98 protein-coding genes and 1 tRNA gene (1 of these 99 running past the window's edge) are annotated in these 114,101 nt (G+C 67.4%); 30 read left to right on the top strand and 69 right to left on the bottom strand.

All coding sequences use genetic code 11. From position 1 onward, the window contains the following. Positions 1-576, top strand: the 3' portion of a protein-coding gene (locus AC5P7A_RS17900; RefSeq protein WP_014647007.1) for a crotonase/enoyl-CoA hydratase family protein. The gene continues 297 nt to the left of window position 1, outside the view; 576 of the gene's 873 nt are visible here — the last part of the coding sequence; its start codon lies off the left edge, out of view; the stop codon is at positions 574-576. 70 nt (positions 577-646) lie between these two features. Here AC5P7A_RS17900 and AC5P7A_RS17895 read toward each other — a convergent pair whose 3' ends face one another. The 8 genes from AC5P7A_RS17895 to AC5P7A_RS17860 form a co-directional block, all read right to left on the bottom strand. Further along, a complete protein-coding gene (locus AC5P7A_RS17895; RefSeq protein WP_049407400.1) occupies positions 647-2,824 on the bottom strand; it encodes a response regulator in 2,178 nt (725 codons plus the stop codon). Continuing rightward, positions 2,821-3,966, bottom strand: a complete 1,146-nt coding sequence (gene rpfG, locus AC5P7A_RS17890) for a cyclic di-GMP phosphodiesterase response regulator RpfG (RefSeq protein ID WP_032959453.1) — start codon at positions 3,964-3,966, stop codon at positions 2,821-2,823. Before rpfG ends, AC5P7A_RS17895 begins: the two co-directional genes overlap by 4 nt. Positions 3,967-4,171: 205 nt before the next feature. Continuing rightward, the gene (gene lysS / locus AC5P7A_RS17885; protein ID WP_049440102.1) at positions 4,172-5,683 is read right to left on the bottom strand and encodes a lysine--tRNA ligase; all 1,512 of its coding nucleotides are present in this window, start codon (positions 5,681-5,683) and stop codon (positions 4,172-4,174) included. 187 nt (positions 5,684-5,870) lie between these two features. Continuing rightward, a complete protein-coding gene (locus AC5P7A_RS17880; RefSeq protein ID WP_329768615.1) occupies positions 5,871-7,511 on the bottom strand; it encodes an acetolactate synthase large subunit in 1,641 nt (546 codons plus the stop codon). Between the two features lie 62 nt (positions 7,512-7,573). Further along, positions 7,574-8,959 (bottom strand): NAD-dependent succinate-semialdehyde dehydrogenase, encoded by a 1,386-nt coding sequence (locus tag AC5P7A_RS17875; RefSeq protein WP_495220417.1) that lies wholly within the window; start codon positions 8,957-8,959, stop codon positions 7,574-7,576. Between the two features lie 646 nt (positions 8,960-9,605). Beyond that, a complete protein-coding gene (locus tag AC5P7A_RS17870; RefSeq protein WP_021204557.1) occupies positions 9,606-10,388 on the bottom strand; it encodes a helix-turn-helix transcriptional regulator in 783 nt (260 codons plus the stop codon). Between the two features lie 156 nt (positions 10,389-10,544). After that, a protein-coding gene (prfB, locus tag AC5P7A_RS17865; RefSeq protein ID WP_014037064.1) for a peptide chain release factor 2 occupies positions 10,545-11,670 on the bottom strand; the annotation gives its coding sequence in 2 pieces (ribosomal slippage) (positions 10,545-11,594 and positions 11,596-11,670; 1,125 coding nt in all). 70 nt (positions 11,671-11,740) lie between these two features. Continuing rightward, positions 11,741-12,601, bottom strand: coding sequence for a LytTR family DNA-binding domain-containing protein (locus AC5P7A_RS17860; RefSeq protein WP_069118454.1), 861 nt, complete (start codon positions 12,599-12,601; stop codon positions 11,741-11,743). A gap of 175 nt (positions 12,602-12,776) precedes the next feature. Between AC5P7A_RS17860 and AC5P7A_RS17855 the strand changes: the two genes are divergently transcribed. Further along, on the top strand, positions 12,777-13,976 hold the full coding sequence (locus AC5P7A_RS17855) for an acyltransferase family protein (protein WP_049440096.1): 1,200 nt from the start codon (positions 12,777-12,779) through the stop codon (positions 13,974-13,976). A 102-nt stretch (positions 13,977-14,078) separates the two neighbouring features. Here AC5P7A_RS17855 and AC5P7A_RS17850 read toward each other — a convergent pair whose 3' ends face one another. Further along, positions 14,079-16,991 (bottom strand): DUF2135 domain-containing protein, encoded by a 2,913-nt coding sequence (locus AC5P7A_RS17850; RefSeq protein ID WP_495220416.1) that lies wholly within the window; start codon positions 16,989-16,991, stop codon positions 14,079-14,081. A 142-nt stretch (positions 16,992-17,133) separates the two neighbouring features. Continuing rightward, complete coding sequence (gene recJ, locus AC5P7A_RS17845) at positions 17,134-18,891, bottom strand: single-stranded-DNA-specific exonuclease RecJ (RefSeq protein WP_126412070.1); 1,758 nt, start codon at positions 18,889-18,891, stop codon at positions 17,134-17,136. A gap of 145 nt (positions 18,892-19,036) precedes the next feature. On the opposite strand from recJ, the gene AC5P7A_RS17840 reads away from it, so the two are divergent. After that, on the top strand, positions 19,037-20,077 hold the full coding sequence (locus tag AC5P7A_RS17840) for a DUF1176 domain-containing protein (protein ID WP_049440092.1): 1,041 nt from the start codon (positions 19,037-19,039) through the stop codon (positions 20,075-20,077). Between the two features lie 112 nt (positions 20,078-20,189). Here AC5P7A_RS17840 and AC5P7A_RS17835 read toward each other — a convergent pair whose 3' ends face one another. The 5 genes from AC5P7A_RS17835 to dapB all read right to left on the bottom strand — a co-directional run bounded on the left by AC5P7A_RS17835 (position 20,190) and on the right by dapB (position 27,159). Continuing rightward, positions 20,190-21,107: a Regulatory protein, RpfE type gene (locus AC5P7A_RS17835; RefSeq protein WP_014646995.1), complete on the bottom strand. Its 918-nt coding sequence runs from the start codon at positions 21,105-21,107 to the stop codon at positions 20,190-20,192. 4 nt (positions 21,108-21,111) lie between these two features. Next, a complete protein-coding gene (greA, locus tag AC5P7A_RS17830) occupies positions 21,112-21,576 on the bottom strand; it encodes a transcription elongation factor GreA (protein WP_026347191.1) in 465 nt (154 codons plus the stop codon). Positions 21,577-21,584: 8 nt separating this feature from the next. After that, the gene (gene carB / locus AC5P7A_RS17825; protein WP_014646994.1) at positions 21,585-24,827 is read right to left on the bottom strand and encodes a carbamoyl-phosphate synthase large subunit; all 3,243 of its coding nucleotides are present in this window, start codon (positions 24,825-24,827) and stop codon (positions 21,585-21,587) included. Positions 24,828-24,976: 149 nt separating this feature from the next. Further along, on the bottom strand, positions 24,977-26,104 hold the full coding sequence (gene carA / locus AC5P7A_RS17820) for a glutamine-hydrolyzing carbamoyl-phosphate synthase small subunit (RefSeq protein ID WP_014646993.1): 1,128 nt from the start codon (positions 26,102-26,104) through the stop codon (positions 24,977-24,979). Positions 26,105-26,439: 335 nt separating this feature from the next. Then, on the bottom strand, positions 26,440-27,159 hold the full coding sequence (gene dapB / locus AC5P7A_RS17815) for a 4-hydroxy-tetrahydrodipicolinate reductase (protein ID WP_080052982.1): 720 nt from the start codon (positions 27,157-27,159) through the stop codon (positions 26,440-26,442). Positions 27,160-27,249: 90 nt separating this feature from the next. Between dapB and AC5P7A_RS17810 the strand changes: the two genes are divergently transcribed. The 4 genes from AC5P7A_RS17810 to AC5P7A_RS17795 all read left to right on the top strand — a co-directional run bounded on the left by AC5P7A_RS17810 (position 27,250) and on the right by AC5P7A_RS17795 (position 29,657). Then, on the top strand, positions 27,250-28,011 hold the full coding sequence (locus AC5P7A_RS17810) for a 3-oxoacyl-ACP reductase (protein ID WP_414611750.1): 762 nt from the start codon (positions 27,250-27,252) through the stop codon (positions 28,009-28,011). Between the two features lie 4 nt (positions 28,012-28,015). After that, positions 28,016-28,411 (top strand): MerR family transcriptional regulator, encoded by a 396-nt coding sequence (locus tag AC5P7A_RS17805; RefSeq protein ID WP_049440088.1) that lies wholly within the window; start codon positions 28,016-28,018, stop codon positions 28,409-28,411. 55 nt (positions 28,412-28,466) lie between these two features. Continuing rightward, positions 28,467-29,048 (top strand): NAD(P)H-dependent oxidoreductase, encoded by a 582-nt coding sequence (locus AC5P7A_RS17800; protein WP_049408776.1) that lies wholly within the window; start codon positions 28,467-28,469, stop codon positions 29,046-29,048. Between the two features lie 147 nt (positions 29,049-29,195). Next, the gene (locus tag AC5P7A_RS17795; protein WP_049440087.1) at positions 29,196-29,657 is read left to right on the top strand and encodes a DUF4304 domain-containing protein; all 462 of its coding nucleotides are present in this window, start codon (positions 29,196-29,198) and stop codon (positions 29,655-29,657) included. 106 nt (positions 29,658-29,763) lie between these two features. Here the strand turns inward: AC5P7A_RS17795 and AC5P7A_RS17790 are convergent, their stop codons facing one another. From AC5P7A_RS17790 to AC5P7A_RS17780, 3 genes are read right to left on the bottom strand one after another with little or no spacing between them, the layout of a single operon-like run. Beyond that, on the bottom strand, positions 29,764-30,009 hold the full coding sequence (locus AC5P7A_RS17790; RefSeq protein WP_049440085.1) for a DUF6587 family protein: 246 nt from the start codon (positions 30,007-30,009) through the stop codon (positions 29,764-29,766). Then, the gene (gene feoB / locus AC5P7A_RS17785; protein WP_495220415.1) at positions 30,009-31,874 is read right to left on the bottom strand and encodes a ferrous iron transporter B; all 1,866 of its coding nucleotides are present in this window, start codon (positions 31,872-31,874) and stop codon (positions 30,009-30,011) included. The genes AC5P7A_RS17790 and feoB overlap by 1 nt, the downstream gene beginning before the upstream one ends. Further along, on the bottom strand, positions 31,871-32,125 hold the full coding sequence (locus AC5P7A_RS17780) for a FeoA family protein (RefSeq protein WP_005416370.1): 255 nt from the start codon (positions 32,123-32,125) through the stop codon (positions 31,871-31,873). Before AC5P7A_RS17780 ends, feoB begins: the two co-directional genes overlap by 4 nt. A gap of 119 nt (positions 32,126-32,244) precedes the next feature. On the opposite strand from AC5P7A_RS17780, the gene AC5P7A_RS17775 reads away from it, so the two are divergent. The 5 genes from AC5P7A_RS17775 to yeiP all read left to right on the top strand — a co-directional run bounded on the left by AC5P7A_RS17775 (position 32,245) and on the right by yeiP (position 35,817). Further along, positions 32,245-33,033 carry an enoyl-CoA hydratase/isomerase family protein gene (locus AC5P7A_RS17775; protein ID WP_049416286.1) on the top strand — a complete coding sequence of 263 codons (789 nt, stop codon included), beginning with the start codon at positions 32,245-32,247 and terminating at the stop codon, positions 33,031-33,033. Between the two features lie 2 nt (positions 33,034-33,035). After that, positions 33,036-33,437 (top strand): VOC family protein, encoded by a 402-nt coding sequence (locus AC5P7A_RS17770; protein ID WP_049441164.1) that lies wholly within the window; start codon positions 33,036-33,038, stop codon positions 33,435-33,437. Then, the gene (locus AC5P7A_RS17765; protein ID WP_262256995.1) at positions 33,434-34,330 is read left to right on the top strand and encodes a hydroxymethylglutaryl-CoA lyase; all 897 of its coding nucleotides are present in this window, start codon (positions 33,434-33,436) and stop codon (positions 34,328-34,330) included. The genes AC5P7A_RS17770 and AC5P7A_RS17765 overlap by 4 nt, the downstream gene beginning before the upstream one ends. A 100-nt stretch (positions 34,331-34,430) precedes the next feature. Further along, positions 34,431-35,201, top strand: coding sequence for an SDR family oxidoreductase (locus AC5P7A_RS17760; RefSeq protein ID WP_014646983.1), 771 nt, complete (start codon positions 34,431-34,433; stop codon positions 35,199-35,201). A 49-nt stretch (positions 35,202-35,250) separates the two neighbouring features. Next, complete coding sequence (yeiP, locus tag AC5P7A_RS17755) at positions 35,251-35,817, top strand: elongation factor P-like protein YeiP (protein WP_049440079.1); 567 nt, start codon at positions 35,251-35,253, stop codon at positions 35,815-35,817. Positions 35,818-35,936: 119 nt separating this feature from the next. Here the strand turns inward: yeiP and AC5P7A_RS17750 are convergent, their stop codons facing one another. The 4 genes from AC5P7A_RS17750 to AC5P7A_RS17735 form a co-directional block, all read right to left on the bottom strand. Beyond that, a complete protein-coding gene (locus AC5P7A_RS17750; protein ID WP_197606719.1) occupies positions 35,937-36,638 on the bottom strand; it encodes an MliC family protein in 702 nt (233 codons plus the stop codon). An 83-nt stretch (positions 36,639-36,721) separates the two neighbouring features. Further along, positions 36,722-37,114 carry a nuclear transport factor 2 family protein gene (locus AC5P7A_RS17745; protein WP_046429967.1) on the bottom strand — a complete coding sequence of 131 codons (393 nt, stop codon included), beginning with the start codon at positions 37,112-37,114 and terminating at the stop codon, positions 36,722-36,724. Further along, the gene (locus AC5P7A_RS17740) at positions 37,095-40,244 is read right to left on the bottom strand and encodes a multidrug efflux RND transporter permease subunit (RefSeq protein WP_329768623.1); all 3,150 of its coding nucleotides are present in this window, start codon (positions 40,242-40,244) and stop codon (positions 37,095-37,097) included. Before AC5P7A_RS17740 ends, AC5P7A_RS17745 begins: the two co-directional genes overlap by 20 nt. A 36-nt stretch (positions 40,245-40,280) precedes the next feature. Continuing rightward, positions 40,281-41,429, bottom strand: a complete 1,149-nt coding sequence (locus AC5P7A_RS17735; RefSeq protein ID WP_134808822.1) for an efflux RND transporter periplasmic adaptor subunit — start codon at positions 41,427-41,429, stop codon at positions 40,281-40,283. A 129-nt stretch (positions 41,430-41,558) separates the two neighbouring features. Here AC5P7A_RS17735 and AC5P7A_RS17730 point away from each other — a divergent pair, with 129 nt between their 5' ends. Further along, entirely contained in the window at positions 41,559-42,275 is a 717-nt protein-coding gene (locus AC5P7A_RS17730; protein ID WP_014646978.1) for a response regulator, read from the top strand. Next, complete coding sequence (locus AC5P7A_RS17725) at positions 42,275-43,351, top strand: ATP-binding protein (RefSeq protein ID WP_346601698.1); 1,077 nt, start codon at positions 42,275-42,277, stop codon at positions 43,349-43,351. Before AC5P7A_RS17730 ends, AC5P7A_RS17725 begins: the two co-directional genes overlap by 1 nt. On the opposite strand, the gene AC5P7A_RS17720 is transcribed toward AC5P7A_RS17725, so the two are convergent. The 3 genes from AC5P7A_RS17720 to AC5P7A_RS17710 form a co-directional block, all read right to left on the bottom strand. Beyond that, the gene (locus AC5P7A_RS17720; protein WP_481434662.1) at positions 43,329-45,224 is read right to left on the bottom strand and encodes a DUF7844 domain-containing protein; all 1,896 of its coding nucleotides are present in this window, start codon (positions 45,222-45,224) and stop codon (positions 43,329-43,331) included. The genes AC5P7A_RS17725 and AC5P7A_RS17720 overlap by 23 nt on opposite strands. Positions 45,225-45,234: 10 nt before the next feature. Continuing rightward, complete coding sequence (locus AC5P7A_RS17715; RefSeq protein WP_014646975.1) at positions 45,235-45,534, bottom strand: DUF2388 domain-containing protein; 300 nt, start codon at positions 45,532-45,534, stop codon at positions 45,235-45,237. 62 nt (positions 45,535-45,596) lie between these two features. Further along, positions 45,597-46,985 carry an FAD-binding oxidoreductase gene (locus tag AC5P7A_RS17710; protein ID WP_126412054.1) on the bottom strand — a complete coding sequence of 463 codons (1,389 nt, stop codon included), beginning with the start codon at positions 46,983-46,985 and terminating at the stop codon, positions 45,597-45,599. Between the two features lie 168 nt (positions 46,986-47,153). Between AC5P7A_RS17710 and serA the strand changes: the two genes are divergently transcribed. Then, positions 47,154-48,395: a phosphoglycerate dehydrogenase gene (serA, locus tag AC5P7A_RS17705; RefSeq protein ID WP_005416356.1), complete on the top strand. Its 1,242-nt coding sequence runs from the start codon at positions 47,154-47,156 to the stop codon at positions 48,393-48,395. 76 nt (positions 48,396-48,471) lie between these two features. On the opposite strand, the gene AC5P7A_RS17700 is transcribed toward serA, so the two are convergent. Further along, positions 48,472-48,864, bottom strand: a complete 393-nt coding sequence (locus tag AC5P7A_RS17700; RefSeq protein WP_053495366.1) for a hypothetical protein — start codon at positions 48,862-48,864, stop codon at positions 48,472-48,474. Beyond that, positions 48,864-49,478, bottom strand: a complete 615-nt coding sequence (locus tag AC5P7A_RS17695) for an NUDIX hydrolase (RefSeq protein ID WP_288496772.1) — start codon at positions 49,476-49,478, stop codon at positions 48,864-48,866. The genes AC5P7A_RS17700 and AC5P7A_RS17695 overlap by 1 nt, the downstream gene beginning before the upstream one ends. A 132-nt stretch (positions 49,479-49,610) precedes the next feature. Here AC5P7A_RS17695 and AC5P7A_RS17690 point away from each other — a divergent pair, with 132 nt between their 5' ends. The 5 genes from AC5P7A_RS17690 (at position 49,611) to mtnC (ending at position 55,141) form a co-directional block, all read left to right on the top strand. After that, positions 49,611-51,086: an amino acid permease gene (locus tag AC5P7A_RS17690; RefSeq protein WP_014646972.1), complete on the top strand. Its 1,476-nt coding sequence runs from the start codon at positions 49,611-49,613 to the stop codon at positions 51,084-51,086. Between the two features lie 81 nt (positions 51,087-51,167). Further along, positions 51,168-52,595 carry an amino acid permease gene (locus AC5P7A_RS17685; RefSeq protein ID WP_014646971.1) on the top strand — a complete coding sequence of 476 codons (1,428 nt, stop codon included), beginning with the start codon at positions 51,168-51,170 and terminating at the stop codon, positions 52,593-52,595. A gap of 555 nt (positions 52,596-53,150) precedes the next feature. Then, the gene (locus AC5P7A_RS17680) at positions 53,151-53,792 is read left to right on the top strand and encodes a methylthioribulose 1-phosphate dehydratase (RefSeq protein WP_041863375.1); all 642 of its coding nucleotides are present in this window, start codon (positions 53,151-53,153) and stop codon (positions 53,790-53,792) included. A gap of 92 nt (positions 53,793-53,884) precedes the next feature. Beyond that, complete coding sequence (locus AC5P7A_RS17675; protein WP_005409451.1) at positions 53,885-54,442, top strand: 1,2-dihydroxy-3-keto-5-methylthiopentene dioxygenase; 558 nt, start codon at positions 53,885-53,887, stop codon at positions 54,440-54,442. A gap of 3 nt (positions 54,443-54,445) precedes the next feature. Beyond that, complete coding sequence (mtnC, locus tag AC5P7A_RS17670) at positions 54,446-55,141, top strand: acireductone synthase (RefSeq protein WP_014646969.1); 696 nt, start codon at positions 54,446-54,448, stop codon at positions 55,139-55,141. An 86-nt stretch (positions 55,142-55,227) separates the two neighbouring features. On the opposite strand, the gene AC5P7A_RS17665 is transcribed toward mtnC, so the two are convergent. The 6 genes from AC5P7A_RS17665 to AC5P7A_RS17640 form a co-directional block, all read right to left on the bottom strand. Next, on the bottom strand, positions 55,228-57,846 hold the full coding sequence (locus AC5P7A_RS17665) for a glycoside hydrolase family 2 protein (RefSeq protein WP_197606953.1): 2,619 nt from the start codon (positions 57,844-57,846) through the stop codon (positions 55,228-55,230). A 77-nt stretch (positions 57,847-57,923) separates the two neighbouring features. After that, the gene (locus AC5P7A_RS17660; protein ID WP_049441049.1) at positions 57,924-59,150 is read right to left on the bottom strand and encodes an AGE family epimerase/isomerase; all 1,227 of its coding nucleotides are present in this window, start codon (positions 59,148-59,150) and stop codon (positions 57,924-57,926) included. Continuing rightward, on the bottom strand, positions 59,147-60,142 hold the full coding sequence (locus AC5P7A_RS17655) for a carbohydrate kinase family protein (RefSeq protein WP_495220414.1): 996 nt from the start codon (positions 60,140-60,142) through the stop codon (positions 59,147-59,149). Before AC5P7A_RS17655 ends, AC5P7A_RS17660 begins: the two co-directional genes overlap by 4 nt. 7 nt (positions 60,143-60,149) lie before the next feature. After that, entirely contained in the window at positions 60,150-61,463 is a 1,314-nt protein-coding gene (fucP, locus tag AC5P7A_RS17650) for an L-fucose:H+ symporter permease (RefSeq protein WP_032957977.1), read from the bottom strand. Between the two features lie 60 nt (positions 61,464-61,523). Beyond that, positions 61,524-62,573, bottom strand: a complete 1,050-nt coding sequence (locus AC5P7A_RS17645) for a LacI family DNA-binding transcriptional regulator (protein ID WP_495220413.1) — start codon at positions 62,571-62,573, stop codon at positions 61,524-61,526. A 96-nt stretch (positions 62,574-62,669) separates the two neighbouring features. After that, positions 62,670-65,135: a GH92 family glycosyl hydrolase gene (locus AC5P7A_RS17640; RefSeq protein WP_049441046.1), complete on the bottom strand. Its 2,466-nt coding sequence runs from the start codon at positions 65,133-65,135 to the stop codon at positions 62,670-62,672. Between the two features lie 1,029 nt (positions 65,136-66,164). Here AC5P7A_RS17640 and AC5P7A_RS17635 point away from each other — a divergent pair. Beyond that, entirely contained in the window at positions 66,165-69,239 is a 3,075-nt protein-coding gene (locus tag AC5P7A_RS17635; protein WP_014646962.1) for a TonB-dependent receptor, read from the top strand. Positions 69,240-69,442: 203 nt separating this feature from the next. Then, positions 69,443-69,637 carry a heavy-metal-associated domain-containing protein gene (locus AC5P7A_RS17630; RefSeq protein WP_008267227.1) on the top strand — a complete coding sequence of 65 codons (195 nt, stop codon included), beginning with the start codon at positions 69,443-69,445 and terminating at the stop codon, positions 69,635-69,637. 78 nt (positions 69,638-69,715) lie between these two features. On the opposite strand, the gene cueR is transcribed toward AC5P7A_RS17630, so the two are convergent. The 19 genes from cueR to hisS form a co-directional block, all read right to left on the bottom strand. Then, positions 69,716-70,171 carry a Cu(I)-responsive transcriptional regulator gene (cueR, locus tag AC5P7A_RS17625; protein WP_049440847.1) on the bottom strand — a complete coding sequence of 152 codons (456 nt, stop codon included), beginning with the start codon at positions 70,169-70,171 and terminating at the stop codon, positions 69,716-69,718. A gap of 11 nt (positions 70,172-70,182) precedes the next feature. After that, positions 70,183-72,684: a heavy metal translocating P-type ATPase gene (locus AC5P7A_RS17620; protein ID WP_014646960.1), complete on the bottom strand. Its 2,502-nt coding sequence runs from the start codon at positions 72,682-72,684 to the stop codon at positions 70,183-70,185. 150 nt (positions 72,685-72,834) lie between these two features. Next, positions 72,835-75,792: a TonB-dependent receptor domain-containing protein gene (locus AC5P7A_RS17615; RefSeq protein ID WP_197606777.1), complete on the bottom strand. Its 2,958-nt coding sequence runs from the start codon at positions 75,790-75,792 to the stop codon at positions 72,835-72,837. Positions 75,793-76,170: 378 nt separating this feature from the next. Beyond that, the gene (locus AC5P7A_RS17610) at positions 76,171-76,902 is read right to left on the bottom strand and encodes a copper homeostasis protein CutC (protein WP_075076818.1); all 732 of its coding nucleotides are present in this window, start codon (positions 76,900-76,902) and stop codon (positions 76,171-76,173) included. Then, positions 76,899-77,897: a glycosylasparaginase gene (locus tag AC5P7A_RS17605; RefSeq protein ID WP_041863371.1), complete on the bottom strand. Its 999-nt coding sequence runs from the start codon at positions 77,895-77,897 to the stop codon at positions 76,899-76,901. The genes AC5P7A_RS17610 and AC5P7A_RS17605 overlap by 4 nt, the downstream gene beginning before the upstream one ends. A 51-nt stretch (positions 77,898-77,948) precedes the next feature. Next, positions 77,949-78,971, bottom strand: a complete 1,023-nt coding sequence (locus tag AC5P7A_RS17600; protein ID WP_049440838.1) for a glucokinase — start codon at positions 78,969-78,971, stop codon at positions 77,949-77,951. An 84-nt stretch (positions 78,972-79,055) separates the two neighbouring features. Continuing rightward, complete coding sequence (locus AC5P7A_RS17595) at positions 79,056-79,340, bottom strand: hypothetical protein (RefSeq protein ID WP_005409434.1); 285 nt, start codon at positions 79,338-79,340, stop codon at positions 79,056-79,058. A gap of 36 nt (positions 79,341-79,376) precedes the next feature. Further along, positions 79,377-80,966 carry a calcineurin-like phosphoesterase C-terminal domain-containing protein gene (locus AC5P7A_RS17590; RefSeq protein ID WP_049440835.1) on the bottom strand — a complete coding sequence of 530 codons (1,590 nt, stop codon included), beginning with the start codon at positions 80,964-80,966 and terminating at the stop codon, positions 79,377-79,379. 98 nt (positions 80,967-81,064) lie between these two features. Continuing rightward, the gene (gene hisIE, locus AC5P7A_RS17585) at positions 81,065-81,685 is read right to left on the bottom strand and encodes a bifunctional phosphoribosyl-AMP cyclohydrolase/phosphoribosyl-ATP diphosphatase HisIE (RefSeq protein WP_014646954.1); all 621 of its coding nucleotides are present in this window, start codon (positions 81,683-81,685) and stop codon (positions 81,065-81,067) included. Beyond that, the gene (gene hisF, locus AC5P7A_RS17580; protein ID WP_014646953.1) at positions 81,675-82,451 is read right to left on the bottom strand and encodes an imidazole glycerol phosphate synthase subunit HisF; all 777 of its coding nucleotides are present in this window, start codon (positions 82,449-82,451) and stop codon (positions 81,675-81,677) included. Before hisF ends, hisIE begins: the two co-directional genes overlap by 11 nt. After that, positions 82,445-83,179 carry a 1-(5-phosphoribosyl)-5-[(5-phosphoribosylamino)methylideneamino]imidazole-4-carboxamide isomerase gene (gene hisA, locus AC5P7A_RS17575; protein ID WP_014646952.1) on the bottom strand — a complete coding sequence of 245 codons (735 nt, stop codon included), beginning with the start codon at positions 83,177-83,179 and terminating at the stop codon, positions 82,445-82,447. The genes hisF and hisA overlap by 7 nt, the downstream gene beginning before the upstream one ends. Then, entirely contained in the window at positions 83,176-83,778 is a 603-nt protein-coding gene (hisH, locus tag AC5P7A_RS17570) for an imidazole glycerol phosphate synthase subunit HisH (RefSeq protein ID WP_032957991.1), read from the bottom strand. The genes hisA and hisH overlap by 4 nt, the downstream gene beginning before the upstream one ends. After that, entirely contained in the window at positions 83,775-84,848 is a 1,074-nt protein-coding gene (gene hisB, locus AC5P7A_RS17565) for a bifunctional histidinol-phosphatase/imidazoleglycerol-phosphate dehydratase HisB (protein WP_053494372.1), read from the bottom strand. The genes hisH and hisB overlap by 4 nt, the downstream gene beginning before the upstream one ends. Next, positions 84,845-85,939 (bottom strand): histidinol-phosphate transaminase, encoded by a 1,095-nt coding sequence (gene hisC / locus AC5P7A_RS17560; RefSeq protein ID WP_049440829.1) that lies wholly within the window; start codon positions 85,937-85,939, stop codon positions 84,845-84,847. Before hisC ends, hisB begins: the two co-directional genes overlap by 4 nt. After that, positions 85,936-87,231: a histidinol dehydrogenase gene (hisD, locus tag AC5P7A_RS17555; protein WP_032957995.1), complete on the bottom strand. Its 1,296-nt coding sequence runs from the start codon at positions 87,229-87,231 to the stop codon at positions 85,936-85,938. Before hisD ends, hisC begins: the two co-directional genes overlap by 4 nt. Next, the gene (hisG, locus tag AC5P7A_RS17550; RefSeq protein ID WP_032957997.1) at positions 87,228-88,139 is read right to left on the bottom strand and encodes an ATP phosphoribosyltransferase; all 912 of its coding nucleotides are present in this window, start codon (positions 88,137-88,139) and stop codon (positions 87,228-87,230) included. The genes hisD and hisG overlap by 4 nt, the downstream gene beginning before the upstream one ends. 34 nt (positions 88,140-88,173) lie before the next feature. Next, on the bottom strand, positions 88,174-88,482 hold the full coding sequence (locus AC5P7A_RS17545) for a YerC/YecD family TrpR-related protein (protein WP_005416326.1): 309 nt from the start codon (positions 88,480-88,482) through the stop codon (positions 88,174-88,176). Positions 88,483-88,680: 198 nt separating this feature from the next. Beyond that, a complete protein-coding gene (locus AC5P7A_RS17540; protein WP_229653757.1) occupies positions 88,681-88,947 on the bottom strand; it encodes a hypothetical protein in 267 nt (88 codons plus the stop codon). 26 nt (positions 88,948-88,973) lie between these two features. Continuing rightward, complete coding sequence (gene hisS / locus AC5P7A_RS17535) at positions 88,974-90,371, bottom strand: histidine--tRNA ligase (RefSeq protein ID WP_032958002.1); 1,398 nt, start codon at positions 90,369-90,371, stop codon at positions 88,974-88,976. A gap of 127 nt (positions 90,372-90,498) precedes the next feature. Here hisS and AC5P7A_RS17530 point away from each other — a divergent pair, with 127 nt between their 5' ends. Then, positions 90,499-91,251: a Crp/Fnr family transcriptional regulator gene (locus tag AC5P7A_RS17530; protein WP_010482595.1), complete on the top strand. Its 753-nt coding sequence runs from the start codon at positions 90,499-90,501 to the stop codon at positions 91,249-91,251. Positions 91,252-91,353: 102 nt separating this feature from the next. Here AC5P7A_RS17530 and thrC read toward each other — a convergent pair whose 3' ends face one another. The 3 genes from thrC to thrA are packed head-to-tail and all read right to left on the bottom strand — an operon-like array spanning position 91,354 to position 96,085. Then, positions 91,354-92,640, bottom strand: coding sequence for a threonine synthase (gene thrC, locus AC5P7A_RS17525; protein ID WP_495220412.1), 1,287 nt, complete (start codon positions 92,638-92,640; stop codon positions 91,354-91,356). Positions 92,641-92,669: 29 nt separating this feature from the next. Next, positions 92,670-93,584: a homoserine kinase gene (locus AC5P7A_RS17520; protein ID WP_049406512.1), complete on the bottom strand. Its 915-nt coding sequence runs from the start codon at positions 93,582-93,584 to the stop codon at positions 92,670-92,672. Continuing rightward, positions 93,581-96,085, bottom strand: a complete 2,505-nt coding sequence (thrA, locus tag AC5P7A_RS17515; RefSeq protein WP_126412036.1) for a bifunctional aspartate kinase/homoserine dehydrogenase I — start codon at positions 96,083-96,085, stop codon at positions 93,581-93,583. Before thrA ends, AC5P7A_RS17520 begins: the two co-directional genes overlap by 4 nt. 27 nt (positions 96,086-96,112) lie before the next feature. Here thrA and AC5P7A_RS17510 point away from each other — a divergent pair, with 27 nt between their 5' ends. Then, positions 96,113-96,433, top strand: a complete 321-nt coding sequence (locus tag AC5P7A_RS17510) for a hypothetical protein (protein WP_172601389.1) — start codon at positions 96,113-96,115, stop codon at positions 96,431-96,433. A gap of 9 nt (positions 96,434-96,442) precedes the next feature. Here AC5P7A_RS17510 and AC5P7A_RS17505 read toward each other — a convergent pair whose 3' ends face one another. Beyond that, on the bottom strand, positions 96,443-97,393 hold the full coding sequence (locus tag AC5P7A_RS17505) for a DMT family transporter (protein WP_126412033.1): 951 nt from the start codon (positions 97,391-97,393) through the stop codon (positions 96,443-96,445). A 168-nt stretch (positions 97,394-97,561) separates the two neighbouring features. Further along, on the bottom strand, positions 97,562-98,257 hold the full coding sequence (locus AC5P7A_RS17500) for a helix-turn-helix transcriptional regulator (protein WP_126412031.1): 696 nt from the start codon (positions 98,255-98,257) through the stop codon (positions 97,562-97,564). 103 nt (positions 98,258-98,360) lie between these two features. On the opposite strand from AC5P7A_RS17500, the gene AC5P7A_RS17495 reads away from it, so the two are divergent. Beyond that, a complete protein-coding gene (locus AC5P7A_RS17495) occupies positions 98,361-99,167 on the top strand; it encodes a DUF6491 family protein (protein ID WP_075076810.1) in 807 nt (268 codons plus the stop codon). On the opposite strand, the gene AC5P7A_RS17490 is transcribed toward AC5P7A_RS17495, so the two are convergent. The 3 genes from AC5P7A_RS17490 to AC5P7A_RS17480 form a co-directional block, all read right to left on the bottom strand. Then, on the bottom strand, positions 99,164-100,216 hold the full coding sequence (locus tag AC5P7A_RS17490) for a linear amide C-N hydrolase (protein WP_014646937.1): 1,053 nt from the start codon (positions 100,214-100,216) through the stop codon (positions 99,164-99,166). The two genes, AC5P7A_RS17495 and AC5P7A_RS17490, sit on opposite strands and share 4 nt — an antisense overlap. A 67-nt stretch (positions 100,217-100,283) precedes the next feature. After that, positions 100,284-100,697, bottom strand: coding sequence for a DUF6691 family protein (locus tag AC5P7A_RS17485; protein WP_495220411.1), 414 nt, complete (start codon positions 100,695-100,697; stop codon positions 100,284-100,286). Then, complete coding sequence (locus AC5P7A_RS17480) at positions 100,694-101,131, bottom strand: YeeE/YedE family protein (protein ID WP_032957673.1); 438 nt, start codon at positions 101,129-101,131, stop codon at positions 100,694-100,696. Before AC5P7A_RS17480 ends, AC5P7A_RS17485 begins: the two co-directional genes overlap by 4 nt. A gap of 86 nt (positions 101,132-101,217) precedes the next feature. On the opposite strand from AC5P7A_RS17480, the gene AC5P7A_RS17475 reads away from it, so the two are divergent. Continuing rightward, on the top strand, positions 101,218-101,541 hold the full coding sequence (locus AC5P7A_RS17475) for an ArsR/SmtB family transcription factor (RefSeq protein ID WP_032957672.1): 324 nt from the start codon (positions 101,218-101,220) through the stop codon (positions 101,539-101,541). Between the two features lie 3 nt (positions 101,542-101,544). On the opposite strand, the gene AC5P7A_RS17470 is transcribed toward AC5P7A_RS17475, so the two are convergent. From AC5P7A_RS17470 to AC5P7A_RS17450, 5 genes are all read right to left on the bottom strand, one after another. Further along, entirely contained in the window at positions 101,545-101,973 is a 429-nt protein-coding gene (locus AC5P7A_RS17470; protein WP_014646933.1) for a BLUF domain-containing protein, read from the bottom strand. A gap of 83 nt (positions 101,974-102,056) precedes the next feature. Next, entirely contained in the window at positions 102,057-103,190 is a 1,134-nt protein-coding gene (locus AC5P7A_RS17465; RefSeq protein ID WP_495220410.1) for a hybrid sensor histidine kinase/response regulator, read from the bottom strand. Beyond that, positions 103,187-103,762, bottom strand: a complete 576-nt coding sequence (locus AC5P7A_RS17460; protein ID WP_495220409.1) for a chemotaxis protein CheB — start codon at positions 103,760-103,762, stop codon at positions 103,187-103,189. The genes AC5P7A_RS17465 and AC5P7A_RS17460 overlap by 4 nt, the downstream gene beginning before the upstream one ends. Beyond that, positions 103,762-104,586, bottom strand: coding sequence for a CheR family methyltransferase (locus AC5P7A_RS17455; RefSeq protein ID WP_049440811.1), 825 nt, complete (start codon positions 104,584-104,586; stop codon positions 103,762-103,764). The genes AC5P7A_RS17460 and AC5P7A_RS17455 overlap by 1 nt, the downstream gene beginning before the upstream one ends. Next, positions 104,583-107,696 (bottom strand): response regulator, encoded by a 3,114-nt coding sequence (locus AC5P7A_RS17450; RefSeq protein ID WP_423179659.1) that lies wholly within the window; start codon positions 107,694-107,696, stop codon positions 104,583-104,585. Before AC5P7A_RS17450 ends, AC5P7A_RS17455 begins: the two co-directional genes overlap by 4 nt. A 151-nt stretch (positions 107,697-107,847) precedes the next feature. Between AC5P7A_RS17450 and AC5P7A_RS17445 the strand changes: the two genes are divergently transcribed. Beyond that, entirely contained in the window at positions 107,848-109,011 is a 1,164-nt protein-coding gene (locus AC5P7A_RS17445; RefSeq protein WP_401730139.1) for a two-component system sensor histidine kinase NtrB, read from the top strand. Next, entirely contained in the window at positions 109,001-109,360 is a 360-nt protein-coding gene (locus tag AC5P7A_RS17440) for a response regulator (RefSeq protein ID WP_014646927.1), read from the top strand. Before AC5P7A_RS17445 ends, AC5P7A_RS17440 begins: the two co-directional genes overlap by 11 nt. Before the next feature lie 85 nt (positions 109,361-109,445). On the opposite strand, the gene AC5P7A_RS17435 is transcribed toward AC5P7A_RS17440, so the two are convergent. Beyond that, complete coding sequence (locus AC5P7A_RS17435; protein ID WP_111206795.1) at positions 109,446-110,339, bottom strand: helix-turn-helix domain-containing protein; 894 nt, start codon at positions 110,337-110,339, stop codon at positions 109,446-109,448. A 146-nt stretch (positions 110,340-110,485) separates the two neighbouring features. Here AC5P7A_RS17435 and AC5P7A_RS17430 point away from each other — a divergent pair, with 146 nt between their 5' ends. Beyond that, positions 110,486-111,046 carry a GNAT family N-acetyltransferase gene (locus tag AC5P7A_RS17430; RefSeq protein WP_495220408.1) on the top strand — a complete coding sequence of 187 codons (561 nt, stop codon included), beginning with the start codon at positions 110,486-110,488 and terminating at the stop codon, positions 111,044-111,046. 7 nt (positions 111,047-111,053) lie between these two features. Here the strand turns inward: AC5P7A_RS17430 and AC5P7A_RS17425 are convergent, their stop codons facing one another. Beyond that, complete coding sequence (locus AC5P7A_RS17425; protein WP_197574454.1) at positions 111,054-111,518, bottom strand: GNAT family N-acetyltransferase; 465 nt, start codon at positions 111,516-111,518, stop codon at positions 111,054-111,056. A 662-nt stretch (positions 111,519-112,180) separates the two neighbouring features. Between AC5P7A_RS17425 and AC5P7A_RS17420 the strand changes: the two genes are divergently transcribed. Beyond that, positions 112,181-113,080: a hypothetical protein gene (locus AC5P7A_RS17420; protein ID WP_329768002.1), complete on the top strand. Its 900-nt coding sequence runs from the start codon at positions 112,181-112,183 to the stop codon at positions 113,078-113,080. A 550-nt stretch (positions 113,081-113,630) separates the two neighbouring features. On the opposite strand, the gene AC5P7A_RS17415 is transcribed toward AC5P7A_RS17420, so the two are convergent. Together AC5P7A_RS17415 and AC5P7A_RS17410 are read right to left on the bottom strand one after the other, a co-directional pair. Continuing rightward, positions 113,631-113,724 (bottom strand) — tRNA-Ser (locus AC5P7A_RS17415). Positions 113,725-113,743: 19 nt separating this feature from the next. Continuing rightward, the coding region (locus AC5P7A_RS17410) for a hypothetical protein (RefSeq protein WP_495220407.1) at positions 113,744-114,101 on the bottom strand (358 nt) is incomplete at its 5' end.

Genomic DNA, 114,101 nt, shown 5'->3' with positions numbered 1-114,101 from the left:
AACCGCGACCTCCTGCTGAATTACGCCCAGCGCTGCGTGGAGGGCGTGCACCACCTGCATACCGGGTTCGGCGGCGATGTCCGTTCGATCGCGCTGATCCAGGGTGACGCCCTCGGCGGCGGCCTGGAAATGGCCCTGGCCTGCCACACCATCGTCGCCGAGGAAGGCAGCGGACTGGGCCTGCCGGAGGTGCTGTTCGGCCTGTTCCCGGGCATGGGTGCGTACTCCTTCCTGTGCCGGCGCGTGTCCCCCCACCTGGCCGAGAAGATCATCCTCGACGGCCGGGTCTACAGTGCCGAGGAGATGCATGCCATGGGCGTGGTCGACGTGCTGGTGAAGAAGGGCGAAGGCCGGGCGGCGGTCGAGGAACTGATCCGCCAGCAGCAGCGCACGCCGCAGTCCTATCTGGCGATGAATGCCGCACGCGCCATCGCCCAGCCGGTCAGCTACGACGAACTGCTGGAGATCACCAAGGTATGGGTCGATTCCGCCCTCGCACTCGGCGACCGCTCGCTGCGCACCATGGATCGCCTGATCAAGGCCCAGACCCGTCGCGCCAGTCTCGACGCGGCCTGATTCCTCCCCTCCCCCAGGATGGGTTCAAGCCCGGCTGGCCACCGGGCTTTTTTTGGGTTCACGCCACGCCTCAGCGCGCTTCACCATCATCGGCGGCGCCGCGCATGCGGCGTTCGGCCCGCGCGTCCAGCGCGCGCCGGCCTTCCTTGATCGCCTCCTGCAGGATGCCCAGGCGCGGACGCCATTCGGTCTTGAGCTGCCAGTCGGCCATCCGCATCAGCTCGCCGGCACGGTTGGACGCGCGCATCAGGCCGAGATTGCTGGCCACGCCCTTGATCGCGTGGGATTGTTCGCGGAACACATCCCACTGCGTGGCCTCGCCGGCCTGCTCGGCCTTGCCCATGCAGCTCGCCACGTCCTCCAGGCACTGGCGGATGAACTCACGTTCGAAGCCCTCGCCCATGCCCAGCGAAGCCAGTTCGTCCAGCACGCTGCTGTCGAGCACGCCATCCTGCAGCGGCGCCGCCGGTCGCACCACCGGTGCGGCCATGGTCTTCAGCTGGGCATTGCTGGCGATCTCGGCCAGCGTATCGAGCAGGCGCACCGCAACGACGGGCTTGGCCAGGAAGGCATGTGCGCCGGCCTGGGTACAGCGCTGGATCGCCTCGGGCGTTACATCCGCACTGAGTACCAGTACCGGCGTGCGCGGACCGCCGCCGGCCTGCATCACCCGCAGTTCCTTGAGCATGTCCAGCCCGCTCATGCCCGGCATGTGCAGATCGACGATGACCGCGTCGAACTCGCTGTCGGCCAGCGCATCCAGCACCGCCTCACCGCCGTCCACGCACAGCACGCGATGGCCGGCCTTCTGCAGCAGGCGCTGCAGGACCATGCGGTTGGCCTCGTGGTCGTCGGCCACCAGGATCTGCATGCTGCGCACGCGGGCGCGATGGCGCAGGAACGGATCGGCAAAAGCGATCACGTTGCCGCCCGGGCCCGCGTCTTCGTCGCCGCTCAGGCTCGGCACCGCGCCCGGCACCTGCGGCTGCGGCGGCGCGAACGGCAGCTCGACCCAGAAGTGGCTGCCGCGCGGCGGGTTTTCCAGATAGCCGATGTCACCGTCCATCGCCTCGACCAGGCCCTTGGCGATGGTCGTGCCCAGCCCCGTCCCCTCGTGGCGGCGCGCCATGCTGACATCGGCCTGCTCGAACGCGTCGAACAGCCGTGCACGCATGGCAGGTGGCACGCCGATGCCGGTGTCGAGGATGTCGAAGCGCAACCGCACCGCCCCGCTGGCATCGGCCTGCACCACGCCGACACGTATCTCGACCCGGCCATGGTCGGTGAACTTGACCGCGTTGCCGGCCAGGTTCAGCAGGATCTGCCGCAGGTGCCCGACATCGCCGCGCACGCGTGGCGGCACACCATCGGCCACCTTCACCCGGTAATCCAGCCGTTTGGCCTTGGCCTGTGGCAACAGGATCAGACCGATCGCCTGGATCACGTCGGCCACGGCGAAGTCCTCGGCCACCACGCGCAGCTTGCCGGCCTCGATGGCCGAGATGTCCAGCACTTCCTCCACCAGTGCCAGCAGGCTGCGCGACGACGCCTGGATGGTGTTGAGGCACTCGCGCTGCTCGTCATCCAGGCGCGTGGTGGCCAGCACTTCGGTCATGCCGTTGAGACCGTTCAACGGCGTGCGGAACTCATGGCTCATGTTGGCCAGGAACCGGCTCTTGGCCTCGCTGGCGCGGCGCGCCTCGGCCATCGCTTCGGTCAGCTGCCGCAGCAATGTCGAGAAGTACAGCGGCACCGCTGCCAGGCCCAGCCAGAGGCCGATGGCCAGGCGGAAATTCTGTTGCCAGTAAGGCGTCAGCATCACGGTGCAACCGAAGCTCACCATCGCCATGGCCACCGCCACGTACAGATAGTGGTTGCCAAAGCGCATGCCATTGCCGACCGTCACCCACATCACCACGATGTAGACCCAGGCCAGCGGCTCACCCATCTGCACCATGCCGGCAGCAATGAGGCCGTAGTCAGCCAGCATGCCCAGCACGCGGCGGGGATCGGAACGCGCCGGCCGCCACAGCAGCCAGCCGAACAGCAACAGTGACAGGCTCAGGCCGGTCAGCACGATCGCCAGCACACCGACGTACTGGGTGTGCGGCAGATCGTGGCGCGGTGCCGGCAACAGTACGTAGGCCAGGATCAGGCTGATCAGCACGATGCGGACGATCTGCTGGCCGTGCTCGCTGTCCTGGCGCTGGGACAGGCGCAGCCGCAGCTGCGACAACAGGCGTTTCACGCGCCCAGCCCCGGGCGCGCGGACGCCATCGAATGCTCGGCGCAGATCTGGTCGAGCTGTTCGCGGCCGCGCAGCAGCGCGTCCACGCATCGGGGATCGAACAGGCGGCCACGCTGGGCGTAGAGATAAGCCAGAGTGGCTTCCATGGTCCATGCTTCCTTGTACGGACGGGGCGAAATCAGGGCGTCGAAGACATCGGCGACGGCCACGATGCGCGCTTCCAGCGGAATCGCGTCGCCGACCAGCCCATCGGGATAGCCACTGCCGTCGTAGCGCTCATGATGACGCAGTGCGATCAACGCGCCAACCTGGATGAAGCGATTCTGGCTGCCGCTCAGCAGTTCATGGCCAATCCGCGGGTGCCGGCGCATGATCGCCAGCTCTTCCTCGTTGAGCTTGCCCTGCTTGAGCAGCACCGCATCGGGAATGGCGATCTTGCCCATGTCATGCAGCGGCGCAGCCATTTCGATCAGGCGCACCTCCTCTTCGGGCAGCCCGAGCTGTTCGGCGATCAGTCCGGCCACGCGCGCCATGCGCTCCAGGTAGGCGCTGGTGCCGGCATCACGGAACTCGATCGCGCGTGCCAGCCGCGACAGCGTCTCGCGCTCGCGCTCTTCGACCTCATGCATGCTGGCCAGCAGGCGCTGCTCCAGCGACAGCGCCCGCTGCTTCACGTTCTCGGTCTGCTGGCGCAGCTGCAGCAGGTTGTAGCAGCGCGCCCGCAGCTCGCGCGGGCGGATCGGCTTGACCAGGAAGTCGATGACGCCTGCTTCCAGTGCCGCTTGCCGGATCGGCTCGTCACCGACCACGGTGATCAGGATCACCGGAATGTCACGGTGCTTGGGCAGGCGACGGAAACGACGGGCGAATTCCAGCCCATCCATCTCCGGCATGCGGTAATCGAGCAGCAGCAGGTCGACCGGATGGGCTTCGCACCAGGCCAATGCGGTCAGCGGGTCTCCGAAGTCATACACGCTCAGTTCCGGCGCGATGTCTTCGATGACGTGACGCAGCATCGTCCGGGCCGAAGTCTGGTCGTCAACGATGACGATGTTCAACGCGTACTCTGCCTGGTTTCTCGACCACGCTGGATCATCAGCAGGCGAGGATACTCTGCCGCTGCGAACGCTCGCACCCTGCATCGGCCTGACTCCCGTGTCATGCGTCCCGATTCATGATCGTCATCACAATGTGAAGCGGACTCCCCACACCGTGCCCTCCCCCTAGCGCCGATCAAGCCATAACAGGCGTCAAGGTAGTGCAATTACGATACGCCGAGTGCGGGACGCGTCAATCGCGCCGTCTCGTTTCGGGACGGCGCGCACAATCGGGAGTCAAAAAGACGACTTACTGCTCCGGACGCATGTACGGGAACAGCAGTACATCGCGGATCGAGCTGCTGCCGGTCAGCAGCATCACCAGGCGATCCACGCCGATGCCGAGGCCGCCGGTCGGTGCCATGCCGTACTCCAGCGCACGGATGTAGTCGGCGTCGTAGTGCATGGCCTCGTCATCGCCACCTTCCTTCGCCGCCACCTGGGCCTGGAAGCGCTGGGCCTGGTCTTCCGGATCGTTCAGCTCGGAGAAGCCGTTGGCCAGCTCCTTGCCGTTGACGAACAGCTCGAAGCGGTCGGTGTAGCCCGGGTCATTGTCGTTGGCACGGGCCAGCGGCGAGACCTCCACCGGATGGTCAGTGATGAAGGTCGGCTGGATCAGGGTGTGCTCAACGGTGGCCTCGAAGATCTCCAGCAGCAGCTTGCCCCAGCCGTAGGACGGCTTGACGCGGATCTTCAGGCGCTCGCAATGACGCAGCAGCGCATCGCGGTCGGTGCAATCGGCGACGGAGATTTCCGGGTTGTGGTGGCGGACTGCCTCGTCCATGCGCCAGCGGCGGAATGCCGGGCCCAGGTCGATCTTCGCGCCGTCCCATTCGACCTCGGTGCCACCGTTGACCGCCTTGGCCACGTCACGGATCACGCCTTCGGTCAGGTCCATGATCTCGTTGTACGTGGCATAGGCCTCGTACAGCTCCATCATGGTGAATTCCGGGTTGTGGCGGGTGCTGACGCCTTCATTGCGGAAGTTGCGGTTGATCTCGTACACGCGCTCAAGGCCACCCACGGTCAGGCGCTTGAGGTACAGCTCCGGCGCCACGCGCAGGTACAGGTCCAGGTCCAGCGCATTGTGGTGGGTGGTGAACGGCTTGGCCGCCGCGCCGCCGGGGATGTAGTGCATCATCGGCGTCTCGACTTCCAGGAAGTCGCGGTTGTCCAGCCACGCGCGCATGGCGCGGATGATCTTCGAGCGCTTGATGAACACCGCGCGCGACTCCGGGGTCACGATCAGGTCGACGTAACGCTGGCGGTAACGCTGCTCGACGTCGGCCAGGCCATGCCACTTGTCCGGCAGCGGGCGCAGCGACTTGGTCAGCAGGCGGATCGATTCGGCCTTGACCGACAGCTCGCCGGTCTTGGTACGGGTCAGGCCGCCTTCGACGGCGATGATGTCGCCCACGTCCCAGCCCTTGAAGGCGGTATAGGCATCGCCCAGCACCGCGCCCTGCAGGAACAGCTGGATGCGGCCGGACTCGTCCTGGATCTGCGCGAAGCTGGCCTTGCCCATGATGCGCTTGGCCATCAGGCGGCCCGCCATCTTCACCTGGCGGCCGTTGCCTTCCAGGGCCTCGGCGGTCCAGGTTTCGGCATCTGCGAATTCTTCCTGCAGGCGGCCGGCGAAGTCCTCGCGACGGAAGTCGTTCGGGTACGCGATGCCCTGCCCACGCAGCGCTTTGAGTTTCTCACGGCGCTCGGCGATCAACTTGTTTTCGTCGACGGGGGGGGTATCGGTAGCTTCGCTCATGGATCTGCGGGAATCGTGTAGTGAGGGGGGATGCAGCGCCCGGCACAGCCGGTTGCCCAGCATACCAAAACCGCCCAGCCCCAGCCCTGGGCCGGGCCCGCCCCGGTAGCCGCCAACCTTGGTTGGCGCCGTGCGTGTCGACCAAGGTCGACACCTACCGGGCGGATCGGCCGGCCCTGCTCCGCCGCTACCTGTTGCCGGGGAACGCCTGGCGCAACTCATCCACCAGCACCCGCTGGTTCTCCGAATAGTCCACCGGCACCGACACCAGGTGCACCCCGCCCTCGTTGAAGGCCGCTTCCAGGGTCGGGATGAACTGCTCGATGGCCGTCACCTCGTGGCCCTTGCAGCCATAGGCCTCGGCGTACTTCACGAAATCGGGGTTGCTGAAGGTCATGCCGTAGTCGGTGAATCCGTCCACGGCCTGCTTCCAGCGGATCATGCCGTAGGCACCGTCGTTGAGGATCAGCACCACCAGGTTCAGGCCCAGCCGGCGGGCCGTCTCCAGCTCCTGGCTGTTCATCATGAAACCGCCGTCGCCGCACACCGCCAGCACCCGCCGCTGCGGATACAGGATCGAGGCCATGATCGCCGACGGCAGGCCCGCGCCCATCGTCGCCAGCGCGTTGTCCAGCAGCAGCGTGTTGGCCACCTGGGTGCGGTAGTTGCGCGCGAACCAGATCTTGTACATGCCGTTGTCCAGCGCCACGATGCCATCCGGCGGCATCACCTGGCGCACGTCGTGCACCAGCCGCTGCGGGGTGAACCCGACCTCTTCGGCCCGGTCGGCCAGGTGTTCGAGGATGGTCGCGCGCAGCGGCAGCAGCGCAGCGGCATCCGGCACCGCGCCCTCGATGCGGTCGGCCAGCTGGGTCAGCGAACGACCGATATCGCCGATCACCTCCACCTGCGGGAAATACACCTGTTCCACCGCCGCCTGCGAGTACCCGATATGGATCACCGTCGGCCCACCCGGGCGCATCACGAATGGCGGCTTCTCGGTGACCTCGTGGCCGATGGTCACGATCACGTCGGCCTGGTCGATCGCCATGTGCACGTAATCGCGCTCGGTCAGCGCCGCGGTGCCCATGTACAGGCCTGAACCACCGGCCACCGCGCCCTTGCCCATCTGCGTGGTGAAGAACGGGATGCCGGCGCGCAGCACGAACGCGGACAGCGCGTCGCTGGACTGCGGCCGCGAGGCCGCCGAAGCGATCATCAGCAGCGGCCGCTTTGCATTGCGGATGAGCTCTGCTGCCCGATCCAGCGCCTCCGGGCTGGCAATGGGACGGTCCACCGCGTGCGGCGGAATCAGCGCCACGCCCTCGACCTCATCGGCAGCAATGTCTTCGGGCAGCTCCAGCAACACCGGGCCCGGGCGCTCTTCCTGGGCGACACGGAACGCCTCGCGGACGATGGTCGGAATGGTGCGTGCCGAGACGATCTGCCGCGCCTGTTTGGTCAGCGGCTTCATCGTGCCGACGATGTCGACGATCTGGAAGCGCGCCTGCTTGCTGGCGACGATGCCCTTCTGGCCGGTGATCATGATCACCGGCCACGCACCCAGCAGCGCATAGGCGGCGCCGGTGGTGAAGTTGAGCGCGCCCGGGCCGAGCGTGGCCAGGCATACGCCCGGCTTGCCGGTCAGGCGGCCGTAAGTGGCCGCCATGAACACCGCCGCCTGTTCGTGGCGGGTGATGACCAGTTCGATGCTGGAATGGCGGAGCGACTCGACCACGTCGAGGTTTTCTTCGCCGGGAATGCCGAAAATGCGCTCGACGCCTTCGTTCTCAAGTGCGGCGACGAGCAGATCTGAACCCTTGGACATCGGATGCCGTCCTTTGTGCTGGACTGATGGTGGATCGTTGCAGGAAGGATGAGAGCCGCGCGTCAATGCTTGTCGAACCACACTGTCTGCGCGTTGACGAATTCACGGATGCCGAAGTGCGAGAGCTCGCGGCCGAAGCCGCTCTTCTTCACACCGCCGATCGGCACGCGAGGGTCGGAAGCGGAGAAGCCGTTGACGAACACACCGCCGGTCTGCAGCCGGCGCGCCAGCTGCATGGCCCGCGCGCGGTCACCGGTCCACAGGTTGCCGCTGAGGCCGAACTCGCTCTGGTTGGCCAGTTCCACCGCGTGGTCGGCATCGCGGGCGCGGCTGATCGAGGCCACCGGCCCGAACGTTTCCGTGTCAAAGGCCTGCATGCCCGGCTCCACGTCCGCCAGCACGGTGGGCGCATAGAACGCGCCCGGACGATCGAGCTGATGGCCGCCGACGAGCAGCTTCGCGCCTGCGTCCACCGAGGCGCGCACCTGCGCGTCCAACTGTTCCAGCAGGTCCTGGCGTGCCATCGGACCAATGCGATTGCCCGCTTCACGGCCATCACCGATGGTCAGCGCCTGCACTTTCTGGCAGAACTGCGCCACGAAGCGGTCGTACACCGCGTCTTCAACGATGATGCGCTTGCCGGCAATGCAGACCTGCCCGGTGTTCTGGAAGCGCGAGGTCACCGCCGCATCGACGGCCGCATCCAGGTCAGCGTCAGCCAGCACGATGAACGGATCCGAGCCGCCCAGTTCCAGCACCACCTTCTTCAGCGCCTGCCCGGCCTGGGCAGCGATGCTGCGGCCTGCGGCCACGCTGCCGGTCAGGGTGACGGCGGCGATGCGGTCATCGGCGATCGCACGGCTGGTACCCTCGCGGCTGATGTTGGCGGCGATGAAGGTGCCTTCCGGCAGCCCGGCATCACGCCAGGCGGCATCGAGCAGCTGCGCGGTGCCGACGATGTTCTCGGCCGGCTTCAGCAGGAAGCCGTTGCCGCCCATCAGGATCGGTACCGCCGCGCGCATCACCTGCCAGTACGGGAAATTCCACGGCATGATGCCCAGCACCACGCCCAGCGGCAGGTAGGACACGTTAGCCTTGTCGTCGGGCACCTGGGTCGGCTCGTCGCGCAGGAACTGCGCACCGTGGTCGGCGTACCAGTCGCACAGCACGGCACACTTCTCGATCTCGGCCAGTGCTTCGGCCTGCACCTTGCCCATCTCGGCGGTAGCCAGCGCGGCCAGCTTTTCACGGTCACGGCGTAGCACCGCGGCCATCGCACGCAGTACGTCTGAGCGCTGTTCGAGGCTCTTGACGCTCCAGGCCGCAAAGCCGACCTGGCCGCGATCCAGGATTGTTTCCAGCTCGGCGTCGGTAGCGAAGGGATGGCTGGCGATCTGCTGGCCGGTGGCCGGGTCGCGGGAAATGGCGGTGGTGGGGGCAGCGGACATGCAGGTCTCCTGGTGTCTCGACGACGGGCGGCGGCCCGTCTCCTGCACAGGAATGTGGACCCGATTGGCGGAGGCAACAAGGCGTCTGCTTATCCTGTGACCTGCACTTACCTGTCTGAATGGGGGCTCTTGCAGGGCTGCGCCCTGCACCCGCAGAGGCAACTGCAACAGCCGAAGCAGCAGCAACAGCGGGCTATCCGTGGGATGGCGAGGTGGGTCCGGTTGCCGGAGACGCCGTAAACCCGTCCTTGGGGGCTTGGCCGCGGCATCCATGCCGCGGACACTCCCGCAACCGGACCCACCCCGCCTTCGACGGTTTTCCGCGATCTGTCGGAAATGCTCTTGGGGTCAGATCCGTTTTCCATTTGAAAACGGATCTGACCCCGGAATTTCTTTCGATATCTGACAGATGTGTCGACCAAGGTCGACACCTACCAACAGCCGCGTGAACCTTTCAAAGGTCGGGCGGTGTCGGAGTGCGGGGTGTCAGCCGCATGGATGCGGCTGCCAAGCCCCCAGGGACGGGTTTACGGCGTCCCCGCACTCCGACACCGCCCCGCCAACCCACGGAATCCAGCTCTAGCTCTGGCTCTGGCTTTGGCCGTTGCATTGAGCAGGTGCAGGGCTGCAAGCCCTGCCGACCAACCTACCTACGCGGCAGGTAAGTGACCAGGGAAAGATCGTGCCGGCTCTCCGGCACCAGCGCCACGTACTGCAGGTCCAGCAACCCGCGCGTGGGATGGTTCAGCTTCTTCGCCCCTTCATCGAACCGACGCACGTCGTGCTCCGGCCACCACTGGCGGAACTCCTCGCTGTGCGCCGCGATGTCCTCCACCAGCGCCAGGAACGGCGCCTTGTCCGGCGCCTGCGCCATCGCCGCACGGAAGCCTGCCAGCAGGCCGCGGGTCATTTCTTCCCAGTTGAGGATCAGCGTGCGGTACGGCGGGTACAGGAACATCAGCCGCAGCGTGTTGCGCTCATGCGGCGCCAGTTGGCTGTAGTCCACGAACAGATCGGCGATGGCCGGGTTCCAGGCCAGGATGTCGAAGCGGGTGTTGCGCACATAGGCCGGGATCGGCTGCATCGCCTCCACCAGCTGGCGCAAGCCGTCGGTCACGCTCTCGTCCGGTGATTCCAGCGGCACGCCGTAGCCGGACAGCGCGAACGCGTAGGCGCGTTCGTCGTCGCTCATGCGCAGCACCTGCGCCAGGCGCTCCAGCACCTCGGGCGAGGCGCGCACTTCACGGCCCTGCTCGATCCAGGTGTACCAGCTGACGCTCACCCCGATCGCCAGCGCGACTTCCTCGCGCTTCAGGCCCGGGGTACGCCGGCGCCCGGCCGGCAGGCCGAGCGTGGCAGGATCGACACGGGCGCGGCAGGCCTTGAGAAAGCCGCCGAGTTCCTTGCGTTCACTTTCGCTGCGCATCATCGCTACCGCCGTACCCGTTGTAGCGTCGAGCCATGCTCGACGCATCTGCTACTGCGCCAACAGCAGCCGAGCATGGGCTCGGCCCCACATCGGAAGCGTGATCAGCCACCCTCGGCGTTGCGCACGAGGGTGACGATATCCGCGCAGGCGCGCCGATCAGGCATCGACGCGCTTGGAGCCCACGGCCAGGCCGGCCTTCAGGCTGGCCTCGACGAACTCGTCCAGGTCGCCGTCCAGCACCTTCTGCGTGTCCGACCGTTCGATGCCGGTGCGCAGGTCCTTGATGCGGCTCTGGTCGAGCACGTAGTTGCGGATCTGGCTGCCCCAGCCGATGTCGGACTTGGTGGCTTCCACCGCGTCCTTCTCGGCGTTGCGCTTCTGGATCTCCAGTTCATACAGCTTGGCGGCCAGCATCTTCATCGCGTTGTCGCGGTTCTGGTGCTGGCTGCGGCCGGTCTGGCAGGCCACGACGATGTTGGTCGGGATGTGGGTGATACGCACCGCCGACTCGGTCTTGTTCACGTGCTGGCCACCGGCACCGGACGAACGGTACACGTCGGTACGCAGGTCGGCCGGGTTGATGGTGATGTCGATGTTGTCGTCGATTTCCGGCGACACGAACACCGAGGTGAAGCTGGTGTGGCGGCGGTTGTCCGAGTCGAACGGCGACTTGCGCACCAGGCGGTGCACACCGGTCTCGGTCTTCAGCCAGCCATAGGCATAGTCGCCTTCCACGCGCAGCGTGGCCGACTTGATGCCAGCAACGTCGCCGCCGGAGACTTCCATCAGCTCGGTCTTCCAGCCACGCGATTCACACCAGCGCAGGTACATGCGCAGCAGGATCTCGGCCCAGTCCTGGGCTTCGGTACCACCGGCACCGGCCTGGATGTCCACGAACGCGGCCGCATTGTCCATCTCGCCGGAGAACATGCGCTGGAACTCCAGCTTCTCCACGTGCGCCTGGTGCTTGTCCAGGTCGGCGACCACGGCCAGGGCGGTGTCCTCGTCCTGCTCGGACTCGGCCAGCTCCAGCAGCTCGGTGGCGTCGTTCAGGCCATCCAGCACCGAGGCGATGCCGCCCACGGTCTTTTCCAGGCTGGAACGCTCGCGGCCCAGGTTCTGGGCGTATTCGGCGTTGTTCCAGACGTCGGGGCTTTCCAGCTCCCGCGTTACTTCTTCAAGACGCTCTTTCTTGGCGTCGTAGTCAAAGATACCCCCGAAGCGACAGCACGCGATCGGTCAGATCGGTGATGCGCTGGCGGACAGGATTCAGTTCGATCATGTCGGCGGTCGTGCATTCAAAAGATGACTGGTAATGATACCGCAGGCTGCGGGTGCCCGGAATGAGGGCCTCACCCTGCCCCCAGCGCCTGCCGCAGCAGCGGCAGCTGGCGCCGGCTGCACGGCACTTTCGCCCCGTCGGCCATGTGCAGCAGGGCCTCGCCACCGTCCAGCGGCTCGATCGAGCGCAGCTGGCCCCGATGGATCAGCCAGCTGCGGTGCGGGCGCAGGAACTCGCCCGGGTCGAGCCGCTGCTCCAGCACCGCCATGGTGATCCGCAGCGGATAGTCGTGGCCGCGTACCCGCAGGTTCACATAGTTCCCCGCGGCCTGGGCATACTCCACGTCCGCCGTGGCGACCAGGAACTCCTTGCCCAGCTTGCGCACCAGGAAGTGCTGGGGGCGCTCGACCGGCTCCACCGGCGGGCCGACGTCCGGCTCGGCCAGCAGGCTCGCCTCGCCCTGCCTGCGCCGGCCGAACCAGCTGGCAAAGTGCTCCAGTGCCACGAACATCGCAAACGTGCGTACATCCTTCAGGTATTCGTAGGCAAAACGCTCCAGCCAGCCGGCATCATCCTGGTAGCGATGGCCCAGCGACCCGTAGGCCAGGTGCCGCAGCAGCACCATCCCCACCACGTGCAGCAGCGACCAGCCGACGCTGGCCAGCAGATACAGCGGCAATCGCCGCTTCCAGGTATCGGCATGCAGCGGCCAGCGCTCGCAGCCCCACCACAGCAGCGGCAGGGTCAACAGGACCAGGCCGAGGCTGCTGAACTCCCAGATCATCGGCTCCCACAGCCCGAGATCGCCGCCGCGGCGACTGGCGTCCATCACTTCCACCAGCGCATTGGTCACTGCCGAGGCCGACAGGATCGCCGCCCATACCAGCAGCCGGGTTGAAGTACGCCAGCGCGATGGTCGGCCCTGAGTCATTGCTGCATCCATGTCGTTGCGGTGCTCCAGCCTGCCTCAAGGGACAAAGGGTAGCGGCTCCATTGATCCCACCACCCCCGCCATTGGTCACTGCGTCGGTTCCAGCGGCCCCTTGCCAGTCGCCGCACGGACCGGGCGGCGTCACCTTGGCTCGACTCTCCGGCACACCACCACCATGACCCGACGCTACGACATCGACGCCCTGCGCGTGTTCGCCTTCGCCCTGCTGATCCTCTACCACACCGCCATGGCCTACGTGGACGACTGGGGCTTTCACCTCAAGAGCGTGCATACCGCCGAATGGCTGCAGTGGCCGATGCTGTTCGTCAACCGCTGGCGGATGTCGCTGCTGTTCCTGATCTCGGGTATCGCCATCGCGCTGATGCGGCCGGAAGGCAGGTTGCTGCGCTTCGCCGGCCTGCGCACCTGGCGGCTGCTGCTGCCGCTGCTGTTCGGCATGTTCGTGATCGTGCCGATCCAGCCCTATTGCGAAGGCGTGGCCAACGGCCACGTGGCACCCGGCTTCGGCCAGTTCCTGCTGCGCTACTGGCAGGTGCGGCCGTGGCCGGAAGGCAGCTTCGCCGGCTGGCAGTACGGCATCACCTGGAACCACCTGTGGTACCTGGCCTATCTGTGGAACTACACGCTGGCCTTGGCCCTGTTGATGCCATTGCTGGGAACGGCGGTGGTTCGCCGCGCGATGGCGCTCTGCGCAGCATCGCCGATGCTGCTGATCGGCCTTCCGTCCGCCCTGCTGCTGGCCTGGGTGATCTGGCTGGAGCCGATCTACCCGTCCACCAATGCCCTGCTCGGCGACTGGTACCAGCACGCGAAGTACGCGACGGTGTTCCTGGCCGGCTACCTGCTGGGTCGTGAACCGGTGTTCTGGGAGCGCGTGGTCGCCCTGCGCCGCACCACGCTATGGCTGGCGCTGGCTGCCGTCGGCTGGTATCTGGGGTTGCGCATCCTCGGCCAGGTATTGCCCGCCGATTCCCAGCTGCGGCAATGGCCCGAACCGTTCTGGGACCTGCAGGGCCGGGCCAGCCAGTCGCTTTACGTATGGACCGCGCTGCTGGCCATCCTCGGCTGGGGAAAGGTCTTCCTCGATCGCCCGTTCCGCTGGCTGCCGTACTGCACCGAGGCGATCTATCCCTGGTACATGCTGCACCAGAGCCTGATCATCGTGCTGCTGTTCTGGCTCAAGCCACTTCAGTTGGGCCCGTGGATGGAACCGGCCCTGCTGCTGGCCGGTACTGTCGGCGGCTGCCTGCTGATCCATGAGTTGCTGATCCGTCGCGTGCGTTGGCTGCGGCCCCTGTTCGGCCTGCGTGCGAATCCGCCGGCGGCGCCAATGGCGCGCACCGCAGTAGTGTAGAGCCGAGCCCACGCTCGGCTGCTTCTGCCATGAGCCGAGCGCAGGCTCGGCTCTACATTGAGGCAGTCGAGCCAGCTCGACTCTACACGGGTGCCCGAGCGATCAACGCACCTCGAACTCGCCCACCAGCACGGTTTCGGCGCGATCCTTCAGCCGCATCGTCACCATCTGGTCCTTCTGCTTGGCCGTGCCCCAATGGGTGGTCAGGCGCAGCATCAGCGTCGTCGCACCGGTCACCAGCTGCTGGCGACTGCCGAAATAGTTCGCCTCGACCTTGTACTTGCCCGGCTTGGCGTTGCGCAGCGAGAACTGCTCGGGGCCATAGCCGCCGGTGAAGTCCTGCGACATCCGCCCGCCCTGGTAGGTCTGGCGGTTGCCGTAGTAGGCACGCTCGCCGTTCGGGTCGGTCACCCACAGGTCCATGTCGCTGTTGTCGGCATCCCAGGACAGCACCACGCGCAGGTCCAGCGGCATTGCCTGCAGCAGGCGCGGGTCGATGGCCGAGGTATCCAGCCGTGGCGTGCTGCGCGCCACCAGGTTGGTCAGCTCATCCAATGCGATCAGGGCGATGCCATCGAAGCGGCTGTCCCACGGCCGCACCACCACCTGGTACAGCGGCGCCAGCGCCTGCTGCGGCTTGCCGGCCGCTGCCAGCGCCAGGCCCACGTCGCGGAAGCTCTGCGGTTCTTCCTGGCCCATCGCCAGCACCTGCTCGAACACCGGCACCGCCAGTGCCGGGGCATCAGCCTGCATCAGCCGGTAGCCGAGCACGCGCAGCAGATGCCGGTTGTCCAGATCCATCTCGGCCAGGTTCGACAGTACCCGCAGTGCCAGTTCGCGCTGGCCCTGCTCCAGCAGCAGGTCGGCCACATCGAGGAAGAACGCGCTGCTGTCGGCGTGGGCATCGCGCTCGGCCAGATAGCGGTCGTAGAGTTGCGACGGCGGGCCCTCGCGCAGGCGCCGGGCGATGGCCGAGTCCGGCTGCCAGGCCGCCAGCTGGATGCCGAGTTGGCCGTCGTTGGCAGCAGCGGGCGCAGCGACACGGCCACCAGTGACCGTGATTGAATCCAGGGCCTTGTTCGATGCAGGCGCTGAGCGACGCGCACGCGCGCTGCTGGCTTCCATGCGCTGCTCGGCGGCGGCGGCCATCGGTGCCGGGGCGGGTGGTGCCGCCGGGGCCGGCGCGGCGAGCATCGACACCGGCGCTGATTCCATCGCGTAGTCCGCGGAGGCCACTTCGAGTGCCCCGCCCTTCGGCTGCGGCGGCACACCCTTCGGCCAGCTGCGGTTCCACCACTGCTGGCGCTCCTTCCAGCGAGCGGCCACTTCATCCAGGCGCTGGCGATCGGCTGCGGCGCGATCACTTACCTGCACTGCAAACCTGGCGTCGTACTCGGCGCGCAACGTGCCCGAAGGGCGGATCGCATAGCGCAGGTAGTCCTCCAGCGTCTCCAGCACGATCAGCGAGGTATCCGGCCCGACCAGGCCGAACTGTTGTGACAGGCGCTGCATCGCCTCGCGGTTGCCACGGCGGTCGGCGGCCAGCTGCTGCAGGCGCGCCTGCGCCCACAAGCCTGCCAGCAGTTCACCGTCTTTGCTCTTCTGCGTGGCGGGCAGCGCCTGCCATTCGCCGCCACCCACGCGCACCCGCATCGGCACACCGTCGGCCGCCAGTCGTGCATGCAGCCACAACCAGCCCTGGGCTTCACTGCGACGATCGATCACCACGTCCTGCACGCCGCGCCCTGCATCGACCTGCACATCCAGCGGCGACGACAGCAGCTCACGGGCGGCCAATTCGACATCCTTCCCCAGCGCGACGAAGCGACCACCATGCGCTTCGCTCCAGCCACGCAGTCGCACGGCATCGGTGCGCGCACCGGCGCTGCTGATCGCAAACAGGCGTTGGTCCGGCGCCATCGCCGGCAGCTGTTCCGGCCCATAGGTCAACAGTCCATCGCTGACCAGAAGGTATTCCTTCACGCCCGCCTGCGGCTGCCACTGCGCCAGCGCGCTGGCACCGTCCGGGCGTACGGCCTGCAGTGCCGCACGCAGCTCGTTCCAGTTGCCGGCGCGGATGCGGAATCGACGCACCGGCTCGGCGCGATCGCGCAGCACGGTCAAGGCCACGGTGCCGTCACCCAGCGCAGCGAAGTAGCGATCCAGCAGGGCGAACTCACGCGAGCGATCGCGCTGCCCCGCCGAACCGGAGCCGTCCCACAGCAGCCCGATCTCGCTGGGCAACGCGCGCGGCGTGCTGCTGGCCACCACCGACAGCTGCGCCAACAGGTAATGGCCGTCCTGCCAGGGCGCCACCTGCACCTGTGCCTGTCGGGCTGCCGGCAGGCTCCACTGCAGCTGCTGCGGCAGCTGCGCGCCCCTGCCCTGCCACTGCAGCTGGCCCGCGCTGATGCGGAATGGCGCCGTACCCGCGGTGGCCGTGTCGGGGGCCTGCAGTTTCAGCTCAACCGAGGCTGCACCGGCGGCGAACTGCAGCGGCAGCGTCCACTGCCAGCCTTGGCCGGCGAAGGCCAACGGCTCGCGAATCACCAGCTCCACGCGCCGGCTACCGCCGGCCGGCAGCGGGTAGATGCGCAACCGGAACTGGTTGCCAGCGGTCTGTTCCAGCAGGCCCGGGTCGACGCCGCGGCGGGCGATCTCCTCGAACACCTGGCGGCCGCGGTCCTTGGGCACCGGCACCGCGTCACGCATCTCGCCGTTGATATCCAGCGCGAAGCCGCTGATCTGCTGACCGTCGGCCAGCGGGAACTGCAGCTCGCCCTCCAGCACGCGCCGGTTCGGGTTGTGGAATTCCAGTGTGATCCGGGTCTGGGCGATGCCGGCCTGGACTTCGCCTTCGATGCGGGCGTGTCGTAATTGAACCGACTGCTCAGCCGCCGGCGCGATCAGCAGCGGCGTGGCGGCCTGCGGCCGGGAGATCGTCGGCGACTGTGCGCCAGCGGGCCAGGCCGCGAGGGCCAGCAACAACACAGTGCAGCAACGGACGAAGACCATGAGCGGACTCCAGTGGGATCGTGAACCTTTGAACGCACCAGCAACCGTAATGGGGTTGGCGCCCCCAAAAAGGGGACGGAGGGGATTAAGTCGCAATTGGCAAACGAGGCACAAGCGACTTAATCCCCTCCGTCCCCTTTTTCTATGCGGGCAGGCAGTGCTCCACGATCAGCTGGATGGCGCTGCCGCCGCGATAGTCGTCGCAGGCGAGGCGATAGGCGAGATGCACATGGCGACCGGGCGCGTTGCCGTGCCAGCCGCCGAAATGGATGGCGTTGATCGTGCCGGGTACGCCGGGCAGGCGCAGTTCCAGCTTCAGGTGACGCTCCTTCAGCACGCGCCAGTTGGCCACTTCGAAGTGGCCGTCGAACAGCGGCTCGGGGAAGCCCTGGCCCCATGGGCCTGCCAGACGCAGCGCATCGGCATGGCGATGATCGAGTTCGTTGGCGGCCAGCTCACCGTCGCTGAGGACCTGCTGCTGCAGTGCCGCCGGGTCGAGCATTTCCAGCACCACGGCGACGAAGGCGGCCTTGAAGTCGTCGACGTGGTCACGCCGCAGGCTGAGCCCGGCCGCCATGGCGTGGCCGCCGAAGCGTTCGATCAGGCCCGGATGGCGCGCATCGACCAGCGCCAGGGCGTCACGGATGTGCAGGCCGGGAATGGAGCGCGCCGAGCCTCGCAGGGTGTCGGCGCCAGGTTCGGCCGGCGCGAAGGCGATCACCGGGCGATGCAGGCGATCCTTCATCTTCGACGCGACCAGGCCGACCACGCCCGGATGCCAGTCGGCATCGAACAGGCAGGCCGCCACCGGTCGCTGACCGGCCATGTCCAGCACCACCCGGGTCAACGCCTGCTCGGCATCGTCGGTCATCGACTGCTGCACGGCGCGCCGTTCCGAATTGATCTGCTCCAGCGTCTGCGCGATCTCGCGCGCCTGGCGCGGGTCTTCGGTCAGCAGCAGCGCGATGCCCAGCGCCATGTCTTCCAGCCGGCCCGCGGCATTCAGGCGCGGGCCGAGCGCGAAGCCGATGTCGGTGGCTGTGAGCCGCGCGGCATCACGGCCGCTGGCTTCGATCAGCGCACGCAGGCCGACACAGCCCTGCCCCGCGCGCAGACGCCGCAGGCCCGCGCTGACCAGTGCCCGGTTGTTCGGATCCAGCGCCACCAGGTCGGCGACGGTGCCGACCGCCACCAGGTCCAGCAGCGTGGTCAGGTCCGGCCCCTTGCCATCGGCGAAGACGCCGGCCTCGCGCATGTGCCGGCGCAGCGCCATCAGCACGTAGAAGATCACGCCGACGCCGGCCAGCGACTTGCTGGGGAAGGCATCACCGTCGAGATTGGGATCGACGATGACATCGGCCGGCGGCAGCTGCGGCCCGGGTAGGTGATGGTCGGTGACCAGCACCTGCCAGCCCCGCGCCTTGGCCGCGGTCACACCCGCATGGCAGGCGATGCCGTGGTCGACCGTAACCAGCAGGTCCGGCTGCAGCTCGGCCAGCTCCTCCACCAGAGAAGGTGACAGGCCGTAGCCGTGCACCATTCGGTTCGGCACCGCGTGGAAGACATGCTGCGCGCCGAGCATGCGCAGGCCACGCACGCCGACCGCACAGGCGGTGGCGCCATCGCAATCGAAATCGCCGACCACCAGGATGCGCTTGTCATTGGCGATGGCCTCGATCAGCAGACCCACCGCATCATCGATGCCGGTCAGCAGCTCGGGGGCGTGCAGATTGCCCAGTTTCGGCTGCGCCAACTCCGGTGTACCCGCGCCCCGGTTGGCATAGAGACGCGCCAGCAGCGGCAGCGTGCCCTCCGGCCAGCTGCCGGGCGCAACCGCATCGCGGCGGCGGATCGTCGGCGTATCAGGGAATGGCTGCACAGCATCGGCGGCAAGGGACATCGGCATCGCCGGGTTGCGGAAGACATCCCCATGATAGCGCGGGGTCGGATCTCTCTGCCCGCAGGAGGCTCCACCCCGATCGCGAGCATTTGGAATCTGCCAGCATATCTTCCATGCTTGTCGGCCCGGAAATGGACTTCAACGCATGCATCGCACGCTGCTTCCCGCGCTGCTGGGCCTCGCCCTGGCCCCGGCCGCCCACGCCGCCACGCCCGAACCGAAGGCCGGCGTGCAGTTCCAGCACAACGACTGGTCGCTGGCCTGTGACAACACCCGCACCTGCCGCGCCGCCGGCTACAGCCCGGAAGAACCCGGCAATCTGCTCAGCCTGATGCTGGAACGCGCGGGCGGCCCGGGTACGAAGGTGCTCGCGCGGCTGCGCAATGGCGAGGATGGCGAAAGCCCGACGCCGACCGGGGCGCTGCGCCTGCGCCTGAACGGCAAGGACCTGGGCCCGGTGCACGACACCGGCGACGGGGACAACGTGTTGTTGCAGCAGGCACAGACCGATGCACTGGTCGCCGCACTGCCGCGCCAGGCACGCATCGAGATCATCGACGGCAAGGGCAAGGCGTGGCCGATCTCCGACAGCGGCGCAGCGGCCGTACTGCTGAAGATGGACGAGGCCCAGGGCCGGCTGGGCACGCCCGGTGCGCTGGTGCGGCGTGGCGACAAGCCCGAAGCGAGCGTGCCTGCGGCGTTGCCGGTGCCAGTGATCGTGCGCGGCACGCTGATGGCACCGCGCGCCTCGGACGCGGCGCTGGCCAAGGCACCGGGCCTGCGCAAGGCGCTGATCGCCAGCCTGCCGAAGCCGGATGAGTGCGGCCGCCTGAGCGATGGCGGGGCAGATGAGATCGAGATCCAGCGACTGGACGCCCAGCATGTACTGGCAAGCACCAGTTGCTTCGTGGGTGCCTACAACATGAGCAACGCCTACTGGGTGGTGCGAGACAGATCGCCTTACCAAGCGACCTTTGTCACCAACCTGGCCGAAGATTTTGACCGCGATGACGCTACGCTGCGAGGCCGCTCCCGAGGCCGCGGTGTCGGCGATTGCATCTCCGCCAATGACTGGGTGTGGGACGGGGAGCGCTTCGTGAAGAGCAGCGATTTCACGACGGGCCAGTGTCGCAATATGCTCGGCGGGCACTGGACACTGCCGACGGTGGTCAGCGAGGTCCGTTGAGGCGCCGCTACCTGCGGTAGTGCCGGCCGCTGGTCGGCAACCCCGACAAACCCTGGGGGTCAGAGCCGTTTTCCGATGGAAAACGGATCCGACCCCGATCGGTCGACCCCGATCAATCGTGAAGCTGCCGCGGCTTCTTCCAGAACTGCCAGCGCTGGCCGCGGTCCAGCTGGAACTGCAGGCCGTCCTCGAAATCGAGCACCAGCCGCTGCAGCTCGCCACGCTTGAGCGCGGCCAGCAGCGGCCGGATTGCATCATTGCCGAGCTGCTGCAGCGAACGCAGCTGGCGCAGGTCGACCAGTGCATCCACCGCCTGTTCGCCATCCACGGCTACGCCAGCCGCCAGGGCCAGGCCCTGCAGCAGGGCATCGCGGCTGCGCACCTGTGCGTGCGGCGTGCTGACCGACACCGGCATCACGCCACCGCCCCAGAACCACAGCGAATTGATCGGCTGTTGTCCCTGAGCGGCGCGCTGCTGGTTCCAGGAATGGTTGTGCAGCAGTACCTGCGCTTCGGTCATCAGCGCCCGCCAGCGACGGCCGCCCTCGCCCTCCGGCAGATGCGAGAACAGGTCATCGCCCAGCACCTCGTCCGGACTATTGAAGTCCGGCAGCACCAGGTCGATTGGAAGCCGCAGGTACCAGCGCGACGGGTCCGGTGCGTCAAGCACGAACCCGGCATCGGCAAACAAGGGCTGCAGCACCGGCAGCAGGGCCAGGCTGTCGGCCAGCGTCGGCCGCAGCGTTTCGCCGTAGGCCATCATCCGCGCGCCATGCATGTCCGGCACCATGCAGGCCGGATCGGCACGCAGCCAGCTGGCGCCGGCCGCATCGCCGACGTCGCGCTGGCGGGTCAACGCGGCCACCGGCCAGTGCGGCGCGGCGACCGCGAAATGGCGCGTCAGCTGCGCGCGTTCGCCCGGCGCGACCTGCACGGTCGTGGCACGGCCGAGCGCACGTGCCACATCGTCCGGCAACGCAGCCGCGGCAAAGCGGCTGCGGGCCGGCAACAGCAGGGTCGCCGTTGCCACCGTTTCAGTCCACGTAGCTGACGCTGACGATCTCGTACTCGCGCTGGCCGGCCGGGGCGTCGATCACGATCGAATCGCCTTCCAGCTTGCCGATCATCGCGCGCGCCACCGGCGAGGAAATCGCGATCAGGCCCAGCTTGATGTCCGCTTCCAGGTCACCGACGATCTGGTACTTCTTCTCTTCGTCGGTTTCCACGTCGGCCAGCGTCACGCTGGCGCCGAACACCACCTTGGAGCCGGCGTTGAGCTTGCTCACGTCGATGATCTCGGCGTGCGACAGCTCGCCTTCCAGCTGCTTGATGCGGCCTTCGATGAAGCCCTGTTCCTCGCGCGCGGCGTGGTACTCGGCGTTCTCCTTCAGGTCGCCATGCTCACGCGCTTCGGCGATGGCGGCGATCACCTTCGGGCGCTTGACCGACTTCAGGTGATCCAGTTCGTCGCGCAGCTTCTGCGCGCCCTTCATGGTGATGGGGGCTCTCATGCATTCAACTCCTTGTGCAGCTCCTGCAGCGACCAGACGGGACCGGTGCCGCGGAATTCCAGTGAATCCACCAGCGCCTTGGCGCCGGCAATGGTGGTCGAGTAGGTGACGCGATGCTGGAGCGCCTCGCGACGGATCGAGAACGAGTCGTTGATCGCCGAACGACCTTCGGTCGTGTTGACGATGTAGACGATCTCGCCGTTCTTGATCGAGTCGACGATGTGCGGACGGCCTTCGACCACCTTGTTGATGATCTCGCAGTCCATGCCGTGCTGCTGCAGCCAGGCGGCGGTGCCACGGGTGGCGACCAGGCTGTAGCCGCGCGCCAGCAGCGCCTTGGCCACCGGCAGCACGCGCTTCTTGTCCGGATCACGCACCGAGACGAAGGCCTTGCCAACCGGCGGGGCCTTGATGCCGCCGGCTTCCTGCGCCCGCGCGAAGGCGGCGTTGAAGGTGCGGCCCACGCCCATCACCTCACCGGTGGAGCGCATCTCCGGCCCGAGGATCGGGTCGACGCCCTGGAACTTGGCGAACGGGAAGATCGCTTCCTTCACCGAGTAGTAGTCCGGCACGATTTCCTTGGTCGCGCCCTGCTCGGCCAGCGTCTTGCCGGCCATGCAGCGGGCGGCGATCTTGGCCAGCGGCATGCCGGTGGCCTTGGACACGAACGGCACGGTGCGCGAGGCACGCGGGTTCACTTCCAGCAGGTAGATGGTGTCGGCACCCTCGTCGCTGGTCTGGATCGCGAACTGGGTGTTCATCAGGCCGACCACGTTCAGGGCCTTGGCCAGCTCCACCACCTGGCGGCGCAGCTCGGCCTGGGTTTCAGCCGACAGCGAGTACGGCGGCAGCGAGCACGAGGAATCGCCCGAGTGCACGCCGGCTTCTTCGATGTGCTCCATCACGCCACCGATCAGGACGTTGCCCTGGGCATCGGCAATGATGTCGACGTCGCACTCCACGGCGTTGTCGAGGAAGCGGTCCAGCAGCACCGGCGAATCGTTGGACACCTTCACCGCGTCGCGCACGTAGCGGGCCAGGTCGGCTTCGCCGTAGACGATTTCCATCGCACGGCCGCCCAGCACGTAGCTCGGGCGCACCACCAGCGGGTAGCCGATCTCGCGGGCCAGCAGCAGGGCTTCCTGGTCGTTGCGGGCGATGCGGTTCGGCGGCTGCTTCAGGCCCAGCGTGTCGACCAGCTGCTGGAAGCGCTCGCGGTCTTCGGCCAGGTCGATCGAGTCCGGGCTGGTGCCGATCACCGGCACGCCATTGGCTTCCAGCGCGCGCGCCAGCTTCAGCGGGGTCTGGCCGCCGTACTGCACGATCACGCCCTTCGGCTGTTCCAGTTCGACGATCTCCAGCACGTCTTCCAGGGTCAGCGGTTCGAAGTACAGGCGGTCGGAGGTGTCGTAGTCGGTCGACACGGTTTCCGGGTTGCAGTTGACCATGATGGTTTCATAGCCATCCTCGCGCAGCGCCAGTGCCGCGTGCACGCAGCAGTAGTCGAACTCGATGCCCTGGCCGATGCGGTTCGGGCCACCGCCCAGGATCATGATCTTGTCGCGGTTGCTCGGCGCGGCCTCGCACTCGTCCTCGTAGGTCGAGTACAGGTAGGCGGTGCCGGTGGAGAATTCACCGGCGCAGGAGTCCACGCGCTTGTAGACCGGGCGCACCTTGTGCGCACGACGCAGCGCGCGGATGGCGGCTTCATTGGTGCCGGTCAGCTGCGCCAGGCGCGCATCGGAGAAGCCAGCACGCTTCAGCTTGCGCAGGCGTGCGGCGTCCAGCGCGTCGATGCCACCGGCCGCGACTTCGCCTTCTGCAGCGATGATTTCCTCGATCTGGTCCAGGAACCAGTGGTCGATGAACGACAGTGCGTAGATCTCTTCCACGCTCATGCCGGCGCGGAACGCATCGGCGACGAAGAACAGGCGCTCCGGGCCCGGCGCCTTCAGCTCGCGACGCAGGGTCTGCAGGTCGTCTTCGTTGGCCAGGTCCAGGCCGGTCGGGTCGAAGCCGACCTTGCCGGTTTCCAGGCCACGCAGGGCCTTCTGCACCGACTCCTGGAAGGTACGGCCCATCGCCATCACCTCGCCCACCGACTTCATCTGGGTGGTCAGGCGGGCGTCGGCGGCCGGGAACTTCTCGAAGGCGAAGCGCGGGATCTTGGTGACGACGTAATCGATGGACGGCTCGAACGAGGCCGGGGTCAGGCCACCGGTGATTTCGTTCTTCAGTTCGTCCAGGGTGTAACCCACGGCCAGCTTGGCGGCGACCTTGGCGATCGGGAAGCCGGTGGCCTTGGAGGCCAGCGCCGAGGAACGCGACACGCGCGGGTTCATCTCGATGACGACCACGCGGCCGGTCTTCGGGTTGATGCCGAACTGCACGTTCGAGCCACCGGTATCGACGCCGATCTTGCGCAGCACGGCGATGGAGGCATCGCGCAGGCGCTGGTACTCCTTGTCCGTCAGGGTCTGCGCCGGCGCCACGGTGATCGAGTCACCGGTGTGCACGCCCATCGGGTCCAGGTTTTCGATCGAGCAGACGATGATGCAGTTGTCCGCAGTGTCGCGGACCACTTCCATCTCGAATTCCTTCCAGCCCAGCACCGACTCTTCCACCAGCACCTCGGTGGTCGGCGACAGTTCCAGGCCGCGGCTGACGATCTCGACCAGCTCTTCGCGGTTGTAGGCGATGCCGCCACCGCTGCCGCCCAGAGTGAAGCTGGGGCGGATGATGGTCGGGTAGCCGACGCGGGTCTGGATCTCCAGCGCTTCGTCCAGGGTGTGGGCGACGGCGGCGGTCGGGCATTCCAGGCCGATCTCACCCATGGCCACGCGGAACAGCTCGCGGTCTTCGGCCATGCGGATCGCTTCGCGCTTGGCGCCGATCAGTTCGACGTTGTACTTCTCCAGCACGCCGTTGTCGGCCAGGTCCAGCGCGCAGTTCAGCGCGGTCTGGCCACCCATGGTCGGCAGCAGCGCATCGGGCTTTTCCTTGGCGATGATCTTCTCGACCGTCTGCCAGTTGATCGGCTCGATGTAGACGGCGTCGGCCATCTCCGGGTCGGTCATGATCGTGGCCGGGTTGCTGTTGACCAGCACCACGCGGTAACCCTCGTCACGCAGGGCCTTGCAGGCCTGGGCGCCGGAGTAGTCGAACTCGCAGGCCTGGCCGATGACGATCGGGCCAGCACCGATGATGAGGATGGTCTTGAGGTCAGTGCGCTTGGGCATTTTCTTCTCTAAGTCAGTACAGCGTGACAAGGGGGAGTGATCGCACGCTGTCGATCAGGAATCTTGATCCGCAGCGCCGCGCCGGGGGCAGCAGCGATGCGGGGTTTACGGTCCATCGCGACGCCACCGGGGGGCCGGCGGCGTACTGATCACGCCTTGGCCTGCTCCATCAGCACCACGAAGCGGTCGAACAGCGGACCGACATCGGTCGGGCCCGGCGACGCTTCCGGGTGGCCCTGGAACGAGAACGCCGGCACGTCGGTGCGGGCGACACCCTGGTTGGTGCCGTCGAACAGCGAACGGTGGGTCACGCGCAGGGTCGGCGGCAGGGTCGCTTCATCGATCGCGAAGCCGTGGTTCTGCGAGGTGATCATCACCCGGCCGCTGTCCAGGTCCTGCACCGGGTGATTGGCACCGTGGTGGCCATGGCCCATCTTCATGGTCTGCGCGCCCGAGGCCAGGCCCAGCAGCTGGTGGCCCAGGCAGATGCCGAAGGTCGGGATCTTCACATCGATGAAGGTCTTGATCGCTTCGATGGCGTAGTCACACGGCTCCGGGTCACCCGGGCCGTTGGACAGGAACACGCCGTCCGGCTTCAGGGCCAGCACTTCGGCGGCCGGGGTCTGCGCCGGTACCACGGTCACTTCGCAGCCACGCTCGGCCAGCATGCGCAGGATGTTGGTCTTCACGCCGAAGTCGTAGGCCACGACCTTGAACCGGGCCGGCACGCTGACGAAGGCATTGGCATCCAGGTCCAGCTGGCCCTCGGTCCAGGTGTAGGTCTTCTCGGTAGTGACGACCTTGGCCAGATCCATGCCCTTCAGCCCCGGGAACTTGCGGGCGGCTTCCAGTGCCTTTTCCACGTCGATGTCGCCGGCCATCAGCGCACCGTTCTGCGCGCCCTTCTCGCGCAGGATGCGGGTCAGCTTGCGGGTGTCGATGCCGGCGATGGCGACCACGCCACGCTGGATCAGCCAGTCCTGCAGCGACACCTGGCTGCGCCAGTTGCTGGGGCGGCGCGGAACGTCGCGCACGATCAGGCCGGCCGACCACACCTTGGACGCTTCGTTGTCCTGGTCGGTCATGCCGGTGTTACCGATATGCGGATAGGTCAGCGTGACCATCTGCCGGGCGTAGGACGGGTCGGTCAGCACTTCCTGGTAGCCGGTCATGGCGGTGTTGAACACCACCTCACCGACGGACAGGCCGGGCGCGCCTACGGATTCGCCCTCGAATACGGTGCCGTCTTCGAGGACGAGGATTGCGGCTTGGGTCACGGGAATCTCACTTTGGCTACCGAGGGGGCTGCCGAAGTCACGCCTGCGCTTCACGGAAATCCGGTTGCAAAAAAGCGCGGACGTACGGTCTGGGACCGGTCCGGCTTTCGTGATTCGGCGAGTGCGAATTGTAGCGCTGCCGGGGCGCTCGCGCCAGCGGTTATCGCGCTTCATGAACAGGCGATTGCGCATTCATTTCAATCCGATGGCGTATGCGGGCCGGAGGCGGGGTCGGATCCATTTCCCGAATGGGAAAGGCTCTGACCCCAGGCGCCCTCGGATGGGGTCAGAGCCCTTTCCGCAGGAAAGGGATCCGACCCCAGGAATCAGCCCGCCTACTGCAGCAGATCCCTTACCCGGTAGCTGCCCGGCGCCCGCCCCTGCAGCTGGCGGGCGGCGAACAGGGCGCCGCGGGCGAAGATGTCGCGGTTGGTGGCCCGATGCACCAGCTCGATGCGCTCGCCCAGACCGGTGAACTGCACCAGGTGCTCGCCCACGATGTCACCGGCACGCAGGCTGGCGTAGTGCGGCTCCGCCCCGCCCCGTTGCGCGGCCGCGCCCAGGGTCAGCGCGGTGCCCGATGGCGCATCCTTCTTCTGGGTGTGGTGCGATTCGACGATGTCGCAGTCCCAGCCGGCCAGCGCCTGCGCCGCGCGCTCCACCAGCTCGTCCAGTACCGCCACGCCCAGGCTGAAGTTCGAGGCCCATACCAGCGGGATCTTCGCCGCCGCGGCCTCCAGCGCCTGGCGCTGCGTGCTGGAGATACCGGTGGTGCCCGACACCAGCCCGGCACCCCGCTCCACGCACAGCGCCAGCATCGGGTCGAAGCCCTCCGGCAGGCTGAAGTCGATCGCCACATCGAACACCGGCGCGCCGGGCAGCTCACTGGCGCCGAAGAACGGCACGCCGTCGACCACGCGCTGTGCCGGCGCACGGCCGGTCACTGCGGCCACGATCTGCAGGGTTTCGGGATGTTCGGCGGCCAGCCGCAGCAGGGCCTGGCCCATGCGCCCGGAGGCGCCGTGAATGAGCAATCGCAGGGGAGTCTGGTTCATGCCTGCAGGCTAGCGGCAGCACGCCTGCTCCGGCAAGCGCCATCACTGCTACGCTGCATGCCCTTTCATGCAATGGATGGCAGCCCCTTCATGCAGATCAGCGAACAGCTGGTGCTGGTCACCGGCGCCGGCCGCGGCCTTGGCCAGCACATCGCCCGCGCGTTCGCGGCGCAGGGTGCGCGCGTCATCGTCAACTACCACCGCAGCGAAGGCCCCGCACGGGCGCTGGCCGCCGAGCTGGGCGGACAGGCGATCGCGCTGCCGGCCGACGTCACCGACCGCAGCCAGGTCGATGCAATGCTGCAGCACGCCCTGGCCCACTTCGGCCAGGGCGTCACCACCGTGGTCAACAACGCGCTCGCCGCGTTCTCGTTCAATGGTGATGCCCGCGACGGCGCCGCCGATATCGGCTGGTCGGCGTTCCAGGCGCAGTTCGAGGGCAGCGTGCGCGGCGCGCTGAACACCGTGCAGGCCGCCCTGCCCGGCATGCAGGCCCGCCGCTTCGGCCGCATCATCAACATCGGCACCAACCTGTTCCAGAACCCGGTCGTGCCCTACCACGACTACACCGCCGCCAAGGCCGCGCTACTGTCCCTCACGCGCACGCTGGCCGGCGACCTCGGCCCACATGGCATCACCGTGAACATGCTGTCCGGCGGCCTGCTGCGCACCACCGATGCCAGCGCTGCCACGCCGGAGGCAGTGTTCGACTACATCGCCGCCAACACGCCACTGCGCAGCGTTACCACGCCAGCAGAATTCGCCGATGCCGCGCTGTTCTTCGCCAGCCCCTGGTCGCGCGCGGTGACCGGGCAGAACCTGGTGGTCGATGGCGGGCTGGTGCGGGACTGAGCCAATGCGCATTTCCGAGGTCAGCCGCCTGACCGGCGCCAGCGCCAAGGCCATCCGCCTGTACGAGGCGCGCGGACTACTGCCGCCGGTGCCGCGGCTGAACCGCTATCGCGACTACGGCGAACAGGATGTGGCCTGGGTGCAGCTGATCCGCCAGGCGTTGGCGCTGGGCATCACCCTGGCCGCGATCTCCCGCCTGCAGGGCCGCGACGGACGGCTCGACTGGCCCGCGGTGCTGGCCCTGCTTGAGCAACAACGCAGCCGCATCGCCAGCGAGCGGGCACGGCTGGCGCAGGTCGAGCTCGACCTGCAGCAGGTCAGCGACGAACTGCGGCAGTGGCTGCACTCCGGTAGCGGTGACTGCATCCTGGAGCCCAGCTGCTGCGCCGCTGGTGGTTGACTCTGCCCCAAGGGCATAGCCCAACCTCGCGCACTTTCCATTGCCCGAGGTTGCCGTGTCCCGTTCCATCCTGATCCTGCTCGGCCATCCCGACCGCGACAGCCTGTGCGGTGCCCTCGCCCAGCGCTACGCCACCGCCGCCGAGAATGCTGGCCATCGGGTGCGCCTGATCGCACTGGGCGAACTCGAGTTCGATCCGGTGCTGCGCCATGGCTACCGCCAGATCCAGCCGCTGGAAGCCGACCTGCAGGACACTGCGGATGCGATCGAGGCCTGCGACCATCTGGTGCTGGTCTATCCCACCTGGTGGGGCGCGATGCCGGCGCTGCTGAAGGGCTTCTTCGATCGCGTGCTGCTGCCGGGGTACGCCTTCCGCTACCGGCGCGATTCAGTCTGGTGGGACCGGCTGCTGGCCGGTCGCAGCGCACGGGTGATCACCACGCTGGATACGCCGCCCTGGTATTACCGCTGGATCTACCGCGACCCGGGCATCACCCAGATCCGCGCCACTATTCTGGAATTCTGCGGCATCCGCCCGGTGCGGGTCAGCCGACTCGGTGCGGTGCGCAGCAGCTCGCCGGAGCAACGCAACCGGTGGCTGGCGTTGGCAGCGGAGCTGGGCTCACGGGCCAACTAGCTGGAAGAGCGTGCGAACCAAGGTTCGCACCCACCTGGAGCGTTCGCACCCACCTGGGGCGCTCGTTGCGGGTGTCGCGTTTGCCAATTGACCGTCAGGCACTGCGCCTCAAGGCTGTGGGCCCTTGTTACGGCCCAGGCAAAGCCCATGAAATCCTCGACTGTCTTCAGCAAGTGCGCCAGGAAGACCGGCTTTGCCGGGACGTCGACGACCCGCTACCGCTTGCTGGACGCCGCGCTGCTTGTCGTGAATCACCAGCGCGCCAGCGAAAGCCGGGGCTTCTATGTGAATGCTGGACTCTACTTTCCGGAACTGCTCGCGTATCCCCTCGCGCCTGACGATCTTGAAACGGCTTTCCGGTACCGCTCCAGCATCCCCACGCCCCATGTCGACTGGCGGATCGAAGAAACGCCGGGCCTGCGCCGGACCTTCATCCAGCAGGATCTTGATGACCTGCTGGAGGCCGGTAACCGCGACGCGTTGAAGGCCCTGCTGCTCGATGCCCTGGCCGACGTGGCAGGTTTCGCGGCAGCCCATGGGAACAGGGAATCGGTGCGGCGATTGAACCGGGACGGGAACTTCCGGGCGATCATCCGCAGAGAGGTCTGAATCCCGAGAGCGTGCGAACCAAGGTTCGCACCCACAGGGCGAAGGCCCGCACCACCGGCCGAAGGTTCGCACCCACCGGCCGGCCGTCGTCGAGCATGGCTCGACGCTACTTCTTGCTCGGCCCGCAGCTGTCGCAACCGCCACAGGCACCACCACCGCCCGTTGCCGGCGGCGCGATCTTCCGCCCCAGCGCCTGCAGCCAGGCGGCGCGGCCCGGCTTCAACAGGGCCAACGCCAACGCACCGCGCAGCGTGCGCACGGTGCCCGGGAACTGCTTCTTCAGCACCACCCAGGCACTGACCAGCACAGCCACCGCGATGATCAGGTACTGGATCAGCAGGCCGGTATCCATCAGCCGCCTCCCAGCGCCCTGGTCACCTGGTAGGTGATCAATGCGGCCACATAAGCCGCTGCGAACAGGTAGAACGCGGCAAAGCCCATCTGCTTCCACGAATTGGTCTCGCGCTTGATGGTGGCCAGCGTCGAGATGCACATCGGGGCGTAGATGTACCAGACCAGCAGCGACAGCGCGGTCGCCAGCGACCAGCCATCGCTGATCAGCGGGGTCAGCGCCTGGCTGGCGGCATCGTCATCGGCGGCCGACAGCGCATACACGGTGGCCAGCGAAGACACCGCCACCTCGCGCGCGGCCAGGCCCGGGATCAGCGCGATGCAGATCTGCCAGTTGAAGCCCAGCGGCGCGAAGAACACCGCCATCGCATGGCCGATCTGGCCGGCGTAGCTGTAGTCGATGGCCGGCATCGTGGCATCGGCCGGGGCCGCCGGGAACGATAGCAACACCCACAGCAGGATGGTCAGCGCCAGGATGATGCCGCCGACACGCTTGAGGAAGATCATGCCGCGCTCATACAGGCCGACCGCCAGGTCCCGCACGTGTGGCAGGCGGTACGACGGCAGCTCCAGCATCAGCGGATGCTCGCTCTTGTCGCGGCGCCACTTCTTCATGATCCACGACATCGCCAGCGCACTGAGGATGCCGGCCGCGTACAGGCCGAACAGGACCAGGCCCTGCTGGTTGAACACGCCCCACACCGTCTTCTGCGGAATGAAGGCACCAATCAGCAGCGCGTACACCGGCAGGCGCGCCGAGCAGGTCATCAGCGGTGCGACCAGGATGGTGGCCAGGCGGTCACGCGGGTCCTGGATGCTGCGCGTGGACATGATGCCCGGCACCGCGCAGGCGAAGCTGGACAGCAGGGGGATGAACGAGCGGCCGGACAGGCCGGCGGCGGCCATCATGCGGTCGAGCAGGAACGCCGCACGTGGCAGGTAGCCGGATTCCTCCAGCACCAGGATGAAGAAGAACAGGATCAGGATCTGCGGCAGGAACACCACCACGCCACCGACGCCGGCGATGATGCCGTCGGTCAGCAGGCTGGCCAGCGGACCCTCCGGCAACACGCTGCCAACGAGAGCACCGAGCCAGGCGAAGCCAGCCTCGATGCCATCCATCAACGGCGTCGCCCAGGCGTACACGGCCTGGAAGATCAGGAACATCACCACCGCCAGGCTGATCAGCCCGAACACCGGGTGCAGCAGCCAGCGGTCCAGCGCGTCGTCGATCTTCGCGGTCCGCGCCGGCATCCGCACGGCGACCGACAGGATCTCGCGCACCTTGGCGTGGTAGTCGATGCCACCTTCCGGGCCCGGCACCGGCGCATCCAGGTGCGGCACCATCGCATCGAGGCGCTCGACCAGGGCCCTGGCACCCTGCTTGCGCACCGCCACGGTCTCCACCACCGGTACGCCCAGCTCGCGCTCCAGCGCGGCCACGTCCACCTGGATGCCACGGCGCTGGGCCGCATCGACCATGTTCAGGGCGACCACCATCGGCTTGCCCAGCTCGCGCAGTTCCAGCGCGAAGCGCAGGTGCAGGCGCAGGTTGGTGGCGTCGATCACGCACAGCAGCACGTCCGGCGCCGCTTCACCCGGGTAGAAGCCCCGGCACAGGTCACGGGTGATCGCCTCATCCAGGCTGGCCGGATGCAGGCTGTAGGCCCCCGGCAGGTCGAGTACCGCGAATTCGCGGCCGGACGGCGCACGCAGGCGGCCTTCCTTGCGCTCTACGGTGACGCCGGTGTAGTTGGCGACCTTCTGCCGGCTGCCGGTCAGCTGGTTGAACAGCGCGGTCTTGCCGCTGTTGGGGTTCCCGACCAGCGCGATGCGCAGCGGTGCAGCGGAGACAGTAGCGGTCATGCACGTCGTTCCTGGCTGGCGGCGTCGACCACGACGCGCTTGGCTTCACTGATCCGCAGCGCGAACCGGGTGAACCCGACCTGCACCAGCAGCGGTTCGCCTCCCACCGGGCCCTTGGCCACCAGGCGTACTTCCTCGCCATTCACGAAACCCAGCTCGCGCAGGCGACGGGCAATGGCATCGTTGGCATGCAGGTCCTGCACGGACTCGACCACGGCCGAGGTGTGCAGCGGCAGTTCGGACAGCGTCATCTAGCGTGTTCTCTGCTGGATGTAAATGGTTCTCGATTCTAACATTCCCGCGTCGCGTCATGGCCCATGACCAATGGCCCGCTATGATCCATACACGTATGGAGTGACCCTGGAATCCCATGAACGATGCTTTGCAGATCGAGCGCCGCGGCGCCGTCCTCACCCTCTGGCTGAACCGGCCGGAGCTGCACAACGCCTTCGACGCCAGCCTGATCGCCCGGCTGACCGCCGCGCTGGAGGCCGCCGGACGCGACGAATCGATCCGGGCCGTGGTGGTGGCCGGCCACGGCGCCTCCTTCTCGGCCGGTGCCGACATGCAGTGGATGCGCGGCATGGCCGCCGCCAGCGAGGCCGACAACCGCGAGGACTCGCTGGCCCTGGCGCGACTGATGCGCACCCTGGACGAGCTGCCCAAGCCGACCCTGGCCCGGGTCCATGGCGCGGCCTTCGGTGGCGGCGTCGGCCTGGTCGCCTGCTGCGACATTGCCATCGCAAGCAGCTCGGCGCGCTTCGGCCTGACCGAAAGCCGCCTGGGCCTGCTGCCCGCGGTGATCTCGCCCTATGTGATCGAGGCCATCGGTCCGCGCCAGGCCCGTCGCTGGTTCGCCACCGGCGAGCACTTCGATGCCGAGACTGCGCTGCGGATCGGCCTGGTCCACCAGCTGGTCGAGCCCGAGCGCCTGGACGAGGCGCTGGAGCGCCAGCTGGCCCTGCTCGACAAGGCCGGCCCGATCGCCTCGTCCACCGCCAAGCAGCTGGTCCGGCAGGTCCGCGACAGCCATGACCGCGACACCCTGGATCGGGATAATGCGGCCCTGATCGCGCGCCTGCGGGTGTCCGCCGAGGGCCAGGAAGGCCTGGGCGCCTTCCTCGACAAGCGCGCCCCTCACTGGGTCACGGAAGCCTGAACATGCTCGATCATCTTGGTTTGACCAGCGCCGACCTGGCGCGCAGCAGGACCTTCTTCCTGCAGGCACTGGCGCCGCTGCAGATCGGCGTGGTGATGGAAGTGAGCGCCGAACAGACCGGCGACCACGACCACATCGGCTTCGGCAGCGACGGCAAGCCGTTCTTCTGGCTCGGCAATGGCGGCACCGCCAGTCACGGCGTGCACGTGGCCTTCGCCTGCGCCAGCCGCGCGCAGGTGGACGCCTTCCACGCCGCCGCCCTCGCCGCCGGTGGCCGCGACAACGGCGCCCCGGGCCTGCGCCCGTGGTACCACCCGGATTACTACGCCGCCTTCGTGCTCGACCCGGACGGCAACAACATCGAGGCGGTCTGCCACCGCCCCGCCGATGGGGCAGCCGCATGAGCGATTACGTCCGCATTGTCGAGGTCGGCCCGCGTGATGGCCTGCAGAACGAAAAGCAGTTGGTGTCCACCGCCGACAAGATCGAACTGATCAACCGCCTGTCGGCCACCGGCCTGCGCAGCATCGAGACGACCAGTTTCGTCAGCCCGAAGTGGATTCCGCAGCTGGCCGATGCCGCCGAGGTCTACGCCGGCATCCAGCGCCGCCCCGGCATCCACTACCCGGTACTGGTGCCGAACGAACAGGGCTACGACCGCGCCCGAGCGGTCGGCGTCGAGGAGGTGGCGGTGTTCACTGCCGCGTCCGAGGCGTTCAACCGCACCAATACCAATGCCAGCATCGACGAGTCGCTGGCCCGGTTCGAGCCGATCCTGCGCCGCGCAGCCGCCGATGGCGTGCGCGTGCGCGGCTACGTCTCCACCGTGCTCGGTTGCCCCTACCAGGGCGAGGTGCCGCTGGCCGACGTGGTGCGCGTGGCGCGCGCGCTGCACCAGATGGGCTGTTACGAAATCTCGCTGGGCGACACCATCGGCGTCGGCACCCCGCGCAAGGCACGGGCGATGCTGCAGGCGGTGGCGGCCGAGATTCCGATGGAAGCCTTGGCCGTGCACTTCCACGACACCTACGGCCAAGCCATCGCCAACATCGCCACCTGCCTGGAAGAAGGCGTGCGCGTGGTCGACAGCGCCGTGTCCGGCGCCGGTGGCTGCCCGTATGCCAAGGGTGCCAGCGGCAACGTCGCCAGCGAAGACGTGGTCTACCTGCTGCAGGGCCTGGGCCTGGACAGCGGCGTGGACCTGCCGGCACTGGCCGAGACCGGCCGCTGGCTGGCTGGCCTGCTCGGTCGCGCCACCGCCAGCCGCACCGGGCAGGCGCTGGCCGCCGCAGGTTGACCGTCGCGCTGCGACGCCCTGCTGCGGCGGCGCAGTGCACAACGGCGACGGTCGCCGCTTCCGTTAGAATCGGCGGTTCTCGAACCAGCAGGACCGTGCAATGCAGCTGTCTTCCGTACGTGCCGTGATCACTGGCGGCGTCTCCGGCCTCGGCCTGGCCGTGGCCCAGCACCTCGTCGCCCAGGGCGGCAAGGTGGCTCTGTTCGACCTCAACGACGACAAGGGTGCAGCTGCCGTTGCCGGGCTGGGTGCCGACAAGGCCCGCTATTTCAATGTCAACGTCAGCGATGAGGCGGCCGTGGCTGCAGCCATCGACCAGGCCCACGATTTCCTCGGCGGCCTGAACGTAGCGATGAACTGCGCCGGCATCCTCGGCGCCGGTCGCGTGCTCGGCAAGGAAGGCCCGATGCCGCTGGCCGGCTTCCAGGGCACGGTGATGGTCAATCTGGTCGGCAGCTTCAACGTGGCCAAGGCCGCGGCCAACCGCATGCAGCACAACGACGCCGGCGAAGACGGCGAGCGCGGCGTGATCATCAACACCGCCAGCATCGCTGCCTATGAAGGACAGATCGGCCAGGCCGCGTATGCCGCCAGCAAGGGCGGCGTGGTGTCGATGACGCTGCCGATGGCGCGCGAACTGTCGCGCTTCGGCATCCGCGTCAATACGATTGCTCCTGGCGTGTTCTGGACGCCGATGGTCGATGGCATGCCCGAAGCCGTGCAGCAGTCGCTGGCCGCCTCGATCCCGTTCCCGTCGCGCCTGGGCAAGCCGGAAGACTTCGCCAGCCTGGTCGGCTTCATCCTCGGCAACACCTACCTCAACGGCGAGACCATCCGCCTGGACGGCGCTACCCGCCTCGCTCCGAAGTGATTCCCCCCGGGCGCCGGGACGGCGCCCTCCCCCAACGACCTAGATCACCATGAAAGCCAACGACATCAAGAAGGGCAACGTCGTCGAGTACAACAACGGCGTGTACCAGATCCGCGACATCGAGCGCAGCTCGCCGCAGGGTCGCGGCGGCAACGTCCGCTTCCGCTTCATCATGTACAGCGTGCCGGGCGGCAACAAGCTCGACGCCAGCTTCGATGCCGACGACAACCTGGTCGAGGTCGAACTGCTGCGCCGCCAGTCCACCTATTCGTACAGGGACGGCGATGCCTTCGTGTTCCTCGATGACGAGGACTACACGCCCTACACCCTGGACGCGGACGTGATCGGCGACGACGCCGGCTACATCACCGACGGCCTGACCGGCATCTACGTGCAGGTGATCGACGAGCAGCCGGTGGCGATCCAGCTGCCGGCCTCGGTGGTGCTGGAAGTGATCGAGACCCCGCCGGAACTGAAGGGCGGCACTGCCACCAAGCGCCCGAAGCCGGCCAAACTCAACACCGGCATCGAGATCATGGTGCCGGAATACATCGTCAACGGCGAACGCGTGCTGGTGAACACCGCCACCGGCGAATTCGCCGGCCGCGCCGACTAAGCGCCTTGCGCTGATCGGCTGCCTGTCCCTGCTTGCGGCGTGCTCGCCGCAGGCAGCGGGCAGCGCATCGGATGTAGCGATCGTGTAGAGCCGAGCGTGGGCTCGGCTCTACAGAAGGCTTACGGCTGCTTCGCACCGAAGTTGCCGCAGCCGTGGTACTGGCGGGTGCCGATGGTCAGGTTCACCTTGGCATCGAACGACTCGCCGCTCATGTCGTCCTGGCAGGTGGTGCGCTGGAAGCTGAGCTTGACGTCGGTACCGTCGGACGCCTTGCCACTCCAACCGTCAGCACCTTCGGTGGGCGTGGCGACGTCGAAGCGACGCTCGCCATAGTCAACTTCCACCCGCAGGCCCGGCGCGTCGCCATCGACGACCGCCAACCAGCCCGGCTCGTTGCCCGTGGCGCGGAACGCGGCCGTGCCCGCGCTGCCATCGCCTTCGGTCGCTTCGACCGCATGGCACTCGCGGTCCGCCTCGCCCTTCAGGCTCAACAGGCCGTCATCGCTGCCCTTGGTCCAGAAGCTGTTGCCCTGGCCATCACCGTACTTGGCACCCGACGCCGCACGTTCGGAGGTCATGGCGAAGGTACGTTCGCCGATCACCACCGTGGCCGCATCCTCGCCATTGAAGGTCGCGCGCACGCTCAGATCACCACACTGGTACGTGGTCTCGCTGCCGGTACCGGCGCTGGTGCTGGCAGCCGGTTCGGGCGCCGCCGGCGGCGCGGCATCGGTGCCGCCCGCAGCGGGTGCCTGGGCCGGCTGGCACGCGGCCAGCACCAACCCGAGCGAGGCTGCCAACAGACTGGGAACTACACGCATGGCTCGACTCCTTGTCGACACTACAGAGACCTTCGACCCTACCACCTGCCGGTGAGCGCGGCCTGAAAGCGGCCTGACCGTACTCACGCGGCCAGTACCGCCATCGACAACAGCTGCGCACCGCTGCCGGCGGAACTGCAGGTCCAGACCCGCAGCAGGCGCAGCTTCACTTCACGCTCCCGGCCCTGCCGCGACACGGACAACCGCACGTCGCTGGACAGCAACGCCAGGCGGCCACACAGCAGCGTCTCCACCGCGTGCAGCTGCAGGCTTCGCACCTGCAGGCTGCCGGCCAGCCAATCGCCCAGCCATGGCAGATCGAGCATGCGGCCGCCGTGGCCTTCCATCATGAACAAGGCCGGCGATACCAGCGCGTTCAACGCATCGTGGTCATTTTCCAGCAGCGCAGCGCACAGGCGCTGCTCCAGCGCCATCAACTGCTGCTCATGCAGATCTTCAACGATGTTCCGTTCCATCCACGGTTCCTCCCGGCATCGGCCGGCGCCTGCGCAGGCGCTGCGCGATCCACTGCCGCGCGCCCTGCACCACTACATAGAAGACCGGCACGAAGAACACCGCCAGCACGGTCGCACTGACCATGCCGCCGAACACACCGGTTCCAATCGCCTGCTGGGTTTCCTTCGACGCGCCCTGCGCCAGCATCAGCGGCACCACGCCCAGCGCGAATGCCAGCGAGGTCATCACGATCGGGCGCAGGCGCAGCCTGGCTGCCTCCAATGCCGCCTCGACCAGGCCGCGCCCCTGCTGCTGCAGCTGCCGCGCGAACTCGACAATGAGGATCGCGTTCTTCGCAGACAGCCCGATCACGGTGATCATGCCGACCTTGAAGAACACATCGTTGGGCATGCCACGCAACAGCACCGCGGCGACCGCACCGAGCAGGCCGAGTGGCACCACCAGCATCACCGCCAGCGGAATCGACCAGCTCTCGTACAGCGCCGCCAGCACCAGGAACACCACCAGCATCGACAACAACAGCAGCCACGGCGCCTGCGCCCCCGACTCACGCTCCTGCAGCGACTGGCTGGTCCACTGCAGGGCAAAACCGGACGGCAGCTTCCCGGCCAACCGCTCCATCTCCGCCATGGCCTGGCCGGTCGACACGCCGGAGGCCGGTGCGCCGGACAGATTCAACGCCGGGAAGCCGAGGTAGCGCTGCAGCTGCAGCGGCGCCTCGGTCCAGTGCGGGGTCACCAGTTCCGACAACGCCACCATGCCGCCCTCGCTGTTGCGCACGTACAGATTCAGCACGTCCTCCAGTTCCATGCGATGCGGCGCGTCGGCCTGCAGGATCACCTGCTGCAACCGGCCCTTGTTGGGGAAATCATTGACGTACTGCGAGCCCATCGCCGCTGACAGCGTGCTGCTGATGTGCTCGAAGCCCACGCCCATCGCCTCGGCCTTGGCGCGATCAATGTCCAGCCGCACGCTGGTACCTGCCGGCAGGCCATCGGCATGCACCTCCGACAGCAGCGGACTGGCGTCGGCCAGCTTCAGCAGCTGCTGCAGGGCCGCGCGCAGCTCGGCCTGGCTCTGCCCGGTACGCGCCTGCAGGGCCAGCGAGAACCCGGACGAACGGCCCAGGCTGTCGATCGCCGGCGGCATCACGCTCATCACCTCGCCCTCGGCAACCGTGGCCATCGCCTGCTGCGCGGCCTCCACCTCGCCGGCCGCGGTGGCGCCAGCACGCTCGCCCCAGTCCTTCAGCATGGTGTAGGTCAGCGCCGCGCTCGGGCCGGAACCGGAGAAGCTGTAACCGAGGATCGACTGGTTGGAGCCGATGCCCGGGCGCGAGGCCACGTGCCGTTCGTAGGCTTCGACCACCGCCAGCGTGCGTTCGGCGGTGGCTTCGGCCGGCAGCTGGATCGAGGTCATGAAATAGCCCTGGTCCTCTTCCGGCAGGAACGCGCCCGGCAGCCAGTGCAGGCCCAGCAGCAGCGCCGCCACCAGCGCGGCGAACACGCCCATCACCCGGCCGCTTCGCTGCAGCACGGAGGCCACGCCACGCTGGTAGCGCCCGGTCAACGCCTCGAAGCCACGATTGAAGGCGCCGAACAGCCCGCCACGACCATGATGGCCGTGGGTGTTCGGGCGCAGCAGGGTCGCGCACAGCGCCGGTGTCAGGCTCAGTGCCAGCAGCGCCGAAAACAGGATCGACACCGCCATCGCCACGGTGAACTGGCGGTAGATCGCGCCCACCGAGCCGCTGGCCAAGGCCATCGGAATGAACACCGCGGTCAGCACCAGGGTGATGCCGATCACCGCGCCGGTCAGCTCGCGCATCGCCTTGATGGTCGCCTCGCGCGGCGGCAGGCCCTCCTCGGCCATGATCCGCTCCACGCCCTCGACCACCACGATCGCGTCGTCGACGATGATGCCGATCGCCAGCACCATGCCGAACATGGTCAGCACGTTGATCGAGAAGCCCAGTGCCAGCATCACCGCGAAGGTACCGAGCAGCGCGATCGGTGCGACCAGCGCAGGAATCAGCGTGTAGCGCCAGTTCTGCAGGAACAGGTACATCACCGCGAACACCAGCAGCATCGCCTCCAGCAGCGTCTGCACCACCTTCTGGATCGAGATCTTCACGAACGGCGCGGTGTCGAACGGGATGCTCGCCTCCACGCCGCGCGGCAACAGCGGCGCCAGTTCCGCCATGCGCTCACGGACCGCCGACGCCGTGCGCACCGCATTCGCGCCCGGCCGCAGCTGCACCCCGGCGGCGGTGGCCGGATGGCCATCCTCGCGGGTGCCCCAGGCATAGCTCTGCGCGCCCAGTTCGACGCGGGCGACATCACCCAGCACCACCCGTGAACCGTCGGCCCCGGCGCGCAGTACGATCGCCGCGAACTGTTCCGGCGTGGACAACTGGCCGTCGGCGCTGAGCGGCACGGTGATGCGCTGGCCTGGAACACCCGGCGAATCACCGATGCGCCCCGGCGAGATCTCCAGGTTCTGCTGCTCGATGGCAGTGGCCACATCGCCCATGGTCAGGCCGTAGCCGGTCAACCGGGTCGGGTCCAGCCACACGCGCATCGCCTGCTCGGCACCGAACAACTGCACGCGACCGACGCCATCGATGCGGCGCAGCTCTTCGATGATGTTGCGCGCCATGAAATCGCCCAGCGCGGCCTCGCTGACGCTGGCATCCGGCGAACGCAGGCCGACCAGCATCAGGAAGCCGGAATCGGCGGCCTCCACGAACAGGCCGTTCTGCCGCACGCTGCGCGGAAGGCGCGGCTCGATCGCCTTGATCCGGTTCTGCACGTCCACCTGCGCCAGTTCCGGATTGGTGCCGGGCTTGAAGGTGGCGGTGATCGAGGCTTCGCCGGAGGTGTCCACCGACGATTCGAAGTAAAGCAGATGCTTGACGCTGGACAGCTCGCGCTCGATCAGGCCGACCACCGCATCGTTCAACGTCTGCGGGCTCGCACCCGGGTAGCTGGCATAGATGCTGACGCTGGGCGGCGCGACCGCCGGATAGCGCTCCACGGCCAGGCGCGGAATCGCCAGCGCGCCGGCCAGGATGATGAAGATCGCCAGCACCCAGGCGAACACCGGGCGATCGATGAAGAAACGTGCCATGTTGGATTTTCCTGGAGGGGCTGTCCCGGGAAAGGCTCAGCCCTTGCTGCCGGCCTGCACCGCACCGGCGCTGGCGACCGGCTTCTGCCAGTCGCGCGCATCGACCACCACGCCTTCCTGCAGGCGCTCCTGGCCCTCGACCACCACTTTCTCGCCGGCCTTCAGGCCCGCGCGCACCAGCCACTGGCGATCGACGCTGCCGTCCACCTCCAGCGTGCGGATCACCGCCCTGCCGTCGGCGCCTATCACCCAGGCATAGGCCTGGCCACCGGCGCTGCGCAGCACGGCCTGCTGTGGCACGGTCAACGCGCTGGCCGGGGCACCCCGCGGCACCCTCGCGCGCACATACATGCCGGGCAGCAGCTGCCGCCGCGGGTTGTCCACCAGGATGCGCAGGATCACATCACCCGTCCGTGCATCGACATTGATACCGGAGAACAGCAGCTGGCCACGCTCGGGCAGCGGCTTGCCGGCGGCACCGATGATGGTCACCGGCAGCTTGTCGCCGCCGGCCGCACTGCGCTGCAGCGACTCCAGCTGCGCCGCCGGCTGGCGCACATCCACGTAGACCTGGTCGATCTGCTGTACCACGGCCATCGGCTCGGCATCGGCCACGCCGACCAGCGCACCTTCGGTCACCAATGCCTGATCGATACGACCGGCAATCGGTGCGCTGACCGTGGCATAGCGCAGGTCGAGCTGGCGACGGGACAGGATCGCGCGCGCTTCATTCACTGCCGCGCGTGCCTGCTCGTACTCGGCGCTGGCGTCGTCCCGATGCTGCTGGCTGACCGCCTGCGCGGCAGCCAGGGCGTGCAGGCGCTGCGACTGCACGCGACTGCGGCCCAACGCCGCCTCACTGCGCTGCAGTGCGGCCAGCGCCGAATCGACGTCGGCCCGGAACGCTGCCGGGTCAATCTGGAACAAGGCCTGGCCTGCCCTGACTTCCGCCCCCTGGTCGAACAGGCGCCTCTGCACGATGCCGCCCACCTGTGCGCGGATCTGCGCGGTGCGCACCGCCGCGACGCGGCCTGGCAGTTCGTCGTCACGTTGCACCACCTGCGGGCCGACGCTGATCACGCTGACGCGCGGCGCCGCCTCGGGGGTGGCTTCGGGAGTGGAGCAGGCCGTCATGGCCAAGGCGAGGGCCGCGATCAACGCGACCGGAGTCCTGAAGGTTCTCATTGCTGTGCACAATGCCGCGCAGGCGGCGGATAGGTTCTGAAGCGCGCAGTCTGCGTGGCGATGATGGGGTTTCGATGGAGGAACTGTGGAGATACGATGGAGGCAAGCACCTTACGGCCCCGCCCCTGCATGCATGCCTCCCCTGCCCTCGCCGCCCTCGTCCTGATCGTCGAGGATGAGGCCGAGATCGCTGACATTCTCTGCGCCTACCTGGAACGCGAAGGACTGCGCACGCTGCGCGCCGCCGATGGCCACAGCGCACTGGACCTGCACCGCAGCGCCCGGCCCGACCTGGTCCTGCTCGATGTGCAGCTGCCGCGCCTGGACGGCTGGAGCGTGCTGACCCAGCTGCGCCAGCGCGGCGAGACGCCGGTGATCATGCTGACCGCACTGGACCAGGACCTGGACAAGCTGACCGCGCTGCGGATGGGCGCTGATGACTACGTGGTCAAGCCCTTCAACCCGGCCGAGGTGGCCGCGCGCGTGCGCGCCGTACTGCGGCGCACGCTGCGCGCCGCGCGCGTGGACGCACCCACCGCGTTGCGCGTCGGCCCGCTGCTGATCGACTCGGCCACCCACGCGGTGCACGTGGAGGGCGAAGGCTACAGCCACGAAGTGCTGCTCACCCTCACCGAGTTCAAGCTGCTGCACTGCATGGCGCTGGCGCCGACGCGCATCTTCAGCCGCAGCGAGCTGATGCACGAATGCCTGCCGGAAAGCGAAGCACTGGAGCGCACCGTCGACAGCCATGTCAGCAAGCTGCGCCGCAAGCTGGATGAAGTGGGCATGGTCAACGTCCCAGCCAGCGTGCGTGGCGTCGGCTACCGGCTGATGGCCGATCGCTGATGCCCTCCCTGCGCCGCTCCGGGCTGAGCCGCCACATCATCGTTTCGATGTCGCTGATGGTGATCGGCGTCATCGTGATGATGATCCTGTCATCGTGGCTGCTGTACGCGGTGCTGGTCGAGTTCTTCCCCGGCAGTACCGAGGAGCCGGAAAGCTGGCTGCCGACCGGCCCGGAACTGGCATGGATGGTGGGCGTGATCCTGACCGGGCTGGCGCTGGCCATCGCCGCCTCGTTCCGCCTCGCCCACCGCATCCTGTCGCCGCTGAATTCGCTGGTGGACAGCGTGCGTGCGCTCGCGGGCGGCGACCTGGGTGCACGCGCCAGCGTCGAGGAAAATTCGCCGGGCGAAGTGGCGACCCTGGTCGAGGACTTCAATGCGATGGCGCGCCGCCTGCAGCACATGGAGAGCGAGCGCGCGATGTGGCACGCGGCCATCGCCCATGAGCTGCGCACGCCGGTGACGATCCTGCGTGGCCGCCTGCAGGGGCTGGCAGAGGGTGTGTTCCAGCCAGACGAGTCGCAGTTCCGCAGCCTGCTGGCCCAGGTCGAAGGGCTGTCACGGCTGATCGAGGACCTGCGCGTGCTGAGCCTGTCCGACAACGCGCGGCTGGACGTGCGTCGCGCGCGCACCGACGTGGTGGCCGAGGTGCATTCGGTGATGACCCTGGTCGATCCACAGTTCCGCGCCGCCGGCTTCGTGCTGGAGCTGGAAACCAGCCGCGAGGAACACAACGCGCACTGCGACCCGACCCGCCTGCGCCAGGCATTGCTGGCGCTGCTGGAGAACGCGCGGCGCTATGCCAGCCCGGGCAAGGTGCGGATTGCAGTGCATGACACGCCCGGCCACGTGCAGGTGGCGATCGAAGACGAGGGTCCGGGCATCGACCCGGAACTGCACGCGGATATCTTCACCCCGTTCATGCGTGGCGACGGTTCGCGTTCGCGACAGGGCGGCGGCAGCGGGCTCGGCCTGGCGGTGGTCAAGGCCATCGCCGACGCGCACGGTGGCCGCGTCTACTGCATCCCGGGCAGCGCCGGCGGCAGCCGCTTCGTCATCGAACTGCCGCGCCAGTAGCCGGGCGGGCTGCCTGCGTACGCAGGTGTGCACCGAGTGCGGCCAGATTGGCGTCGATCGCATCCATTTCCTCGCGTTGGCGGATCGGCAGCTGCTGGCGCAGCTGGCCGCGCAATGCCTGCCACGCCGGGACCGCCTGCGCACTGGCAGTGGCCACGGCCGCGGACAGCAGCGCCTGCTCGTCGCCCAGCGGCAATCCATAGCCGTCATCCTGCAGCAGCGTCCCCGGGCGCAGCCACTGCCCGCTCTGCTCCAGCAACCCGCGCAGGCTGCGCGTTTCAGCGCTGTCCGGTGCGGCCAGCAGCTGCCGCTTGAGCACATCGCGTGCGCGCAGCTCGGCGCGCCGCTGCGCGGCCTGTTCCAGCAGCAACAGGCCGGCACTGGCACGCAGGTCACCCTGCAGCAGCCACGGTGCGCGTTGCTGTGCAGACAGCTTCAACCAGCCGCGCACATCACGAGCGGGCAAGGCCAGCTGGGCCGCGGCCACTGCGAACAACTGCTGGTAGTGGTCGCGCGCCGAGGCGAAGTAGTAGCCCTGCGCCTGCGCTGCAGTGCGGTCCGCCAGTACCCTCTCGTCGAGCACATCCAGCCGCACCAGTCGCCGCTTCAGGCCGCGCGGACTCAGTTGGGCCAGGCCCGCCTCGCCAAGGCGCGGCACCCCGGCCTGCAGCAGCTTGGCGGTTTCCACCGCGCAGTTGTTGCTGACGAAGTAATAGCGCCCGTCATAGCTCCAGTGCACCTGCGCGGTGCGCTCGAGCAGGCTGGCGATTTCGCTGCGGCCCAGCTGCAGCGGCAGCGACTGCAGCCCGCGCAGCTCGACCTTGGTGTACTCGTCCACCACCTGCTGCAGGGGCAGCACGAACAGCCGCGACGGATAGCCGCCGGTCAGGCCACGCCAGTTGGATATCTGCACGTCGCCCACGAACGCGCGGAACGACAGCACGCGGTGGTACTCCAGGTCCAGGCGGCAGTCCGGCCCAGGTACGCGGCCCGGCTTGCAGACCACCAGCCGCAGCATGCTGTGGCCCCAGCGACTCATCGGCTGCGCACTGCCTTCGGCGAACAGGTAGTCCACCGCGTAGACGCGCGCCGGGTCGAGCTGCAGCAGCGATGCAGCGCCCTCCTCCGATTCGGCCTGCAGCAGGGGCAGCGTCGTGGCGCACCGCGGCCGTGGCAGCGACGGTGGTGTTCCGAAATGCGCCTGGTACCACTGCGCCAACGCGGGCCGCCGGCAGGCGAACTCGCCGTCGAGCACGAAATGCTCGGCATTCACGGCCAGGTACTCGGCCGGGTTCGCCAGTTCATAGACATCCGGGCTGCGATCACGGAAATCGTTGTCGCCCCGGCCGAGGTGCCAGGGCCTGCGCTGCCAGCCCGCAAGGTCACGCCATCGCACGCTCTGCGACCAGTTCGCACCGCCACGGTCGGCGACGTGGGTCAGTTCATGCACCAGCGCACTGCGGCGCGCACGGCGGTTGCCGGGCATGCCGTCATCCAGCAGGGTGCGGCGCAACGTAATGCGGCCGGCGAAAGCGCGCCCGTGCACCTCGGCGGGAAGGTCATCACTCCAGCGCACCTGCACCTGAGCCGGCAAAGCGCGCAGCAGGCCTTCCGGCAGCAGGGACTGCACGTCGGCCAGGGTCTGGCTGGCGAGCTGCTGCTGCGTCGGATCGAGACCGGAGGGATCGAGCTGCAGCCGATCAGCCGCGTGGACGGAAGGGATGAGCAGCCATGCCAATGCGGCGATCCACCCGCACCGCCCGCTGTGCTTCCGTAGAGCCGAGCCATGCTCGGCTGCTGTTGCGATCCGGGTGCGCCGGGCATCCAGCCGGGCATGGCTCGGCTCTGCAGAAAGCGATGACGCCGAGGTCATGCAGCCCGCATCAACGCGCCAGCAGCGCGCGGGCCAGTTCCAGGTCGCTCTGTTGCTGTGCGGCAGCGCTCTGCTCACGCAGGTGGACCAGCGCGGCCTGCAGGCGGGCGCCACGGATCTGGCCGTCGCTGGCGACGAACGCAGCGGCATCGTCGCGCGCGGCTCGCACCACCTTGTCGTCGCCCGAGCTGCTGCCCGAGGAACCGGAGGAGGCACCGGTCGCCGAACCGGCCGAGGTGCCAGCGAAGCTGGAAGCGAAGCCGGCCAGCGGCAGGGACAGCAGGGCGAGCAGCAGAAGCGGACGGGTCATCGGTTCGAAGCCGGTTGTGAAGGTGCGTGGAGCGTAACGGGTACGTGAAGGATTTGCCCGGCTCAGGCGTCGAACAGCTTGCCGGGATTCAGCCGCGCTTGGGGATCGAACGCGCGTTTGACCGCCTTCATGAGCGCGATCTCGGCGGGGGCGCGGGTGCTGTCCAGGTAGCCCTTCTTGACCAGTCCGATGCCGTGCTCGGCGGAGATGCTGCCATCGAAGCGGGCCAGCACCTGCGCCAGCAGCTTGGTCACGTGCTCGCACTGCGCCACGAAGTCGGCGTCGCTGGTGTCGTCCGGCTTGAGCACGTTGATGTGCAGGTTGCCATCGCCGATATGGCCGAACCAGACCACGTCGAAGTGCGGGTAGGCCTGCCCGATCAGTGCCTGGGTCTCGGCCAGGAACGCCGGCATCGCCGAGATCCGCACCGAGACGTCATTCTTGTAGGGCTTGTAGCGCGCCAGCGACTCGGTGATGCCTTCGCGCAGGCGCCACAGCTGGGCGGCCTGGGCATCGCTGGCACTGATCACACCGTCGCTGACCCAGCCGTTGCCCATGCAGTCCTCGAAGGCCGCCATCGCCGCGGCTTCCTGTGCCTCGTCGTTGGCCGCGAACTCGGTGACGACGTAGTACGGATGCACCTCGTCGAACGGTGCCTGCGCGCCATGCGCCAGCACGTGCTCCAGCGCCCGGTCGGTGAAGAATTCGAAGGCCTGCAGCTGCAGGCGCGCGCGGAACGCGGCGAACACCTGCATCAGCACCTCGAAGCTGGGTACTGCCAGCAGCATCACGTTGCTGGCCGGCGGCGGATCGGTGAGTTTCACTGTCGCCTCGACGATCACGCCCAACGTGCCTTCCGAACCGATCAGCAGCTGGCGGAAGTCATAGCCGCTGGAGTTCTTGATCAGGCCCTTGTTGAGTTCCAGCAGCTCGCCGCTGGCGGTAACCACCTTCAGCCCGGCGATCCACTCGCGGGTATTGCCATAGCGGATCACGCGGATGCCGCCGGCATTGGTGGCGATGTTGCCGCCGATCGTGCACGACCCGCGCGCAGCGAAGTCCACCGGGTAGATCAGGCCGTGGTCCAGCGCGGCGTTGTGCACGGCCTCCAGCGGCATGCCGGCCTGCACCACCAGGGTGCGATCGACCGCGTCGTAGGCCAGTGCCTTGTTCATCCGTTCCAGGCTGAGCACCAGCTCGCCGTTGGCGGCCACCGCGCCACCGGAAAGGCCGGTACGTCCGCCGGACGGCACCACGGCCACGCCCTCGCCCGCACTCCAGCGCATCACCGCCTGCACTTCCTCGACCGTGGCCGGCAGTGCGATCGCCAGCGGCGCTGGCGTCCAGCGCCGGGTCCAGTCGCGCCCGTAATGCTCCAGGTCGGCCGGGTCGGTCTTCAGCTTCAGGCCGGGACAGGCCTGCTGCAGCGAGGCAATGCGGGAATCGGTCATGACGGTCCAACGCGGTGCGTGAAGACGGGCAAGCGTGCCAGCGGTACGCGCCAGCGTCCAGCCCCGCAGCGATACAGATAGCTACGGATGCAACCAATTGCGCACTGCACCATGGGCGCTTCGATCTGGCATAGTGGTCAGCCCCTGTCCCACTGGCCGTGTTGCCCCATGTCGCCGAAGAAGACCTCGTTCCCCAAGCAGGATATCCGCGTACTGTTGCTGGAGGGGGTCAGCCAGACCGCCGTGGAGGTGTTCAGCGCCGCCGGCTACAGCCAGATCGAGGCGCACACCAAGGCACTGCCCGAGGACGAACTGAAGGCGCGCATCGCCGAGGCGCACATCGTCGGCATCCGTTCGCGCACCCAGCTCAGCGCCGAGGTGCTGGCCGAGGCCAAGCGCCTGATCGCGGTGGGCTGCTTCTGCATCGGCACCAACCAGGTCGACCTGGACGCGGCCGAGCTGGCCGGCATCCCGGTGTTCAATGCGCCCTACTCCAACACCCGCAGCGTGGCCGAGCTGGTGATCGCCGAGGCGATCATGCTGACCCGTGGCATTCCGCAGAAGAACGCCGAGTGCCATCGCGGCGGCTGGTCGAAGTCGGCCAGCGGCAGCCATGAAGTACGCGGCAAGACGCTGGGCATCATCGGTTACGGCCACATCGGCACCCAGGTCGGCGTGCTGGCCGAATCGCTGGGCATGCAGGTGATCTTCCACGACGTGGAAACCAAGCTGGCGCTGGGCAATGCCCGTGCCGCGGCGAGCCTGGACGATCTGCTGGCCCGCGCCGACATCGTCACCCTGCACGTGCCGGAGACCCCGGCCACGCAGTGGATGATCGGCAGCACCGAGCTGGCGAAGATGCGCAAGGGCGCGCACCTGATCAACGCCGCGCGCGGCACCGTGGTCGACATCGACGCGCTGGACGCAGCGCTAGCCAGCGGCCACGTCGGCGGTGCCGCGCTGGACGTGTTCCCGGTCGAACCGAAGGGCAACGGCGATATCTTCGAGTCGCCGCTGACCCGCCACGACAACGTGATCCTGACCCCGCACGTGGGCGGCAGCACGCTGGAAGCGCAGGACAACATCGGCGTGGAAGTGGCGGCCAAGCTGGTGCGCTACAGCGACAACGGCAGCACGCTGTCGGCGGTCAACTTCCCGGAAGTGACCCTGCCCGAACACGAGGACAGCCTGCGCCTGCTGCATATCCACCAGAACGTGCCGGGCGTGCTGTCCAGGGTCAACGAGATCTTCTCGCGCCACAACGTCAACATCGACGGCCAGTTCCTGCGCACCGACCCGAAGGTGGGCTACGTGGTGATCGACATCACCGCCAGCGAGGCGCAGGCCGCCGCCGTCCGCGACGAGCTGGCCGCGATTCCGGGCACGCTGCGGACGCGCATCTTGTATTGAGCAAGGCGTCGCCGGGCATGCCCCGGCGGATTGCTTCCGGCGTCGCACCATCCACGCATGGCGTGGATGGAACACCTCAGAACCTTACGGCGTGGAGGTTCTTGTAAAAGTCCCAATGGATCAGAACCCTGTCTTCCATCGACAGGAACAGCGTATCGACGAAATCCAGCTCCTCGGCATGAACCAGCCAGTCCTGCAGGCGGCTGCCCAGCGAAGGTACCGCCCCATCCACCTGGACAACCGTCAACGCAGCCTCGCTTGGCAAGCCAACAGCATCTGCAATGGCGCTCAACTCCTGCGCCAGCCGCTCCCGCCCCACCCCGGGGACCTCCAGGCGCGATGGCACGCGCTCCCAGTCGATGGATGTGATGACTGGCAATGCAGCCTTGATCATCGCAAGGGCAGCATCGTGCTTCGCCTCGCCACAGGCATGAGCCGCAACAAACGCGGCACAGCCGTCCGAGAGCATCAACGTGCCAGCCAGCGGCGCGCCATGCGCTGCATGGATTCATCCGACGCCGGGTCGGCCGCGACCTCGGTTACCGGCCGCCAGGCCAGGTCCAGCGATTCCTCGCTGAGCACGAATGCCTCGCCACCGAGCGCCCGGATCACGAAACGCACGTCGTAGTGCCAGTGTCCCGGCACGTCCTTGCGCTCGGGAATCCAGTGCTTGTCCAGATCGAAGATGGCCGGGTCTTCCAGCACCAGGCCGCTCAGGCCCGACTCCTCCTCGGCTTCCTTCAGCGCCACCCGGGCCAGGTCACGGTCGCCGTCGGCGTGGCCGCCCAGCTGCAGCCAGCGCTGCAGCTTGCGGTGGTGGGTGAGCAGCAGGCGCTGGCCATCGGCGCTGACCAGCCAGCAACTGGCGGTGAAGTGGCCGGCCAGTCGCTCGCGGCGGAACGGATCTTCCGGATCATCCAGCAATGTGCCGAATTCGGCAGCCAGGGCGTCGTGGGCGGGTTCGCGGCGCGCGTAGTCCCGGAGCAGGCCGCGCAGGCGATCGTCAAGCGCGGCAAGGGTTTCGGCGGTCTGGCTCATGAATGGGGACGGTTCGGAAAAATACTGCTCATTATCGCCGTTCATTGTTGCGATTGCGCTTGTGCGTTGGCTTCAGCTTTGGCTAAGGTACAGCGGGCCGTTCGCACGGCCTTCACCATTCAAGGCAGCCGGCAACGTATCGGCCGCCCACCCCATCCGATCACTAGGAAGTACTGCATGCTGAAAGCTCTGTTGAGGGTCAAGCCGGTCGAGCCGGCCGGGCACGTCGATGCCGGCGAACCCATCGAAGGCAGCCTGGACGGCGAAGCCACGTTGAAACGGACCCTCACGGCTAAACACCTCATCCTGCTGGGCGTGGGTGCGGTGATCGGCGCAGGCATCTTCGTGCTGACCGGCCAGGCCGCAGCCAACCACGCGGGCCCGGCGGTGATGCTGTCGTTCGTGCTGGCCGGTTTCGCCTGTGCGCTGGCAGGCCTGTGCTATGCCGAGTTCGCGGCGATGATGCCGGTCTCCGGCAGTGCCTACTCCTATTCCTACGCCACCCTCGGCGAAGGCATGGCCTGGTTCATCGGCTGGTGCCTGGTGCTGGAGTACCTGTTCGCCTCGGCCTCGGTCGCGGTGGGCTGGTCGGCCTACCTGATCAGCTTCATCACCACCACGCTGCACATGCCCTTCCCGGACATGCTCAGCGCCGCGCCCATCGCCTGGACCGGCAGCGAGTTCGTCTCCTCCGGCAAGCTGTTCAACCTGCCGGCGGTGCTGATCGTGGCGGCGGTATCCGGCCTGCTGTACGTGGGCGTGACCCAGTCGGCGTTCGTCAACGCGATCATCGTGGCGATCAAGGTCACCGTCATCTGCCTGTTCATCGGCATCGGCGCGGCCCACATCGACCCGGCCAACTGGCACCCGTTCATTCCGGAAAACACCGGCGTGCCGGGTGAGTTCGGCTGGAGCGGTATCTTCCGCGCCGCCACCATCGTGTTCTTCGCGTACATCGGCTTCGATGCGGTCTCCACCGCTGCCGGTGAGACCAAGGACCCGCAACGCAACATGCCGATCGGCCTGCTCGGCTCGCTGGCCGTGTGCACGATCGTCTACATCATCGTCTGTGCGGTGCTGACCGGCATGATGCCGTACCACCTGCTGGGCACCGACAAGCCGGTGGCGACCGCGCTGGAGCCCTACCCGACCCTGTCCTGGCTGAAGACGTTCGTGGAAGTCGGCGCCATCGCCGGCCTGTCCTCGGTGGTGCTGGTGATGATGATGGGCCAGACCCGCATCGCCTATACCATCTCCCGCGACGGCCTGCTGCCGAAGTTCTTCGGCAAGGTCCATGCCCGTTTCCGCACCCCGTACGTCGCCACCATCGTGGTCGGCGTGATCGCCGCCGCGCTGGCCGGCCTGGTGCCGCTGAACGTGCTGGGCGAGCTGGTCTCGATGGGCACCCTGCTGGCCTTCGCCACGGTCTGCATCGGCGTGCTGGTGCTGCGCTATTCCAAGCCGGACCTGCACCGCCCGTTCCGCGTGCCGATGGTTTGGATCATCTGCCCGCTCGGCGCGGCCACCTGCCTGTTCCTGTTCTGGCAGGCGTTCGTGGTGCATTGGCACCTGTTCGTTGGCTGGACGCTGCTCGGCCTGCTGATTTACCTGGGCTACGGCATCCGCAACAGCAAGCTCGCCAAGTCGCCCTGATCCGCCTTCGGGCCGGCCTCGCGCCGGCCCCTCCGTTTTCCCGCGCGCCGCCCATGGCGCGCTTCGACAAGACCACCACACATGTTCAAGCAACTGTGGGCCACCAAGCATCCGCATGCCGCCCATGAAGACGCCAACGGCCTGAGCCTGCGTCGCCACCTTGGCCCCTGGGGGCTGACCGCCCTGGGCATCGGCGCGGTGATCGGCGGCGGCATCTTCGTCATCACCGGCCAGGCCGCCGCCAACCACGCCGGCCCGGCGATCATGCTGTCCTTCGTGCTGGCCGCCATCTGCTGCGCCTTCTGCGCGCTGGCCTATGCCGAATTCGCCTCGATGGTGCCGGTCTCCGGCAGCGCCTACACCTACACCTACGCCACCTTCGGCGAGCTCTCGGCCTGGTTCATCGGCTGGATGCTGGTGCTCGAGTACGGCGTCTCCGCCTCGGCGGTGGCGGTCAGCTGGACCGGTTATTTCCTCAGCCTGCTCAGCCAGTTCGACATCCATCTACCGGCGGCACTGGTCAGCGCGCCACTGGACGCGCAGCTGCGCCCCACCGGCGCGATCGCCAACCTGCCCGCCGCCGCACTGGTGCTGCTGCTGACCTGGCTGTGCTACGTCGGCATCAGCAAGTCCTCGGCGATGAACATGGCGATGGTCGTGCTCAAGACCGGCCTGATCGTGCTGGTCATCGTGGTCGGCTGGAAATACGTGGACACCAGCAACTGGACCCCGTTCATTCCGGCCAATGAAGGCCCGGGCAAGTACGGCATGGAAGGCGTGCTGCGTGGCGCGGCGATGGTGTTCTTCGCCTACATCGGTTTCGAGGCGGTATCGGTGGCGGCGCAGGAATCGAAGAACCCGCAGCGTGACATGCCGATCGGCATGATGCTGTCGCTGGTGATCTGCACCGTGTTGTATATCGCAATGGCCGCAGTGATGACTGGCCTGGTGCCGTTCCAGCTGCTGGGCACCGACGAGCCGGTGGTGACTGCCGTGGCCGCGCACCCGCAGCTGGGCTGGCTGCGCTGGGTGGTCGAGGTCGGTGCGCTGGTCGGCCTGTCTTCGGTGGTGCTGGTGATGATCATCGGCCAGCCGCGCATCTTCATGATCATGGGGCGCGACGGCCTGCTGCCACCGGTGTTCACCCGGATCCACCCGAAGTACCGCACGCCGCACATCAACACCGTGATCACCGGCATCGGCATCGCGCTGCTGGCGGCGCTGTTCCCGCTGGACATCCTGGGCGAGCTGACCTCGATGGGCACGCTGATCGCGTTCGCCGCAGTCTGCGCCGGCGTGCTGATCCTGCGCCGCACCCAGCCGGACCTGCCGCGCCCGTTCCGCATGCCGATGGCGTGGCTGATCTGCAGCCTGGGCGTGCTGAGCTGCCTGGCGCTGCTGTCGGCGATGACGATGCACAACTGGATGCTGATGGGGGTATGGACGTTCGTCGGCTTCGTGATCTATTTCTGCTACGGGTTCCGGCACAGCCGCCTGCGGGGTCAGTAAGGGGTTTTTGTATTGCAGGGCCTGCGGCCCTGCACCCGCCTTTGAAGCCGGAGCGACGGCAAGAGCTGGGCTGAGGGTTTGGCGGGGAGGGGGGAGATTGCGGGGGACGCTGCAAGTACATCCCTGTAAGCTCGGTCGCCGCATCCATGCGGCTCACGCCCCCGCAACCTCCCCCCTCCCCGCCTCCGACAGTCTCCTGGCACGTCCAGTAGATCCACGCCATGCGTGGATGAATTGCGTCTGAGAGATGAATTCTCTCCGGTCGATGAATCCCCTGTAGAGCCGAGCCATGCTCGGCTCCGAGCAAGCCCAGCGCCGCGACCCGCTTTTCGCTTTTCCTTCTTCACTCCGTGGCTGGCCGCACGCCGGAACCTGTCCGAGGCGGGTGGGTGGGCCGTGCAGGGGCGTTGGCGCCATGTATGGCGCCATCGAGCTTACAGGGACGTACTTGCAGCGTCCCCTGCACGGCCCACCCGCCCCGCCCGCCCATGAACCGCTCTACACGACCCGCCACGAGGGGCTCAGCCGTTGGCCGAATCCAGTAAAATCGCCGGCATGAACGCCCCCACCTTCCCGTACGACACCGCGCGCCTGAGCGAACTGGCCCAGCTGCTGATCGACAACGTCCGCGAACTGGCGCACGCCGGCTGGACCCCGGCCACCAGCAGCAATTTCTCCCACCGCCTGGATGACCGCCACGCCGCGATCACCGTGTCCGGCAAGGACAAGGGCCGGCTGATCGAGGACGACATCATGGTGGTGGACTTCGACGGCCTGGCCGTCGGTCGCCCGCTGCGCCCGTCCGCCGAGACCCTGCTGCACACCCAGCTGTACCGCCGCTTCCCGGAAATCGGCTGTGTGCTGCATACGCATTCGCCGGTGCAGACCATCGCTTCGCGCCTGTACGCGCCGCAGGGCCATATCCGCCTGGAAGGCTACGAGCTGCTGAAGGCCTTCGCCGGCAACAGCACCCATGAAATGGCCATCGACGTGCCGGTGTTCGCCAACACCCAGGACATGAACGTGCTCTCGGCGCAGGTCGACGACCTGCTCGACCGGCAGAACCTGTGGGGTTACCTGATCGACGGCCACGGCCTGTATGCCTGGGGCCGTGACATGGCCGAGGCGCGCCGCCACCTGGAAGCCTTCGAATTCCTGTTCCACTGCGAGCTCGAGCTGCGCAAGCTGCGCGGCTGAGCCTGCGCGCAGGTGCAGATGCCGATCCGGAATCTGCGCCTCGCCCCCACCCTGCTACCCTGTCTTCCCCCCGAGACGTTCAAGCTGCCGCCATGAGCCGACTGCGCATCTACGACGACACCCGCCCCGAATCGCCGCTGCTGGACACCCAGGACGGCGCGGTCATCGCTGCCGAGCTGCAGAAGATCGGCGTCACCTTCGAGCGCTGGCAGGCCACCGCGCCAGTCGCGCCGGGCGCCAGCCAGGAGGAAGTGTTCGCCGCCTACCGTGCGGACATCGACCGCCTGGTCGCCGAGCGCGGCTTCAAGAGCGTGGACGTGGCCTCGATCGCCCCGGACAACCCGAACCGCGCCGAGCTGCGCAAGAAGTTCCTCGACGAGCACTTCCACAAGGAAGACGAGGTGCGCTTCTTCGTCGCAGGCTCGGGCCTGTTCACCCTGCACGTGGGTGACAAGGTCTATGAGATCGAGTGCGTGAAGGACGACCTGATCGCCGTGCCCGATGGCACCACCCACTGGTTCGACATGGGCGATGAACCGAGCTTCGTGGCGATCCGCTTCTTCACCGAGCCGGACGGCTGGGTGGGTCATTTCACCGGCACCGACATCGCGCAGAAGTTCCCCCGTTACGTACCTACCCAGGCGTCCTGATCCATGCAGCCCCGCGTCATCCTGACCGACATCGAAGGCACCACCAGCAGCATCTCGTTCGTCAAGAACGTGCTGTTCCCCTATGCCCGCAAGGCCTTGCCCGCGTTCGTCGCCGAACATGGCCAGCAGCCGGAGGTCCGCCGCTGGCTGGACGCGGTGGCTACCGAGATCGGCGGCGCCTGCCAGGACAGCCTGGTGGCCGAGACGCTGCAGGGCTGGATTGACCAGGACCGCAAGCACACCGCACTGAAGGCGCTGCAGGGCCTGATCTGGGATGAGGGCTACCGTCGCGGCGACTACACCGCGCACTTCTACCCGGAAGTGGCACCGGTGCTGAAGGGCTGGCATGCCTCCGGCCTGCCGCTGTACGTGTACTCCTCCGGCTCGGTGCCGGCACAGAAGCTGTTCTTCGGCTTCAGCGATGCCGGTGACCTCAGCCCGCTGGTGTCGGGCTGGTTCGATACCGAGATGGGTGGCAAGCGTGAGGCCGACAGCTACCGCCGCATCGTGCAGGCCATTGGCGTGCCGGCCGGCGAGATCCTGTTCCTGTCCGATGTGGTCGAAGAACTGGATGCTGCCCGCGAAGCCGGCCTGCAGACCCGGCTGATCGACCGCCTGGATGACTACCCGATGCCGCGTACCGGCCAGTCCGCCAACGGCCACGAGCGGGTCGAGAACTTCCAGCAGATCCAGCTGTAAGCAGGAAAAAGGGGACGGAGGGGATTAAGTCGTTTGTGGCCCATGTGTGCCACAAACGACTTAATCCCCTCCGTCCCCTTTTTTGCTCAACGGTCGTTGAGGGTCTTCACCCTCAGCGCCTCGCGCAGGGTAACCAGATCCACCGGGCCGCGCACCGCGATATCGCGGGTTTCGCCCGGCAGCAGGTCCAGCAGGTTTTCTTCGACCTGCACGTCCAGCGCACCGAAGTCGATCCACGTCGCGCGCACATACGCCGCGCTTTCCAGCCGCAGTCGATAGTGGTCGCCTTCGATGGACAACGTGGCCTTGAGCTTCTGCCGCGGCAACACCTGGTCCTTGGCTTCGACGAATCCGACAACCTGCCGTGCGCTCACCGCCCCGTTCTGCAGCAGCTCAAACACCGCCACCGTGCGCTTCGGATCGGCACCGGCCAGCAACTCGGCATCGCGAAAATCACCGATCGAGGTGACGCCCGACGCCGCCAGCGTCACCGCATCCTCGCGACGGCGCAGCACCTTCCCTTCCACGTCCATCACCCGCAGCCGCCAACGTGCATCCAGCGCCGCACCGTCATTGATCAGGCGTACCCGCGTGCTGCCCTCATCGCGCAGCGCGGCTACCGTGACCGGCGCGAAGAAGCGCCGCGCGGCGAAGTGCAGCGCCTTCCAGCGGCCGAAGTAATCCACGCTGGACCACGAGGCGCCTGGCCAGACATCGTTGAGCTGCCAGTACAGCGAACCCATCGTGTATGGCCGGGAGGCGCGATGATGCAGCGCCGCCAGTGCGATGCCATCGGCCTGCATGACCTGGCTGAGGTAGACGAAGTCCTCGAAGTCCTTCGGCGTGCCATAGCCCTGTTCGATGTAGTGCAACAGGCGGCTGTTGCCCTCGCCGGCCATGAACTTCTGGTGTGCACGGATCACCGGGCTGTCGATGCGCTGCTCGGCGCGGGTGGCGATCTGGTCCACCGTCGCCACCGACGGCCACGCCTGCAGCCCGTACTCGGACATGAAGCGCGGCGTCTCACGCAGGTAGGCCTGCACCGGCAGCGCCGGATTGCCCCAGACCTGCCAGTAGTGCTTGTCGCCGCGGGTGGAATCGTTGGCCTTCTCGTCCAGATCGTTGCTGGGCGAACTGGACCAGTACGGTACGCCCAGTCCTTCCTCGCCCACCACCTGGCGCAGGTCGTTGCCGAACAGGTCGACATAGCCCTGCCAGACCTTCGCCGCAAATGCCGGGTCGGCCGCCTTCAGGTCGCGGCCGTGACCCCAGTCCTTCCAGGCGGTTTCTTCCTCGTTGTTGCCACACCACAGCACGATGCTGGGGTGATGGCGCAGCCTGCGCACGTTGTCGCGCGCCTCGGCCACCACGCTGGCACGGAAGGCCGGATCGTAGCCCGGCTGCATGCCGCCGCCGAACATGAAGTCCTGCCAGACCAGCAGGCCCAGTTCGTCGGCGATGTCGAAGAACGCGTCGTCCTCGTAGTAGCCACCGCCCCAATTGCGCAGCATGTTCATGTTGGCGTCGCGCGCGGCGGTCAGCACCTGGCGCAGACGTGCTGCGTCGACGCGTGCGGGGAAGGCATCGAACGGAATGACGTTGGCGCCCTTGGCGAAGATCGGCACGCCGTTGATGACGAAGGCGAAGCCCTGCCCGCCCTTGCCGTCCTCTTCGCGGCGCAGTTCGACCGTGCGCAGGCCGATGCGCTGCTCGCGCACCAGCGTTGCGTCGGCACCACCATCCAGGCGCGCCTGAACGGTATAGCGATCCTGCGCACCATGGCCGACCGGCCACCACCGCTTCGGTTCCGCCAGTTCAATCGGTAGTTCAACACTGTTCTGCCCGGGCTTCAGCAGTACGGTGCGCCGCTGCTGGGCCACGCTGCGACCCTGCGGATCGCGGACTTCCACATTGACGACCGCAGAACCGGTGGCGCTGCCCTGCTCCACCTGCAGCAGCACCGCCAGCTTCGCCTGCTCCGCGCTCAATGCATCGGTGCGCACGGCAAGACTGGTCAGGCGGTGCGTATCCCAGGCCTGCAGGTCGACCCCGCGCCAGACCCCGGCGGTGACATAACGCGGGCCCCAGTCCCAGCCGAAGTGGTAGGCCGGCTTGCGCGCGAAGTTGCCGACCATCGCGTCCTTCGGCTCATCGCCATACGGCGACGGGTAGTTGCCAGCGATCTTGTGTGGCATCGCCTGTACGCCCGGAAGCAGCGTGCGGATCGGTGAGCGGAACACGATCTGCAGTTCATTGCCCCTGGCGCGCAGATGCCCTTCCACGCGCGCGCGCCAGGTCCGGTGCGCGTTGTCCGCGCGCAGCAGCGGCTTGCCGTTGAGGCTGACTTCGGCATAAGTGTCCAGCCCGTCGAAGCGCAGTTCGGCATGGGGCTTGGCCAGCATCGCCGCGTCCACGTCGAAGCGCGCGCGGTACTCCCAGGCCGCCAGGCCGATCCATTGCAGCTCCGCTTCGGGCGCACCCACGTACGGGTCGCGGATCAGCGCATGCGCCAGCAGGTCGGTGTGCACGCTGCCCGGCACCGTCGCCGCACGCCATTGCTGCAGGCCTGGATGAGCTGCGCCCTGCGCGTCGCCGGGCAGCATGCGGAACTCCCACTGTGCCTGCAGGGGCGCCGCAATTGCCGGGAAGGCCGACGTTGCGACCAGCAGCAGGAGCAGACGGACAACGAGGGAAAGACGATGCACGCGGAGCTCCTGTTTTTCCGCCGGGCGTGGCCCGGCGCTACTGATTCAGATTCAACATGCGTACGGCGACACGCGCCTCAACGCACCACGTTCAACACTTCGTAGCACGCGCCCATGGTGTGGTAATCCACCTTGCCGGCCGGGCTCTTCTCGTCGCTGTACTTGCGGTTGTCGGCATCGAGGATACGGAACCAGGCGCCGAACTGATGGTCGACGAAGTGCTCCCACGCGTACGCCCAGATGCGCTCGTACCACTGCCAGTAGCGGTCATCACCGGTGCGCTTGGCCATCAGCGCGGCAGTAGCCAGCGTTTCGGCCTGCACCCAGAAGTATTTGTCGTCGTCGCAGACGAAGCTGTCGCCACCGATCGGCGCGCCATCCATGCCCGGCTGCCGGCGCGATTCCGGTGCGAAGCCGTAGTACAGGCCACCTCGCGCTTCGTCCCAGCTGCGCGCCACGGCCACGTCGAACAGGTGCTGCGCGGTCGGCACCAGCCAGTCGGCCTGCACGTGGCGATCGAGGATCAGCAGCAGCTTGGCCCACTCGGTCTGGTGCCCCGGTTGGAAGCCCCACGGGCGGAACAGGTGCTTGGGGTCGTCCAGGTTGTAGTCCCAGTCGATCTCCCAGTTCTCATCGTAGTGCTCCCAGACCAGCCCGCCGGCCTTGGCCGCCTGGCGGCGGGTCATGTTGTCGGCCAGCTGCAGCGCGCGCTCCACATAGCGCTGCTCGCCACTCGCCTCGAACGCGGCCAGCATCGCCTCGCACATGTGCATGTTGGCGTTCTGTCCACGGTAGCCGGTGAAGTTCCACTGGCCATCCGCTTCATCCTTGTAGAGCCCGTGCTGCGGCTCCCAGAAGCGCGCTTCCAGCAGCTGCCAGGTCTCGTCCATCCACGCGCGGGCCTGCTCGATACCTGCCTTCAGCGCGCAGCTGTAGGCCAGCAGCACGAAGGCCACGCCGTAGCAGTGGTTCATGTCGTCCTCGACCTTGCCATCACGCAGGGTCCAGGCATAGCCGCCGGTGGCCGGGTTGCGGTGCACCTCGCGCAGGTAGCGCACGCCGTGCTCGACCGCGTCGCGGTACTCGGCATTGCCGAACTCGCGGTAGGCCATCGCGTAGTTGAAGACGAAACGGGTGCTGCTCACCAGGTGGCGATGGCTGGCATCGTAGATGCTGCCGTCATCACGGAAGTAGTGGAAAAAGCCACCATTGGGATCGATGCAGCGCGGGTGGTAGAACGCCATGGTGTCGGCGATGTGCGCGCGCAGGAACGCGGGCGAACGGAAATCGGGCGAGGTGCTCATGCGGTAATGTCCTGTGCCTGCAGCAGCTGCTGCACTTCATCGAGCGAGGGCATCGCGGCGAACGCGCCCTTGCGGGTAACAGCCAGCGCGCCGACCGCTGCGCCGAAGCGCAGCGTGGCGGTGATCGCCTCCGGGTCCTGGCAGAAGGCGGTAAAACCGGCACCGGCCCCGCCGCGCTCCAGCAGGCCGACCAGCACGCCGCCGACGAAGGCATCACCGGCCGCCGTGGTGTCGACCGTGGCCACGCGGAAGCTGGTGACCGTGCCGTGGTTGTCGCGGGTGTACCAGTGCAGCGTGGCTGCACCATCGGTGACGATCACCCAGCGCGCCTGCGCGGCCAGCAGGCGCCGCAGCACCGCCGCCTCGCCATCGGCGCCCAGCGGCGCGGCCAGGTAGTCCAGCTCCTCGCGCGACAGCTTGACCAGGTCGGCGCGTTCCAGCGCCTGCCACAGGCGCGGCGTCGGGTCCTCGTTCGCCGGCCACAGGGCAGGACGCAGGTTGAGGTCCAGGCTGACCACCGCACCAGCAGCGCGGGCACGGTCCATGCCGGCAAAGGTCGCCTCGGCGATGGCCGGCTCGGTCAGGCTGTTGGAACAGACGTGGAAGCATTGCGCGCTGTCGAGGCACGCCGCCTGGAAGTCGCTGTCACGGAACAGCAGGTCAGCCGCCGGCGGGCGGTAGAAACTGAAGCTGCGCTCGCCATTGGCATCCAGGGCCACGAAGGCCAGTGCGGTCTTGGCCGCGTCGGTGCGCACGATGTAATCGGTACCCACGCCGTGCTCGACCAGGCTGTCGGCCAGGAAGTCGCCGAACATGTCGCGGCCCAGCATGCCGACGAACTGGGTCTTCGCACCCAGCCGCGCAGCCGCCACCGCGACGTTGGCCGGCGCCCCACCGGCGTACTGCAGGAACGCACGCGGGGTGTCGCCCGAGGCCGGCGGCTGTGCTAGTAGATCGATCAAAATTTCGCCGAAGCAAACGATGGCACCCATTCCGGACTCAGCCTCCCTGCGTTGCGGAGGCCGGCGTACGCGCACCGACCAGTCCGTAGAAAATGATGTAGCCGTAGCACAGCAGCGGCAGGATGAAGCTGGCCTGCACGCCGATGTGGTCGGCCAGCACGCCCTGCAGGTACGGCACCACGGCACCGCCGACGATGGCCATGATCAGCAGGCTGGACCCCTTGTTGGTCAGCGGGCCGAGGCGCTCGATGCTCAGCGCGAAGATGGTCGGGAACATGATCGAGTTGAACAGGCCGATGGCCACCACCGAGTACAGCGCGACGTTGCCGGAGCTCAGCATGGTGGTGACCAGCAGCGCCACGTTGACCAGCGCGAAGATCGCCAGCAGACGGCTGGGCGAGAAGCGCGCCAGCAGCGCCGAACCGGCGAAGCGGCCGATCATCGCCATCGTCCAGTAGGCAGACACGTAATGCGTGGCCTGCTGCTCGCTGAAGCCACCGATGTTCGGCATCGACAGGTAGTTGACCAGGAAGCTGCCAATCGACACTTCGGCGCCGACGTAGAAGAAGATGCCCAGCACGCCCAGCAGCAGGTGGCGCTTGCGCAGCGCATCCAGGTAGCTGTGGTGGTGGCCCTGGTCGGCCTGCTCGGTGGCGTCGCTCAGCGCCGGAAGGCGGAACAGGAATACGAACAGCGCCAGCAGCACCAGCGCCACCGCCAGGCCCACGTACGGACCCTGCACAGCCTGCGCCTCGGCGGCACGGTAGGCCAGCTGCTCGGCGGCCGGCAGCGCCGCGATGTCGTCAGCGCTCTTGACCGTGTTGGACAGGATCAGCATGCCGCCGAAGATCGGGGCGATGGCCGTGCCCAGCGAGTTCAGCGCCTGCGCCAGGGTCAGGCGGCTGGAGCTGGTCTGCTCCGGGCCCAGCAGCGCGACATAGGGGTTGGCGGCCACCTGCAGCACGGTAATGCCGGTGGCCAGCACGAACAGTGCGCCGAGGAAGGCGCCATAGACGCGCAGTTCGGCCGCCGGCCAGAAGCCCAGCGCGCCGATGCCGGCGATCACCAGGCCGGCGACGATGCCTTTCTTGTAGCCCAGCGCCGCCACCAACCGCCCCGCCGGCAGCGACATCAGGAAATAGGTGCCGAAGAAGGTGAACTGCACCAGCATCGCCTTGGCGTAGTTCAGTTCGAACACCGCCTTCAGGTGCGGGATCAGGATGTCATTGAGGCAGGTCAGGAAGCCCCACATGAAGAAGATCGTGGTGACGACAGCCAACGCCTTGCCGTTGGTGACGGCGGGTGCGTTGCCCGAGGAACCCGATGGACGGGGCGTTGCGGAAATCGGCATGCGGTACGCGCCTCGATGCGCGGAAGGTCGTTGTTGCGTGGAAGGGGTGTATGAAAGGAATCAGCTCGGTCGCGCAGCACTGCTTTCGCGGATGCGCAGCTGCACCGGCGCGACCGTGCGCCGTGGCGGCGCATCCGGTTCGTCCAGCCGTTGCAGCAGCAGCGCGGCCGCTTGCCGGCCACGCTCGCGCGGGTCGGCAGTGAGCGTGGTCAACGGTGGCACCGCCACCGCAGCCTCGGAAATGTCATCGAAACCAGTAACGGCAAAGTCGCCACCGGGACGGATGCCACGCGAGTTCAAGCCCAGCATCAGGCCCAGCGCGACGGTGTCGTTGTAGCAGACCGCCGCACTCGGACGATGGCCATCGGCAAACAGTTCATCGGTGCGCGCTGCTGCTTCCAGGCGGTTCGGCGCCGACTCGATCATCCAACCCGGCGGCAGCGACAGCCCGGCCTCGGCCAGCGCCTGCTGGAAACCGGCGCGGCGCTGGTGGCAGGAACTGGATGCGGCGTGGCCGCCGAAGAAGGCGATCTGGCGATGGCCGCGCTCGATCAGGTGGCGCGTGGCCAGATAGGCGCCGTGCTGGTTGTCCAGGGTCAGGAAGTCCCAGTCAGCCCCGGCCAGTTCGCGGTTGAACAGCAGCACGTTGGCATTGGCGCCCAGCGCCTGCCGCAACTGCGCGGTGTCGCTGCCCTCGGCAGGCGACAGGATCAGGCCGGCCGGGGTGTGCTCCATCAGCGTGGACAGCACGGCCTGCTGGCGCTCTGGCGATTCCCCGGTGCTGCCCAGCAACGTCACGTAACCGCGCCCGCCCAGCGCCTCGTCCACGCCTGACGCGAATTCGGCGAAGAACGGGTTGGACAGGTCGTTGATCACCAGCGCGATGCTCGACGAGGTGCGCCGGCGCAGGTTGGCCGCCGCGCGGTTGTAGACATAGCGCTGGCGGCGCAGCTCGGCCTCGACCTTGGCGCGGGTATCGACATTGACCAGCGGGCTGCCGCGCAGCACCAGCGACACGGTTGCCCGTGACACGCCGATCGCACGCGCGATGTCGGTCACCGTCACCGCCTTGCCGGCGCGCTTGCTGGGACTGCTGCCGTTGTCGTTCATCGTCTTCCCGGACTCCGCTGGAAGCTCAAGCCTAATGGATCAGGGCCGTGTCGTGCCGTGCCGTTCGCTGGGTCACCGCGAACGGCACAGTCCGGCTCAGCGCAGCTGGCTGCCCGGTGCCGCGCACCAGGATACCGGCAGATCCTTCACCGCCGTGCCCCAGCCCTGCTCCGGCACCTTCGCATCCAGCGCAAAGCGCACGCGCGGGCCCTGTTGCAGGCGGTTCCAGTCCAGCCACACCGGTGCATGCGCCTGGCCATCGACCTGCACGCCCTGCACATACTGCAGGCGGCGGCCATCGGCGCCCGGCGCGTCGATGCGCAGGGTGCGGCCATTGCCCATGTCCACTTCCACCTTGCTGAAGCGCGGGGTGTGCAGCAGGAACTGGCCGCTGCCCGGCACCGCCGGGTACACGCCGATGGCACTGAACAGGTACCAGGCCGACATCGTGCCGAGGTCATCGTTGCCGGTCACACCGTTGGGGGCATTGGTGAACAGCTGCTGCGCCGCACGCACCACGGCCGCGGTCTTCCACGGCTGGCCGATCAGCGTGTACAGCCACGGCGAGTGCAGGTCCGGCTCGTTGTTCGGGTTGTAGCGGAACTGGTTGTAGTAGCTGTACGGCCCGACCACCCACGCCTTGCGGGCGGCATTGAGCGGGTCGGCCTGCAGCGCGTCCATCGCGAAGAACGCATCGAGGCGGCGGCCCGCCTGCTCGCGGCCGTCCATCGCTTCGACCAGGCCCGGCACGTCCTGCTGCGCCAGCCACTGGTACTGCCACGCCGTGCCCTCGTGGAAACCGTGGTGCGAACGCGGGCTGTAATGGCCGTCGGACGGGGTGTACCACTGGCCGTCCTCGGTACGCGGGCGCGGGAACCCGGTGAAGCCGGTCTCGGCGTCGCGCACCTGCGGGTCCCACACCTTGCGCCAGTTGCGGCCGCGCTCGCGCAGCGTCGCCGCATCCTGGGCATGGCCGAGGCCGTCGGCCATCTGCGAGAGCGCGCAGTCGGCCAGCGCGTACTCCAGCGTGGCCGAACCACCGTGGTGCGGATCGACGTCCATGCCCTTGGACGGGAATGCACGGTCATAGGCCACGTAGCCCTTGTCCAGGTAAGTCGGGTTGCCGGAGCGGCCGGCCATGCGCGAGTTCAGCGGCGGCGTGCCGAAGGCATTGCGGCGCAGCGCATCCCACGCCTGCGATTCACGGCCCTTGAGTGCACCGAACCGCCACAGGTCGACCATGAACGGGGTGACCGGATCGCCGGTCATGATGTTGGTTTCGAAGTTGGCATAGCCCCAGCGCGGCAGCCAACCGCCCTGCTCATCGATCGCCAGCAGGGTGCGGCCGATGTCGCGCGCCACGTCCGGGCGGGTCAGTGCCAGCCACTGGTTCTGCGCGCGGTAGGTATCCCACAGCGAGAAGTACTCGTAATAGGTCCAGCCTTCGGCACGGTGGATGCCATCGTCATAGCCGCGGTAGCGGCCATCGGCATCGTTGCCGGTCATCGGCTGCAGCAGCGCGTGGTAGACCGCGCTGTAGAACACGGTGCGGTCATCGGCGGTGCCGCCCTGCACGCGTACACGGCCAAGCTGCTCACGCCAGGCCTGCTGCGACAGCGCGCGCATGCGGTCGAAACCGAGCAGCGACCCACCCTGCATGCCCTCGGCACGCAGGTTGGTGCGCGCGCCTTCGGCATCCACGTGCGAGATCGCGCTGACCGCCGTCACCGACTGGCCCTTGGCCAGGTCGAAGCTGAGCCAGGCACCGTTCGGCTTCTGCTCGCCTTCCATGCTGTGGCGCGCGCCCGGCAGGCCGCCGCCCTCACCCCAGGTGCCATGCGCCTTGAACGGACGGTCGAACTCGATGCGGAACCAGGTGGTGTACTGATGGCCGCCGCAGAAACTCTTGGTGACCAGCTTGCCCTCGACCACGCGGTCGCCGACCACATCGACCACGCTGCCGATCACCGAATGGCGCTCGTTGGCCTGGCCGACATTGACCAGCACGTGGCCATCGCCACTGCGCTGGCTGAAGGTGTAGCGCTCGGCCGCAGCACGGGTACGCGCGGTCGCCTCGGCATCGATGCCGCCGTAGCTGGTCAGCCGCACCTTGTAGTAGCCGGCCTGGCCGACCTCGCCATCGTGGGTGTAGGACGCGGCGTAGGCCTTGTGGTCGAACTGCTTGGCGTTGCCGGTATCGAAATCGCCGCCCGGACCGATCGAGCCCGTGACCGGCAGCACCGACACCTGGCCGCCCTGTTCCCAGCAGCCGGCACCGGAGATGAAGGAGTGGCCGAAGCCACGGATCTTCTCGTCGTCATAGCGCCAACCCGAATAGTGGCTGCCGATCGGGCTGACCTGGATCAGGCCGAACGGCGCCGACGCGCCCGGGAACGTGTTGCCGTCGTCCTTGCTGCCGATGAAGGTATTGACCTCGCGCTCCAGCGCTGCCGGCGCGGCCTGCAGCAGCATCGGCGCCGCCGACAGCGCAATCAGGCAGGCCAGGCGCACCAGCGGGCGCGAGGATGATGGGACGGCGGGAGCGGACGGCACTGGACGCATGTCGGGTTCCTGTAGTCGATGACGCAGAGACAGACGGCCCGGGCCTTCCGGCACCGTTCCGCTGAGCTCTGCCTGGACCGGCAGAAGGCTCCCCCTGGAATGACGCCCGACCCACGTGACCGTGGATTTAGATCGATTCAAGTAGAGCATGCAGGTTCAGCCGAATGCATTCTGCGGCGCAGCATGAGGGGGTTCGGCAGGGCTGCGCCCTGCACCCGCGGTAGTGCCGGCCGCTGGCCGGCAACCTCAGAAGCAACAGCCGAAGCAACAGCAAAAGCCGGCGATCCGTGGAATGGCGGGGTGGGTCCGGTTGCGAGGGACGCCGTAAACCCATCCCTGGGGGCTTGGCCGCGGCATCCATGCCGCGGACACCCCCGCAACCGGACCCACCCCGCCTTCGACAGATTTCCGCGATCTGTGGATGGATCCACGCCATGAGTGGATGAATCTCTGTCAGATATCGAAATCAATCCGGGGTCAGATCCGTTTTCCAACGGGAAACGGATCTGACCCCATGACCCCATGTCGCTCCAGGATCAATCCAACCGTCACCGGGAAACTGTCAATGGCGCCATCGAGCCCCCATGGAAGGGTTTACGGCGTGTCCTGCCAGTCCACACCGCACCGCCAAACCCAGACAACCCAGAGCCGCTTTGGCTTTGGCTCTTGCCGGCCAGCGGCCGGCACTACCCGCAGGTGCAGGGCACAGCCCTGCCGCCCCCCTCCCTGCGCACGAAAACGATTTCACTGATTTCAGCAAACCGTCATCCCTACGCCACGCCAGTACCATATTGCGGAGCAGCATGCGCCCAAGGGCGACCCATGCTAAAAATCGCCCGCCCATCGCTTAGATCGATCCAAGACGACGCTGCGATGGCCGGGAGTTGGGGGAGCAGCAACAGGACGTACACCAGGCCACGCGTGCGGTGCTACTGCCACTGCATGGCGACAGCGACAAATTCACTTCAAATTAGATCGATTCAAGTTGTCCGTGCCACGTCACCGGATCAATCCAGGAGAGAGGGAGAGATGGGAATGAAGCATTCAACACGTACGCACGGCCAGGACGCATTGTCGCTGGCCATCGCGCTGGCCCTGGCTGCCGCCGTCATTCCGGCAGGCGCCGCCGCGCAGCAGGCCACGACCACCGGCTCGCAGGACGCCACGACTCTGGACAGCGTCCAGGTCACCGGCTACCGCTATGCCATTGAAAAGAGCCTTGAGCAGAAGCGCGATGCCAACGCCGTGGTCGAAGTGATCACCGCCGAAGACGTCGGCAAGTTCCCCGACAAGAACGTGGCCGACGCACTGCAGCGCGTGCCCGGCGTGGTCATCACCCGCAGCGGTGGCGAAGGCAAGAGCGTCAGCGTGCGCGGCCTTGCACCGGACCTGACCCTGACCCAGTTGAACGGCAACTTCGTCGCCTCCTCGGAAACCAACAACGAAGCCACCCGTTCCTTCAACTACACCCTGCTGCCGTCGAACATGCTGTCCAGCGCCGAGCTGTTCAAGTCGCCGGAAGCACGCATCGACGAAGGCGGCATCGGCGGCACGGTCATCCTGCATACCCGCCGTCCGCTCGACATGGAATCCAACTCCGGCTACGTGAACCTGGAGGGCACCACCTCCGACACCAGCCACGACGTCGATCCGCAGGTGTCGGCGCTGTATTCCTGGCACAGCAAGGACGAGCGCTTCGGCGTGCTGGTCGGCGTGACCCAGCAGAAACGCACTACCCGCACCATGGAGGCCAGCACCGAGGACTACCAGTGGTACGGCAACGGCACCACCGCCCGCGATGCCAACGGCAACCTGCTGGAGCAGGATGGCATCCACTACTGGTGGGGCGAGTCCGGTTTCAACAACCAGACCGGCAAGAACTACAGTGAGTTCTTCATGCCGACCTCGGTGAACTTCGCGGTGAAGGAAGAGAAGCGCGAACGCAAGGGCGGGCAGCTGACCTTCCAGTTCAAGCCGGTCGACAACGTCACGATGACGGCCAACTACTTCCGCTTCGAGCTGCAGGGTGACTACACCCAGAACATGCTGAAGGTGCCGGAGTGGAACCTGGCCCGCTACAACCAGGACGGCAACTGGGCCGGCGGCCGCCTGCTCAATGGCCTGGACTTCGATCCGAGCGGCAGCATCGTCACCGGCGCGCAGTACCAGAAGCTGGCCGGTAAGACCTACTACTGCAGCGAGGATGAAGCGGCTGCCGCCGGCCTCAAGCCCGGTGGCTGGGGCCCGGACGACTGCACCATCCCCACCCCGCAGCTCACCGGCGGCTACAGCAAGGAAAAGGCACTGTCGCAGACCGCGGACCTGACCATTGACTGGGACATCAGCCCCCTCTGGAAAGCCTCGTTCACCGGCGGCCGCACCTGGTCCGAAGGTGGTCCGTCGATGAACTTCCGCATGTCGGCCAAGCCGCGCCGCAAGGTGGGCAACCAGTGGCAGTCCGGCAACCAGTACACCGCGTGGGACCTCACCGGCACGCCGTCGGTGCAGTTCTCTCCCGACCTGCAGCAGCAGCTGATGGCCGGCGTCGCCGAAGTCGATACCGGTTCCACCGACTCGTCGTGGATGCAGACCGAAGTCAAGCAGAACTACTTCCAGGCAGACGTCACCAAGCTGTTCGAGGCCGGCTGGCTGGACTCGATCCAGTTCGGTGCCAAGTACCGCGACGGCAAGGTCCACCGCAACACCGGCAACACCTACTGGGTGTGCCCGGGCCTGGACCCGTCCGACTATGACAACAACCGTTACCAGGCCGGTTGCGATCCGACCGCTGGCAACGCGCAGCCGGGCTTCTTCCTGTCCAACCCGATCAGCAACATCACCGGCGCCTTCAACGCCAATGTGTTCCCGGGCATCAACTACCCGGCCTACATCGATTACCTGAACAAGACCTACGGCGGCTCGCACAACCGCACCGAGGAAGACTTCGTCTACGACGTCAACGAGAAGATCTACTCCGGCTACTTCCAGGCCAACTTCCGCACCGAGCGCGTGCGCGGCAACGTCGGCGTGCGCGTGGTGCGCACCAAGCAGTTCGCCCAGTCCAGCGACTCGGTCGAGCGCTTCAACGACTACTTCGTCGACAACGCCAGCGGCGCGCCGATGAGCTGCGATGATCCGGCCGCCGATCCGAACCTGCGCTGCCAGGGTGGCTTCGTCCGCCTGCCCGACGCCCAGGTGCGCGACAAGGTGTACGCCCTGTCGTCGCTGGAGAAGACCTATACCGACGTGCTGCCGAGCTTCAACATTGCCTGGGACATCACCGACAACCTGGTGCTGCGCGGTGCGGCGTCGAAGGTGGTCGCGCGCCCGAGCTACACCAGCATCGCCTATCCCGGTGGCCTGCGTTACATCAGCGAGGAGTACGCCAACGATCGCCGTGTCACCGGCGGCACCGACACGCCCGGCTGGTACGGCTCGGGCAGCAACAAGGCGCTGGAGCCGTTCAAGGCGGTCCAGTTCGACCTGGGCCTGGAGTGGTACTTCCAGCCGGGCGCGGTCGCAGGTGTTTCGCTGTTCCGCAAGAACGTGGACAACTTCACCGTGCCGGTGGTGCGCGACCAGCAGATGAACGTCGGCGGGCAGTCGGTCACCGTGCAGAAGTACGAGACCCAGGCCAACGGCCGCGATGGCGTTTCGCAGGGCGTGGAACTGTATGGCCAGTACACCTTCGACTTCGGTCTGGGCGTGCAGGCCAACTACACCTACAACGACACCAACCTGGCCTCGATCGTGCTGGACGGCGAGGAAATCGGCTCATCGCCGCTGGTCGGCAGCGCCAAGAACCAGGCCAACGTCACCGTGTTCTACGAGAACGACAAGTTCCTGGCGCGTGCCTCGTACAACCGTCGCGGTGAAGTGGTCGGCGGGCTGAACAATGGCATGACCACCTACACCAAGCCGTACAGCCAGCTTGACCTGAACGTGGCCTACAACCTGACCCCGGACTGGACGGTGACGGCTGCCGTGCTGAACGCCACCAAGTCCGAGCTGCGCAGCTACATCGGCAACGACAGCCAGGCCCGCCTGCTGTCCAACCTGTACGCCGGTCGCCAGTTGTACTTCGGCGTGAACTGGAAGTTCTAAGCCCGCACCGGGTTGGCCGGGCACGTCCCGGCGCAACCCATGCCCTGCCCTGGCGGGGACGTTCCTCCACGGCAGCCGCGCTGGTACAGGTGGCTGCCGTTTTTTTTGTCCGCGCCTTGTTCGTCGTTCAGCCCGACGCTTGACCCTGCCATCGTTGGAAGGTGCACACTGGTCCCATCCCAAGAGCAGCGAAGGAGCTACAGATGGAATTCCATGTCGACGGCATGACCTGCGGCGGCTGCGCGCGCAGCGTGACCCGTGCGATCCAGCAGATCGATCCCAACGCCAGCGTGGTGGCCGATCCGCCGACCGGGCTGGTCAAGGTGCAGACCACCGCGTCGCAGGAACAGGTGTTCGCCGCGGTGAACGATGCCGGCTTCCCGCCTCGCACTGCCTGATTCCCTGAACTGCATCCAGAACCAAGCCCGCCCCGTGCACTGTCACAGGGCGGGCTTTTCAGTGCACGCGATATCGATTCAATGCTTCTGTGCGCGTCGCCGCACCGCGCCGGTCTTGGCGGCGACGACCGGCACCGGGGCATCATGGTCTTCGCCCAACCGCTCCAGGATCGGGCATTCCGGGCGCTCGTCACCCGCGCAGCAGCTGATCAGCGACTTCAACGTGTCGGCCATCTGCCGCATGTGCTCGATGCGTTGCTCCAGGTCGGCAATGTGCTGTTCGGCCAGGTGCTTGACGTCGGCGCTGTGCCGCGAGGTGTCATTCCACAGGCCCAGCAGATCGGTGATCTCGGCCACCTGGAAGCCGAGGTCGCGCGCGCGGCGGATGAAGCGCAGGCGGTGGATGTCCGCCTGCGAGTACGCCCGGTAGCCCGACTCGGTGCGATCAGCCGCAGGAATCAGGCCGATCTGTTCGTAGTAGCGGATCATTTTCGCCGACACGCTGGAGGCCTTGGCGGCTTCACCGATATTCATGCGGTTCTCCCTCAATGGATCGCGGCGGGGGCGTCCGCCATCGGCGGCTGGAAGCGGCGCAGGCGCAGCGCGTTGCCCAGCACGAACACGCTGGACAGTGCCATCGCACCGGCCGCGAACACCGGCGAGAGCAGCACGCCCCAGACCGGATACAGCACGCCGGCCGCCACCGGAATCAATGCGGTGTTGTAAGCGAAGGCCCAGAACAGGTTCTGGCGGATGTTGCCCAGCGTCGCCTTCGATAGTGCAATGGCATTCGGCACGCCCTGCAGGTTGCCCGACATCAGCACGACATCGGCCGACTCGACCGCGATATCGGTGCCGGTGCCGATGGCCAGGCCGACATCGGCCTCGGCCAGCGCCGGCGCATCGTTGATACCGTCGCCGACGAAGGCGACATGGCCATGTGTGGCCTTCAAGCGGCGCACCGCCTCGACCTTGCCTTCCGGCAGCACCTCGGCCACCACGTCGTCGATGCCGAGCTGGCGCGCGATCGCCTGCGCGGTACCAGCGTTGTCACCGGTGATCATCGCCACCTTAAGGCCAAGCTGATGCAGTGCCGCGATTGCGGCCGGCGTGCTCGGCTTGATCGGATCGGATACCGCGATGATTGCGGCCAGGCGACCGTCGATGGCGGCATACAGCGGCGACTTGCCCTGGATGCCCAGCTCTGCCGCCAGCGTCGCAAACAAAGTGATGTCCACGCCCAGGTCGCGCATGAAGCGATCGGCACCGACCTCCACGCGTGCACCCTCGACACTGGCCCGCACGCCCATGCCGGTGACCGATTCGAAGTCGACCATGCCCGGCAACGCGATGCCCTGGCCGGTCGCGGCATCAACAATCGCGCGGGCGATGGGATGCTCCGAGCGCGACTCCGTTGCGGCAACTGCCGCCAGCACCGTGTTGTGATCGAAGCCGGCAGCAATCTCCAGATCGGTCAGGCGCGGGCGCCCTTCGGTCAGCGTGCCGGTCTTGTCCACCGCCACCACCTGTGCATCCTTCAACAACTGGAGCGCTTCACCCTTGCGGAACAGCACACCCATCTCGGCGCCACGGCCGGTACCGACCATGATCGAGGTCGGCGTGGCCAGTCCCATCGCGCATGGGCAGGCAATGATCAGCACCGCCACCGCATTGACCAGCGCGAAGCTCAGCGCTGGCGAGGGCCCGAAGATCAGCCAGACTGCGAAGGTCGCCAGCGCGGCCAGCATCACCGCCGGCACGAACCACAGGGTGACCTTGTCGACCACCGCCTGGATCGGCAGCTTCGAGCCCTGCGCCTGTTCGACCATGCGGATGATCTGCGCCAGCATGGTCTGCGCGCCCACCGCCGTGGCACGTACCGTCAGTGCGCCCTTCTGGTTGACCGTACCGCCCACCACGCTGCTGCCCGGCTGCTTCTCGACCGGGATCGGCTCGCCGCTGATCATCGACTCGTCGATGTAGCTGCGGCCCTCGACCACCTCGCCGTCGACCGGCACGCGCTCGCCCGGGCGCACTTCCACCACGTCGCCGCTCAGCACTTCATTGACCGGGACATCCACCGTCCGGCCGTCACGGACCACGTGGGCAACCTTCGCCTGCAGATTGACCAGTCGCTTGATCGCCTCGGAGGTGCGGCCCTTGGCCCGGGCCTCAAGGAAGCGGCCGAGCAGGATCAGCGCAACGATCACCGCCGCTGCTTCGTAGTAGACGTTCACCGTGCCCGCCGGCAACAGCGTCGGCAGGAACGTGGCCACCACCGAGTAGCCAAACGCTGCGGCAGTGCCCACCGCCACAAGCGAATTCATGTCCGGCGCCAGCCGCAGCAGCGCGGGGATGCCCTTCTGGTAGAAGCGGCGGCCCGGGATGGCGAGCACCAGCGCGGTCAGCACGAACTGCAGGTACCAGCTGGCCTGCATGCCGATGGTGGACATCACCCATTCGTGCATGCCGGGGATCAGGTGCGACCCCATCTCCAGCACGAACACCGGCAGCGCCAGCGCGGACGCCACGATCAGGTCGCGCTTCAGTTCGGCGCGCTCGGCATCCTTCTTTTCCGCGGCCTCGTCATCGGACTGCACGCCGGCTTCAATCACGCGTGCGTCATAGCCGGCCTTGTCGATCGCGGCGACCAGCGCTGCAACTTCCGCCACGCCACGCACCGTGGCGCGCTCCGTGGCCAGGTTCACGCTGGCCTGGCTGACGCCGGGCACGGCCAACAGCGCACGTTCGACTCGGCCCACGCAGGACGCACAGGTCATGCCCTCGACCGACAGCTCGGTGGTGGCAGCGGGCACGTCGTAGCCCACCCGCTCCACCGCCTGGATCAACGCGGCCCGATCGACCGGACCGGACGGGCGGATATCCGCGCGCTCGGTGGCCAGATTGACCGAAACACTGCCCACGCCTTCGACCCTGGACAGCGCCGCCTCGACCCGGCCGACACAGCTGGCACAGGTCATGCCCTCGATGGGCAGGCTGATGGTGGCAGGGCTTGCGGGGGCTGCAGTGGCGCGGGGCGTGCTCATGATCGGATTCCCGGGGCTCCTTCTGGATGCGGACAGGCTAAACCTTGCCATCGTGGGAAGGTCAAATCCAGCCTGTCCGCATTTCCTGAATGAGCACCCGGGTGTCCATATCCACGCATGGCGTGGACCTACCGGCGGAGGCAGGTCACCTCAGAAGGTGAACACATACTCCAACGCGAACTCGCGGCCGACCGCGCCCAGCAGGCGGGTCGGAGCGAAGTCGTAATCCAGCTTGTACGGGTCCTTGTGGTTCCAGCTGGCGGCGTTGAAGGCGTTGTTGACGTACACGTTTACCTTCGCGTGTTCGGTCAGCTGGTAGCCCACGTTGAAGTTCCAGGTGATGAACGGCCCCACTCGACCGTAGTAGCGCGCCGTCTGCTGCCCGGCGTTGGGGTTCGGGTTCACCGAACCATCCGGCAGCCGTGCCGGCTCCAGGCAGTTCAGCGACGGGCTGTCACTGGGCACGTAGCCATCGGCGAACGGCAGGCAGCCACCAGGGTTGTCCAGGCGGTCGGTACCCCAGTGGTAGCGCACGCCCGGCACCGAACCGATGCGGTCGGCATAGACGTTGGCGTTCCAGTTGCCGCGCTGCCAGGCCAGGCTCGCGCGCAGCTTGCTGCGCAGGTCACGATCGCGGCGTTCCGGATTCGGGTCGGCGGCGTAGCGTTGCTCCTTGGTCGAGATCTGGTTGGTGTAGTTCACGCCCAGCTGGAAGCTGCCCCACCGCGCGGTTTCCAGGCGATAGCGCGCGGTCAGGTCGATGCCGCGCACCTCGCGGCTGGCCAGGTTGAACGGGCCGCGCTCGATCGATACCAGGCGACCGTTGCTGTCACGGTTCACGCGGGCCAGGATGCCGGCGCAGTACTCGCCACCGGCCGGGTTGGCCCATGGCGTACCGTCCATGTTCTTGCCGGTCAGGCAGCCGGCCTCGCTGGCCAGCACCTCATCGGCGCCGACGTCGACGATCATGTCTTCCAGCTTGATCGCCCAGTAGTCGGCACTGACCGACAGGTTCGGCAGCACGTCCCAGACGAAGCCGACCGTCCACGAATCACCGGTCTCCGAGCGCAGCAGCGGCGTCCCACGCCGGTTCACGTCGAACGTGTACCAGACGTCGGTGTTGCCCACGCCACAGTTGTTGACCAGGTACGCGCCGCTCTGGATGCAGCGCAGGCGGTCATAGGTCTGCACTTCCGAACTGCTCGGCTGGCCCAGCAGGTAATGCATGTCCGGCGCATGGAAGCTGGTGGCGTACGAGCCACGCACCAGCAGCGATTCGACCGGGCGCCATTCCAGGCCGACGTTCCAGGTGGTTTCCTTCTGGCTGCCGATGTCCAGCGCTTCGCTGCTGTCATCGGCCTTGTAGTTGCCATAGCGGTCGTAGCGCGCGGCCGCAGTGGCGGTCACGCTGTCCAGCAGCGGGATCTTGAACTCGACGCCGGCCGAGTAGCGGGTACGCTCGCCGCCGCCGCGATCGACATTCTGCAGGTCGAAGTCGATGCCAGCGCGCGGGTCCGGACTGAGGTGATAGCCCTGCTGCGCGACTTCAGCCACCGCCGCAAACGAAATCGGGCCGGCCCAGCCCTGGAACAGCTCGCCGGTGATATCCGCCGACGCCTGGTTGACCCATGACGCCGCGCGGTTCTTCGCCACGGTCCCCATCTGCCAGTACTGGTCCGGCGTCAGCGGGTTCCACCAGCGCGATTCGTTCAACGCATAGATCGCCTCGCCATCGGCGGTGGTGCCCAGGCGCGGGCCAAGGAAGTAGTCATACGACTTCTGCTTGTCGACCACGTTCTGCCGTTCTTCCACGCGGTAATAGGAACGCCCCACCGTGGCACTCCAGTCAAAACGGTCGGCCAGGCGCCCGCGCAGGCCCGCGCTCCAGTCCCAGGACAGTTCGCGGTTGGTGTTGCGCAGCGTATCCAGGCCCCCGACTTCGTTCGGGGTGAACTGGCGCACGCCCAGGATCGGCCGGTTGCGGTTGGCATCCCAGTAATAGCCGTTGTCATCGTCGATCAGCGACACGCCGGGCGGATTGGTGCCCCAGATCGCTTCGGAGCGATACACCGCCAGGTTGGTCCAGGCCTGCAGGTCATTGCTGAAATCGAAGGTGGCGTACAGGTTTCCGGACACGTTCTCGGCGCCGCCGGTAAGCAGCCAGTTGGCGTAGTCGGCGCTCGTGCCGCACAGGCGGCCGGTGTTGGTGATGCGGTTGGCGGCGTAGTTGTAGACCAATCGATCGGCGGTGTAATACTCGCCGTCGAATTTTTCGCAGGTGCCGGTGGGCGGCGCCAGGCGCTGGCCCGTGGTCGGATCGATCAGCGCCAGACCGGCGGTGGGACGGAAGCCGACCTTGCGTTGTTCCATGTTCCAGGACGGGTACGGCGCATCGTCGGCATCGTCCATCTGCGGGCGATCACGCCCGAACAGCGGGTCGCGCTTGGTGTACTGCAGCGCGTAGGTCACGCTCCAGTTTTCGCCGGTCTTGCCACCGGCCCAGGACAGATCCCAGGTATCACGTCCGCCTTCGCTGGAAGTGCCGCCGCGCACGCGCACTTCGTCGCCGTCGTAGTTGGTTTTGAGGATGACGTTGACCACGCCGGCGATCGCATCCGAACCGTAGATGGCCGAGGCGCCACCGGTCAGCACTTCAATGCGCTCCACCGCCGCGGCCGGAATGTTGCCGTAGTTGGAGAAGTTGGTTTCGCCACCGTAGGGCAGCGGGTAATCCGCTACACGACGGCCATTGACCAGCAGCAGCGAGCGGTTCGGGCCCATCCCGCGCAGGTTCAGGCCGCTGGCATTGGGCGTATGCGAGCCCCATTGCGATGCGGCTTCAACGGTGCCTGTGGCCTCGGTGAGGGTCTTCAGCGCGTCGTACACGCTGACAAAGCCTTCCTTCTGGATCTGCGCGGCGGTGATCACGTTGACCGGCGCCGGGCCCTCGACGCTGGCGCGCTTGATGCGCGAGCCGGTGACGGTGACCGCGTCCAGATCCTTGGTGGACGAACTGGCAGCTTCCTGCGCGCTGGCTGCCAGCGGCAACAGGGCCAGGATCAGGGCCTGGGACAGCAGGTGGCGACGCTTGTGGACGATCTGAGCCATGGGTGGTTGCTCTTCGAAGATGTGGACGCACGGGCGGACGGTGGCGCGGCACTACGACGGATCCAGGCGCTTGGATCGGTTCACGACCGATATGGCACCTCCCCTGTGGATCGATCCAAACTAAAGCACAGCTGAACCACGCCCGGCATGCGGCAACGCAGCAACAGCCGGCGAGATGCCGCTATCGGCTGCCGGTGTCCAGAACAATCAAAGAGTTGCGACGCATCGCTGACAGAACGGCGCACGAGGTAGTGACATGATCACGACAATCGCGCGCGGAACGGTTTTGTCCGTCGCGTGCCTGCGGCCGGGGTTGCGACAGGGGTCAGATCCCTTCGCAGAAGGGATCTGACCCCGGGCCATGCCCGACGGATTCGATCAGCCGTCCAGCGCCTGCCGCAGCGCGGCCACGGTAGCGGCGGCGGTCTGGCTCCAGTCCGGGTCCAGACCGCGCAGCGCCGGGTTCTGGAACTGCATCGCCGAGCGGCGCAGGCCTTTTGCGGAGGCGTGCAGTTCGGTACAGCCGGTCTGCCGCGCGACGGTTGCGATGTTGCCCGGGGCCAATCCGGCGCCAGCCATCACCGTGATGCGCCCCGCCGCCTGGGTGACCAGGCCCGCCAGCACATCGGCACCGGCCTCGGCGCTGGCCTGCCCGCCCGAGGTCAGCACGCGCTGGCAGCCCAGCCCGATCACCTGCTCCAGCGCCGCCGGCAGATCGCGGGCGGCGTCGAAGGCGCGATGGAAGGTCACCTGCAACGGCCCGGCGGCCTGCACCAGTTCCCGGCACAGCGCCAGGTCGATGCCGCCCTGCACGTCCAGCGCGCCGATCACCACGCCATCGCAACCCAGCGCGCGGCACTGCGCGATGTCACGCAGCATCAGTTCGGTTTCCAGCGCGTCGTAGTGGAAGTCGCCCGGGCGTGGCCGCACCAGCACGAACAGCGGAATCGACAGGCGCTCGCGGGCCATCGCGATGCTGGCGAACGACGGCGTGGTGCCGCCCTCGGCCAGGTTGTCGAACAGTTCGATGCGGTCGGCGCCGCCAGCCTGCGCGGCCAGCGCCGAGGCCAGCGAGTTGCTGGCGATCTCCAGGGTCAGCCGCGTACTCACGCCTGGGTGCTCGTGTAGATCGACGGCGAGTCACGCAGGTCATCCTGGCGCTGCGCATCGCACACCGCATAGACGAAGCCACGATGCAGCGCATAGGCGCCGACCTCGCCCTGCTTGTTCATGGCCAGGAAGCACACCTGCAACGTTCTGCTCGCTTCCGGGCGCTTGCGCACCACGCGGTCGATGGCTTCACGGCAGGCCTGCGCCGGTGAACGCCCCTGGCGCATCAGCTCGACCACCAGGAACGAAGCCGCGTTGCGGATCATCTCTTCACCCACCCCCGAAGCAGTGGCCGCGCCGACGTCGTTGTCGACGTACAGGCCGGCGCCGATGATCGGACTGTCGCCAACGCGACCGTGCAGTTTCCACGCCATGCCGCTGGTGGTGCAAGCACCGGCCAGCTGGCCCTTGGCATCCAGTGCCAGCATGCCGATGGTGTCGTGGTTGTCGCTGTTGCCGGGAATGCCACGGCGCTCGGCATTGATCTGCGGCTGGTACTTCTCGGTCTTCAGCCACTCGCGCCAGGCCGCTTCGGCCTGCGGCGTCAGCAGATGCTTGCGCTCGAACCCCTGCTGCACCGCGAACTGCTGCGCGCCCTCGCCGACCAGCAGCACATGCGGGCTGTTCTCCATCACTTTGCGGGCCACCGACACCGGATGCAGGATGTCCACCAGCGCGGCCACTGCACCACAACGGCCATCGCCGTCCATGATGCTCGCATCCAGGCTCAGCACGCCGTCGCGATCCGGATTGCCGCAATGGCCAACGGTAGGGTTGCACAGCTCGCTCTCGGCCCAGCGTGCGCCCGCCTCCACCGCATCCAGCGCGCTGCCACCCTGCGCCAGCACCTTCCATGCGGCCTGGTTGGCCGGTACGCCAAAGTCCCAGGTGGAGACCACCCGGGCCCCACCCTGCGTGCGCGCCTGCACGCCCGGCAATGCCGCCATGCCTGCGGCCAGTGCACCGGCCTGCAGGAACTGCCTGCGATCCACCATTTTCCCCTCCCAGTCTGCAATGCACGGCCGGCCCGATGCCAACCCTGCCGATCAGTCGTGCGTGGGCTGCCGTGCGGCGTGCCAGACCGCTGCGCCGAGCACGCCCAGCTGGCCATGCTCCACGCGCCACACCGGCACCTGGCGCAGCACCTCGGTCAGCACGCCCTTGTTGAGGAAGCGCTCACGGAAGCGGCCATCGGCCAGGAAATCCTGCACATGCGCGGAAATGCCACCGGCCAGGTACACCGAGCGCGCGCCGACGGCGATCGCCGCGTCGCCGGCCAGGCTGCCCAGCCACGCACAGAAGACCTGCAACGTTTCCACCGCCAGTGCATCCTCACCGCCACGCGCGGCGCCGATCAGCGCCTCCGTACTGTTCCACACCGGGGTGACGCCGCGCAGTTCGCACAGGCACGGATACAGGTTCATCAGGCCGCTGCCGGACAGCACGCGCTCGTTGTCCACGTGCGGCCAACGCTGCAGCAGACGGCCCAGCACCTGCAGTTCCAGCGCGTTGCCGGCGCCCAGCGCGGCATGACCGATCTCGCTGGCCAGCACCGGACGCTCGCCATCAGCGAAACGCAGCGCGGCGCCCAGCCCGGTACCCGCGCCCAGTACCAGCGCCGGGAAGGCCTGCGCCGGATCGGCGTCGCCGTTCAGTGGCACCAGGGCTTCCGGCTGCAGGTAGGGGATGGCCAACGCCACCGCTTCGAAATCATTGATCAGCTGCAGGTCGTGCAGCCCGGACTGCGCGCGGGTGGCCGACAGCGAGACCGTCCACGGCAGGTTCGAGTTGATCAGCACATCGCCATCCAGCAGGCCAGCGATGGCGACCACCGCGGTCTGCACCGGGTGGCCGAGGCCGGCGGTGAAATCGGCCAGGATCGCGGCCAGGCTGGAATGCTCGGCACAGGCATAGGTACGGTGGCTGCCCAGCAGCGGCGTCTGGCCGGGTCGGGTTTCTGCCAGCGCGAGCCGGGCAAAGGTGCCGCCGACATCGGCGACGACCAGACGGCGCGGAAGACCGCCGCGGGCGGAGTCGGAGGAAACCGTTGACGCTGCTGCGATGGTCACGCTGGCCTGCTTGGATCGATTGAATCGCCCCGATTCTCAGGCATCGGGACGGCTTTGCCTAGCGCGCCGGTGGTTCAGGTGAACCTACATGCCTTCCTGTTCGGCCACCTGCACCCCATCCACCAGCACGCGCAGGCGCTGTGGGCGGAAGCCGGCGAACAACAGCGGCCGGGTGCGCTCGACCAGCACTTCGTGGCCGGCGATGTGGCGCAGCCACGACTGTACCAGCGAGAACGAGAAGTGGGTGCCCGGATGCAGCGGGTGCTGCACCCAGACCTTCTCGGTGGCGCTCTGCAGCAGCATCGCGCCGGTGAACCAGTGGCGGCTGAGGGTCACCGGTGTGGTGCCGGCCATGAAGCGGATATCCATGCGGGGTCCTTTCGCTGGAGCGCTGGTGCGCGGGGGTCAGGGCTGGGCAGTCTGCAGGCTGTAGCTGGTGGTGGCGGTGAACACTGCGCCATCAGGCTGGGTGGAGCGTACCTCGACCTTATGGCTGCCCACTGCAAGATCGGTCGGCAGCGCGCCACGCCACAGGTGCGGCGACGCAGTGGCCTCCGGCGAACGGTCGTAGCCGCGCAGGCTGCTGGCCAGATCATCGGCCACGTTCTCCACCATCAGGCGCGGGTCGGGCTGGCTGACCTGCTTCATCGGCTGCCAGGCGCCGCCATCGACACGGTACTCGACCACGCTCCGATCCTCGCCCATGTAGACGTTGGCGTAGACACCCCACGCCGGGTAGGCCCCCTGGCGCAGCACCTTCGGCGCGTGCAGGCCGATCTGCTCGCTGGCCGGCCTGCCGGCCACGCGGTACTGCAGGCGATAGCTGCCGTTGCCGGCCACGTCGAGCAATGCATGGCCCTTCGGCGTGCCGTCGCTCATGGTGCTGTCTGGCACGCCAGCGGCATTCTTCACGCCCGACCAGAACGCACCGCAGTTGGCACCGACGTTGTATTCGTGCAGCGGCTTGTCGCCGTTCCAGCCCTCGGCCTTGCCGTGGTAGACGTGCTGCTGGGTGTGGCTGTGGCCGCTGAGCACCAGTACGTTGCGGAAGTCCTTCAGCAGGTCGAACAGGCGCTGGCGGTCAGCATGGCGGAAGGTCTCGCGCCCCGGCGCCGCGTCGAACAGCGGGATGTGCATGCCCAGCACCAGCAGGCGGTCCTTGTGCAGGCCCTTCAGGTAGCTGGCGAGGAATGCGAACTGGTCTTCGCGCAGGCCGCCGATGTACTTCGGCCTGGCCTTGGGGTCGTACACCACGTCGTCCAGGAACACGAAACTGGCGCCGCCCTCTTCCACCGCGTAGGTGTCCGGGCCGTAGATGTTGCGCCAGCTGTCCAGTGAGTGTTCGTCGCTGGCCGCATCGAAGTCGAGGTCATGGTTGCCCGGCACGTGGAACCACGGCACGCCGAGTTCGGTGGTGACCTTGTTGATCGCCGGGTACAGGGTCAGGTCGTCGTTGACGATGTCGCCCAAGGTGGTGCCCATGCGTGCCCTGGTCTGGCCGACCAGTGGCGCCACGATCGACTGCTGGTAGTAGCCGATGTCCTTCAGGCTGGCGGTCTGCGAATCGGTGAACACCAGCATCTGGAAACCACGACGGCTGTCATGCCGATCCGACTGCAGGGCGAAGTCCCAGTTGCGGGTGACGTCGCTGGTCGCGGCGATGCCCCCGTACTTCAGCGCCGGCGAGCCGTTCGGGCGGTAGTGGCGCCAGAACGAAGGCAGGCCGTCCGCCGCCTTCGGGAAGGCGTAGGCATCGGGCTTGATCACGAATACGGTCTGGCCGTCGCGCACCGGCAGGCTGTAGCTGCCGTCAGCGGCAGTCTTGACGATGGTCTCGCCGTTGGAAACCTGCACCCCGGCCAGGCCCGGATCGGTCGCGCCGCGGCCGGGCTTGCCGTCACGCTCCAGATAGACCTTGCCGCTGACCACGGTGTCCGCGGCCCAGGCCGGCGAGGTCAGCAACAGGCAGCACAGCCAGGCGGCAGGCAGTTTCATGGGCGGTCCGGGAAAGAAGAAGACCACCTATTGTAGAGCCGAGCCATGCTCGGCTGCATTGCAGAGGTGGGTGCGGACCGCTGGTCCGTACGCCTTCCTCAACGATGGCGTTTTTCCAGCACCGCGCGCGCATCATCCAGCGACAGCCCGCGCGCGCGCAGCAGCACCAGCAGGTGGTACAGCAGGTCCGACGCCTCGCCCAGCAATGCCTCATCATCCTGCGCCACGGCGGCCAATGCGGTCTCCACGCCCTCCTCACCCACCTTCTGCGCGATGCGGCGGATGCCGCCTTCAAACAGGCTGGTGGTGTAGCTGCCGGGAGGGCGCTGCGCGTCACGCATGGCCACCAGCTGGCCCAGCCCACCCAGGAAATCCTTCGGCGCCTGGTCGAAACAGCTCTCGGCACCGGTGTGGCAGGTCGGCCCGGCCGGGCGCGCCATCACCAGCAGCGTATCGGCGTCGCAGTCGACACGGATCGACTGCACCACCAGCACGTTGCCGGACTGCTCGCCCTTGGTCCACAACCGCTGCTTGCTGCGGCTGAAAAAGGTCATGTGGCCGATGGCCAGCGTAGCCGCCAGCGATTCGGCGCTGACATAGCCCAGCATCAGCACCTGCAGGGTATCGGCATCCTGCACCACGGCCGGCAGCAGGCCGTCGCCCTTGCCCCAGTCCAGCGCCTGCAGCGCATCCAGCGATGGCCTCACTTCAATAGACATCCCGCACCTCGATCTGCTGTCCGCGCAGGTAGCGCTTCAATTCTGGAATGGCGATGGCGCCGCTGTGGAACACACTGGCCGCCAACGCACCGTCGACGTCGGCCTGGTCGAAGGCGTCGGCGAAGTGCTCCATCGCTCCGGCACCACCGGAGGCAATCAGCGGCACCTGGCACAGCGCCCGCGCCTGCTGCAGCTGCACGACATCGTAGCCACGGCGCACACCGTCGCTGTCCATGCAGTTCAGCACGATCTCACCGGCTCCACGCCGTTGCGCTTCGACGATCCAGTCGAGCGTGCGCAGCGGCACCGCCTGGGTCTTGTCCGGATCGCCGCTGAAACGACGCACCCGCCATTGCCCGTCGGCCTCGCGCACCGAATCGACCCCCACCACAACGCACTGCACGCCGAACTCGTCCGCCAGCTCGGTGATCAGCTCCGGCCGGCCCAGCGCCGGCGAATTGATCGACACCTTGTCGGCACCGGCGAACAGCACGCGGCGCGCGGTTTCCACGCTGTCGATGCCACCGGCCACACAGAACGGAATGTCGATCAGGCGCGCGATGCGCTCGATCCAGGCGACGTCAACCGACCGTGCCTCGGGACTGGCGCCGATGTCATAGAACACCAGCTCGTCCGCGCCCTGGTCGCGATAGCGCTGTGCCAACTCGGCGATGTCGCCCATGTCGACGTGATCGCGGAAGCGCACGCCCTTGACCACGCGGCCATCGCGCACGTCCAGGCACGGAATGATGCGGCGGCTCAACATGCCAACGCCTCGCTCAGGTCCATGCGCTGCTCCAGCAGTGCCTTGCCGAGGATGGCACCGCCGCAGCCGGCAGCACGCGCCTCGGCCACATCGGCCACGTCACGGATGCCACCGGACGCCTGCACCGCCACACCCGGCAACAGCGCCGACAGGTGCTGGTAGAGGCTGATGTTGGGCCCGGCCAGCATGCCGTCGCGGGCGATGTCGGTGCACAGCAGATGGCGCATGCCGGCGCGCGCGTAGCGCCGGGCCAGGTCATCCAGGGTCACCCCGGCGTTCTCGGTCCATCCGTGCACCGGCAGCTGCCACTGCCCCTGTGCGTCCTGGCGCGCGTCCAGCGCAATCGTGATGCGATCGGCGCCGAATTCCTCCAGCCAGCCGACCACTTCATCGGGACGACGCACCGCCAGCGAACCCACCACCACGCGGCCGGCGCCAGCGTCGAGGATGCGCGCCACATCGTCGCGGCCGCGCACGCCACCGCCGGTCTGCACCTGCAGCGGGGTCTGCGCACGAATGGATGCCAACAGCGGCGCCAGCGTGTAGCCACCGGCCCGTGCGGCATCCAGGTCGACCAGATGCATCCACTGCGCGCCCTGCGCGGCGAAGGCCTGCGCGCGCGGCAGAGGGTCATCCCCATAGGAGGTTTCCTGCGCGTAGTCGCCCTGGCGCAGCCGCACCACGCGGCCGTCGCGGATATCCAGCGCGGGGTAGACGATGAAACTCATGCAGCAGTGCCCTCGAGGAAGTTGCGCAGCATCAGCGAGCCGGTCTCGCCGGAGCGCTCGGGATGGAACTGTGCGCCGTAGTAGCGCCCCTGCTCCACCACGGCGGTGAACAGGCCACCGTGGTCGCAGGCAGCGACGGTGTGGGTATTGAGCGGCGCCGCATAGCTGTGCACGAAGTAGGCGCTGGCGCGTTCCGGCACGCCCTGCAGCAACAGCGATTCGCGCAGCGGCAGCAGGCGGTTCCAGCCCATGTGCGGCACGCGGATGCCACAGGCCGGCACCAGCTTGCGTACCACGCCCGGAATCAGTCCCAGTGTCTCTACGCCCGCTTCCTCGGAGCGTTCGAACAGCAGCTGCATGCCAAGGCAGATGCCCATCAACGGCACCTCCAGTCGCTGCAGCGGTTCCACCAGGCCCTGAGCGTGCAGGCGCTGCATGCCGGGACCGGCGGCGCCGACGCCGGGCAGGATCACCCGCCGCGCACCAACCAGGCCGTCCGCATCGCGCACCAGCCGCACCGTCGCGCCCAGGCGCTCCAGTGCGTAGCGCACCGAGCCCAGGTTGGCGCCACCGGCATCGATCAGCGCAACATCGCTCACAACGCCCCCTTGGTACTCGGCAGTGCCGTGCCCTGCCGGGCCAGCGCCGGACGCAGCGCGCGCGCCAGCGCCTTGAAGCAGGCCTCCACCTTGTGGTGATCATTGTCGCCGCGCACCTGCAGGTTGAGGTTCAAACCGCTGGCATCGCACAGCGAACGGAAGAAGTGCGGCACCAGCTCGGTCGGCATATCGCCCACGCGCTCGCGCTTGAACTCGCCCTCGAACACGAAATAGGGACGGCCGCTGAAGTCCAGCGCAGCGCTGGCCAGGGTCTCGTCCATGGGCAGGGTGAAGCCGTAACGGCCAATGCCGCGCTTGTCGCCCAACGCCTCGCGCAGGGCCTGGCCCAGGGCCAGCCCGGTGTCCTCGATGGTGTGGTGCTCGTCGATGTGCAGGTCACCCTCGGCCTGGATGTCCAGCGCGAAGCCGCCGTGCTTGCCGATCTGCTCCAGCATGTGGTCGAAGAACGGCAGGCCGGTGGCAATGCGTGCATCGCCCGCGCGGTCCAGGTCCAGCTCAACGCGGATCTTCGTTTCTTTGGTGTTGCGCTGGACAACGGCGGTGCGCGGCGCGTCGGCCAGCGCATGGGCGATTCCCGGCCAGTCCCACTGCCCACCAAACTGCGCGGTGCGCAGCTGGAAACCACGGATGTTGAGGTTGGCGGCAAACTGCAGGTCGGTGATCCGGTCACCGACCATGCCCGAGCGTGCCCAGTCGATGCTGCGGTCCTGCAGGTAGGCGGTCATCAGGCCGATGCCCGGCTTGCGGGTCGGCGCATTGTCCTGCGGCCAGCTGGAATCGATCAGCACGTCACGGAAGGTGATGCCCTGGCTCTCGAAGATCTGCAGCATCAGGTCGTTGGGGCCATCGAAGCTGGCGCGCGGGTAGCTGTCGCTGCCGAGGCCGTCCTGGTTGGTGACGATCACGAACTGGTAGCCGGCATCACGCAGCTTCAGCAGCGCCGGGATCACCTGCGGCACGAAGCGCAGCTTTTCGTAGGCGTCGATCTGGAAGTCGGACGGCTCCTCGATGAGGGTACCGTCGCGGTCAATGAACAGGATCGGGGTCATGCTGCGGCCCTCCGCGCCGACAGGGCCGCAAGCACGCGGTCATTCTCTTCGGGGCTGCCGATGCTGATGCGCAGCGCATCACCCAGCTGCGGCGCAGCGCGCTGGTCGCGCACCACCACGCCCGCAGCCAGCAGCGTATCGAACGCGGACTGGGGATCGGCGAAGCGGACCAGCAGGTAGTTGCCGGCCGAGGCATACACCCGGCACACGCCGGGCAGGCCGACCAGGGCTGCACGCAGGCGCTCGCGCTCGGCGATCACCGTGGTCACGCGCTCGGCGGTGCGCGCCAGCGCGGCCGGCTGCAGTGCCTGCACGGCCAGTTCCGCGCACGGCGTCGGCACCGGGTACGGCGCCTGGCAGCGACGCAGCAGGGCAATCAGCTCCGGGGCAGCGATCAGCGTGCCAACGCGGGCGGCCGCGAGCGCGTGCGCCTTCGACAGCGTGCGCAGCACCGCCAGATTGGCGTGCGCGGCCAGCAACGTGGTCGCCGACGGCCGTTGTGCATACTCGACATAGGCCTCGTCCACCACGACCAGCGCCTGCCCGCGCAGCGCAACCGCCACGCGCTCGACCTCATCCAGGGCGATGTCACTGCCGGCCGGGTTCGACGGCGCACACAGGAACACCAGCTTGGCACCCTGCGCCTTGGCCGCGTCGATCACCGCATCCAGATCGGTGCGCAGTCCATCCTCGCTGTCCACCAGCGGCACTTCAATCAAGGCGGCACCCTGCAGGCGTGCGCAGACGGCGTACATGCCAAACACCGGCGGCGTGACCAGCACGCCATCGCGACCCGGCACGCACAGCGCGCGCACCAGCAGATCAATGGCTTCGTCGCTGCCGCGACCGATCAGCAGCTGCTGTGGCGTCACGCCGTACAGCGCCGCCAGTCCCTCGCGCAGCGCGAGCGGCTGCGGCTCCGGATAGCGCCGGCTGCTGCCTGCGGGATCGGCCGCATTGGCCCAGGCCGACTCATTGGCATTCAACCAGACCTCGCCCTGCACCGCCGCGCTGCGTGCCGAGCTGTAGCCGGCGAAGGCCTGCAGGTCCGGGCGCACCAGTGCCAGCACCTCATCGATCGCCGCGCTCATGCCGCCACCTCCATGCGCAACGCAACGGCACGCTCGTGCGCATCCAGGCCTTCGGCACGGGCGATGATGCGCGCGCAGCCGCCGATCGCGGCCAGGCCGGCGGCGCTGGCGCTCTGCACGCTGATCAGGTTCTGGAAGCTGGCAACGCTCACGCCGCTGTAGGCACGCGCGGCACCGGCGGTGGGCAATACGTGGTTGGTGCCGCTGCAGTAGTCACCCAGTGCTTCGGGGGTGTAATCGCCCAGGAACACCGAGCCGGCCGCCTGCACCTTGTCCAGCCATGCGCGCGGATCACGCAGGGCCAGGATCAGGTGCTCTGGTGCATAGCGGTTGCTGATCGCGAACGCCTCGTCCAACGCATCGACCTGCACCAGCCGCGATGCCGACAGTGCCTGGCGCGCGATCTGCTGGCGCGGCAGCAGGGCCACCTGGCGCTCAACCTCGGCTTCGACCGCCGCCAGCATCACGGCGTCGTCGGTCAGCAGCAGCACCTGCGAATCCGGACCGTGCTCGGCCTGCGACAGCAGGTCGGCGGCGACGAACGCCGGATTGGCGCCAGCATCGGCAATCACCAGCACCTCCGAAGGACCGGCAGGCATGTCGATGGCGGCGGCGCCGTCCTGTGCGACCTGCTGCTTGGCTTCGGTAACGAAGCTGTTGCCCGGCCCGAACAGCTTGTCGCAGGCCGGAATGCTGGCCGTGCCATAGGCCATCGCCGCGATCGCCTGCGCGCCGCCCAGCTTGAACACGCGCTGCACGCCGGTCAGGCGGGCGGCTACCAGCACTGCCGGATCGGCACTGCCGTCGGCGCGCGGCGGGGTGCACAGCACCACCTGCGGGCAACCGGCCAGCTGCGCCGGAACGCCCAGCATCAACGCGGTGGACGGCAACGGCGCGCTGCCAGCCGGTACGTACAGGCCCACCCGGCCGATCGGCCGCAGCATGCGTTCGCAGACCACGCCCGGCGCGGTTTCAACTGCATAGCCTTTGCCCATGCCAGCGGCGTGGAAGCGCGCAATGCGTTCGGCGGCGTCCACCATCGCCTGTCGCAGTTCGGCGGGCACGGCGGCTTCGGCAGCGGCGAATTCGGCTTCGGAAACTTCAAACGAGGCCAGCTCGACGCCATCGAAACGCGCCGTAATCGCACGCAGCGCATCGTCGCCCTGTGCACGCACCTGCGCGATCAGGGCCGCTACGGCATCGCGGGTCTGCTGCGCCACGGCCTGCACCGGGCGGGTCAATGCCGCGCTGCGCGCGGCCTCATCAAGTCGGGACCAGATCAGACGGTTCATGCCAGCGATCGCTCCACGCTCAGTACCATCAGGCCCTGCGCGCCCGCGCGCTCGAGTTCTTCCATGCGCTGCCAGCTCAGCGGGCCGGGGCACATGGTCTGCAGGCGCAGCGCGCCACCATCGGCCGGCAGCCGCACCAGCGGCTCGGCATCGGCCAGCAGCTGCGCCAGCGCGTCGACGCGATCTTCGCTGGCACGGAACATCAGCAGCTTGCGGTCCTGGCGCTGCACCACGCCGTCGAGGCGGCGCAGCAGCATCGCGCGCAGCGATGCACGTGCGTCATCCGGCACGCGCATCGCACCAGCCAGCACCGCCTCGCTGTCGAGCAGGTTGTGTACCGGGGTCAACTGGTTGGCACGCAGCGTGGCGCCGCTGGAGACCAGATCGCAGATCAGGTCGGCGGTACCCAGGCGCGGGGCGATTTCCACCGACCCGGACAGCTCGACCACCTGCGCGTCCACGCCCTGCTCCGCCAGCCACTGCTTGAGGATGGCCGGGTAGCTGGTGGCGATGCGGGTGCCGGCCAGCTGCGCCGGACCCTGCCACTGCCATTCCTCGGGCACCGCCAGCATCAGCCGGCACTGGCCGAAGCCCAGCCCGCGCAGCGCCTGGTAGGCGTCCGGCAGGCCGATCTGGCGACGCGCTGCGGCCTGCTCGTCCAGTTCATTGCGACCGACGATGCCGAGGTCGCAGACGCCATCGGCGATCAGGCCGGGGATGTCGTCGTCGCGCACCAGCAACAGGTCCACCGGCAGCGATTCGCCGTAGCAGAACAGCTTGTCGCGGCTTTCGCGCCAGCTCAGACCACAGGCGCTGAGCAGGTTGCGGGCGGGCTCGGCCAGCCGGCCACTCTTCTGGATGGCGATACGCAGCCGGTCTCGTGCCGGCGCTGCCTGGGTTGCACTCATGGGGGAGGTCTCGAAGTTCGGAACGGGGCGCGGATCAGCGCGAAGCAAGGCGGTCGATGGCGGCGGCATAGCCTCGATGGCCATGCTCGAGCGTGCGTGCCACCCGTCCGGTGGTGGTCACGCTGACGCCGGTGCGCTCGTGGATCTCGCGGTACGGCACGCCCTGCTGCAGCAGCGGCACCACCTTCCAGCGGTCGGCCATGGCCTCCAGCTCGGCCGGGGTGCACAGGTCGCGCAGGAATGCCTCGACCTGCTCCGGCTCGCGCAGCGCGGCAAAGGCCCGGGCCAGGGCTTCCAGGTCGGCCTTCGGGTCTTTGGCGGCAATCTCGGGGCGGGCTTTCACGGGGTCGGGTCCATGCATCAATGTAATAGCGCGTTAGTACATTAGCGCATTCTTGCGCGGTGCGTCAAATCGGAGCCTCATGGGGTCAGGTCCGTTTTCCAAAGGAAAACGGATCTGACCCCTGGACCGGATGCCGGAAATGCAGAACGCCCACCAAAGGGCGGGCGTTCTGCTTTCAAATCAACAACCTGGCTCGACTCAGGGCAGGCAACGCACCTCCGCCTGCAGCGTCCCGCGCCGCGGGCACTCCCCGAACAGGCTGCCCTGCCGGCTCGGCAGGGACTGGATGTTCTGCAACGCCCCTGCACCCGCCGGGCACTTCCGCGAGGCCAGGGCCCGCAGGTCGCCCTCAAGCTGCGCGCGGTCGATCACGTGACAGCGATCAACCTGCAGCCGGTACTGCGCCGGGCCCAGCCGATCACTGCGCAGCACCGGGTCACTCTGGCAGCCCGCCAACAGGAGCACGGTGAGTACCCCTGCGACGGCCGGCTTCACACCATAGCCCTGGACTGCTCCAGCTCCACCAGCAGGGTGCTGGCCAGCTCGTCGCGCGACACTTCGAACTGCTGTTCACGCAGCAGGTCCTTCACCGCCACCACGCCGCGCGCGAGCTCGTCTTCACCGGCCAGCACCACGAAGCGGATGCCGGCCTTGGCCGCGTACTGGAACTGCTTGCCGATCTTCTTCGGCTCCATCTGCACTTCGGTATTGATGCCACCGGCGCGCAGGCGGCGCGCGATGTCCAGCGACTGCGGCATGCCCTGCTCGTCCATCAGCGCCACCAGCGCCTGCACGCTGCTGGCTTCGATGCCGTCGATCAGGCCCGCCTCGCGCAGCTGCCAGAACAGGCGCGACAGGCCGATGGAGATACCCACGCCCGGCAGCTTCGACTTGCTGTAGTGGCTGGCCAGGTCTTCGTAACGGCCGCCCGAACAGATCGAGCCGATCTGCGGGTGGTCGGTCAGCGTGGTCTCGTAGACGGTGCCGGTGTAATAGTCCAGGCCGCGCGCAATGGAGAAGTTCAGGCAGTATGCGGTTTCCGGCACGCCCAGCGCCTGCACCAGCTGCAGCACTTCGCGCAGTTCGGCGACGCCGGTACGCAGGATCTCCGAAGAACCGGCGTCGGCTTCCAGCGTCGCCAGCTGCGCCAGCGCATCGGCATGGCCCTGCGAACGCACAGCGACGAAGGCCAGGATCTTCTCGACCTGTTCTGCCGGGATGTTGAAGCCCTCGCCCACCAGCGTCTCGCGAACGTAATCGGCGCCACGCTTGTCCAGCTTGTCCACTTCGCGCAGCACCGCCAGCTGGCGCTCGCCTTCAGCCACGCCCAGGCTCTCGAAGAAGCCGCGCATCAGCTTGCGGTTGTTCAGCTGGATGCTGAAGTCACCGATGCGCAGTTCCGAGAACACCGCATGGATGACCGCCAGCACTTCAGCGTCGTACCGCACGCTCAGGCTGTCCTTGCCGATCACGTCGATATCGCACTGGTAGAACTCGCGGAAACGACCGCGCTGGGCACGCTCGCCGCGGTACACGCGCTGCATCTGGTAACGGCGGAACGGGAAGGTCAGTTCGTGTTCGTGCTCGGCCACGTAGCGTGCCAGCGGCACGGTCAGGTCGAAGCGCAGCGCCATTTCCGGCAGCGAACGGTCGCCCGACTCGGCCGCGTTGGCCAGCGCGCCGGTGGACTGCACGAAATACACCTGGCGCTCGGTCTCACCACCGGACTTGGTCAACAGCACGTCGGACAGCTCGAACACCGGCGTCTCCACCGGCAGGAACCCGAAGCGCTCGTAGTTGCGGCGGATGACGTCCAGCATGCGCTGGAACGCAATCTGCTCGCGCGGCAGCAGCTCAAGGGTGCCGGGCGGGGTACGGGGCTTGATCACGGGCGGAACTCCTGCTGGAACGGGACGTGGGAGGGGGCAACATTCTAGCGCCCCCGCCTCGGGCAGGGTCGAACGGCCGCTTGAAGTATCATAAGGCCCTCCCCGCCCGCGATACGCCCCCCGCAACATGTCACGGCCTTCCGGCGCTCCGCCCGCCACCAACGATCCCGCCTCGCCGTCCTGCACCACGCTGGACTGCCTGCACTGCTCGGTTCGGCACCTTGCGGTGTGCTCGGCGCTGTCGCCAGACGAAGTGCAGGCGCTGGAACAGGTCACCGTCTCGCAGCAGGTCAGCATGGGCAGCACGCTGGCCCGCACCGGCGAAGAGCGCGACCATGTCTATACATTGACCGCAGGCGCACTGCGCCTGGTGCGCACCCTGGCCGACGGCCGGCGCCAGATCAACGGTTTCGTGCTGCCCGGCGACTACCTTGGCCTGAGCGGCAGCGACCACCATCGCTACGACATCGAGGCCATCGCCGACAGCCGCGTGTGCCGCGTCGCGCTGCCACAGATGAAGGCCCTGCGCAGCCGCTTCCCGCACCTGGAGCGCAAGCTGCTGCAGCGCGCCTGCCAGGAACTGGATGCCGCACAGGATGCTGCGCTGGCGCTGGCACGCCTGCAGCCGGCCGAGAAGCTGGCCGATTTCCTGCTGCGCCTGGCCGCGCGCGAGGCCAAGCTGGGGGGCGACGGCCTGCGCGTGTCGCTGCCGATGGGCCGCGGCGATATCGCCGACCATCTGGGCCTGACCATGGAAACGGTCAGCCGCACCTTCACCAAGCTGCGCCAGCAGGGGCTGATCGCCCTGCCCCACCTGAACGTGGTGGAGATCCTCGACGAGGATGGGCTGCGCACGCTGGCCGGTGAAGGGTTGATCTGACCGTATCGCGGTTGGTTGGGTTGCCGGCCAGCGGCCGGCACTACCGGACGGATGCAACACGGGTAGTGCCGGCCGCTGGCCGGCAACCACCTCCATCTGCGATCAACGCAGCAACACCTCGCGCAAGGCCGCGTAATCTGCCGCCAATGGTTCGGCGCGCGCTGGTCGCTGCAGCAAGGCATCCAGCGCAGGTGGCACCGCCACCGTTTCGCCGATCAGCGGCTCGACCACAGCCTCGAACTTGGCTGGATGCGCCGTAGCCACCGCCGCCCAGTCGCCCTTGGCACCGCGCGCGCGCAGATCCTGCAGCACCTTCACCGCCGTCGCCGTGTGCGGGCAGAACAGCTCGCCGCGGCTGGCATGCGCTGCGGCAATCGTCGCGCGGATGGTCACGTCATCTACCGCGAACGCGCGGAAAGCTGCACGCAGTTCTGCGTCGTCGCCGTGGTAGAGCCAGCGCAGTCGCTCGAAGTTGCTCGGCGCACCCACGTCCATTGCATTGGCCACCGTCGCCACACTGGCCTGCGGCTGGTAGTCGCCACCATTGAAGTACGCCGACAGCACGGCATTGGCATTGGTGGCCAGCACGACCTGGCCGATCGGCACGCCCAGCGCGCGCGCCAGCACGGCCGCCATCGCGTTGCCCAGATTGCCGGTCGGCACCACCAGGTTGAGCCGGCGACGATGCGCGGCGTAGTGGGTCAACGCTGCATGCGCGTAGTAGCTCATCTGCGGCAGCAGTCGGCCCAGGCTGATGCTGTTGGCCGAGCTCAACGGCACCTGCGCCTGCAGTTCGCGGTCGGCCAGCGCCTGCTTGACCATCGCCTGGCAATCGTCGAATGCGCCCGTCACGCGCAGAGCCTGGATGTTGTCGCCGAAACAACCGAGCTGATGCGCCTGGCGCGGAGACACGCGGCCCTCCGGATACAGCACCACCACGCGCACGCCCGGCTGGCGATGGAAGGCCGCCGCAACGGCGGCACCCGTATCGCCGGACGTGGCGACGACGATCGTCAGATCGCGATCCTTGCCGACCTGCAGCCGCGACAGCGTACCGGCCAGGAAGCGCGCGCCGATATCCTTGAATGCCGCCGTCGGCCCATGGAACAGCTCCAGCACGTGGTCACCCTCGCCGAGTGCACGCAGCGGCACCGGGAAGTCGAACGCTTCGCGGCAGATCGCCGGAAGTGCAGTCTCGAGTGCATCGCCCGCAAACAACGGTGCCAGCAGATCGGCGGCGGTATCGGCCAGGGTCGTCCCGGCCTGCAGCTCGCGCGCGGCCGGCAGACGCGCAGGAACATACAGCCCGCCATCGGGCGCCAATCCGGCGGCGATCGCGGCGCTGAGGCCAACGGCGGGAGACTGGCCGCGGGTCGAAACAAATTGCATGGGATCGGTTTCCAGAGAAGGGGAAGGATTCAGCACAGCCGGGCTCCCGGCGCATCCAGCGGCGATACCCAGGCGTCACTGTCGAAGCCGGCCGCAGCGAACGCTGCCTGCACCGGCGCCACGGCGGCACGGGCCTGGTCGGCGTCCTCGAACCAGGCGAACACACTGGGTCCGGCACCGGAGATGCCCGCGCCCATTGCATGGGCCGACAGCGCTGCATCACGGGCGGCCTCGAAGCCGGCAATCAATCCGGCCCGTCGCGGTTCGACCAGCACGTCGCGCAGTCCTGCGCGTACCAGCGTCGCATCACTGCGATGGCAACCACTGAGCACCAGCGCGAGGTTCGCGCTCTGGGCCACGAACTCGCCCAGCGCATAGCTGCCCTGCAGGGCCTGGCGGGCACGGCGCGTTTCCAGCACCGCATGCGGATGCACCAGCAGGCTGTGCCAGCTGGCAGGCACCGGGACCGGCAACAGGCGATCGGCCGTGCACAGCGCCAGGCCACCCAGCAGCAGCGGGCCGACGTTGTCACCGTGACGGCCACCACTGGCCACCGCCTCACCGTCCAGCGCGTAGGGGTACAGCGCTTCGCGCGGCAACGGGGCCTGCAGCAGCGCATTGGCGGCGACCAGCGCCGCGACACTCGACGCTGCCGAACCGCCCATGCCGGAACCGAACGGGATGCCCTTGTCGATCTCGACCGCGAAACCGAAATCCAGGCCCAGGCCTTCGCGCAGCGACATCAGCGCAGCCCCGGCGGTGTTGCCGGCGGCGTCCAGTGGCAGCGCGACGGCACTGCCACGGATCGCATCGATCCGCACCGCCGGCTCGTCGATGCGGCGCACGCTCACGGTATCGCCGATACCGGCAATGGCATGGCCGAGAATGTCGAAGCCCACTGCCACGTTGGCCACCGAGGCAGGCGCGAACGCACGTGCGATCACAGCCGCGCTCCTTCACCGGCGGCGACCCGCAGCAGGTCCGCGAACACACCCGCTGCCGTCACCTCCGGACCCGCACCCGGCCCCTGCACCACCAATGGGTTGTCGCAGTAGCGACGGGTGCGGAACTGCACCACGTTGTCGGTCAGCCGCAGGTTGGCGAAGGCATGATCGGCCGGCAGTTCCTGCAGCCCCACCGAGGCGCCGTCGGCACCCAGCTGTGCCACATAGCGCAGCACCGCACCACGCGCCCGCGCATCCTGCAGGCGTTGCAGCAGGTTGGCGTCGGACTCGCCCAGCCGCGCCATGAAGTCATCCACGCTGCCCTCGCGCAGCAGCGCCGGCACCAGGCTTTCCACTTCCACCTGCTCAAGACTGAGCGCGTGGCCGGCTTCGCGGGCCAGGATCACCAGCTTGCGCGCCACGTCCACGCCCGAAAGATCGTCACGCGGGTCCGGCTCGGTGTAGCCCATCGACCGCGCCTGCGCGACCAGCTGCGAGAATGGCTGGCTGCCATCGAAGCGGTTGAACAGCCAGGCCAGCGTGCCGGAGAAGATGCCTTCGACGGCCAGCACCTCGTCACCGGTATCGACCAGGTCACGCAGCGTGGTGATCACCGGCAGGCCCGCGCCCACCGTGGCCTCGTAGCGGAAACGCGCACCACTGGCCGCCGCCGCGGCGCGGATGCGCTGGTAGCGCGGCAGCGGCCCGGCGCCGGCCTGTTTGTTCGGGGTGACCACGTGGATGCCGGCTGCCAGCCAGCCCTCATAGCGCTCGGCCACCTCGGCACTGCCACTGCAGTCGATCACCACCGCATGCGGCAGGTGCGCGGCCAGCAGGTGTTCGGTGAAGCGATCCAGATCGCTGGGCTCACCCGCCTGCTGAAGGGCTTCGCGCCAGTCGGCATGCAGCCCATCCGCATCCAGCCGCATGCGCGAACGCGAGGCCAGTGCGCGCAGGCGCAGGTCGACATTGGCCTTGGCCAGCAACTGCGGGCGCGCGGCCAGCAGCTGGTCCAGCAGCGCGGCACCGACGTTGCCAGGCCCGATCACACCCACCGCGAAGGTCTGCGGCGACAGCCAGAAGCCGGCATGCGCGGCGCGCAGGGCGCGGGTGGCATCGGCACTGTCCACCGCCACCGAAATGTTGCGCTCGGACGAGCCCTGCGCGATTGCCAGGATGTTCACCTGCGCGCGGCCCAGCGCCTCGAACAGGCGCGCCGCCACGCCAGGTTGGCCGGCCATGCCGTCGCCCACTGCCGCCAGAACGCTGACGCCCTCGCTGACCTGCACGCGCTGCACCTGGCCCACCGACAGCTCATGCGCAAACGCATGCAGCAGCGCCTCGCGGCCACGTGCAGCTTCGGCGGCGCGCACCACGCAGCAGATCGAATGTTCCGACGAACCCTGCGAGATCATCACCACCGACACCTGCGCCTGGCGCAGGGCAGCGAATACGCGCTCTGCAGTGCCTGGCACGCCGATCAGGCCGGTGCCTTCCAGGTTCAACAGGGCCAGGCCCGGGCTCAGGGTCAGGCCCTTTACCGGCCCACGCGGCGAGCGCTCGGCACTGATGCGCGTACCCGGATGCGCCGGTTGGAACGTATTGCGGATGAAGATCGGCAGGCCCAGGCGGATCGCCGGCGACATCGTCTGCGGGTGCACCACTTTGGCGCCGAAGTAAGCCAGTTCGCAGGCCTCGTCGTAGCTGAGCGATTCGAGCTGCACGGCTTCGGGTACCAGCCGCGGGTCGGCTGACAGCACGCCGTCGACGTCGGTCCAGATGTGCAGTTCATCGGCATTGAACAGCGCGGCGAAGATCGCGCCGGAGTAGTCACTGCCGTTGCGCCCCAGGGTGGTGATGCGGTCATCACGGTCACGCGCGACGAAACCGGTGGCGACCAGGCGCGGCTGAGGATGTTGAAGGCGCCATTGCGCGAGGCGGTCGGCGCTGGCTTCCCAGTCGACATCGACGCCCAGCTCGCCATGCCCGACCACCAGCACATCGCGCGCATCGAGCACCGCACAGTCTTCGCCCAAGGCACGCAGGTGGGTGCCAAGCAGCTGCGCGGAGAACACTTCGCCCAGGCCCTGCACGCGGTCCAGCACCTCGCGCGGCAGCTCGCCGATCACCGCCAGCGCCGCCAGCACTTCGGCCAGCTGATCGAAGCGGGCGTCGATCCATTCGACCGTCTCGCCGACCTGCTCGCCCAGCAGCGCCACGGCGGCGCCACGGTGGCGCGCGCGCAGGGCATGCCAGGCCTCGCGCCAACCCTGGTCACCCTTTGCCGCCAGCTGCGCCAGATCGATCAGCGCGTCGGTGACCCCCTTCATCGCCGAGACGACAGTGACCTGCAGCGACTCAGGACGGGCCAGCAGCAGGCCGGCAACATGGCGATAGCGTTCGGCATCGGCCACCGAGGTGCCGCCGAACTTGTGCACGACAGTGGACGGTGCAGCCAGATCGGCCGGGGCAACGGGATGGGCGGGGGCGTGGGAAGACATGCAGACCTCGGTAGGAGGCCCCGTCGCATGCAGGTGTCGAGTTTCCCCGCCACCTGGATGGTGCGGGGCCGTGGTTTTCGGGAGTTACACGAAGACGACGGGCCGCACCAGGGCAGTGGTGACGGTGGTGGTGGTAATGGTGGTGGTGGCGACCGGCGCAGTCGGACGGCCCGCAATGGCGGGGGCGATCAGGCTGGCGTGGGCGGCATCAAGGACCATGACGCACAGAAAACACTGTGCGCCGGTCCGCTGTCAAGTGCTGCGATGCAAAAAATCACTGCGGCGATCATCGGCCAACGTGCCGGCATTTGGTTGCATCTGAGACCAAGCCGGCATCAGCACGCTTGACGCCCACATTCAGCCTGCATGTTCGGCGATCGCCCGTGGCGAGCGATGGGCATGCGCGCACAGCATCACGCCGGCCACCAGGAACACGATCGCCAGCGCCTCCAGCAGCGAGGGCCAGCGTTGCTGCCAGGCGAAGGCATACGCCAGCGCGAACAGCGTCTCGAACACGATCATCTGCCCGGTCAGGGTCAATGGCAGCAGGCGGCTGGCACGGTTCCAGAACGCGTTGCCGAGGATCGAGGCCACCACTGCCACGCCGGCGCTGATCGCCCAGAAGCCACTCCACTGCGCCGCGGTGCGGGTACCGCTGTGGCCGATGAAGGCCATCGGCACCAGCAGCAGGGCCAGGCCGCCAGTGGTGACGCCGGTCAGCAACGACCAGTCGTGGCTGGACAGGTCCGGCCGGCGTGCCAGCCAACGACTGTTGCCGATCGAGTACAGCGCCCACGAGAACAGCGCGCCGAACGCACAGAGCAGGCCGATCAGGCGCTGCCGCCACGGTGTTCCGAGGTATTCGGACATCAATGCTTCCCAGCCCACCAGCGCCACGCCGAGCACGCACAGGCCCAGCGCCGGCAGCAGCTGCTTCAACGGCACCGCGCCCTGCTCGCGCACGCCAACCACAGTGACCACCACCGGAATCAGGCCGACAATCAATGACGCCGCCGCGCCACCGGCCCACTGCACCGCCGTGGCCAGCAGCAGGAAGTACACCAGGTTGCCGGCCAGGCTCAGCCACAGCAGCCCGAACCATTCGGCGCGGCCCAGCCGCGGTGCCAGCCGCTTCCAGCGCGGCAGCAGCAGAGCGATGGCAATCAGGCCATAGACCAGGTAGCGACCGGCGGACAGTTGCAGGGCATTGAACGACTGCAGCACGGCGGGGGCGAGAAAGACCACGCCCCACAGCGCGCCAGCGGCAACGCCATTGGCGATGCCCAGGGCCATCGGGTTGTTGCGCATTCGGGTTCTTCGGGGGAAGAGAACGGGCCGCGCAGTGTAAGCGCTCACCAGTGGCGCCCTCTTGACCGAGGCTATTGCCTTGTCATCTCTGTAGAGCCGAGCCAATGCTCGGCTGCGATTGGCCGCTGTGCAGATAAGGGCAGCCGAGCGTGGGCTCGGCTCTACAGGTCAGATGGCGCCCCTGCGCCAGGCGGCCGGCGTCTGCCCGCACTCACGACGCAGCGCACGGGTCAGTGCACTCTGCTCGGAATAGCCTGCCGCCAGCGCGATATCGCTGATCGGCGCCGCACTGGTACGCAGTTGGTGCTTGGCCCAACGCAACCGGCTTGTACTGAGCCAGGCCTGCGGGCTCAGCCCGAACTCCCGCTGGAACAGCGCATGCAACCGGCTTTCGCTGACGCCGACGAAGGCGGCCATGCGTGCTACCGGCCACGCCTGGCCCGGATCAACCTGCACCGCCGCGCACAGGCCCTGCAGGCGCGCACCACTGCCCGCCGGTGCGAACACCTGGAGCAGCTGCGGCAACAGGGCCGGCAGTGCCTGGCCCTCACACACCTGCGCCAGGCGCTGTCGCAGCGCCAGTGGCAGATGCAGCCAGCGCTGGCGGCACAGGTGTTCCTGGGTACCGTCATCGAGCACACCCGGGGGGCAGTCGACGATCACGAAAGCATTCGGGCCATCGGCCATCTGGTCGTGTGCTTCGCCAGCCGCGACGAAGGCCCCCTGCAGCAGGTCCAGGCGACCACCGCGGCCTTGCATCTCGAACTGCAGTTCGCCCTGCAGCGGCAGCACCCACTGCGCGTAGTCATGACGGTCCAGGCCGGTGGCCTGGCCGTAGTGCCGCAGGTGGAAGATCGCGCCCATATGACGAGTGTGCGCGTGCTGGCATTTCCCTGCAACGCGGCCCCGGCACCGGCCATGCTATGTTCCAGCCAGTTACAGACGCAGGGATGGCAGGATGAACAGCATGATCCGATTGCTTCCGCTGGCACTGGCCAGCGCCTTACCCCTGGCCGCCCTGGCCCAGGCGCCATCCGCGCCATCGGCCGCCGAGCGCATCGCACCTGCACCGCACTGCCTGGACGCACGTGACGTACGCCAGGTCGAGCAGGAGACACCGACCGCCATCGCGGTCCGTGATGGCAGGGGCCAGGCCTTCCGCATCGACTTCAGCGCAGCCTGCCCGGGTGTCAACGAAGCCAGCACACTGCGGCTGGAGGCGCCTTCGGGCTGGGCCTGCGGCCGCCCCAGTGAACAGGTGATGGTGGATGGCCGCCGCTGCGGCGTCGGCAGTGTCACCCCCATCGACAACCGGGAGTTCGCCAGCACCGCTCGCCAGAGCAGCCGCCTGTACGCGGCCACCCTGCCGCCGGTGAACGTGACCGCCACAGGCAAGCCCAGCCGTGGCGGCAGCAGCCCGCGCCATACCTTCCAGGCCTCGCCAGCGTTCTGCTTCGCCACCCGCCATGTGCGCAGCTGGAACGAGGATCCGCAAGGCGTGGTGGTGGAGACCAATCCGCGCCGCAATGGCGGCAATCGCTACTACCGCGTCGAACTGGCCGGCAGCTGCTCGATCCTGGCCGGGGCGACCTCGGTGGAATTCCAGTCCGGTTTCCAGAACGGCCTGATCTGTGGCAATCCGGGCGATCGCATCGTGGAGACGCCGTCCGGAATCCCCGGCGACATGCGCGCCAGCACGCCGCGCTTCGCCCGCCCGGGCTGCAGCGTGCTGGCGGTCTATCCGAAGGACGCGCCGGACCAGGCCTCGCGCTAGCCGTCCACGCCGAGGAAGGCGAACGGTGCACTGGGTACGAAGTGACCCAATGCATCGCCGGCGAACGTGTTGCGCTGGTCCTTGCCAAGGTCGAGCTTGAGCACCTGGCCGCCGAAATCGACCTTGTTCAGATCGATCCAGAAGGTGTTGGGGGTCAGCGCCGATTCGAAGAAATACAACCGCCGCTTGTGGTCGGCCACCGTGCGCCAGCGCGTCGATGAGATGTTCGGCTCGCCCGGCGTGGTGATGCCGTACGGCACCGACGCATTGCGGATCACGCTGAACACGCTGGCCAGCGCTTCCACCGGGTCCTCGGCCTTGGGAATGGCGTTGATGTAGAACGACGCACGCGCGAAGCGGTCGGACGAGCGGTTGGTACCTGGCAGCATAACCGTGCCACCGATCTGCTGCCAGTAGCTGTTGAGTGCCAGCTGCTGCTCGAAGATCGGCGAGTTGGTCATCACCTGGTAGCGCCGGTCATGGTGGATCACCTGGCGCCCCCCGATGTACTCGACGATGGCACTGTCGCCGCTCGCGTCGGACAGCGACAGATGCAGCGTTGCCTGGCGGTCCTCGCCCGGCACCTTGTCGGTGACGATCGAGTACGGCTCACGCTTCAGCGCCGCCACCGCCTCGTCCACGGTCGCGAAATTGTCCAGCACATACTGCGCCCACAGCGAAATCGCCAGTCCCGGCTTGTTGCCGCGCTGCTGCGGATACTCCGATTCGACCAGCCACAGCAGGTTGGCCACCAGGCCCTTCTCGTTCATGCCATCGGTGGTCGACACGTCGTAGCCGGTGGCCACCACCGAACCATAGCGCGCTGTCCAGGCCAGCGACTTCGGTCCGGCCTGGCCGGTGCGCGCGATGCCGCGCGGCAGCACATAGAGGTTGGTCGCCACGTCGACCTTCCAGTCCATCGAGCGTGCGGTGATCACATCACCGTTGTCACCCAGGTACACCGCGCGCGTGCAGGCCAGCGCCGGTGCCACCGCAGCGGCCAGTGCGACCGCCAGCATTGCCCTGCCCGTCCACTTCATCCGTACCATGTCGTTGTGCTCCTTTCCCCGTGAACCCCGGATCTGACCGCACGCAGGGTGACACAGGGGTGAAGCCTCAGCGTACGACCCGATCGTGCAGCCAGAAACCTGCAAGCATTGCAGGCACGAACCACAGCGCTTCACGCGATGCGACTGCCAGCCCGGCGATGGCCGGTCCCGGGCAATAGCCAGCCCATCCCCAGCCGATACCGAACAGTGCGGCACCCAGCAGCAGGCGCGCATCGACATCACGCGCTCTGGGCAGCTGGAAGCGCAGCGCGAACCACGGCTGCGCGCGGCGCAGCACCCAGCGCTGGCCGACCGCACTGACCAGCAGCGCCGAGCCCAGCACCCACACCAGGGTGGGATCGAAATCACCCGCAATGTCGAGGAAGCCGAGCACACGGCGCGCGTCGGTCATCCCCGAAAGCGCCAGCCCCGCACCGAACAGCGCACCCGCCGCTGCCGCGGCCCCTGTCGCGCGGCTCATGCCAGGCCTCCGCCGTGGCGGATGAGGAACGTCGTCAGCATCGCGCAGGCCATGAACACGAGCACCGCCAGCAGCGAGCGCTTCGAGCCGCGAGCCATGCCACAGACGCCGTGACCACTGGTACAGCCACTGCCCAAGCGGGTGCCGAAGCCCACCAGCAGGCCGGCGCCGATCAACTGCCAGGCAGGCAAGGCATCGCGCAACTGTACCCGCGGCAACCCGTCGGGCAGCGACTGCCACCACAGCACCAGCCCGGCCGCCGCGAGCAGGCCAGACAGGAAGGCCCAGCGCCATCCGCGCTCGCCTTCCGCTGCGCGCAGGCTGCCTGCGGCGATCCCGCTGATACCGGCCACACGCCCGAGGGTGGCGAGCAACAGCACTGCGGCGGCGCCGATCAACCCACCGCCGGCTACCGCAGTCCACGGCAGGTTCATGCCCCGCCCTCATTCACGCCCTTCATGGGATTGCCCTTTTATTTAGAGTTATCTAAATTAGACACGTCTAAACAAAAAGGTCAACCATGCCCAGCACCCCGCTCGACAGTGCCGCGATGGCCAAGCACGCCGCGCAGGCCGCTGCCCTGCTCAAGCGCCTGGCCCATCCTGCCCGCTTGCGCGTGCTGTGCCGCCTGGTCGAAGGCGAAGCGCCGGTACCGGAGCTGCAGGCGCTGACCGGATTGAGTGCGTCCGCGCTGTCGCAGCACCTGGCTGTGCTGCGCGATATGGACATCGTGGCGACCCGGCGCGAAGCACAGGCCATCCACTACCGCATGCAGGAAGGGCCCGCATTGGGCGTGCTGCAGGCGCTGCATGCCGCCTATTGCGGCGGCGGCACCTCGGGCTGACGCTCAGCCGGCGTGCAGTGCTGGCTGCACAACGTTGTCGAGCAGGTCCACCGGCGTCGGCGCGGAGCGATCACCCTGCAGCGTACGGGTAAAGCCCGACCAGTCACTGGATGACAGCTGGCGCAACAGCGCCTCCTCCACCGGCAGCGCGCGCATCGACCAGTACGGAAACTGGCGCTGGCCCAGGCGGCCGCGCGCCAGTTCAATGATGTCGATATGGCTGCCGGCCTGCAGGATGCGTTCGTAGACCGAACCGATGCCATCCGGCGGCCCTTCGATGTACTGCAGGAAACGCCCGCCGTCGTGCAGCAGCACGCCGGTCACGCCGGCCATCTTGTTGAAGCGGGCCGCATCGTCGACCAGCGCCTGCAGCCGTCGAGCGGAGAGATCCGGCAGCGCCCGGCTGACATAGGCGATCGCACGCAGTGGCATGGTGCTTCCTTGGCAATATCTGCCGCCACGGTAGCAGTTGCGGACGAGCCCGTCTCAGATCCACGCGTCGCTTGCTGAAGGATTCAGCTGGCCGCCGTTGCCGGGCTTTCAGAGCGCCGTGGCAGCGTCGCCTCGAACACCACCTGCCCCGCCTCGTTGCGCGCGCCGATGTGGCCGCCGTGCGCGCGGACGAACTGATCAACGATGTACAGGCCCAGCCCCAGGCCATTGCTGGGGTGGAAACTGGCCTTGAACGGCTCGAACAATCGCGGCAGCAGCGCGTCGTCGATCCGCCCGGCGTTGCTTACCCGCAGCAGCACGCTGCGCGGATCGCGGCCGTCCACCTCCACCCTCGCCTCGCTGCCATGGGTAAGCGCGTTGCCGACCAGGTTCGCGGCGACCTGGCCAAGCCGATCCAGATCACCCTGCAGGCGGGTATCGCCCTGCATGTCGAGATGCACCCGTGCGTGGCCGTGGGCGCTGCCCGCTTCGGCCACCACGGCACGCGTCACTTCCGCAAGATCGCAGGCACTTGCCTGCAGGCGCAGGCCGCCGCTGCGGATCCGCGAAAAGTCCAGCAGCTGCTCGACCATCCGCGCCATGCGCAGGGTGCTGGCTTCCAGGTGCTTCAGGGTCTGATGCGCACCGGCATTGTCCTCTGGAAGCTCCAGCGCCAGCTTGTCGGCACACAGCAGGATCGCCGACAGCGGCGTGCGCAGGTCATGGGTGAGCACGGCCGCCATCGTCTCGTTGAGCTTGAGCGAACGTTCCAGCGCCTCGTTGCGCGCCTTCAGCAGCTGGCGCTGCTGGTAGAGCTCGATGAAGACGTTGACCTTGCTCAGGATCACCTGCGGTGCGACCGGCTTGTGCAGGAAATCGACCGCACCGGTTTCGTAGCCCTTGAAGGCACGCACCGGGTCATCCGGCGAGGCGGTCAGGAAGATGATCGGCACATCGCGGCTGCGGTGCGAACCGCGCATCAGCTCGGCCAGGGTGAAGCCATCGATCTCCGGCATGTGCACATCCAGCAATGCCAGCGCCACCTCGTGCTCCAGCAGCAGCTCCAGCGCCTGCGCACCCGAGCCCGCAAGCAGCAGGTTCACGCCCTCGCGCTGCAGCAGCGCCTGCATGGCTACCAGGTTCTGCGGCACGTCATCGACGATCAGCAGGTTGACCGGGGTCTGCGACTGCGCAGGGTCCGGTGGCAACAGGTTCATGCAAACAACTCCTTCAGGCGACGGCACATCAGTTCAAGGGGCAGCACGGCATCGGCGCCAGCGTGCTGCAGGGCGGAGGCCGGCATCATCGATGCCTCGGCCTCCTCGGGACATTGCAGCCAGGCGCGGCCACCAGCGGCGCGCACGGCGGCCACGCCTTCGCTGCCATCACTGCTGGCACCGGTCAGCAGCAAGGCCAGCACCTGCGCGCCGAACACCGCGGCCGCCGACTCGAACAGCGGATCGATGGCCGGGCGAGAAAACAGCACCGGGGTGTCCACCGACAGCGCCAGCGAACCGGCGTCTTCCACCAGCAGGTGATAGTCCGGTGGCGCAAAGGTCACCGTGCCAGGCTGCAGCGGCTGCTTGTCTTCGGCCTCGCGCACCGGCAGCGCGCAGTACGGCGCCAGCACTTCGGCGATGCGGCTGCTGCGATCGCGTGGCAGGTGCAGCACTGCCAGCACCGGCGCCGGCAGTGCCGCAGGCAGCGCGCCAAGCACCGTCTGCAGCGCTGCGACCCCACCCGCAGAGGCCCCGATCACCAGCACGGCCGGTCGTATCGGCAGGCTCATCAGGCGACTTTCCGGTACAGGCGATGCTCGCGCGAGCAGACCTCGAACACACCCTGGTGGCGCCCGAACTGCAGCGACTCCTTGCTGCCCAGGCCAAGGAAGCCGCGATGCACCAGCGCATCACGGAACAGGCCCACCGCGCGATCCTGCAGGTCGCGGTTGAAATAGATCAGCACGTTGCGGCACGACACCAGGTGCACTTCGGAGAACACGGTGTCGGTGGCCAGGCTGTGGTCGGCGAACACCACGTTGCGGCGCAGCTGGCGGTTGAACACCGCGCCATCGTAGGCCGTGGCGTAGTAGTCGGAGAGCGAAGCGGTGCCGCCGGCCGCCAGGTAGTTGCGGCTGAACTGGGCCATGCGGTCGATGCCATAGGCACCGGCTTCGGCGGTGGCCAGCGCTGCCGGATTGATGTCGGTGGCGTAAACGATGCTGCGCTCGAGCAGGTCTTCCTCGTGCAGCAGGATCGCCAGTGACCACACTTCCTCGCCCGTACTGCAGCCAGCCACCCACAGCTTCACCGAGGGATAGGTGCGCAGCACCGGCACCACCTGCTCGCGCAGCTCACGGAAATAGGCCGGGTCACGGAACATCTCCGACACCTGCACTGTGAAGAACTGCATCGCCTGCGCGAACAGGTCCGGCTCGTGCAGCAGGCGGTGCTGCAGGTCGGCCAGCCGCTCGCACTCGTAGCGCTGCATGGCCTGGCGGATGCGCCGCCGCAGCGACGATACCGCGTAGCTGCGGAAGTCGTAGTGGTAGCGCTGGTACAGCGCTTCCAGCAGCACCTTCAGTTCCAGGTCGAACAGCGCCTGCTCGTTCATTGCCGCGAGCACCAGACACGGCACAGCGAGACCAGCTTGTCGACATCGATGGGCTTGGCGATGTAATCGTTGGCACCGGCCTGCAGGCATCGCTCACGGTCGTCCGGCATGGCCTTGGCGGTCAGCGCGATGATCGGCAGGTCCTGCAGGTGGCGCTGCGCGCGGATCTCGCGCATCGCGGCCAGCCCATCCTTCTCCGGCATCATGATGTCCATCAGCACCAGATCGACCTCGCGCTCGGCCAGGCGATCCACCGCTTCCTGGCCATTGCGCGCGATCTCCAGCGTGACGCCGAGCGGTTCGAGCACGCTGGACAGCGCGAAGATGTTGCGGACATCGTCTTCGGCCAGCAGCACGGTACGGCCATCGAGCACGGTGTCGCGACGGCGCGCTTCGCGCAGCAGGCGCTGCTGGTCGGTCGGCAGGCTGGCCTCGACGCTGTGCAGGAACAGGGTCACTTCATCCAGCAGGCGTTCCGGCGAACGCGCACCCTTGATGATGATGCTCTTGGAATAGCGGCGCAGGCGCTGCTCTTCCTCGCGGCTGAGCGCGCGGCCGGTATAGACGATCACCGGCGGGAAACCGACCTCATCGTTGCCGGCCATGTGTTCAAGCAGGTCGTAGCCGCTGCCGTCGGGCAGCGACAGGTCCATCACCATGCAGTCGAACGTGACCGTGCTGAGCTGTTCCAGTGCATCGGCCAGGGTGCCCACCGCGACGATCTGCAGCTGGTCGCGGCCCAGCAGCAGTTCCAGGTTGCTGCGCAGCTCGCTGTCGTCCTCGACGATCAGCAGGCGCCGTACGTCGCGCTGGCTGGTCTGTTCCAGCTGCTCGATGGCCGTCACCAGCCGCTCGCGCGTGGTCGGCTTGATCGCGAAGCCGATCGCGCCCAGCTCGCGCGCCACCTGGCTGCGGTCCGTTGCCGAGACCACATGCACCGGGATGTGCCGGGTTTCGGGGTTGCGCTTCAGGCGCTCCAGCACGCTCAGGCCCGACACGTCCGGCAGGCCGATATCAAGCAGGATGCCGTTCGGACGCAGCTCACTGGCGAGCGTCAGCGCTTCTTCCGCCGTACCCGCCACCACGCAGTCGAAGTCCAGTTCATGGGCCAGGGCCACCAGTGCCTCGGCGAACGTGGCATCGTCCTCGACCGCCAGGATCAGGCGCCCGGCGCGCTGGCGGCGGCCGCGGTCGTCGGCCACGCCGGCCGACGCAGTGGCCGGCGCCGACGCAGTGGCAGCGCGCACCGGCGCCGGCGGCAGCACGGCCGGTGTCCGTGCCGGCGCCGGCACTGCCACGGGGGCCTCGGCAGCCTCGGCTGCGCTCGCCGCGGGGGCGCCCTGCAATGGCAGCTCCAGGATGAAGCAGCTGCCGCGCCCGGGCTCGCTGTCGACCTGGATCTGGCCGCCCATGCGCTCGGCCAGATCGCGCGAGATCGACAGGCCCAGGCCGGTACCGCCGTAGCGACGGCGGGTGCTGCCGTCGGCCTGGCGGAAGGCTTCAAAGATGACGTCCAGCTGCTCGCGGGCGATGCCGATGCCGGTGTCGCAGACCTCGAACCGGATGCGGCCATTGCCGGCCGCACGCACGTGCAGGCTGACCTTTCCGTGCTCGGTGAACTTCACCGCGTTGGCCAGCAGGTTCTTCAGGATCTGCTGCAGCCGCTGGCTGTCGACCACCAGCTGGCTCGGTGCCAGCGCATCGGCTTCGATCTGCAGGGCCAGGCCCTTCTGCCGCGCCATCGGCTCGAAGGTCTCGCGCAGGCGCTGCAGCGCGCTGTCGACCACCACCACTTCATCGGACAGTTCGACATGGCCGGCCTCGATGCGCGACAGGTCGAGGATGTCGTTGATCAGTGCCAACAGATCGTTGTTGGACGAAAGGATCGCACGGGCGTACTTCACCTGTTCTTCGGTGAGCGTGCCGTCCTTGTTGTCGGCCAGCAGCTTGGCCAGGATCAGCGAGCTGTTCAGCGGCGTGCGCAGTTCGTGCGACATGTTGGCCAGGAACTCGGACTTGTAGCGCGACGTCGCGGCCAGTTCGTTGCTGTTGCGCACCAGCTGGCTCTGCGCGACCAGCAGCGCCTGCTTCTGCGCCTCCAGCTCGTGGGTGCGCTCTTCCAGCTGCACGTTGCTCTGTTCCAGCTCGGCCTGCTGTTCTTCCAGGTGGCTCTGCGACTGCAGCAGGCTGCGGCTCTGCTCTTCCAGCTCCTCGTTGGCCACGCGCAGCTCTTCCTGCTGGGCCTGCAGCTCCTCGCCCTGGCGCTGCGACTCTTCCAGCAGCACCACCAGTTGCGCACGCAACAGCGATGCGCGCAGCGCCATGCCGATGGTCTCGGCACAGCGCTCCAGCAGCTCGCGATCCAGATCACGCTGTTCACCGACCCGGGCGCGGCCCAGTTCGATGATGCCGACCACGGCACCATCGCTGCTGAGCGGCGCCAGGATGCGCTCGCGCACCGGCAGCCGGCCCAGGCTGGTCTGCAGTTCAAGCACGGCGGCATCGTCGCCATGCAGGTGGCGGATCCGTTCATCACGAGCGACCTGCCCGGCCAGCCCTTCGTGCAGGGCCAGCGAGGCCGGCGCGCCCGAAGGCAGCGCCATGCCACCGGTCAGCTGCAGCCGTCCGCCTTCCAGCCGATAGACCGCACCGACCTCCGCGTCCAGCTGCCCGGCCAGGCTCGTCGCAGCCGCCTCGGCGATCTGCTCCGGCCCCAGGTCACCGCGCAGGCTCGACGCCACCGCGTTCTCGGCCTCCTGCAGCCAGAGCGCGCGCATGGCCTGGCGGCGGGCCTGGATGGCGCGCGAGACGATCAGCGCGATCATCAGGAAGGCGCAGCCACCGATGGTGCGGTTGACGAACGAGAACGACGAGTTGTTGCTGGCGGGCGCCACGTTGAAGCCGATCACCAGCAGGACACAGGCGATCATCGCGACCACGAACGGCGCGCGCGCACTGCGCTGGAACACCGTGACGCCCACGGCCAGGAAATAGGCCAGCCAGACCGCGTATCCCAGCGGCACCACCAGTTCCAGCGCGATGGTCGCCGCCAGCAATACGGCAGAGGTCATCCAGATCCAGCGGTCACGCGTAGTCGCACCAGGACGCATGCAGGTCGGTTCCAGAAGGCAAAGGGTGGAAGATGGTACTCCGTGTCGCATTCAGCCGCACAGGACAAATGGCACGTGTCAGGTGTGCACGCATCCTTCACACTTGAATGCCTAGCTTCACGTCCCTCACAGGGGTAACACTTATCTACACGTGGACGCAGCTGCCTCTACGACGTCCGTGCTGACGGACCCTTCCCGACAACTGCGATTGCTGATCGACAGCGTGCGCGACCATGCGCTGTACCTGCTTGATCCTGAAGGCATCGTCTGCAGCTGGAACCCGGGCGCCGAGCGTATCAAGGGCTATTCAGCCGATGAAGTGGTGGGTACGCACTTCGGTCGCTTCTACCTGGCCACCGAGCGCGAGGCCGGCGAACCGCAGCGCCTGCTCCGCCTCGCGGCGCAGCAGGGCCATGTTGCCAGCGAGGGCTGGCGGGTACGCCGCGACGGCTCCTCGTTCCGCGCCAGCGTGGTCATCGAGCCGGTCGTTGAAGCGGGCGAACTGCTTGGCTTCGTCAAGATCACCCGCGACATCACCGAGCAATGGCAGGCACAGCGACTGCTGCGCGATGCCCAGCGTGCGCTGCGCAACACCCAGCAGTTCGAGACGGTCGGCCGGCTCAGCCGCGGCCTGTCGCACGAGTTCAACAACCTGCTGACCACCATCGGCAACGCACTGGACCTGCTGTCGCTACGCGTCCGCGGTGACGATGCACGCGCCGCCGAGCTGCTGGACGCTGCGCAGGCGGCCACCGACCGCGGCGCCCTGCTGACCCGCCAGCTGCTGGCCTTCAGCACGGGCCAGACCTTGATCCGCGAACCGCTGGACATCAACACGCTGGTACAGCAATGGCTGCCGGGCCTGCAGCGCGCCTGCCCACCCACGGTGACGCTGGACGCCTGCCTCACGCCGGGCCTGCCGCAGGTGTGCACCGACGCGATGCAGCTGCAGGCTGCCCTGGCCAACCTGGTGGCAAATGCCGTAGAGGCCACCATCGATGGCGGGCGCATCCTGATCGGCACCGCGCTGGAACATCGGCTCGACCCGGATGCGGACACTACGCTGCAACGCGGCTATGTCACCCTCAGCGTCTGTGACGAAGGCCATGGCATGGCGGCCGACATCGCCGAGCGCGCCAGCGAGCCCTTCTTCACCACCAAGGACATCGGCAAGGGCAGCGGCCTGGGCCTGAGCCAGGTGTTCGGATTCACTACCCAGAGCGGCGGCTTCGTCGATGTGTCCACCACGCCCGGTGTCGGCACGACGGTAAGCCTGCTGTTACCCGCATCAGAGGAAGCAACCCATGACCGATGAACCGATCCGCGTACTGATGGTGGAGGACCAGAACGATCTGCGCGAGATGATCGGCCTGGCCCTGCGCGATTTCGGCATCGAGGTCGCCACCACCGCCGATGGCCACGAGGCGGCGGAGCTGCTCAAGGGCGAGGCGCGTTTTGACGTGGTGTTCAGCGATGTCAGCATGCCCAACGGCATGTCCGGCATCGAACTGAGCGAGCACGTCGCCCGCGAACAGCCGCAGGCACGCATGATCCTGTCCTCCGGCTACGCGCGCTCGCAGCTGCCGCCGCTGCCGGAGCAGGTGGAGTTCCTGCCCAAGCCCTATCGCCTGCGCCAGCTGGTCGAGCTGTTGAAGCAGGATTGACCTTTCGCCAGGACTGGCGAAGCCGATCTGCGGGTGCTGGGGCCCTACCGCCGCGACTGCGTGGTCGAACGCGTGCTGGGCGGGGCTACCGAGGATCTGCTGCCCGAAGTGCCGGCACCGCTGTTCGTATCCCACTAGCGCCGCCCTGCCCCGCACGGCGGTAGCCGGTCAGCGACTGCCCGGTGTGCCGCCGGAAGTAGCGGCACAGGTAGGACGCATCCTCGAAGCACAATCGCTCGGCGATGCGCCCGATCGGCAGCTCGCTGTAGCTCAGCAGCGCCTTGATCTCCAGCACCACCTGGCGGTCGATCAACGCCTTGGGTGTTTCACCGAAGCACTCGCGGGTCAGCTGCGAAAGATAGAACGGCGTGATGCACAACGCATCGGCATAAGACTGCACGTCGCGCTGGCGGGTACTGCGCTGGCCGACCAGTTCCCAGAAATTCCAGGCCAGGCGCTCGCGCCGGCTGACCGGCGCTGCGGCCCCTTTCTGTGCCGGCAACAGCGTGGCGAATTTCAGGAAAAAGGTCTGCAGCAGATTGCGCAGCATCACGTGCCGATAGCGGCCCCCAGTATGCTGCGCGTCCATCAGCTGCTGCAGCCAGCCCTGCAGGAGCGGCACCTCCAGCGGCGACGGCACGCAATGGGGATGCTCATGCAGGAACTTGAACAGCGCGTTGGGCAGTACGTAGGCCACCTCCGACGCCAGCGCCTTCGGCATCAGGCAGACCACCGCCAGGAAGCCACGCGATCGCTTCCGCAGCAGCGCCAGCGTGTCCTCGGCCAGCACCAGCACGTCGTGCCGCTGCACCGCCACCTCACGGAAGTTCAGTGCGAAGCGCGCACGCCCGGACACGCACACCAGTACCGCCAGATACGCGTGCCCGAACGACAGCGGAACCCCCTGCCCCTCGGCCAGCGTACTGACCTCCAGGCGCATCGATTCGTCCTGATCCAGAAGCTGGGGTATACGGTCCATTGGCCGATCCGGCTGCATTCCGCGGCACAGCATACCGGGCAACGCCGGGGAGTTGTGAAAAGTACCGAAACCATCAAGGTCCCGCCCTGTGCCCTCCGCCCGACGCGGCCTAGCCTGTGCGCTCTCTCCCTGCCCCTGGAACGGCCATGCCGCTGCATACCGAACGCTTGATCCTGCGCCCCTGGCGCGACACCGACGCCGCCGACCTGTACGAATACGCCCGCGACCTGCGCGTCGGGCCCATCGCCGGATGGCCAGCCCACACCAGCGTCGAGGAAAGTACCGAGATCATCCGCACCGTGTTCAACCGGCCGGAGGTCTATGCCCTGCAGAGCCGCGAAGATGGCCGCGCCATCGGCTGCGTCGGCATCCTGATCGGTGCCGACAGCAACTTCGAGATCGGCGAACGCGAAGGCGAGATCGCCTACTGGATCGGCGTACCGTACTGGGGGTGCGGCCTGGTGCCCGAAGCAGTGCGCGAAGTGATGCGGCACGCCTTCCTCGGCCTGCGCCTGGACGCACTGTGGTGCGGCTACTTCGCCGACAACCTGCAGTCCCTGAGCGTACAGAGCAAATGCGGTTTCCAGCATCACCATACCGAAGTGAACAAGTTCAACAGCTTCCTCGGCGACTACCGCACCGAACACATCAGCCGCATCACCCGCGAGCAATGGCAGGCGCAACAGGCTTCCGTGCTGCGCGCGTGATCACCACTCAGCCGGCACGGTGCTGCATGAACAGCAGTTCCGGCGTCGAAGCGTCTTCCATCGGCTGAAAGCCCAGGTCGCGGTACAGGGTCACCGCCGCGACGTTGTCACGATAGACACGCAGGGTCAGCCGCTCCGCCCCGGGCGACTGCAACGCCTGCGCCATCAGCGCCTGCATCAGTACACGTCCCAGTCCACGACCGCGTGCCCGCGGCGAAACGATGATGCGGCCCAGGTGCAGCGTGCCGGAGGTCGTTGGCCAGTACTGGCCGAAACCAAGGCAGTGGCCATGCGCATCCAGCAGCACCCAACCCGGGCGCTGCTGCAGTTGCAGTGCGTGCGCGAATGCGTCCGGCACGAGCGGATACGCCACGCCGGCACCGGCCCAGCGCCGGGTTGCGCTGGCCGAATCCAGCCACGCGCCGATGGCGGCGAAGTGCGGAGGCTGCACGGGGCGAAGGTACTCACTCATGGCGTGCGCGCAAGGAAGGATGGCCGCCATGGTGCGCGATCCCGGCGGCCGAATCACGTTGCACGGCAGCGCTTGAATTTTGTAATAGGGCAATAAGCAATGCCGATCGTCCACCGCCGCCACACCTGACAACCCCTCTTTTCCTTCTGCCCTCGGGATCCGGCGGCGCCGCTCTGGGCGCTGTACAACCGCTTCGGCGGCGTCCGCGTCATGGCATGCGCGGCGGCACTGATGGGCCTGTGCAGTTACGACTGCCTGCCGCGGCCGCTGCTTGGGTTGCGAGGCGAAGAGCAGGCGCACGTGGCGGAGGTGCTGCGAGGCCTGGAGTTGCTCTGTAGCATGCGCGAAGGGGCATCACGCGCGGTGCATGCAATAGCGCCCCCGGCCCGATTCGAACAAGTGCCCTCTATCGTCAAAGATCCACCCCAGCGAAGGTGGGGCTCGGCCTGAACCAGGATTAGGCGTGTCCAGGCTTCCACTCAGCGTCCAGTACATAAACAAATACTGAACTAGACCTATGGCCTGATGGGGGGAGCGTCGCCCCATCCCGTTTTGTAGGCATGGGACCTGCCAAAGTGCGCGGCGGTCGGAGCCCAGCCCCTGATTGGGCACCGTGACAATCCCTGCACGCGTACCGCGCTGATCGGTCATGAAGGAACGCCATGTCTCCACGAGTCAAAGTCCTGAGCTTCTCTGCATTGATACTGATCGTCTTGGCGGGAGTCAGTTTTTGGTATGTCCCAACCAAAGCGGACACACAACAGCGCAAACCTGATTCTCAAACCAATCAGCCAAACTCCAAGGATCAGGCCAACTCTAGCCATACCGCCTCATCCCTCACAGGTCCTGAGTTGAGTTCCAACACACAGGATGCAGCAGCCGGATTTCTTGAACTTCGTTCACGTGCAGAAGCCGGGGACGTAGCAGCACAGCGCAAGCTGGGGCAGATTTATCAGCATTGCTCCGTTTTCAGCATTTCCCATTCGAACATGTATGCGACGTTGGACGCATACGCGCGCCTCAGCGGGAAAACGCAAGGCGCATACGATGACATCAAGAAGCGCTTCGCAGCGACCTGCTCGGTCGTTGACGGCGGCGACGTGATACTCGAAGAGCACTATACAAAATGGTTTGAACGCGCAGCAGATCACGGCGATCCTTACGCCAGGATTTACATGGCATCCAGCAAGTGGACCAGCCTCAAACCTGGTGACTATCAGCTACTGGCACGCGATGCGGTCAATTCTGCAGACCCGGAGGCAATTTTTGCACTGGGAGATCTGCTAGCGCTCGCGCCAGAGGGAACCGATCTCGGTGCCTTCAATGCAAGCGCTACGGGTCCATACGCCAACTATGCCTGGGGCATCGTCGCCTGCCGAATGGGGGCAGATTGCGGAGCCCGCTCATTCCGCATGGATTCACTATGTGTCAATTCGGGCGTGTGCGGATCAGAGAATTTTGAAGACGCCATCAGGAGCAGGGTGGTTCCTGCTGGACAGCAAGAGTCGCTTGATAGAGCAATAGTAGAAGTAAACAGAGCAGTTGGGAAGAAGCCATCTTGAAAAGGACGCCGCAGTGAATCGAATCTCCGGAAGAACGAAGTGGAGTATCGCCGGGCTGGTTTTCACGGCCTTTGCCGCCGTTGCTGCAACAGTATCGATCAACGCCAGTTCGTATCCGTATAACCAGGTTGCAGTTGCGCAGAATTTGTCCGCCTACGAAATGGTGGAGCTGCGACGCGCCGGCCTTGTCGGTTTGGCGGGCATGTACCGAATCACGCATGGCATTGCGTCTTTGCCTGTCGGCAGCAGGATCAAGGTGACCTGGGGTGACGGGTCCGTCGAAGAAGCCGCTGTTACTTGCCTCACTGGAAGCCCTTGCGTCCAGCCCCTGCCGGGAACTCAGCAGCCTCCCAGCCGTGGCGGTGGAGGTGCCGGCGGTGGCAGCGGCGGAGGTGCTGGTGGAACCGGCGGATTTAACCCTGGCGGAGGCTGCTATGGAAGCTGCGGAGGAGGTGGCAGCGGGGTTGTCACGGTGAAACCCATCATCCCGGTCCGTCCGAAGTAGACCCATTCAAGCCCGACGACGCCGCTCGCCCTGTTCCATTGATTCTGGTGACCCCGGCCCGATTCGAACGGGCGACCTTCCCCTTAGGAGGGGGCTTCCACTGTTCGTTTAATCAATGGCTTACGAGACAGATGGGACCGGCGTGGGTCCATTTTCGCTCAAATGCCCCGCCGCATCTGCTGCAGCCCTGCCCTCACCCACGCCTTGGTGCGGACGTCCCTCGCGCGGGGTTTCGTCTCTGCCGGCGGCTTGCGCGGTTCAAGCGCCGCCTTGATCCGCTCGATTTCCTTCGCCCCAGCCTCGGCCAGGCGCCGGGCCTGTTGCTGCTGCTCGCGGGTCGGCGGCAGGCCGGGCAGTGGCGGCGGCTGGGTCGGGGTGCTGTCGGTCAGCCGGGCGACTGCCTGGCGCAGGGGCAGATCGGGATAGAGCCTGGCCGCACACCAGCGCTCGGCGTACCGCTTCGCCTGCCGGACGTTGGCCGCGCGCACTTCCTTCACCTGCCACATCTTCTGGCCT

Source organism: Stenotrophomonas sp. YJH_SMC_65 (genome assembly GCF_059369475.1).
Note: the sequence above shows the minus strand (reverse complement) of the source record. Positions and strands in the feature narration are given on the sequence as shown.

What these genes read in the sequence shown, in the direction of transcription:
- rpfG (WP_032959453.1), bottom strand. Translation starts at nt 3,966, where the DNA reads ATGCAGGGTGCGAGCGTTCGCAGCGGCAGAGTATCCTCGCCTGCTGAT.
- lysS (WP_049440102.1), bottom strand. Translation starts at nt 5,683, where the DNA reads ATGAGCGAAGCTACCGATACCCCCCCCGTCGACGAAAACAAGTTGATC.
- AC5P7A_RS17880 (WP_329768615.1), bottom strand. Translation starts at nt 7,511, where the DNA reads ATGTCCAAGGGTTCAGATCTGCTCGTCGCCGCACTTGAGAACGAAGGC.
- AC5P7A_RS17875 (WP_495220417.1), bottom strand. Translation starts at nt 8,959, where the DNA reads ATGTCCGCTGCCCCCACCACCGCCATTTCCCGCGACCCGGCCACCGGC.
- AC5P7A_RS17870 (WP_021204557.1), bottom strand. Translation starts at nt 10,388, where the DNA reads ATGATGCGCAGCGAAAGTGAACGCAAGGAACTCGGCGGCTTTCTCAAG.
- AC5P7A_RS17860 (WP_069118454.1), bottom strand. Translation starts at nt 12,601, where the DNA reads ATGACTCAGGGCCGACCATCGCGCTGGCGTACTTCAACCCGGCTGCTG.
- AC5P7A_RS17855 (WP_049440096.1), top strand. Translation starts at nt 12,777, where the DNA reads ATGACCCGACGCTACGACATCGACGCCCTGCGCGTGTTCGCCTTCGCC.
- AC5P7A_RS17850 (WP_495220416.1), bottom strand. Translation starts at nt 16,991, where the DNA reads ATGGTCTTCGTCCGTTGCTGCACTGTGTTGTTGCTGGCCCTCGCGGCC.
- recJ (WP_126412070.1), bottom strand. Translation starts at nt 18,891, where the DNA reads ATGTCCCTTGCCGCCGATGCTGTGCAGCCATTCCCTGATACGCCGACG.
- AC5P7A_RS17840 (WP_049440092.1), top strand. Translation starts at nt 19,037, where the DNA reads ATGCATCGCACGCTGCTTCCCGCGCTGCTGGGCCTCGCCCTGGCCCCG.
- carB (WP_014646994.1), bottom strand. Translation starts at nt 24,827, where the DNA reads ATGCCCAAGCGCACTGACCTCAAGACCATCCTCATCATCGGTGCTGGC.
- dapB (WP_080052982.1), bottom strand. Translation starts at nt 27,159, where the DNA reads ATGAACCAGACTCCCCTGCGATTGCTCATTCACGGCGCCTCCGGGCGC.
- AC5P7A_RS17810 (WP_414611750.1), top strand. Translation starts at nt 27,250, where the DNA reads ATGCAGATCAGCGAACAGCTGGTGCTGGTCACCGGCGCCGGCCGCGGC.
- AC5P7A_RS17805 (WP_049440088.1), top strand. Translation starts at nt 28,016, where the DNA reads ATGCGCATTTCCGAGGTCAGCCGCCTGACCGGCGCCAGCGCCAAGGCC.
- AC5P7A_RS17795 (WP_049440087.1), top strand. Translation starts at nt 29,196, where the DNA reads ATGAAATCCTCGACTGTCTTCAGCAAGTGCGCCAGGAAGACCGGCTTT.
- AC5P7A_RS17790 (WP_049440085.1), bottom strand. Translation starts at nt 30,009, where the DNA reads ATGGATACCGGCCTGCTGATCCAGTACCTGATCATCGCGGTGGCTGTG.
- feoB (WP_495220415.1), bottom strand. Translation starts at nt 31,874, where the DNA reads ATGACCGCTACTGTCTCCGCTGCACCGCTGCGCATCGCGCTGGTCGGG.
- AC5P7A_RS17780 (WP_005416370.1), bottom strand. Translation starts at nt 32,125, where the DNA reads ATGACGCTGTCCGAACTGCCGCTGCACACCTCGGCCGTGGTCGAGTCC.
- AC5P7A_RS17775 (WP_049416286.1), top strand. Translation starts at nt 32,245, where the DNA reads ATGAACGATGCTTTGCAGATCGAGCGCCGCGGCGCCGTCCTCACCCTC.
- AC5P7A_RS17770 (WP_049441164.1), top strand. Translation starts at nt 33,036, where the DNA reads ATGCTCGATCATCTTGGTTTGACCAGCGCCGACCTGGCGCGCAGCAGG.
- AC5P7A_RS17765 (WP_262256995.1), top strand. Translation starts at nt 33,434, where the DNA reads ATGAGCGATTACGTCCGCATTGTCGAGGTCGGCCCGCGTGATGGCCTG.
- AC5P7A_RS17760 (WP_014646983.1), top strand. Translation starts at nt 34,431, where the DNA reads ATGCAGCTGTCTTCCGTACGTGCCGTGATCACTGGCGGCGTCTCCGGC.
- yeiP (WP_049440079.1), top strand. Translation starts at nt 35,251, where the DNA reads ATGAAAGCCAACGACATCAAGAAGGGCAACGTCGTCGAGTACAACAAC.
- AC5P7A_RS17750 (WP_197606719.1), bottom strand. Translation starts at nt 36,638, where the DNA reads ATGCGTGTAGTTCCCAGTCTGTTGGCAGCCTCGCTCGGGTTGGTGCTG.
- AC5P7A_RS17745 (WP_046429967.1), bottom strand. Translation starts at nt 37,114, where the DNA reads ATGGAACGGAACATCGTTGAAGATCTGCATGAGCAGCAGTTGATGGCG.
- AC5P7A_RS17740 (WP_329768623.1), bottom strand. Translation starts at nt 40,244, where the DNA reads ATGGCACGTTTCTTCATCGATCGCCCGGTGTTCGCCTGGGTGCTGGCG.
- AC5P7A_RS17735 (WP_134808822.1), bottom strand. Translation starts at nt 41,429, where the DNA reads ATGAGAACCTTCAGGACTCCGGTCGCGTTGATCGCGGCCCTCGCCTTG.
- AC5P7A_RS17730 (WP_014646978.1), top strand. Translation starts at nt 41,559, where the DNA reads ATGCATGCCTCCCCTGCCCTCGCCGCCCTCGTCCTGATCGTCGAGGAT.
- AC5P7A_RS17725 (WP_346601698.1), top strand. Translation starts at nt 42,275, where the DNA reads ATGCCCTCCCTGCGCCGCTCCGGGCTGAGCCGCCACATCATCGTTTCG.
- AC5P7A_RS17720 (WP_481434662.1), bottom strand. Translation starts at nt 45,224, where the DNA reads ATGACCTCGGCGTCATCGCTTTCTGCAGAGCCGAGCCATGCCCGGCTG.
- AC5P7A_RS17715 (WP_014646975.1), bottom strand. Translation starts at nt 45,534, where the DNA reads ATGACCCGTCCGCTTCTGCTGCTCGCCCTGCTGTCCCTGCCGCTGGCC.
- AC5P7A_RS17710 (WP_126412054.1), bottom strand. Translation starts at nt 46,985, where the DNA reads ATGACCGATTCCCGCATTGCCTCGCTGCAGCAGGCCTGTCCCGGCCTG.
- serA (WP_005416356.1), top strand. Translation starts at nt 47,154, where the DNA reads ATGTCGCCGAAGAAGACCTCGTTCCCCAAGCAGGATATCCGCGTACTG.
- AC5P7A_RS17700 (WP_053495366.1), bottom strand. Translation starts at nt 48,864, where the DNA reads ATGCTCTCGGACGGCTGTGCCGCGTTTGTTGCGGCTCATGCCTGTGGC.
- AC5P7A_RS17695 (WP_288496772.1), bottom strand. Translation starts at nt 49,478, where the DNA reads ATGAACGGCGATAATGAGCAGTATTTTTCCGAACCGTCCCCATTCATG.
- AC5P7A_RS17690 (WP_014646972.1), top strand. Translation starts at nt 49,611, where the DNA reads ATGCTGAAAGCTCTGTTGAGGGTCAAGCCGGTCGAGCCGGCCGGGCAC.
- AC5P7A_RS17685 (WP_014646971.1), top strand. Translation starts at nt 51,168, where the DNA reads ATGTTCAAGCAACTGTGGGCCACCAAGCATCCGCATGCCGCCCATGAA.
- AC5P7A_RS17680 (WP_041863375.1), top strand. Translation starts at nt 53,151, where the DNA reads ATGAACGCCCCCACCTTCCCGTACGACACCGCGCGCCTGAGCGAACTG.
- AC5P7A_RS17675 (WP_005409451.1), top strand. Translation starts at nt 53,885, where the DNA reads ATGAGCCGACTGCGCATCTACGACGACACCCGCCCCGAATCGCCGCTG.
- mtnC (WP_014646969.1), top strand. Translation starts at nt 54,446, where the DNA reads ATGCAGCCCCGCGTCATCCTGACCGACATCGAAGGCACCACCAGCAGC.
- AC5P7A_RS17660 (WP_049441049.1), bottom strand. Translation starts at nt 59,150, where the DNA reads ATGAGCACCTCGCCCGATTTCCGTTCGCCCGCGTTCCTGCGCGCGCAC.
- AC5P7A_RS17655 (WP_495220414.1), bottom strand. Translation starts at nt 60,142, where the DNA reads ATGGGTGCCATCGTTTGCTTCGGCGAAATTTTGATCGATCTACTAGCA.
- fucP (WP_032957977.1), bottom strand. Translation starts at nt 61,463, where the DNA reads ATGCCGATTTCCGCAACGCCCCGTCCATCGGGTTCCTCGGGCAACGCA.
- AC5P7A_RS17645 (WP_495220413.1), bottom strand. Translation starts at nt 62,573, where the DNA reads ATGAACGACAACGGCAGCAGTCCCAGCAAGCGCGCCGGCAAGGCGGTG.
- AC5P7A_RS17640 (WP_049441046.1), bottom strand. Translation starts at nt 65,135, where the DNA reads ATGCGTCCAGTGCCGTCCGCTCCCGCCGTCCCATCATCCTCGCGCCCG.
- AC5P7A_RS17635 (WP_014646962.1), top strand. Translation starts at nt 66,165, where the DNA reads ATGGGAATGAAGCATTCAACACGTACGCACGGCCAGGACGCATTGTCG.
- AC5P7A_RS17630 (WP_008267227.1), top strand. Translation starts at nt 69,443, where the DNA reads ATGGAATTCCATGTCGACGGCATGACCTGCGGCGGCTGCGCGCGCAGC.
- cueR (WP_049440847.1), bottom strand. Translation starts at nt 70,171, where the DNA reads ATGAATATCGGTGAAGCCGCCAAGGCCTCCAGCGTGTCGGCGAAAATG.
- AC5P7A_RS17620 (WP_014646960.1), bottom strand. Translation starts at nt 72,684, where the DNA reads ATGAGCACGCCCCGCGCCACTGCAGCCCCCGCAAGCCCTGCCACCATC.
- AC5P7A_RS17615 (WP_197606777.1), bottom strand. Translation starts at nt 75,792, where the DNA reads ATGGCTCAGATCGTCCACAAGCGTCGCCACCTGCTGTCCCAGGCCCTG.
- AC5P7A_RS17605 (WP_041863371.1), bottom strand. Translation starts at nt 77,897, where the DNA reads ATGGTGGATCGCAGGCAGTTCCTGCAGGCCGGTGCACTGGCCGCAGGC.
- AC5P7A_RS17595 (WP_005409434.1), bottom strand. Translation starts at nt 79,340, where the DNA reads ATGGATATCCGCTTCATGGCCGGCACCACACCGGTGACCCTCAGCCGC.
- AC5P7A_RS17590 (WP_049440835.1), bottom strand. Translation starts at nt 80,966, where the DNA reads ATGAAACTGCCTGCCGCCTGGCTGTGCTGCCTGTTGCTGACCTCGCCG.
- hisIE (WP_014646954.1), bottom strand. Translation starts at nt 81,685, where the DNA reads ATGTCTATTGAAGTGAGGCCATCGCTGGATGCGCTGCAGGCGCTGGAC.
- hisF (WP_014646953.1), bottom strand. Translation starts at nt 82,451, where the DNA reads ATGTTGAGCCGCCGCATCATTCCGTGCCTGGACGTGCGCGATGGCCGC.
- hisA (WP_014646952.1), bottom strand. Translation starts at nt 83,179, where the DNA reads ATGAGTTTCATCGTCTACCCCGCGCTGGATATCCGCGACGGCCGCGTG.
- hisB (WP_053494372.1), bottom strand. Translation starts at nt 84,848, where the DNA reads ATGACCCCGATCCTGTTCATTGACCGCGACGGTACCCTCATCGAGGAG.
- hisC (WP_049440829.1), bottom strand. Translation starts at nt 85,939, where the DNA reads ATGAGCGCGGCGATCGATGAGGTGCTGGCACTGGTGCGCCCGGACCTG.
- hisD (WP_032957995.1), bottom strand. Translation starts at nt 87,231, where the DNA reads ATGAACCGTCTGATCTGGTCCCGACTTGATGAGGCCGCGCGCAGCGCG.
- hisG (WP_032957997.1), bottom strand. Translation starts at nt 88,139, where the DNA reads ATGAGTGCAACCCAGGCAGCGCCGGCACGAGACCGGCTGCGTATCGCC.
- AC5P7A_RS17530 (WP_010482595.1), top strand. Translation starts at nt 90,499, where the DNA reads ATGTCACGGCCTTCCGGCGCTCCGCCCGCCACCAACGATCCCGCCTCG.
- thrC (WP_495220412.1), bottom strand. Translation starts at nt 92,640, where the DNA reads ATGCAATTTGTTTCGACCCGCGGCCAGTCTCCCGCCGTTGGCCTCAGC.
- thrA (WP_126412036.1), bottom strand. Translation starts at nt 96,085, where the DNA reads ATGTCTTCCCACGCCCCCGCCCATCCCGTTGCCCCGGCCGATCTGGCT.
- AC5P7A_RS17510 (WP_172601389.1), top strand. Translation starts at nt 96,113, where the DNA reads ATGCAGGTGTCGAGTTTCCCCGCCACCTGGATGGTGCGGGGCCGTGGT.
- AC5P7A_RS17505 (WP_126412033.1), bottom strand. Translation starts at nt 97,393, where the DNA reads ATGCGCAACAACCCGATGGCCCTGGGCATCGCCAATGGCGTTGCCGCT.
- AC5P7A_RS17500 (WP_126412031.1), bottom strand. Translation starts at nt 98,257, where the DNA reads ATGGGCGCGATCTTCCACCTGCGGCACTACGGCCAGGCCACCGGCCTG.
- AC5P7A_RS17495 (WP_075076810.1), top strand. Translation starts at nt 98,361, where the DNA reads ATGATCCGATTGCTTCCGCTGGCACTGGCCAGCGCCTTACCCCTGGCC.
- AC5P7A_RS17490 (WP_014646937.1), bottom strand. Translation starts at nt 100,216, where the DNA reads ATGGTACGGATGAAGTGGACGGGCAGGGCAATGCTGGCGGTCGCACTG.
- AC5P7A_RS17485 (WP_495220411.1), bottom strand. Translation starts at nt 100,697, where the DNA reads ATGAGCCGCGCGACAGGGGCCGCGGCAGCGGCGGGTGCGCTGTTCGGT.
- AC5P7A_RS17480 (WP_032957673.1), bottom strand. Translation starts at nt 101,131, where the DNA reads ATGAACCTGCCGTGGACTGCGGTAGCCGGCGGTGGGTTGATCGGCGCC.
- AC5P7A_RS17475 (WP_032957672.1), top strand. Translation starts at nt 101,218, where the DNA reads ATGCCCAGCACCCCGCTCGACAGTGCCGCGATGGCCAAGCACGCCGCG.
- AC5P7A_RS17470 (WP_014646933.1), bottom strand. Translation starts at nt 101,973, where the DNA reads ATGCCACTGCGTGCGATCGCCTATGTCAGCCGGGCGCTGCCGGATCTC.
- AC5P7A_RS17465 (WP_495220410.1), bottom strand. Translation starts at nt 103,190, where the DNA reads ATGAACCTGTTGCCACCGGACCCTGCGCAGTCGCAGACCCCGGTCAAC.
- AC5P7A_RS17460 (WP_495220409.1), bottom strand. Translation starts at nt 103,762, where the DNA reads ATGAGCCTGCCGATACGACCGGCCGTGCTGGTGATCGGGGCCTCTGCG.
- AC5P7A_RS17455 (WP_049440811.1), bottom strand. Translation starts at nt 104,586, where the DNA reads ATGAACGAGCAGGCGCTGTTCGACCTGGAACTGAAGGTGCTGCTGGAA.
- AC5P7A_RS17450 (WP_423179659.1), bottom strand. Translation starts at nt 107,696, where the DNA reads ATGCGTCCTGGTGCGACTACGCGTGACCGCTGGATCTGGATGACCTCT.
- AC5P7A_RS17440 (WP_014646927.1), top strand. Translation starts at nt 109,001, where the DNA reads ATGACCGATGAACCGATCCGCGTACTGATGGTGGAGGACCAGAACGAT.
- AC5P7A_RS17435 (WP_111206795.1), bottom strand. Translation starts at nt 110,339, where the DNA reads ATGGACCGTATACCCCAGCTTCTGGATCAGGACGAATCGATGCGCCTG.
- AC5P7A_RS17430 (WP_495220408.1), top strand. Translation starts at nt 110,486, where the DNA reads ATGCCGCTGCATACCGAACGCTTGATCCTGCGCCCCTGGCGCGACACC.
- AC5P7A_RS17425 (WP_197574454.1), bottom strand. Translation starts at nt 111,518, where the DNA reads ATGAGTGAGTACCTTCGCCCCGTGCAGCCTCCGCACTTCGCCGCCATC.
- AC5P7A_RS17420 (WP_329768002.1), top strand. Translation starts at nt 112,181, where the DNA reads ATGTCTCCACGAGTCAAAGTCCTGAGCTTCTCTGCATTGATACTGATC.